At 72.5% G+C, this 93251-nt stretch carries 81 protein-coding genes, 1 tRNA gene and 1 riboswitch (1 of these 83 cut by a window edge); of the genes, 33 read left to right on the forward strand and 49 right to left on the reverse strand.

All coding sequences use genetic code 11. The features are described 5' to 3' along the window. A protein-coding gene (locus tag FHS38_RS27290) for a DMT family transporter (protein ID WP_184737916.1) crosses the window boundary here: on the forward strand, positions 1–456 show its 3' portion. Its footprint begins 432 nt before the window's first position; 456 of the gene's 888 nt are visible here — the last part of the coding sequence; its start codon lies beyond the left edge, outside the window; it ends in the stop codon at positions 454–456. Between the two features lie 34 nt (positions 457–490). After that, positions 491–1030, forward strand: coding sequence for an NUDIX hydrolase (locus FHS38_RS27295; protein ID WP_184737918.1), 540 nt, complete (start codon positions 491–493; stop codon positions 1028–1030). Positions 1031–1312: 282 nt separating this feature from the next. On the opposite strand, the gene FHS38_RS27300 is transcribed toward FHS38_RS27295, so the two are convergent. Continuing rightward, entirely contained in the window at positions 1313–2233 is a 921-nt protein-coding gene (locus FHS38_RS27300; RefSeq protein ID WP_184737920.1) for an NADP-dependent oxidoreductase, read from the reverse strand. Positions 2234–2273: 40 nt separating this feature from the next. Then, the gene (locus FHS38_RS27305; protein ID WP_184737923.1) at positions 2274–3773 is read right to left on the reverse strand and encodes an MFS transporter; all 1500 of its coding nucleotides are present in this window, start codon (positions 3771–3773) and stop codon (positions 2274–2276) included. A gap of 140 nt (positions 3774–3913) precedes the next feature. Here FHS38_RS27305 and FHS38_RS27310 point away from each other — a divergent pair, with 140 nt between their 5' ends. The 4 genes from FHS38_RS27310 (at position 3914) to FHS38_RS27325 (ending at position 7801) form a co-directional block, all read left to right on the forward strand. Beyond that, positions 3914–4354, forward strand: a complete 441-nt coding sequence (locus tag FHS38_RS27310; protein WP_184737925.1) for a MarR family winged helix-turn-helix transcriptional regulator — start codon at positions 3914–3916, stop codon at positions 4352–4354. Positions 4355–4439: 85 nt separating this feature from the next. Next, positions 4440–5381, forward strand: a complete 942-nt coding sequence (locus tag FHS38_RS27315) for an MBL fold metallo-hydrolase (protein ID WP_184737927.1) — start codon at positions 4440–4442, stop codon at positions 5379–5381. Between the two features lie 179 nt (positions 5382–5560). Next, positions 5561–6583 carry a phosphotransferase family protein gene (locus tag FHS38_RS27320; protein WP_184737929.1) on the forward strand — a complete coding sequence of 341 codons (1023 nt, stop codon included), beginning with the start codon at positions 5561–5563 and terminating at the stop codon, positions 6581–6583. Between the two features lie 3 nt (positions 6584–6586). After that, positions 6587–7801: an acyl-CoA dehydrogenase family protein gene (locus FHS38_RS27325; protein ID WP_184737930.1), complete on the forward strand. Its 1215-nt coding sequence runs from the start codon at positions 6587–6589 to the stop codon at positions 7799–7801. Between the two features lie 164 nt (positions 7802–7965). On the opposite strand, the gene FHS38_RS27330 is transcribed toward FHS38_RS27325, so the two are convergent. From FHS38_RS27330 to FHS38_RS27340, 3 genes are all read right to left on the reverse strand, one after another. Continuing rightward, entirely contained in the window at positions 7966–8574 is a 609-nt protein-coding gene (locus tag FHS38_RS27330; protein ID WP_184737932.1) for a TetR/AcrR family transcriptional regulator, read from the reverse strand. A gap of 32 nt (positions 8575–8606) precedes the next feature. Continuing rightward, a complete protein-coding gene (locus FHS38_RS27335) occupies positions 8607–10271 on the reverse strand; it encodes an AMP-binding protein (protein ID WP_184737934.1) in 1665 nt (554 codons plus the stop codon). Between the two features lie 94 nt (positions 10272–10365). Continuing rightward, positions 10366–11142 carry an SDR family oxidoreductase gene (locus tag FHS38_RS27340; RefSeq protein ID WP_184737936.1) on the reverse strand — a complete coding sequence of 259 codons (777 nt, stop codon included), beginning with the start codon at positions 11140–11142 and terminating at the stop codon, positions 10366–10368. A gap of 372 nt (positions 11143–11514) precedes the next feature. Between FHS38_RS27340 and FHS38_RS27345 the strand changes: the two genes are divergently transcribed. Both FHS38_RS27345 and FHS38_RS27350 read left to right on the forward strand, forming a co-directional pair. Further along, entirely contained in the window at positions 11515–12819 is a 1305-nt protein-coding gene (locus FHS38_RS27345; protein WP_229822782.1) for a serine-threonine protein kinase, read from the forward strand. A 180-nt stretch (positions 12820–12999) separates the two neighbouring features. Next, complete coding sequence (locus FHS38_RS27350; RefSeq protein ID WP_184737938.1) at positions 13000–13611, forward strand: hypothetical protein; 612 nt, start codon at positions 13000–13002, stop codon at positions 13609–13611. A gap of 91 nt (positions 13612–13702) precedes the next feature. On the opposite strand, the gene soxR is transcribed toward FHS38_RS27350, so the two are convergent. Further along, entirely contained in the window at positions 13703–14281 is a 579-nt protein-coding gene (soxR, locus tag FHS38_RS27355; protein WP_184737940.1) for a redox-sensitive transcriptional activator SoxR, read from the reverse strand. 96 nt (positions 14282–14377) lie between these two features. On the opposite strand from soxR, the gene FHS38_RS27360 reads away from it, so the two are divergent. Beyond that, entirely contained in the window at positions 14378–14839 is a 462-nt protein-coding gene (locus FHS38_RS27360) for a MaoC family dehydratase (protein WP_184737942.1), read from the forward strand. 49 nt (positions 14840–14888) lie between these two features. On the opposite strand, the gene FHS38_RS27365 is transcribed toward FHS38_RS27360, so the two are convergent. Next, a complete protein-coding gene (locus FHS38_RS27365) occupies positions 14889–15509 on the reverse strand; it encodes a TetR/AcrR family transcriptional regulator (protein WP_184737944.1) in 621 nt (206 codons plus the stop codon). 187 nt (positions 15510–15696) lie between these two features. On the opposite strand from FHS38_RS27365, the gene FHS38_RS27370 reads away from it, so the two are divergent. Then, complete coding sequence (locus tag FHS38_RS27370; protein ID WP_184738084.1) at positions 15697–16248, forward strand: DUF2165 domain-containing protein; 552 nt, start codon at positions 15697–15699, stop codon at positions 16246–16248. Positions 16249–16300: 52 nt separating this feature from the next. On the opposite strand, the gene FHS38_RS27375 is transcribed toward FHS38_RS27370, so the two are convergent. The 4 genes from FHS38_RS27375 to FHS38_RS27390 all read right to left on the reverse strand — a co-directional run bounded on the left by FHS38_RS27375 (position 16301) and on the right by FHS38_RS27390 (position 22924). Continuing rightward, the gene (locus tag FHS38_RS27375; RefSeq protein WP_184737946.1) at positions 16301–17395 is read right to left on the reverse strand and encodes a Zn-dependent alcohol dehydrogenase; all 1095 of its coding nucleotides are present in this window, start codon (positions 17393–17395) and stop codon (positions 16301–16303) included. A gap of 70 nt (positions 17396–17465) precedes the next feature. Continuing rightward, complete coding sequence (locus FHS38_RS27380) at positions 17466–18884, reverse strand: aldehyde dehydrogenase family protein (RefSeq protein WP_184737948.1); 1419 nt, start codon at positions 18882–18884, stop codon at positions 17466–17468. Positions 18885–19057: 173 nt separating this feature from the next. Next, a complete protein-coding gene (locus FHS38_RS27385; RefSeq protein WP_184737950.1) occupies positions 19058–20515 on the reverse strand; it encodes a CitMHS family transporter in 1458 nt (485 codons plus the stop codon). 120 nt (positions 20516–20635) lie between these two features. Further along, complete coding sequence (locus FHS38_RS27390) at positions 20636–22924, reverse strand: molybdopterin oxidoreductase family protein (protein WP_184737952.1); 2289 nt, start codon at positions 22922–22924, stop codon at positions 20636–20638. A 219-nt stretch (positions 22925–23143) separates the two neighbouring features. On the opposite strand from FHS38_RS27390, the gene hmgA reads away from it, so the two are divergent. Then, positions 23144–24484, forward strand: a complete 1341-nt coding sequence (hmgA, locus tag FHS38_RS27395) for a homogentisate 1,2-dioxygenase (protein ID WP_184737954.1) — start codon at positions 23144–23146, stop codon at positions 24482–24484. 48 nt (positions 24485–24532) lie between these two features. Then, positions 24533–25294, forward strand: a complete 762-nt coding sequence (locus FHS38_RS27400) for a GntR family transcriptional regulator (RefSeq protein WP_184737956.1) — start codon at positions 24533–24535, stop codon at positions 25292–25294. 167 nt (positions 25295–25461) lie between these two features. Here the strand turns inward: FHS38_RS27400 and FHS38_RS27405 are convergent, their stop codons facing one another. Together FHS38_RS27405 and FHS38_RS27410 are read right to left on the reverse strand one after the other, a co-directional pair. Then, positions 25462–25725, reverse strand: a complete 264-nt coding sequence (locus FHS38_RS27405; protein WP_184737958.1) for a hypothetical protein — start codon at positions 25723–25725, stop codon at positions 25462–25464. 472 nt (positions 25726–26197) lie between these two features. Further along, on the reverse strand, positions 26198–27004 hold the full coding sequence (locus tag FHS38_RS27410; RefSeq protein ID WP_184737960.1) for an SGNH/GDSL hydrolase family protein: 807 nt from the start codon (positions 27002–27004) through the stop codon (positions 26198–26200). Between the two features lie 426 nt (positions 27005–27430). Between FHS38_RS27410 and FHS38_RS27415 the strand changes: the two genes are divergently transcribed. The 6 genes from FHS38_RS27415 to FHS38_RS27440 all read left to right on the forward strand — a co-directional run bounded on the left by FHS38_RS27415 (position 27431) and on the right by FHS38_RS27440 (position 35944). Continuing rightward, positions 27431–27868, forward strand: a complete 438-nt coding sequence (locus FHS38_RS27415) for a DUF1616 domain-containing protein (RefSeq protein ID WP_229822783.1) — start codon at positions 27431–27433, stop codon at positions 27866–27868. 1 nt (position 27869) lies between these two features. Then, positions 27870–28964: a GNAT family N-acetyltransferase gene (locus FHS38_RS27420; RefSeq protein ID WP_184737962.1), complete on the forward strand. Its 1095-nt coding sequence runs from the start codon at positions 27870–27872 to the stop codon at positions 28962–28964. A 405-nt stretch (positions 28965–29369) separates the two neighbouring features. Further along, on the forward strand, positions 29370–30188 hold the full coding sequence (locus tag FHS38_RS27425) for a glycosyltransferase family 2 protein (protein ID WP_184737964.1): 819 nt from the start codon (positions 29370–29372) through the stop codon (positions 30186–30188). Next, complete coding sequence (locus tag FHS38_RS27430) at positions 30185–31312, forward strand: glycosyltransferase family 2 protein (protein ID WP_184737966.1); 1128 nt, start codon at positions 30185–30187, stop codon at positions 31310–31312. Before FHS38_RS27425 ends, FHS38_RS27430 begins: the two co-directional genes overlap by 4 nt. Beyond that, positions 31309–32109, forward strand: a complete 801-nt coding sequence (locus tag FHS38_RS27435; RefSeq protein ID WP_184737968.1) for a polysaccharide deacetylase family protein — start codon at positions 31309–31311, stop codon at positions 32107–32109. Before FHS38_RS27430 ends, FHS38_RS27435 begins: the two co-directional genes overlap by 4 nt. Beyond that, positions 32102–35944: a lipopolysaccharide biosynthesis protein gene (locus FHS38_RS27440; RefSeq protein ID WP_373301852.1), complete on the forward strand. Its 3843-nt coding sequence runs from the start codon at positions 32102–32104 to the stop codon at positions 35942–35944. The genes FHS38_RS27435 and FHS38_RS27440 overlap by 8 nt, the downstream gene beginning before the upstream one ends. Positions 35945–36020: 76 nt before the next feature. Here FHS38_RS27440 and FHS38_RS27445 read toward each other — a convergent pair whose 3' ends face one another. Then, on the reverse strand, positions 36021–37379 hold the full coding sequence (locus tag FHS38_RS27445; RefSeq protein WP_184737970.1) for a glycoside hydrolase family protein: 1359 nt from the start codon (positions 37377–37379) through the stop codon (positions 36021–36023). A 114-nt stretch (positions 37380–37493) separates the two neighbouring features. Between FHS38_RS27445 and FHS38_RS27450 the strand changes: the two genes are divergently transcribed. Further along, a complete protein-coding gene (locus FHS38_RS27450; RefSeq protein ID WP_184737972.1) occupies positions 37494–38639 on the forward strand; it encodes a DUF5925 domain-containing protein in 1146 nt (381 codons plus the stop codon). A 30-nt stretch (positions 38640–38669) separates the two neighbouring features. On the opposite strand, the gene FHS38_RS27455 is transcribed toward FHS38_RS27450, so the two are convergent. After that, positions 38670–39056, reverse strand: a complete 387-nt coding sequence (locus FHS38_RS27455; RefSeq protein WP_184737973.1) for a GntR family transcriptional regulator — start codon at positions 39054–39056, stop codon at positions 38670–38672. A gap of 89 nt (positions 39057–39145) precedes the next feature. Next, positions 39146–41005, reverse strand: a complete 1860-nt coding sequence (gene asnB / locus FHS38_RS27460) for an asparagine synthase (glutamine-hydrolyzing) (RefSeq protein WP_184737975.1) — start codon at positions 41003–41005, stop codon at positions 39146–39148. A gap of 1070 nt (positions 41006–42075) precedes the next feature. Here asnB and FHS38_RS27465 point away from each other — a divergent pair. Next, positions 42076–43095: an ArsR/SmtB family transcription factor gene (locus tag FHS38_RS27465; protein ID WP_184737977.1), complete on the forward strand. Its 1020-nt coding sequence runs from the start codon at positions 42076–42078 to the stop codon at positions 43093–43095. A gap of 33 nt (positions 43096–43128) precedes the next feature. Here the strand turns inward: FHS38_RS27465 and FHS38_RS35690 are convergent, their stop codons facing one another. From FHS38_RS35690 to FHS38_RS27515, 10 genes are all read right to left on the reverse strand, one after another. Further along, on the reverse strand, positions 43129–44316 hold the full coding sequence (locus FHS38_RS35690; protein WP_184737979.1) for a type III PLP-dependent enzyme: 1188 nt from the start codon (positions 44314–44316) through the stop codon (positions 43129–43131). Beyond that, positions 44313–46097 carry an IucA/IucC family protein gene (locus FHS38_RS35695; protein WP_184737981.1) on the reverse strand — a complete coding sequence of 595 codons (1785 nt, stop codon included), beginning with the start codon at positions 46095–46097 and terminating at the stop codon, positions 44313–44315. The genes FHS38_RS35690 and FHS38_RS35695 overlap by 4 nt, the downstream gene beginning before the upstream one ends. A 155-nt stretch (positions 46098–46252) precedes the next feature. Further along, positions 46253–47989, reverse strand: coding sequence for an IucA/IucC family protein (locus FHS38_RS27480; protein WP_184737983.1), 1737 nt, complete (start codon positions 47987–47989; stop codon positions 46253–46255). After that, positions 47986–49215, reverse strand: coding sequence for an ATP-grasp domain-containing protein (locus FHS38_RS27485; protein ID WP_184737985.1), 1230 nt, complete (start codon positions 49213–49215; stop codon positions 47986–47988). Before FHS38_RS27485 ends, FHS38_RS27480 begins: the two co-directional genes overlap by 4 nt. A 112-nt stretch (positions 49216–49327) precedes the next feature. Continuing rightward, a complete protein-coding gene (locus tag FHS38_RS27490) occupies positions 49328–49633 on the reverse strand; it encodes a hypothetical protein (protein ID WP_184737987.1) in 306 nt (101 codons plus the stop codon). A gap of 87 nt (positions 49634–49720) precedes the next feature. Beyond that, positions 49721–51283: a carboxyl transferase domain-containing protein gene (locus FHS38_RS27495; protein WP_184737989.1), complete on the reverse strand. Its 1563-nt coding sequence runs from the start codon at positions 51281–51283 to the stop codon at positions 49721–49723. 239 nt (positions 51284–51522) lie between these two features. Further along, on the reverse strand, positions 51523–52035 hold the full coding sequence (locus FHS38_RS27500; protein ID WP_184737991.1) for a ribonuclease FAU-1 family protein: 513 nt from the start codon (positions 52033–52035) through the stop codon (positions 51523–51525). 119 nt (positions 52036–52154) lie between these two features. Beyond that, positions 52155–53291: a bifunctional 2-methylcitrate synthase/citrate synthase gene (locus FHS38_RS27505; RefSeq protein ID WP_184737993.1), complete on the reverse strand. Its 1137-nt coding sequence runs from the start codon at positions 53289–53291 to the stop codon at positions 52155–52157. 70 nt (positions 53292–53361) lie between these two features. Then, positions 53362–54267, reverse strand: a complete 906-nt coding sequence (prpB, locus tag FHS38_RS27510) for a methylisocitrate lyase (RefSeq protein WP_184737995.1) — start codon at positions 54265–54267, stop codon at positions 53362–53364. Then, positions 54267–55787: an MmgE/PrpD family protein gene (locus tag FHS38_RS27515; RefSeq protein ID WP_184737997.1), complete on the reverse strand. Its 1521-nt coding sequence runs from the start codon at positions 55785–55787 to the stop codon at positions 54267–54269. The genes prpB and FHS38_RS27515 overlap by 1 nt, the downstream gene beginning before the upstream one ends. 176 nt (positions 55788–55963) lie before the next feature. On the opposite strand from FHS38_RS27515, the gene relB reads away from it, so the two are divergent. Next, complete coding sequence (gene relB, locus FHS38_RS27520; RefSeq protein ID WP_184737999.1) at positions 55964–57391, forward strand: type II toxin-antitoxin system RelB family anti-toxin; 1428 nt, start codon at positions 55964–55966, stop codon at positions 57389–57391. Positions 57392–57468: 77 nt separating this feature from the next. Here relB and FHS38_RS27525 read toward each other — a convergent pair whose 3' ends face one another. The 6 genes from FHS38_RS27525 to FHS38_RS27550 form a co-directional block, all read right to left on the reverse strand. Continuing rightward, positions 57469–58242, reverse strand: coding sequence for an enoyl-CoA hydratase (locus tag FHS38_RS27525; protein WP_184738001.1), 774 nt, complete (start codon positions 58240–58242; stop codon positions 57469–57471). Beyond that, positions 58239–59165, reverse strand: coding sequence for a 3-hydroxyisobutyrate dehydrogenase (mmsB, locus tag FHS38_RS27530; protein ID WP_184738091.1), 927 nt, complete (start codon positions 59163–59165; stop codon positions 58239–58241). Before mmsB ends, FHS38_RS27525 begins: the two co-directional genes overlap by 4 nt. Positions 59166–59170: 5 nt before the next feature. Continuing rightward, on the reverse strand, positions 59171–60250 hold the full coding sequence (locus FHS38_RS27535) for an enoyl-CoA hydratase/isomerase family protein (RefSeq protein ID WP_184738003.1): 1080 nt from the start codon (positions 60248–60250) through the stop codon (positions 59171–59173). Continuing rightward, a complete protein-coding gene (locus FHS38_RS27540; RefSeq protein ID WP_184738005.1) occupies positions 60247–61401 on the reverse strand; it encodes an acyl-CoA dehydrogenase family protein in 1155 nt (384 codons plus the stop codon). Before FHS38_RS27540 ends, FHS38_RS27535 begins: the two co-directional genes overlap by 4 nt. Next, positions 61398–62897 (reverse strand): CoA-acylating methylmalonate-semialdehyde dehydrogenase, encoded by a 1500-nt coding sequence (locus FHS38_RS27545; protein ID WP_184738007.1) that lies wholly within the window; start codon positions 62895–62897, stop codon positions 61398–61400. The genes FHS38_RS27540 and FHS38_RS27545 overlap by 4 nt, the downstream gene beginning before the upstream one ends. Positions 62898–63102: 205 nt before the next feature. Beyond that, positions 63103–63277: riboswitch (cobalamin riboswitch) on the reverse strand. Positions 63278–63340: 63 nt separating this feature from the next. After that, positions 63341–64750, reverse strand: coding sequence for a short-chain fatty acyl-CoA regulator family protein (locus tag FHS38_RS27550; protein WP_184738009.1), 1410 nt, complete (start codon positions 64748–64750; stop codon positions 63341–63343). A gap of 362 nt (positions 64751–65112) precedes the next feature. Between FHS38_RS27550 and aceA the strand changes: the two genes are divergently transcribed. Next, positions 65113–66396 (forward strand): isocitrate lyase, encoded by a 1284-nt coding sequence (aceA, locus tag FHS38_RS27555; RefSeq protein WP_184738012.1) that lies wholly within the window; start codon positions 65113–65115, stop codon positions 66394–66396. A gap of 343 nt (positions 66397–66739) precedes the next feature. Further along, entirely contained in the window at positions 66740–67609 is an 870-nt protein-coding gene (locus FHS38_RS27560) for a 3-hydroxybutyryl-CoA dehydrogenase (protein ID WP_184738014.1), read from the forward strand. Positions 67610–67797: 188 nt separating this feature from the next. Here FHS38_RS27560 and FHS38_RS27565 read toward each other — a convergent pair whose 3' ends face one another. After that, entirely contained in the window at positions 67798–68499 is a 702-nt protein-coding gene (locus FHS38_RS27565) for a transglycosylase SLT domain-containing protein (protein WP_184738016.1), read from the reverse strand. 648 nt (positions 68500–69147) lie between these two features. On the opposite strand from FHS38_RS27565, the gene FHS38_RS27570 reads away from it, so the two are divergent. Then, positions 69148–70071, forward strand: coding sequence for a pyridoxal-phosphate dependent enzyme (locus tag FHS38_RS27570; RefSeq protein ID WP_268246257.1), 924 nt, complete (start codon positions 69148–69150; stop codon positions 70069–70071). Positions 70072–70126: 55 nt separating this feature from the next. Here the strand turns inward: FHS38_RS27570 and FHS38_RS27575 are convergent, their stop codons facing one another. Further along, positions 70127–70705 carry an LURP-one-related family protein gene (locus FHS38_RS27575; protein ID WP_184738017.1) on the reverse strand — a complete coding sequence of 193 codons (579 nt, stop codon included), beginning with the start codon at positions 70703–70705 and terminating at the stop codon, positions 70127–70129. A 44-nt stretch (positions 70706–70749) separates the two neighbouring features. Next, positions 70750–71325, reverse strand: coding sequence for an antibiotic biosynthesis monooxygenase (locus FHS38_RS27580; RefSeq protein WP_184738019.1), 576 nt, complete (start codon positions 71323–71325; stop codon positions 70750–70752). A gap of 163 nt (positions 71326–71488) precedes the next feature. On the opposite strand from FHS38_RS27580, the gene FHS38_RS27585 reads away from it, so the two are divergent. The 4 genes from FHS38_RS27585 to FHS38_RS27600 all read left to right on the forward strand — a co-directional run bounded on the left by FHS38_RS27585 (position 71489) and on the right by FHS38_RS27600 (position 75096). Further along, positions 71489–72478 carry an SdpI family protein gene (locus FHS38_RS27585; protein ID WP_184738021.1) on the forward strand — a complete coding sequence of 330 codons (990 nt, stop codon included), beginning with the start codon at positions 71489–71491 and terminating at the stop codon, positions 72476–72478. Between the two features lie 233 nt (positions 72479–72711). Then, positions 72712–73398: a sporulation delaying protein family toxin gene (locus FHS38_RS27590; protein WP_221495395.1), complete on the forward strand. Its 687-nt coding sequence runs from the start codon at positions 72712–72714 to the stop codon at positions 73396–73398. 142 nt (positions 73399–73540) lie between these two features. Next, positions 73541–74107 (forward strand): SdpA family antimicrobial peptide system protein, encoded by a 567-nt coding sequence (locus FHS38_RS27595; protein WP_184738025.1) that lies wholly within the window; start codon positions 73541–73543, stop codon positions 74105–74107. Next, on the forward strand, positions 74101–75096 hold the full coding sequence (locus tag FHS38_RS27600; RefSeq protein WP_184738027.1) for a sporulation-delaying protein SdpB family protein: 996 nt from the start codon (positions 74101–74103) through the stop codon (positions 75094–75096). Before FHS38_RS27595 ends, FHS38_RS27600 begins: the two co-directional genes overlap by 7 nt. 96 nt (positions 75097–75192) lie before the next feature. Here FHS38_RS27600 and FHS38_RS27605 read toward each other — a convergent pair whose 3' ends face one another. The 3 genes from FHS38_RS27605 to FHS38_RS27615 all read right to left on the reverse strand — a co-directional run bounded on the left by FHS38_RS27605 (position 75193) and on the right by FHS38_RS27615 (position 76311). After that, on the reverse strand, positions 75193–75648 hold the full coding sequence (locus FHS38_RS27605; RefSeq protein ID WP_184738029.1) for a PPOX class F420-dependent oxidoreductase: 456 nt from the start codon (positions 75646–75648) through the stop codon (positions 75193–75195). A 243-nt stretch (positions 75649–75891) separates the two neighbouring features. Beyond that, positions 75892–76068, reverse strand: a complete 177-nt coding sequence (locus tag FHS38_RS27610; RefSeq protein ID WP_229822943.1) for a hypothetical protein — start codon at positions 76066–76068, stop codon at positions 75892–75894. Positions 76069–76234: 166 nt separating this feature from the next. Beyond that, positions 76235–76311, reverse strand: a tRNA-Pro gene (locus FHS38_RS27615). Between the two features lie 235 nt (positions 76312–76546). Between FHS38_RS27615 and FHS38_RS27620 the strand changes: the two genes are divergently transcribed. Beyond that, positions 76547–76840 carry a YiaA/YiaB family inner membrane protein gene (locus FHS38_RS27620; RefSeq protein ID WP_184738031.1) on the forward strand — a complete coding sequence of 98 codons (294 nt, stop codon included), beginning with the start codon at positions 76547–76549 and terminating at the stop codon, positions 76838–76840. 63 nt (positions 76841–76903) lie between these two features. Here the strand turns inward: FHS38_RS27620 and FHS38_RS27625 are convergent, their stop codons facing one another. Next, the gene (locus FHS38_RS27625) at positions 76904–77302 is read right to left on the reverse strand and encodes an MmcQ/YjbR family DNA-binding protein (protein ID WP_184738033.1); all 399 of its coding nucleotides are present in this window, start codon (positions 77300–77302) and stop codon (positions 76904–76906) included. 233 nt (positions 77303–77535) lie between these two features. Between FHS38_RS27625 and FHS38_RS27630 the strand changes: the two genes are divergently transcribed. Beyond that, positions 77536–80784, forward strand: coding sequence for an amidohydrolase family protein (locus FHS38_RS27630; RefSeq protein WP_184738034.1), 3249 nt, complete (start codon positions 77536–77538; stop codon positions 80782–80784). Between the two features lie 48 nt (positions 80785–80832). Here the strand turns inward: FHS38_RS27630 and FHS38_RS27635 are convergent, their stop codons facing one another. The 3 genes from FHS38_RS27635 to FHS38_RS27645 form a co-directional block, all read right to left on the reverse strand. Continuing rightward, entirely contained in the window at positions 80833–81714 is an 882-nt protein-coding gene (locus tag FHS38_RS27635) for a chitosanase (RefSeq protein ID WP_184738036.1), read from the reverse strand. Between the two features lie 143 nt (positions 81715–81857). Then, positions 81858–83045, reverse strand: a complete 1188-nt coding sequence (locus FHS38_RS27640; RefSeq protein WP_184738038.1) for an MBL fold metallo-hydrolase — start codon at positions 83043–83045, stop codon at positions 81858–81860. Between the two features lie 272 nt (positions 83046–83317). Beyond that, entirely contained in the window at positions 83318–83965 is a 648-nt protein-coding gene (locus FHS38_RS27645) for an alpha-ketoglutarate-dependent dioxygenase AlkB family protein (RefSeq protein ID WP_184738040.1), read from the reverse strand. A 165-nt stretch (positions 83966–84130) separates the two neighbouring features. Between FHS38_RS27645 and FHS38_RS27650 the strand changes: the two genes are divergently transcribed. Beyond that, on the forward strand, positions 84131–84691 hold the full coding sequence (locus tag FHS38_RS27650; RefSeq protein WP_184738041.1) for a carboxymuconolactone decarboxylase family protein: 561 nt from the start codon (positions 84131–84133) through the stop codon (positions 84689–84691). Here FHS38_RS27650 and FHS38_RS27655 read toward each other — a convergent pair. Genes FHS38_RS27655 through FHS38_RS27665 form a run of 3 tightly spaced genes read right to left on the reverse strand, consistent with a single transcriptional unit; the run spans position 84688 to position 86730 of the window. Then, positions 84688–85545 (reverse strand): SAM-dependent methyltransferase, encoded by an 858-nt coding sequence (locus FHS38_RS27655; RefSeq protein ID WP_184738043.1) that lies wholly within the window; start codon positions 85543–85545, stop codon positions 84688–84690. The two genes, FHS38_RS27650 and FHS38_RS27655, sit on opposite strands and share 4 nt — an antisense overlap. A gap of 57 nt (positions 85546–85602) precedes the next feature. After that, the gene (locus FHS38_RS27660; protein ID WP_130881367.1) at positions 85603–85860 is read right to left on the reverse strand and encodes a DUF397 domain-containing protein; all 258 of its coding nucleotides are present in this window, start codon (positions 85858–85860) and stop codon (positions 85603–85605) included. Between the two features lie 3 nt (positions 85861–85863). Beyond that, positions 85864–86730 (reverse strand): Sco1979 family transcriptional regulator, encoded by an 867-nt coding sequence (locus FHS38_RS27665; protein WP_184738045.1) that lies wholly within the window; start codon positions 86728–86730, stop codon positions 85864–85866. A gap of 136 nt (positions 86731–86866) precedes the next feature. Between FHS38_RS27665 and FHS38_RS27670 the strand changes: the two genes are divergently transcribed. Next, entirely contained in the window at positions 86867–87325 is a 459-nt protein-coding gene (locus FHS38_RS27670) for an ATP-binding protein (RefSeq protein WP_229822942.1), read from the forward strand. A gap of 62 nt (positions 87326–87387) precedes the next feature. On the opposite strand, the gene FHS38_RS27675 is transcribed toward FHS38_RS27670, so the two are convergent. Beyond that, positions 87388–88179 (reverse strand): SGNH/GDSL hydrolase family protein, encoded by a 792-nt coding sequence (locus FHS38_RS27675; RefSeq protein ID WP_184738047.1) that lies wholly within the window; start codon positions 88177–88179, stop codon positions 87388–87390. A 213-nt stretch (positions 88180–88392) separates the two neighbouring features. Here FHS38_RS27675 and FHS38_RS27680 point away from each other — a divergent pair, with 213 nt between their 5' ends. Then, positions 88393–89199 carry a tyrosine-protein phosphatase gene (locus FHS38_RS27680; RefSeq protein ID WP_184738049.1) on the forward strand — a complete coding sequence of 269 codons (807 nt, stop codon included), beginning with the start codon at positions 88393–88395 and terminating at the stop codon, positions 89197–89199. 37 nt (positions 89200–89236) lie between these two features. Here FHS38_RS27680 and FHS38_RS27685 read toward each other — a convergent pair whose 3' ends face one another. From FHS38_RS27685 to FHS38_RS27695, 3 genes are all read right to left on the reverse strand, one after another. After that, a complete protein-coding gene (locus tag FHS38_RS27685; RefSeq protein ID WP_184738051.1) occupies positions 89237–90631 on the reverse strand; it encodes an aspartate aminotransferase family protein in 1395 nt (464 codons plus the stop codon). Further along, the gene (gene dxs, locus FHS38_RS27690; RefSeq protein ID WP_184738053.1) at positions 90628–92538 is read right to left on the reverse strand and encodes a 1-deoxy-D-xylulose-5-phosphate synthase; all 1911 of its coding nucleotides are present in this window, start codon (positions 92536–92538) and stop codon (positions 90628–90630) included. The genes FHS38_RS27685 and dxs overlap by 4 nt, the downstream gene beginning before the upstream one ends. A 44-nt stretch (positions 92539–92582) precedes the next feature. Beyond that, on the reverse strand, positions 92583–93251 hold a 669-nt coding region (locus tag FHS38_RS27695; RefSeq protein ID WP_184738056.1), incomplete at its 5' end, for a flavodoxin-dependent (E)-4-hydroxy-3-methylbut-2-enyl-diphosphate synthase.

Consider the following 93251-nt stretch of genomic DNA (forward strand, 5'->3'; position numbering starts at 1 on the left):
CTCCTGCTGGCGGCGGTCTCCAGGCGGGTCCGGATGACCGTGGAGGCGGCGCTGCTGGGCGTGGCGGCAGGCCTGCTGTACGGCGTTCAGGATGCCCTGACCCGGCTGAGCGGCCAGCGGCTGCACAGCGGCGGCTGGGCCGCGCTGCTGCTGAGCTGGCAGCCCTACGCGGTGGTGGTCCTCGGCGTCGTGGGGCTGGTGTTCGTGCAGAGCGCCTTCGAGACGGCCCCGCTGCGGCTGTCGCTGCCCGCCCTGACGGCGGCCCAGCCACTGGCGGGCATCGTGTGCGGGGTGGGGTTCCTGGGAGACCAGGTGCGGACCACGACCGCGGCGCTGGCCTGGGAGGCGGCGGGGCTGGCGGCGATCGTGATCGGCATCGTGCTGATCGGCCGCCACCCGGCGATGCCACCGGGGGTGGGCGACGCGGGCCGGGTACGCGATCTCCAGCCGCGCTGAGCCGCGCGCGCCGGCCGGCTGGTTGGATGGCCGCATGACCGATCAGCAAGGGCGGGCGGCCGACGAGCTGCTGGACATCGTCGACGAGCGGGACGAGGTCGTGGGACAGGCGCCCCGCGGCGAGGCCTACGCACGCGGGCTGCGCCACCGCTGCGTCTTCGTCCTGGCCAGGGACGGCGCGGGGCGGATCTTCGTGCACCGCCGCACCGCCACGAAGCTCGTCTTCCCCTCGCGCTACGACATGTTCGTGGGGGGTGTGGTCGGAGCCGGCGAGTCGTACGACACGGCGGCGCTGCGCGAGGCCGAGGAGGAACTGGGCGTCAGCGGCCTGCCGGCCCCCACGCCGCTGTTCCGCTTCCTCTACGGCACTCCGGAACACTCGTGGTGGTCGGCGGTCTACGAGGTGCGGTGCGACCTGCCGGTCGAGCCCCAGGCCGAGGAGGTCGCCTGGCACGCCTTCCTCACCGAGGAGGAGCTGACGGCACGGCTCCCCGAGTGGGACTGGGTCCCGGACGGCCTGGAAGCCTACCGGCGCTTGCTCGGGTCGCGGGATGACACCGGCGGCCGGCAGTAGGTGGCCTGCTACGGCCGGGTCACGGGCACGAGAGCCCGGATGCCCCTCCCCACCAGGGGCGGAGGCGCCGCAGGCCCACGGACCTGAGGGCCCGGGACGCGCAGGTGGGTCGCGGGGCGTAAAGCGAAGCAGCCCCGCAACCCACCGGAGCGGCACGGGCCCGCCCCCGGCCGGGCCCGCACGGGCCGACGGCCCGAACCACACTGCCCGCCGCAGGCGAAGGGGCCGGGCCCGCACAAGGGGCGAAGACCCGAGCCCCCACCAGCCCGCCGCCGGCGACCGTCAGACGGTGACCACGATCTTCCCTCGCGTGTGCCCCTCCGCGCTCAGCCGCTGCGCGTCCGCCGTCTTCTCCAGCGGGAACACCTCCGCGACCTCGACCGTCAGCACACCCTGCTCCGCCAGGTGGCTGAGCGCGGTGAGATCGGCGGTGTCGGGACGCACCCACAGCAGGCGGCCGCCGAGGGCCGCCACGTCCGGGTCCGCGATGGAGATCAGCCGGGCGCCGGGGGCGGTCACCTCGGGCGAGGTGTGGATCGTTCCGCCGCCGACCAGGTCGAGGACCACGTCGACGCCTTCGGGCGCCAGGGCCCGCACCCGCCCGGCCAGGCCGTCCCCGTAGGTGACGGGCTCGGCGCCCAGCGAGCGGAGGTAGTCGTGGTTGCGCTCGCCCGCCGTGCCGATGACGCGGGCGCCGAGGTGCTTGGCGAGCTGTACGGCCATGGTGCCGACCCCGCCGGCGGCGGCGTGGACGAGGACGGTGTCCCCCTCGCCGGTTCCGGCGGCCCGCAGCGCCTGGTAGGCGGTCAGGCCGGCCAGCGGGATGCCCGCGGCTTGCTCGAAGGTGAGGTTGGCCGGCTTGCGCGCGAGGGTGCGCACCGGAGCGGCCACGTACTCGGCGAAGGTGCCCCGGGAGAGGAAGTCCTCACGGACGTAGCCGATGACCTCGTCGCCGATCTCGAACTCGGGGGTGTCCGCGCCCAGGCCGACGACGACGCCGGAGACGTCCCAGCCCGGGACGACCGGGAAGACGGCCTGGAGCATGCCGTCGAGGTAGCCCGCCTGGGCCTTCCAGTCGACGGGGTTGACGGCCGCGGCCCGGACCTTGATCAGGACCGAGTCCGGACCGACCTTGGGCTCGGGGAGCTCGCCGAACTCCAGGACCTCGGGTCCGCCGTAGGCGCGGTAGCTGATGGCCTTCATGGTGGTGCTCCTTACGGGAGGGTTGGCGGGGGCCGGAGGGTCAGGCTTTGGCGGATGCGGTCCCAGCGTCCGCCGGGGCGGCGTGGTCCGCCACTTCGGCGGGGCGCGGGCCGTGGACCTTGCGCAGGCCCAGCCAGGCGACGAACGCGACCAGCAGGAACGCGGTACCCGCGATCACGAAGGTCAGCGAGAACTGGCTCTCGGCGGGCAGCCTCGGTGCGCCCGGCGGCAGGTGCTCGAGGCTCTTGGAGGCGAGCACCGTGGTGATCATCGCGCTGCCGATCGCGCTGCCGGTCGAGCGGGAGATGGAGTTGATGCCGTTGGCGATGCCGGTCTGGTGGGGCGGCACGCTGGCGACGATCACCGCGGGCATGGCGGCGTAGCCGAAGCTGATGGCCGCGCCGACGAACATGCCGGCGGCGATGACGGAGAAGGCGTGCTCGTGGTCGAGGGCGATCCAGACGAAGCCCGCGGTGCCGACGATCGAGGCGAGCAGCAGGACCAGGCGCGGGCCCTTGTGGCGGACGAGCTGGCCGCCGACGGGGGCCGCGAGCAGCGAGACGATCGTGCTGGGCAGCAGGAACTGGACGGAGGCGCGCAGGACGCTGGCGTCGAAGCCGTAACCGGCGATCTTCGAGGGCATCTGCACGAGGTAGGAGACGCCGATGAAGAGCGCGAAGGAGCCGAAGCCGACGAGCAGACCGGCGATGTTCGCGAAGAGCACCGGGCGGTGGGCGAACATCTTCATGTCGACCAGCGGCTCGCGCACCTTGCGCTCGACGATCGTCCAGAGGGCGGCCATCACCACGGCGCCGGCGAAGCAGCCGATCGTCCGGGTGGAGGACCAGCCCCATTCGTGGCCCTGGGTGATGGGCAGCAGGAGCAGCACGAGGGCGGCGGCGAGGCTCAGCGCGCCGAGGACGTCGGTGCGGCCGCCGGTGGTCTGCCGGGTGGCGGGGACGAGGAGGACGACGGCCAGCAGGGCGAGCGCGGCCAGGCCGGTGGCCAGCCAGAACGCACTGCGGTAGTCGGGGTTGTCGCCGGAGGTCAGCAGGCCGGTGGCCACGAGCGCGAGGCCGCTGCCGAACGCGAGCGTGCCGCTGACCATGGCCATCGCGCCGGGGAGCTTGGCGGGGCGGACCTCCTCGCGCAGGACGGACAGCGCGAGCGGGAAGATCGCGGTGGCGGCGCCCTGGAGCACCCGGCCGACGATGAGCCACAGCAGGGAGTGGGTGACGGCCGCGAGGACCGAGCCCGCGACCATGACGATCAGCACGCCGACGAGGGTCTGCTTCTTGCCGTGCTGGTCGCCGAAGCGGCCCAGCAGCGGGGTGAAGACCGCGGCGGAGAGCAGGGTGGCGGTGGTGACCCAGCTGACGTTGGCCGAGGAGGTTTCGAGGTCGTTCTGGATGAGGCCGAGGATCGGCACGACCAGCGTCTGCATCATCGAGACGACCATGGCGGCGAGGCTCAGGGCGAAGACGATGACCGTCTCGTTCCGCTGCCCGCCGCCGGATGCGGTGGTGGCTTGGGTACTCATGAGGGGTGGCGGGTCCTTCGAGTTACTTCACGACATGGATGCTTGAGATCGTCAAGCAACTCGATGCACGGTAGGCTTAAATAGTTCACGTAGTCAAGTTAATGTTTTACGGGCTCAAGCTCCTTGAGTACACTCGAACCATGACCGCGATCACCCCCCAGCCCCCGACCAAGGCCCAGCTCCTGGAGCTGGTGGCGGCGCTCGGCACCGCCCAGTGGCAGGACTTCGCGGCCGCCGCCGCCCGGCACGGGCTCACCTCCGTCCAGGCGAAGCTGCTCGCCCAGCTCAAGGGCCCGGTCCCGATGCGCGGCCTGGCCACCCTGCTGGTCTGTGACGCCTCCAACGTCACCGGCATCGTGGACCGCCTCGAATCGCGCGGCCTGGTCCGCCGCGAGCCCGACCCCCGCGACCGCCGGGTGAAGAACGTGGTCGCCACCGACGAGGGCCTGGAGACCATCCGCCGGGTCCGGGCCGAGATGCAGGCCACGCACAGCGCGCTCGACGCCCTCGACGAGGAGGAGCGCACCGCGCTCTACGGACTGCTGGAGCGGCTGCGCCCGGGCATGGAGCGGCGGGCCTGACCGGCCCTCCCCCGGCCGGCCCCTGACCGTATTCTGACGGTCAGTCCGATCCGCGCGCCCGCGCGGACGCAAGGGGAGGCCAGCGATGTCCAGCTCGACCACCGCCCGAGCCGTCGAACCGGCGGACACGGAGCCGTACACGGTGCCGCTCGCACCAGGGGTGAGCGCGTTCGTCCAGCCCGACGGCGGCTGGTGCCTGAACAACGCCGGGTTCGTGACGGCGGGCGGCCGGACCCTGCTGATCGACACCGCCGCGACCGAGCGGCGGGCGCGCCTGCTGCGCGCCGCCGTCACCGACAGCGGCGCTCCGCTGCCCACCACCGTGGTCAACACCCACCACCACGGCGACCACACCTACGGCAACTGCGTGTTCCCCGAGGCCACCGTCGTCGGGCACACGGCCTGCCGCGAGGAGACCCTCGCCGCGGGACACCAGCTGCACGGCATCTGGCCCGGGGTCGACTACGGCGATGTCGCCATCACCCCCGCCACGCTCACCTACTCCGACTCGCTCGCCGTCCACATCGGCGACATCGAGGTACGCCTGATCCACCCGGGCGTCGCCCACACCGTCGGCGACACCGTCGCCTGGCTGCCGGAGCAGGGCATCGTCTTCACCGGCGACCTGATCTTCAACGGCGGCACCCCCTTCCTCATGATGGGCTCCCTCGCGGGATCGCTGCGCGCGCTGGAGCGGCTGCGCGCGCTCGACGCCCGGATCGTGGTGCCCGGCCACGGCCCCGTCACCGACCCCGGGGTGTACGACGCCACCGAGGCCTATCTCCGGTACGTCGACGAGCTGGCCCGCACCTCCCGCGCGGCGGGGCGCACCCCGCTGGAGGCGGCCCGCGCGGCGGATCTCGGGGAGTTCGCGTCGCTGCGCGAGAGCGAGCGCCTGGTCGCCAATCTGCACCGCGCGTACGCCGAGCTGGAGGGGCTTCCGCTGGGCGCCCCGCTGAACCTGCCGGAAGTACTCGGCGACATGATGACGATGAACGGTGGCAAACCGATGGCCTGCCACGCCTGAGCCCGCGCGAGCCCCCGCGCCGGTCGGCCCGGGGGCGGTCCGCGGCCGGGGAGAGGCCAGGGGGACGCGAAAGCGGATCACTTTCGTCCCCGGTGCCCCCTAGACGGCATACCGACCGGTCGGCATCATGATCGGGGACCGCACGTCCGCATGTTCAACTCCCCGTGGAGGAGCACTCGATGAGCAAGGGCAACCCCCCAGGGCTCGACCTGGAACGGCTGCGCGCGTATCTGGAGCGGGAGCGGCCGGGGCTGGTGCGCGGGCCGCTGGGCGCGGATCTGGTCGAGGGGGGACGTTCCAACCTCACCTACGCCGTCACGGACGGCACCGGCCGCTGGGTGGTGCGCCGCCCGCCGCTCGGGCACGTGCTCGCCACCGCCCACGACATGCGGCGCGAGCACCGGGTGATCAGCGCGCTGCGCGACACCGCCGTGCCGGTGCCCGAGGCGATCGCGCTCTGCGAGGACGAGGACGTCCTCGGATCGCCCTTCTACGTCATGGAGTTCGTGACCGGCACCCCGTACCGCACGGCCGAACAGCTCGGCGCCCTCGGCCCCGCCCGGACCCGCGAGGTCGTCCTCGGCCTCGCCGACACGCTCGTGGACCTGCACGCCGTGGACCCGGAGGAGGTCGGGCTCGGGGACTTCGGGCGGCCGGAGGGGTTCTTGGAGCGGCAGCTGCGGCGCTGGGGCAAGCAGTTGGAGGCCTCCAGGAACCGCGAGCTGGCCGGGATCGACGAGCTGCGCGAAGCGCTGGGCAAGGCGCTCCCGCCCTCCCCCGCGCCCACCGTCGTGCACGGCGACTACCGGCTGGACAACGTCCTGATCGGCGCCGACGACACCGTCGAGGCCGTCCTGGACTGGGAGATGTCCACGCTCGGCGACCCGCTCACCGATCTCGGGCTGCTGATGATGTACAGCGAGCAGCGGCCCGTTCCCGGCTCGCCGATCTCCACCACGCGCGACGCCCCCGGCCACCCCGAACCCGCCGAGATCGTCGAGCGGTACGCCGCGCGCTCGGGCCGCGACGTCTCCGCTCTCCCCTGGTACACCGCCTTCGCCTACTTCAAGCTCGCGGTCATCCTCGAAGGCATTCACTACCGCTACACGCTCGGCCAGACCCTCGGCGCGGGCTTCGACCGCATCGGGCAGCTCGTGCCGCTCTTCGTCGAAGGCGGCCTCACCACCCTGCAGGAGGGCTGAGCCATGGACTTCGCGTTCGACGCGCGCACCGAGGAGCTGCGCGGCAGGCTGCTGGCCTTCATGGACGAGCACGTGTACCCGGCGGAGGCGGTCGCCGAGGAGCAGCGCGCCGCCCTCGCGGACCCGTGGGACACCCCGCCGGTCGTCGAGGAGCTGAAGGCCGAGGCCCGGCGGCGGGGGTTGTGGAACGTGTTCCTACCGGACGCGGAGTACGGCGCCGGGCTGACCAACGTCCAGTACGCGCCGCTCGCCGAGATCACCGGCCGCAGCCCGCAGCTCGCCCCCACCGCCCTCAACTGCGCGGCCCCCGACACGGGGAACATGGAGGTGCTCGCCCAGTTCGGCACCGAGGAGCAGCGCAAGCGCTGGCTCCAGCCGCTGCTCGCCGGCGAGATCCGGTCCGCGTTCGCGATGACCGAGCCGGAGGTCGCCTCCTCCGACGCCACGAACATCGAGACGCGGATCGAGCGGGACGGCGACGACTACGTCGTCACCGGCCGCAAGTGGTACATCTCCGGGGCGATGAACCCCCGTTGCGAGATCTTCATCGTGATGGGCAAGACCGACCCGGAGGGCGCGGACCCACGCCGCCAGCAGTCCATGGTCCTCGTCCCCCGCGAGACCCCCGGCGTCGAGATCAGGCGTGCCATGCGGGTCTACGGCTACGAGGACCACTACCACGGCGGCCACGCCGAGGTGGTCTTCGACGGCGTCCGCGTCCCGGCGGCGAACATCGTCGGTGAGGAGGGCGGCGGGTTCGCCATCGCCCAGGCCCGTCTCGGCCCCGGCCGGATCCACCACTGCATGCGGCTGATCGGCATGGCGGAGCGCGCCATCGAGCTGATGTGCCGGCGCGCGGTGGACCGTGCGGCGTTCGGCAAGCTGCTGGCGGGGCAGGGCGTCGTCCAGGAGTGGATCGCCGACTCCCGGGTCGCGGTCGAGCAGTTGCGGCTGCTGGTGCTGAAGACCGCGTGGCTGATGGACACCGTCGGCAACCGCGGGGCGCACACGGAGATCCAGGCCATCAAGATCGCGACGCCGCGCACGGTCGCCGACATCATCGACAAGGCGGTCCAGCTGCACGGCGCGGGCGGTGTCGGCCAGGACTTCCCGCTCGCCGAGCTGTGGGCCGCGGCGCGGACGCTGCGCCTGGCCGACGGGCCGGACGAGGTGCATCAGCGGTCGCTGGCGCGGCGGGAGTTGAAGCGGTACCGCTAGCCCTGCGGGCGGCTTGCGCCGGCCCACCGGCTTGCGGGTCTTCGGCCGTGGCCGTCTGTGACGCCTGCGGCGGCGAGCGCCCTGCGGGCGCGTCCTCAAGCGCCGGACGGGCTGCTGTGCCGTGTCCGGGAGATTGAGGACCGGGGCCCGGGGCGGAGCGCCGGCTAGGGCCGCAGGGCCCGCATCAGCAGGTCCGCCAAGTGCTCCGCGACCTGCTGGGGGCTCAGCGGACCGTCGGGGCGGTACCAGCTGCCCAGGTGGTGGACCGAGCCGAAGTGGTAGTCCACCACCAGGTCGGCGGGGGTCGCCGCGCTGAACACCCCGGTGCGCTGGCCCTCCTCGACCAGCGCGCGGAATCTCTCGTGGTAGCGGCGGCGTTCGGCGCGCACCTGCTTGTCCTTCTCCGGCGCGAGGTGGTGCATGGACCGGAAGAAGATCTTCGTGTCGTCGAGGTTCTCGATCGTCGTGACCACGACGTCGGCGGCCGCGTCGCGCAGCCGCCGCTCGACGGGGGCTTCCGAGCCCGCCAGCGCGTCCAGCCGCTCCTGCTGGAGGCGCAGGACCCGCGCGTAGACCTCGTGCAGCAGGTCGTCCTTCGACCCGAAGTAGTGATAGAGCGCGCCCTTGGTGACGCCCGCCGCCTCGACGATCTCCTGCACGGACGTCCGGTCGTAGCCCTGGTCCGCGAAGAGGCGGGTGGCGGCGGCCAGCAGCCGCTGCGGCACGGCCCTGCCGCCGCCGTCCGTCGTTCCGGCCGTCGTCGTCCTGGTCATCGCCGCCACCCGCCTGTCGCCGAAGTGCTGTGCTACGCCCGGCCGCGCAGCTCCCGTCTGAGGATCTTGCCACTGCTCGTCTTGGGAAGGTCCGGCAGGATCTCGACCGCGCGCGGGTACTTGTACGCGGCGAGCCGCTCGCGGCAGTAGGCGACGACCGCGGCCGGGTCCGCGGTCGTGCCCGGCCGGAGACTGATCCAGGCCTTGACCGTCTCCCCCCGGTAGGGGTCCGGCACCCCGACGACGGCCGCCTCGCGGACGGCGGGGTGGGTGTAGAGGACGTCCTCGACCTCGCGGGGCCACACCTTGAAGCCCGATGCGTTGATCATGTCCTTCTTGCGGTCGACCACGTAGAGCCAGCCGTCGCGGTCCATGAAACCGATGTCGCCGGTCCGCAGTTCGCCGCCGGGCAGGGCGGCGGCGGTGTCCTCGGGACGCCGCCAGTAACCGGGGATCACCTGCGGACCGCGCACCACGATCTCGCCCTGCTCGCCGAAGGGGACGTCCGCGCCCTGCTCGTCGACGACGCGGACGAGGGTGTCGGCGCCGGGCACCCCGACGGCGAGGGTGCCGGAGACGGGGTCGACCGGGGCCTCGAGGCCGGGCAGGACGGCGGCGCAGGGGGCGGTGCACTCGGTGAGTCCGTAGCCGTTGTGGAGGTACGGGCCGAGGGTGGCGCGGAACTGCTCGACCAGCGCGGGCGGCAGCGGGGCTCCGCCTGAAGAGATCATGCGGAAGGACGCGAAGTGGTCCCGGCCGACTCCCTCCTGGGCCATCAGGGCCATGAACGCGGTGGCCGGGCCCACGGTGTAGGCGGGACGGTGCTCCAGGAACGCGTCGAGGACGACACCGGGTTCGAAGCGGTAGGCGAGCGCGAGCGTCCCCGCCCCGGCGACGCAGGCCGCGAGCTGGGCGACCATGCCGGTGATGTGGAACAGCGGGGCGAGGGCGAAGTAGGTGCAGCCCTCGGGCAGCCCGGATCCGGTGCGCTGCCGCTCGGCGTTGTGGCAGACGTTGCCGTGGGTGTTCATGGCGCCCTTGGGACGGCCGGTGGTGCCCGAGGTGTAGCTGATGAGTGCGACGTCCCCGGGGCCGAGGTCGATGCCCTCGGGCGCCCCGGCGCCGGAGCGGGCCACGGTCAGGAAGTCCTCGGCGTCCTCGGGCACGGGCAGCCGGCCGCCGCGCAGCACCCGGGTGTCGTCGCGGGTCTGGAGGCCGGACTCGCAGGCCGTGAGGACGATCCGGACGGGCGAGGAGTCCGCCGCCTCCCGCAGCCGCTCCGCCCAGGCGCGGTCCGCGCAGATCAGGGCCGTGGCCCCGGCGTCGTGCAGGATGTGGCCGGCCTCGGCCGCCTTGTACATGGGATTCATGGGGACGACGGTGCCGCCCGCCTTCCAGATACCGAGGACGGCGAGGACGAAGTGCGGGGAGTTCTGCAGCACGACCGCCGCCCGGTCGCCGCGCCGGAAGCCACGCCCGGCGAGGTGACCCGCGATCGCGTCGGACATCTCGTCGGCCCGGCGGTAGGTGAGCCGCCCGTCGAAGTAGGCGAGCGCGTGACGGTCGGGAGCGCGCCGCACGGCGTCCCGGAAGGCGTACAGCACGCTCGGCGGCGGATCGACGGGCTTCCGCTGTGCCTCGCTGAGCAGTCCGAGCCAGGGCTTGTCCGCGTAGGAGTTCGGCACCGCCCGTGCCATCGGCGCCCGGGTTAAGTGGGGTTGGGAGGAGGAGGGGTTCGTTGTCATCGTGGGGATGCCGCCCTTTCCGTGGCTTCTCCGGCTGCCACCGCGGCTACGCGCGGTCGGGGTCCGGGGCCTGTTCGAGCTTGCGCTGAAGGTGGTTCATGCCATCGAGCCAGCGGTCGGGGTCGGCGGCCCGCGCGGTGTAGTAGTCCGCGACCTCGGGGTGCGGGAGGATCAGGAAGCGATCGGCGGCCATGCCCTCGAACAGGGCGTCCACGACCCGCTCGGGCTCGATGGCGGTGGGCGTGAGCAGCAGGTCCCCGGCCGCTCCGGTGCCCCGCAGCATGTCCGTCCGGACGCCTTGCGGACAGATCGCGTGGACGGCGATACCGCGGTGCCGGTAGGTGAGGGAGAGCCATTCGGCGAAGGCGTACGCCGCGTGCTTGGAGACGCTGTAGGGGGCCGAGCCGACCATGGTGAGCAGCCCGGCGGCGGAGACGGTGGCGACGAAGCGCCCGCTGCCGCGCTCCAGCCAGGCGGGGAGCAGCTCGCGGCTCGCCCGTACGTGCGCCATGACGTTGACGTCCCAGGAGGCGGCCCACCGGTCCTCGTCCGCCTCCGGGCCGCCGGTGGCGGCGACGCCGGCGTTGGCGCAGTAGACGTCGATCACACCGCCCAGCGCCTCGCGGGCGGCGGGAAGGATCTCCGAGGCGTCACCGGGGACGGCGGTCGCGCCGATCTCCGCGGCGACGGCCGCGGCCTTGGCGGCGTCGAGGTCGTTGACGACGACGCGGGCGCCTTCGGCGGCGAACCGACGGGCGAGGGCGGCGCCTATGCCGCCGCCCGCTCCGGTGACCACAACTCCCGCGTCCCGCACGGTGTTCACGTTCGTGTCTCCCTCGGTCTCGGTACCCGGCCGCCGCCGCGGCCGCGTGCGCAGACTAACCAGTCGGTATGTGGAAGCGGAAGGGCGCGTCGCATCGTGGGGACGCCGTGCCTGTGCCGCCTGCGGCGGCGGGCGCCCTGCGGGCGCGTCCTCAAGCGCCGGACGGGCTGATTGCAGCCCGTCCGGCGCTTGAGGACACAGCGCAGCAGCCCGCTGGGGGCACCTCCCAGCGGTAGCTGGGGGAGCTTGAGGACACCGCCGCGCAGCGGAGGTGCAACCCGGCACGGCCCAGCCGCAGGCGGAAAGGCTGGACAGGCCCTCTTGACGGCGGGACGATGCGCGTCACATCTGACCGGCACAGGGGGACTGGGCATGGCGGGCATGTGTGTGGAGCCTTACTGGGAACTGACCTTCGACGCGGACGGCGACGTCCACACCGGCGAGCGGGACGCCCTGGTGGCAGGCGCCGGGCGGGAGCGGCTCACCGATCTGGTGATCTTCGCGCACGGCTGGAACAACGACCGGTCGCGGGCGACCGGACTCTACCGGCGCTTCTTCGCCCCCTTCCCGGCGCTCGTCGACGGCGCCGTCGGGGCCGACGGGGACGAGGTGCGCGTGGGCTACGGCGGCGTGATCTGGCCGTCGATGCGGTTCACCGACGAGCCCGTCCCCGACTTCCCGGAACGGGCGCTCGCGACCACCGCCACCGGGCCGCCCGTGCTCGACGAGGCCACCCGACAGGCGCTGACCACGGTTTTCCCGGACGGCGAAGAGACGCTGACCCGGCTCGCGGAACTGCTCGAGCACCGGCCGGAGGCCCCGGAGCGGCTGGCGGAGTTCACCGGCCTCGTCCGCGCGCTCGTCACGGCGGATCGAGCGGGCGCGGGATTCGTCCAGGACCTGGAGGGCGAGAGTGAACCCGCCGTGCTCGCCGGGGATCCGGAGGCGGTGTGCGAGGCGTTCGCCGACGCCCTGGCGGGTGGCGAGGCGCCGGAGGAGCTGTTCGGCGGTGGCTGGAAGAAGGTGTGGAAGGGCGCCCACGAGCTGCTGCGCCAGGCCTCGTACTACACGATGAAGCGCCGGGCCGGCACGGTGGGCGAGCGGGGGCTCGGCCCGGCGCTCGGGGTGCTCGCGCGCTCCGCGCCGGACCTGCGGATCCATCTGGTCGGGCACAGTTTCGGCGCCCGGCTGATGGCCTTCGGGCTGCGCGGGCTGCCGGACGAGGCCACGGTCTCCTCCCTGACGCTGCTCCAGGGTGCCTTCTCGCACTACGCGTTCTCCTCCCGGCTGCCCTTCGACACCGGCCGCGGCGGCGCGCTGAAGGGCGCGTACCGCCGGGTGCGGGGGCCGGTGGTGTGTGTCCACTCGCGTCACGACACGGCGCTCGGCGTGATGTATCCCCTCGCGTCCCGGCTGGCCCGGGACGCGGACTCGGTGCTGGGGGTCGACAACACCCGGTGGGGCGCGATGGGCTACGACGGCATCCAGTCCGTGGACGGCTCCGCGCGCCTCTCCCTCGCGCGGGCGCTGGACGGCGGGCTGCCCGCCGAGGGGTGCGCGAGCGTCGACGCGTCGGTGGTCGTCTCCCGCGGCGGGCCGCCGTCGGGAGCGCACGGCGACATCTGTCACGACGAGCTGGCGCGGCTCGTCCTGCTGGCCGGCCGCATCGGCGGCTGAGCACGACCCACGGCCGAACGGAGGGTGAGGATCCGCCACCTTCGTGGATCCTCACATCTGTGCGCGCGATGGGGGTAGCAGAGCGGAGTCGGCCGCGTCGGGCGTCCGATGGATCCGAATGGCGATGAGTTACGTCCCTTCCATGTCGATCCGAGTCCGCGCTGTCGGAGGTGGGATGCAGTGGCAGGTTTCAGAGCACTCGCACGAGAGGTGCGCAATCCACGGAACACGATCGCACTGCGACGGACCTCCTTGCGCAAATGTCTCGAACGTTTCGCCCCGTACGGGCACCGGGCGACCTGGCAACACCTGTGCGCCCGGGCGGGACTGTCCCCCGACGACCGCGCGCCCGACCCGGAGCTGCTGATCTCGGCGCTGGAGGAGCTGGAGGAGGCCCGGGAGGTCTGGCTGGCCTACGAGGTCGAGTTCGCCGGCCGGCGCCGGCGCGAGAAGCACGACGGCATCCGGCAGCCCAGTGCCGTCGACGACTGGCACCGCAACACCTGGGGCGGGTGTGACATCGTGCCGTGCGCGAGCCCCACGCTGTTCCCGAGCGCGCGCCTCGCCGAGGTGCTGCGCCGCATGATCACCGCCATGGAGTCCGGGCCCGGGGACGCCTGCCCGGTCTGCTCGCAGGAGCGGATCGAGTGGCGTACCGACCTGGAGCGTTACCCGCTGGCGGGACCCGTCTGCACGGACTGCGGCATCGTGGTGCCGGTGCCCGTGCTCACCGCGGGCGCGCTGGCCGCGACCAGGAGGTACGCCTACGCGGCCCGGTACGCCGCGGTGTGAGGGCCTGCCCGTCGCGCGTCCGGAAGGCACGGCGCGCCGCCCGAGGCGATCAGCGGCTGATCGCCTCGGGACCGGTGGCGAGGCCCGGACCTCAGGCCCCGGGCTCGGCGCACCGATCGGAGGGGGCGTTCCTCCTCGGCGTCCCGGCCTTCGCGGCCGTCCCGGCCGTCCCGGCCTTCGCGTTCTTCGCCTCGGGGGCCGACCCGCCGGGCTTGTCGGCCACGGCGAGCAGGACCGAGCCGCTGCCGTAACCGCCGAAGCGGTCCTCCGGGTTGGACAGCGCGCACTTGTCGAGCGAGAGGCAGCCGCAGCCGATGCAGTCGGCGAGGCGGTCGCGCAACTGGTTGAGCTGCGCTATCCGCTGGTCCAGCTCCGAGCGCCACCGCTCGGACATCCGGGCCCAGTCCTCGCGGTTGGGGGTGCGCTCGTCGGGCAGTTCGGCGAGCGCCTCACGGATGGTGGCGAGCGGGATGCCGACGCGCTGCGCGGCACGGATGAAGGCGACCCGGCGCAGCGCGTCACGCTCGTAGCGGCGTTGGTTGCCGGAGGTGCGGCGGCTGCTGATCAGGCCTTTGGACTCGTAGAAGTGCAGCGCGGAGACGGCCGCGCCGCTGCGCGCGGACAGCTGGCCGACGGTGAGTTCGTGAACCTTCGTGGAAATCTGCGGCACGGCTCAAGACCTTACGTCAACGCGGGGCGTTGACAGCGGGAGAGCCGCCCCACATGCTGAGCAAGCGCTTGGACACTCTGTGTGGGAGGCACGTGGATGACGGAGCCCCGGATCTTCACCTCGTTGGACGACCTGCGGGCCGCGGTCGGTGTGGAACTCGGCCCGAGCGACTGGCTCGACGTGGACCAGAAACGGATCGACCTCTTCGCCGAGGCGACCGGGGACCACCAGTGGATCCATGTGGACCCGGAGCGGGCGGCGGCCGGACCCTTCGGGGCGACCATCGCGCACGGCTATCTGACGCTCTCGCTGCTGCCGTCCCTCGTGCCGCTGCTGATGCGCGTCGAGAACGTCCGCATGGGCATCAACTACGGCGTGAACAAGGTCCGCTTCCCCTCCCCCGTGCCGGTCGGCTCACGGCTGCGGGCCACGGCGAGGATCGCCGGGGTGTCGGAGGTGGAGGGCGGAGTGCAGTTGGTGACGGCGGTGACGATCGAGCGCGAGGGCGGCGACAAGCCGGTGTGCGTGGCGGAGTCGGTGAGCCGCTTCTACCTCTGAGGTCTGCTCCTGAGGCGGTGCCCCTGGGGCCCGGCGGCTCCGGAACGCCTCACTCCTGGCCCGCGTACCCCACCATGCGCAGGACCAGCCCCGCGTACAACTCGCCCACCTCGCCCGGGGTGCGCTTGCCGTCCGCGCTGAACCAGCGGGCGACGTCGATGCACAGGGACAGCACGGCGAGGGTGGTGCCGCGCACGTCCGGGACGTCGAAGTCGCCCGTCGCGACGCCGTCCTCGATGATGGCGCGGACGGCTGCGTCCGAGTCCCGGCGCAGCCCGACGATCTCGTCGTGGTGCTCCTCGCCGAGCGCCCCCAGTTCGTACTGCACGACGCGGGCGGTGGTGTGGTGCTCCGCGTGCCAGCGGACGAAGGTCCGCACGGCTTCGGCGAGTCGCTCGGCGGGGCTGCCGTCGCCCTCCCGGGCACGGCGGAGGATGTCGAGCGCGAGCCGGTGGCCGACGCCGCTGATCTGGTAGAGCAGCTCTTCCTTGGTCTTGTAGTGGATGTAGAGCGCGGCGGGGCTCATGCCGGCCCGCCCGGCGATGTCGCGGGTGGTGGTGGCGTGGTAGCCGCGCTCGGCGAAGGCCTGGACGGCCGCGGTCACCAACCGCCGGGCGGCATCGGGTGTGACGTCGGCCCACTCCTCGGCCCGCTTCGCCTCCGCGCCCATCGCACGCCCCGCTCTCCCGGCCCGCCACGGGCCTGTTCCGACAGAACGAACACCATACCGCGAAGGTGAGCAAGCGCTTAGGGTGCGGAGGGGCCGTGTCCGGGAATCATGCCTTCAATACACCTGACGGTATCCAGGGGAGGGCCGGATGGACGGCAAACGGAATCGCCGGTGGGCGGGGCGCGCGATGATCGGCGGGCGCGGGGGCCCACCGGCCCTCGGCACCCTGCCCGTGGCGGCGACGGCGCTCACCGCGACCCTGGCGCTGTACATGGCGCTGGTCGTCTTCGGCAACGTCACGGACTTCGGCACCAACCGGGAGTTCGTCCGGCACGTCCTCGCGATGGACACCACCTTCCAGGACGACGACCTGATGTGGCGGGCCGTCACCTCCCGCACGGCCCAGGACCTCGCCTACCTCGCCATCATCGGCTGGGAGGCGCTGACCGCGCTCGCCCTCCTCGCGGGCACGGTGCTGTGGGTGCGGGGGTTGCGGGGGCGCGTCACCCGCCCCCGGGGTTACGACGCGGCCCGCCGGGCGACCACCGTGGGGCTCGTGATGCTCATAGTGCTCTTCGGCATGGGCTTCATCGCCATAGGCGGCGAGTGGTTCGCGATGTGGCAGTCCTCGAAGTGGAACGGTCTCGAAGCCGCCGGACGCAATGTCATGCTGGCCGGATTCGTGCTCGTCACCGTCCATCTCCCGTCACGGCACTGGCCCCGGACGGCCGCGGGCTGAGCCCCCGGCCGGGCGCGGTGACGGGGGCGAGGCGGGATCCGGGAGTCACTCCCTAGCCCGCCTCCGGGAACACCACCAGCGCCCGGCCGCCGCGCCCCGCGAGCATGGCGTCGAAGGCGGCGGGAATGCCGTCGAGCCCGATCCGCTCGGTGACCAGGGCGGAGAGGTCGAGCCGCCCGGCGCGCACGTGTCCTGCGATGACGGGCAGGTCGCGCGCCGGGTCGCTGTTGCCGTAGACACAGCCCGACAGCGTCCGCCCGAAGTGGAAGAGCTCCAGGGCGGAGAAGGTCACCTGCTGGTCCTTGCCGCCGATGCCCACGACGGTGGTGCGCCCGCCCCGGCGCGTGGCGGACCAGGCCGTGCGGATCGTGTCGGCCCGGCCCACGCACTCGATGGCGACGTCCGCGCCGTGACCGCCGGTGAGTTCACGGATCCGCTTGGCCGTCGTGTCGTCCGCGACGAGGAAGTCGGTGGCCCCGGCGGCACGGGCCAGTTCCTCCTTCCGCGGCGACACGTCGACGGCGACGATCGTCCCGGCGCCGGCGAGGCGTGCCGACTGGAGGGTGGCCAGTCCCACGCCACCGGCGCCGAAGACCACGACGGACTCGCCCGCCCGGACCCGGGCGCTGTGGTGCACCGCGCCGTAGCCGGTCAGGACCGCGCACCCCAGCAGCGCCGCTTCCACCAGCGGCACGCCCTCGGGCAGGGGCAGCACGGCGCTCGCCCGGACGACGGTCTCCTCGGCGAAGACCGCGGTACCGAGCCCCGGGTAGAGCGAGGAGCCGTCGGCGGCGAGCGTGGCGTACGGGACGGTGGCGGTGGAACCGGCGTCGGCGCACAGCCAGGGCTCGCCGAGTCCGCAGAGGTGGCAGTCGCCGCAGGACGGCGCCCAGTTGAGGACGACGCGGTCGCCGGGCGCCACATGGGTCACGCCCTCCCCGACCTCGGTCACCGTGCCCGCGCCCTCGTGGCCGAGGACGGCGGGCACGGGCTGGCGCAGCGTCCCGTTGGAGAGGGAGAGGTCGGAGTGGCAGACGCCGGCGGCGGCGAGCTTGACGCGGACCCGGCCGGGGCCGGGTGACGGCAGCTCGATCCCGGTGATCCGGAGCGGGGCACCCACGGCGGACAGTACGGCGGCACGGATCATGACGGGCCTTCCCTTACCTCTACGTCGGCGGACTCAGCCGGGGCCGGGCGCGATGGCGACCGGGCTCCGGTCAGAACTGCAGGGACTTCGTCTGCAGGAACTCCGCCAGGCCGTGCGCGCCCAGTTCACGGCCGATGCCCGACTGCTTGTGGCCTCCGAAGGGCGCGAGCAGATTGAAGCCGCCGCCGTTGATGTCGACCTGTCCGGTGTCCATGCGCCGGGCGAACGCGGCGGCCGTGGCGTCGTCGGCGGCCCAGACGGCCCCGCCCAGCCCGTAGACGGTGCCGTTGGCGATGCGGGCCGCCTCGTCCTCGTCGGTGTACTTGATGAAGGTGAGGACCGGGCCGAAGATCTCCTCCTGGGCGATCGTCATCTCCGGGGTGACGTCGGCGAAGACGGTCGGACGGACGAAGTAGCCCTGGTCGCGGCCCTCCGGGACGTCGGAGCCGCCCGCGGCGAGCCGCGCGCCTTCCGCGACGCCCCGGTCGATGTAACCGCGGACGCGGGCGTGCTGCGCGGCGTTGACGAGCGGGCCGAGGCGGACGTCCGGGTCGGTGGGATCGCCGGGGGTGTACGCGGCGACGGCCGCTACCGCGAGGGCGACCGCCTCCTCGTAGTCGTCGGCGTGGACGAGCGTCCGCGTCCACGCGTTGCAGGACTGGCCGGTGTTGCGGCAGACGTCGGCGACATTGGCGGCGACGGCCTTGGCCAGGTCCGCGCCGGGGAGGATGACGTTCGCGGACTTGCCGCCCAGTTCGAGGGTGACGCGTTTGACGGCCGCGCCGGCGATCGCGCCGATCCGCTTGCCCACCGCCGTCGATCCGGTGAAGGAGACCAGGTCGACGTCGGGGTGCTCGGCGAGCGCCTGGCCGGCGACGGCGCCGAGCCCGGTGACGAGGTTGAAGACACCCGCCGGGATCCCGGCGGCGGCCACGCACTCGGCGAAGAGCCGGGCGGTGAGCGGGGTGTCCTCGGCGGGCTTGAGGACGACCGTGCAGCCCGCGGCGAGGGCGGGTGCGACCTTGACGACGATCTGGTGGAGCGGGTAGTTCCAGGGCGTGATGGCGCCGACGACGCCGACCGGCTCGTGCAGGACGGTCGAGTTGCCGATCTTCTCCTCGAAGGGGTGGGTGGCGGCGAGTTCCGCGCAGGAGCCGGTGACGGCGATCGGCAGGCCGGCGTGGACCCGCTGCGCGAAGCGTGCGGGCGAGCCCAGTTCGGCGACGACGGTGGCGGCGATCTCCTCGCGGCGGGCGTCGAGCGCGTCGCGCAGGGCGGCGAGGTGGCGCCCCCGCTCGGCGGGCGGGGTGGCGGCCCAGCCGGGCAGGGCCGCGCGGGCGGCCCGTACGGCGGCGTCGACGTCCTCGGGCGTTCCGGCCGGGACGGTGCCGATGACCTGCTCGTCGGCGGGGTTGACGACCTCGATCGTGTCGGGTCCGGCTGCGGGCCGCCACTCGCCGTCGATGAACATCCCGTCGTGCGCGATCACAGGCCGTCTCCTCGGTTTCGGGGTAGGGGCAGGCCGCGGGCGCCCACACCTTCGCGCGCCCGTTCGATGCCCGTACGCGCCTCACGCTAACGCCGAACGCATTTGGTGCGCCAGGGGACGTCCGGTGCACTTGATCACGTACGGCGTGACCGTAACGACCGTTCGGTGAATGCCTAGATGATGCCGAAGAGCATCCCCGCGCCGAGGACGACGAGGGAGGTGAGCGCCGCCCATTTGACGGTGAAGCGGGTGTGGTCGCCGAACTCCACCTTCGCCATGCCCACGAGCACGTAGACGGCGGGCACGAGCGGGCTCGACATGTGCAGGGCCTGGCCGACGAGCGAGGCCCGGGCGATCTCCAGCGGGGAGACCCCGTGGGCGGCGCCGGCCTCGGCGAGGATCGGCACGATGCCGAAGTAGAAGCCGTCGTTGGACATGAAGTACGTGAACGGGATCGACAGGACGCCGGTGACCAGGCCCATGTGCGGGCCCATCGCGTCGGGGACGGCGTCGACGACGGTACGGGCCATCTCCTCGACCATGCCGGTGCCGGTCAGCACCCCGGTGAAGACGGCGGCGGCGAAGACCATCCCGGAGACGTTGAGGACGTTCTCGGCGTGGGCCGCGATGCGGGCCTTCTGGTCGGGCATGTGCGGGAAGTTGACGGTCAGGGCGATGGCGGCGCCGAGCAGGAAGAGCACCGGGATGGGCAGCGTCTGGAGGATCAGAAGGGTCAGCAGCGCGACGGTCAGCGCGGCGTTGAACCAGTACAGGCGCGGGCGCAGGGTGGCGCGGCGGGGGTCGAGGATCTCGGAGGAGGCGTCGTCCTCGGTGTCGCCGCCGTCGGCCGGGTGGTCCTCGGCTGCCGAACCGGTCGCCGTGCCGCTCGCCGTGGCCCCGGCGCCGGCCGGAGCCGTCTTGCGAGCGGGGACGTCGCCCGCGCCGGCCGAGCCGATCAGCGCCTGCTCGGGCTCCGGCTCGCCGTCGGGCCGGCCCAGGGCCTGCTCCAGGGTCAGGACGCCGAGCCGCTTGCGCTCACGCAGGCCGAGGACGTACGCGAGGCCGATGACGAAGAGCAGGCCCACGGCCAGCGCCGGGATCATCGGTACGAAGATGTCGCCGGCGTCGAGCTTGAGCGCGGTGGCGGCGCGGGCGGTCGGGCCGCCCCAGGGCAGGGTGTTCATGACGCCGTTGGCCATGGCGGCGACACCGGTCATGATGACCAGGCTCATCTTGAGGCGGCGGTAGAGCGGCACCATGGCCGACACGGTGATCATGAAGGTGGTGGAGCCGTCCCCGTCGAGCGAGACGATCGCGGCGAGCACCGCGGTACCGACGACCACCCGCATCGGGTCGGCCTTGCAGAAGCGCAGGATGCCGCGGACGATCGGATCGAAGAGTCCGACGTCGATCATCACGCCGAAGTAGACGATGGCGAACATCAGCATGGCGGCCGTCGGCGCCAGGGAGCCGATGCCCTTGAGCACGTAGTCGCCGAGGTGGGAGCCCTTGCCCACCAGGACGCAGAACGACGCCGGGACGATCACCAGCGCCGCCATGGGCGACATCTTCTTCAGCATGATCAGCACCAGGAAGGTGGCGATCATGCCGAAGCCCAGGATGGTCAGCATGCGGGTACCTCACGTTCGCCTTTGAACTCCACCGCGGGACGGCGGTCCTGGTGACGCTAAGTGGGCAAACTTTGGGTTCACAAGGCCTTGACACCTGCGCAATACGAGCAGAACCCCAGGTCACGGGGTTGGTGCGAGCGATATGAGGGTGACCGGAGTGACGCGCACCGGGTAGCCGTTGAGCACGGCGGTGCCGGAGAGAGGGTCGAGGCGGGTGCCGTCGGACAGCGCGTTGACGTTGACGCCCGGGGTGGCGGCCGCGACCGACAGCCGGGTGCCCGGCCGGTCGTGCCCCCAGCCGTGCGGCAGGCTGACCACACCCCGTCGCACCGTGTCGGTGACCTCGACCGGCGCCTCCACCGCGCCGCCGTCGCCCGTGACCCGCGCGCCGCCGCCGTCGCACAGCCCCAGCCGTGCGGCGTCCTCGGGGTGGACCTGGAGGGTGCAGCGGTTGCTGCCGCCGGTCAGGGCGGGGACGTTGTGCATCCAGCTGTTGTTGGAGCGCAGATGGCGCCTGCCGACCAGGACGAGGGAGTCCGGCGACGCGGCACCGTCCTCGAGGGAACGCCGCAGCCGGAGCGCCTCGCCGACGATGGGGTCGGGGCAGAGCTCGATCTTCCCGCTGCGGGTCCGCAGCAGCTCGGGCACGCGCGGGGTGAGCGGGCCCAGGTCGATGCCGTGCGGGTGGGCGAGCAGCTTCTCCAGCGTCAGCCCTTCCCGGTCGGCGCCGAATCCCTCGCCGTAGGGGCCCAGGCGCAGCATCAGGTCGAGCCGTCGCTCGGCGCCCGTCCGGCCGGTGAGACGCTCGGCGAGGACGGCGGGGTCGTGCCCGTGCACCGGGGAGAGCGGGTCGGTGACGGCCTTCCCCAGGGTGCGGGCGATGGTGGCGGTGTCGACCGAGCGGTGGTCGGCGTCCGGGCGGCCGCCGGCGCACAGGACGAGCCGGGCGAGGATCTCGGCCTCGTCGGGGCGGTCGTCGCCGAGGGGGATCGGGGGCCGGGTGTAGCGCACCTGGTTGCGGACGGCGAAGGCGTTGAAGGTGAAGTCGAAGTGGGCGCTGCGGCTGGGCGGGGGCGGCGGCAGGACGACGTGCGCGTGGCGGGCGGTCTCGTTGAGATAGGGGTCGACGCTGACCATGAAGTCGAGCCCGGCCAGGGCCCGGTCGAGACGGGCGCCGTTCGGCGCGGAGAGCACCGGGTTGGCGGCGACGGAGACGAGCGCCCGTACCTGCCCCTCCCCCGGTGTGTCGATCTCCTCGGCCAGCGCGGCGACGGGCAGCTCCGACTTCGCCTCGGGGTGCCCGCCGACCCGGCTGTGCCAGCGGCCGAGGGCGAAGCCCCTGCCCGGCCGGGGCGGGCGGGGCGCGGCGGCGGTGGCGGAGAGCGGGAACATCGCGCCGCCCGGCCGGTCGAGGTTGCCGGTGAGGATGTTGAGCACGTCGATCAGCCAGCTGGTGAGCGTGCCGAAGGCGACGGTCGTGCTGCCGATGCGGCCGTAGACGGCGGCGCGGGGGGCCGCGGCCAGTTCGCGGGCGAGGGCGCGGATCTCCTCGGCGGGCACGTCGCACGCCCCGGCCACGGCCTCCGGGGTGAAGTCCTCGGCCAGTCCCCGCACTTCCGCCACGCCCACCAGGTGCTCGTCGAGCGGGCCGGGGCGGACGAGACCTTCCGCGAAGAGCGTGTGGACGACCGCGAAGAGCAGCAGCGCGTCGGCGCCCGGCCGGATCGCCACGTACCGGTCGGCGAGGGCGGCCGTGCGGGTGCGGCGCGGGTCGATCACCACGAGCCGTCCGCCGCGCCGCCGGAGCGCCTTGAGGCGGCCGGGGAAGTCCGGCGCGGTGCACAGGCTGCCGTTGGAGTCGAGCGGGTTGGCGCCGATCATCAGCAGGTGGTCCGTGCGGTCCAGGTCGGGCACGGGCACCGCCATCGCGTCGCCGTAGAGCAGCCCGCTGGAGACGTGCTTGGGCATCTGGTCGAGCGTGCTGGCGGTGAAGACGTTGCGGCTGCCCAACGCCCCGATCAGGAGCGGCGGGTAGAGCGCCCCCGCCATGGTGTGCGCGTTGGGATTGCCGAGGACGGTGGCCACGGCCTGCGGTCCGTGCTCCTCGAGGACCGGGCGCAGTCCGCGCGCGACCGCGGTGAACGCCTCGTCCCAGCTGGTCTCCCGCAGCCGTCCGTCGCGGCGCACGAGGGGGCGGGCGAGCCGGTCCGGGTCACCGTCCAGTTCGCCGAAGGCGGCGCCCTTGGGGCAGACGAAGCCCCGGCTGAAGACGTCGGCGCGGTCGCCGCGGGCGCCGGTCACCCGCCCGTCCTCCAGCGTGAGGATCAGCCCGCAGGTGGCCTCGCACAGCGGGCAGATCCGCGGGGCACTCACGGGGCCGGTCGGGGCGCTGCTGTGGGGTCGGGTCATCGGGTCCCTCCCGGGGACGGCGGCGGTGACGCTCGGTCCGGGCCGACCCTACCCACCGGTACGGACGACCGGCACGCCTCGCCCCCGGCCCCTCGGGCCCCCTCGGCGCGCGCGGGTCCGGCCCCGTCGCTCCCGCGCGTCGGCGAACTGATCCATTGACGCGCCGCGCCGGGAATCCTACGGTCTTCCATAGGAATCCACCGGCAGCGGGAGCACGCGATGAGCGGTACGGACAACGAGCAGGCACGCAAGACGGCCGACGGGCTGGTCCACTCGTCCGGCTTCGGCAACGAACACAGCACCGAAGCCGTCCCCGGAGCCCTGCCGCACGGCCGCAATTCACCGCAGCGGGCACCGCTGGGGCTGTACGCGGAGCAGCTGAGCGGCACCGCGTTCACCGAGCCCCGGCACAGCAACCAGCGCTCGTGGCTCTACCGCATCCGCCCGTCCGCCGCCCACCCGCCGTTCACCCGGATCGACAACGGCGGCCTGCGCAGCGCGCCGTTCACCGAGACCGTCCCGGACCCCAACCGGCTGCGCTGGGATCCGCTGCCCGAGCCCGCCCCGGGCACGGACTTCCTCGCCGGGCTGTGGACCCTCGGCGGCAACGGCGACGTCACCCAGCGCACGGGCATGGCCGTGCACCTCTACGCGGCCAACGCCTCGATGACCGACCGGGTGTTCAGCGACGCCGACGGCGAGCTGCTGATCGTCCCCCAGCGCGGCGGGCTGCTGCTGCGCACCGAGTTCGGCCTGCTGCGCGCCGAGCCCGGGCACGTGGCACTGATCCCGCGCGGGGTGCGCTTCCGGGTGGAGCTGCTGGACCCCGAGGCCCGCGGATACGTCTGCGAGAACTACGGCCGCCCGTTCGTCCTCCCCGACCTCGGCCCGATCGGTGCCAACGGACTGGCCAACGCCCGCGACTTCCTCGCCCCCGTCGCCGCCTTCGAGGACGTCGAGGGCCCCGTCCAGGTGATCAACAAGTTCTGCGGCAACCTCTGGTCGGCGACGTACGGCCACTCGCCGCTGGACGTCGTCGCCTGGCACGGCAACCTCACCCCGTACGTCTACGACCTGCGCCGCTTCAATGTGATCGGCACGATCAGCTACGACCACCCCGACCCGTCGATCTTCACGGTCCTCACCTCGCCGTCCGACACCCCGGGGCTGGCCGGTGTCGACTTCGTGGTCTTCGCGCCGCGCTGGCTGGTCGGCGAGGACACCTTCCGGCCGCCGTACTTCCACCGGAACGTGATGAGCGAGTACATGGGGCTGATCGAGGGCGCGTACGACGCGAAGACCGCCGGCAAGGGGGGATTCGTGCCGGGCGGCGGCTCGCTGCACAACATGATGTCCGCACACGGCCCGGACCGGGACACCTTCGACAAGGCGAGCGCGGCCGAGCTGCGGCCGCAGAAGGTGGACGACGGGCTGGCGTTCATGTTCGAGACGCGCTGGCCGGTGACGGCGACCGAGCAGGCGCGGACCGCGGAACACCTGCAGAAGGGGTACGACGAGGTGTGGCAGGGTCTGGAGCGCCATTGGGGCTCCGGGGCGTGACCCCCGGCAGGACCCAGCCGTCAGTGCCGCAGTAGAGCCGGAGTTCCCGTGACCACCTTCGCCCCCGACTCCCTCGCGCTCAACCGCAAGCTGCCGCTCTGGTATCAGGTGTCGCAGTCCCTGCGCGCCTCGATACTCGGGCGCCGCCCGCACGACCCGCTGCGGCTGCCCACCGAGGACGCCCTCGCCGAGCACTACGGCGTCAGCGTGCTCACCATGCGGCAGGCGCTCAAGGAGCTGGAGGCGGAGGGGCTGATCAGCCGCCACCGCCGGCGCGGCACGTTCATCGAGCCGAGCGCCCGGCGCGGCTCGCCGGTGCGGCTGCTCGGCTCGGTGGACACGATCGTGGCCCAGCAGTCCGGCGAGCGCACGGCCGTGCTCGGCCATGGCCCGGTCCCGGTCCCGGCCGAGCTGACCGAGCACTTCCCGGACATCGACGAGGCGGTGGCCTACCGGCGGCTGCGCTGCGACGAGGAGTCGGGCGAGCCGACGAACTGGGCGGAGAACCTCGTCCGCCCCGAGCTGGCCGAGCGCATCGACCTCGCGGACCTCGCCCGCTGGCCGATGACGAAGGTACTGCGCGACGCGGTCGGGGTGCGCATCAGCCGCATCACGGACACCGTCGAGGCGCGCCTGGCGGACCCGGAGACGGCCCGGCTGCTCCAGGTGCCGCTGCTCAGCCCGATCCTGCACTACACGGGCGTCACCTACGACGAGACCGGCCGCGCCGTCGACGTCGCGCGCATTCGCTACCGCGGCGACCGGTTCTCCTTCACCGTCACGCTCGAAGCGGAAGCGGAGACGGACTGACGGACGGGGGCCGGGCCGGGCCGGGCTGGACCAGCCGCGCTGAACCGGGCTCGCCTGGATACACCGAAGCGCCGACGGTCGCCCCCGGGGAAAGGGGGTGCGACCGTCGGCGCTGTGCCGGGTCGGTGGGGCTGCCGGGCTCCGAGCTTCGGGGGCCGGGCCCCGGGTCAGCTGTGGTTGCCGAACAGCGAACGGCGAAGCCGTCGCAGCGGTGCGAACAGCGAGACCCTGGCGGTCCGGCTCTGCTTGGTACGCGCGCGGTCACGCGCGGTCAGCTCGCGCATCAGCACCGTCGCGCCCTCCACCTCACGCTGCGGCAGGGCGGGTCCGCCCAGCACGGCGAGATGGCGGTCGAGACGCGCGCTGGAAGCGCCGCTTCCGCAGTTGATGGCAGGCACACGTGGCCTGCCGCGCATTGCTATCTGATCCATTTGACTCCCCACCCGTACGAGGCACCCGGCCCAGGCAGAGTAACCCTATCGCCCCATCGCGTCACCCGCGCATCGGGAACCCGGATTCACCACCCCGTCAAGGGCGTTGACGGCCCTGGCGCGAACCTGCCGTCACGGAGGGCGAGTTGACAAGGCGAAAGCAGTGACGAACCGGCGGTAATCACACTCCGTTGTGGTGCATTTACTCCGAATTGCTCCGTTGCGGGAGCGGAGCCGGGGGCGAGGGGAAACAGGCTGGGAAGGGCGGGTCGGGCGGCGCGCCGCCCCCGGGGAGGCCGGGGTGCGGTCGCACGACGTGGTATGAGTCACGGAGGGTGAGGCCCATGGGTAACAAGGGGGGAGCCTTTCCCCTTCTTATGCGCCCCCGGCGCACCTACCTACGCGCCCCCTTTCCCCGGCACCTCCGGCCCCCGGCGGTCCGCCGCCGGGGGCCGCACGTCAAGCTCGCGACTCAGGCCGCCGAGGCGAACACCGGCAGATAGCCGCCGGACTGCCCCGAGGCGGTGGGGTGGTACGACTCGTCGACGGGGAGCGTCACGCTGTGCAGCCACGCGTTGCCGGAGCAGATCTCGTGCCCGGCGAAGGTGGAGTTCACATCACCGAAGGCGAAGCCGTGGTCGGCGGCGCGCTTGGCGAGGACGGTGTTGATGTGGTCGGCCGCGCCGTTGATGGCGATCCGCTTCTTGTCACTCAGGCCGCCGCTACACCCGCCGCCGATCCGATAGAAGCGTGGATAGCCCAGCACGACGACGTGGGCGCCGGGCGCCTTGGCCTTGATCGCGGAGTAGACCGAGTCGAGCTGTCCGGGGAGAGTGCCCTCGATGTACGTACGGGCCTGGGCGACCCGGTTCAGGCAGGTGCTGTCGGAGCCGAAGACGCACGTCGACATGGTGTCGGCGAATCCGGCGTCGTTGCCGCCGACACTGATGCTGACGAGCCCGGTCGAGCTGTTGAGCGGGGCGAGCTGACTGCTGAGAACATCACCCGTTCGAGCACCCGAGCAGGCGGTGAAGGCGAAGCTCGCGGGCGCGTTCGCGGCGGCCCAGAGCGCCGGGTAGGACTTGCTGCTGCGCTTGCAGTCGCCGCTGGAGCCGATGTAGCCGCCGGCCCCCACTCCGGATGAGTAGGAGTCGCCGAGGGCCACATAGGCGGGAGTTGAGGATCTCTCCGTGGAATGTGCGGCTCCGGCCCCGGACAAGGCGAGGACGGCCGCGAGGGCGAACGCGGAAACGGAGCCGGTGAGCGTGGACAGTTTCATGGAACCTCCCATAGCAGGGTTTCGGCCACGTCCGTCGTAGCAGCCACCCCCGCAACAATGGAAGTGTCCATGCCAAAATTGTGGGAACGGTGGTCCTATAAATGACCTTTGCGTGTCAGGTCTATGACATTCCGCTACCGACTGCCCACCGCCGGGAGCCCCGACGGCCGGGTGCGGGAATCCGCGTGCGCGTCCGTATGGGTGTCGGGCGTCGCCCGGCGTCCCTCATTTGCCCCAACGGGCCTTTGAAGATCCTGGGTTGACGGTGCGACACTTTGGTGAAGTGTTCACCTGACGGACAACCTCCGGTTCCGCCGCGGTGCGATATCCGGAGGCCGTTTGCACGGCCTTCACATCTTGACGCGCCTCTGCCGATTGCGCGACATTGAAGCCCGGCATCCGGCGCTTCGGGGGGCAAAGTCGCCAATGCAGAACGTCACTGATCTCACGGATCCCACGGAACTCAACCAAGCCGACGACCCCGTCGGAAGGAGAACTCGGGCGGCCGAGTCCCTTCCCCTGGTCGTCGGCGCCGCCGTCGCCATCGCGGGGGTCGGGGCCGTGCTGGCGCTCGCCGACATCGGCTCGCCACTGCGTGCGCCGCTCACCCTCTTCTTTCTCGTCATGGCACCGGCGGGCGCCGTGGGGGCGGCGCTGCGCGGTATCGATCCGCTCAGCCGCTCGGTCGTCGCGGCGGGCGGGGCGGTCGCCATCGATCTGCTGGTCGCGCAGACCATGCTCGCGCTGCACGCCTGGAGCGTGCGGGGCGGGGTGGCCGCGGTCGCGGTCGTCAGCCTGCTGCTGTTCCTGCTGGCGCATGTGCGCCGGCGCCGGGACGGCGCTCCGCGAAGTCGGGCCGCCTGAGGTGGACATCAGGGTGTACCGACCCGGTGACCTCACGGCGGCGGACCGGGCGGCATGGTCCGCCATGCAGCGGCAAGCCGCCCTCGACGGGTCGCCCCAGCTCGCGAACCCCTTTCTCGCACCGGAGTTCACGCTCGCGGTCGGCAGGTCACGGCACGGCGCGCGGATCGCGGTCGTGCGGGAGGACGGCGAGCCGGTGGCCTTCTTCCCTTACCAGCGCAGCTCGTTGGGGGTGGGCCGGGCGATCGGCCTCGGTGTCTCCGACGCCCAGGGCCTGATCCACCGACCCGGATTCCAGTGGGACGCACGGGATTTGCTGCACGCCTGCGGGCTGTCCGTCTGGGAGTTCGACCACTTGGTGGAGGGGCAGAAGCCGTTCGAGGTGGCGTCCTCCGGGTCGTTCGCCTCGCCCGTCATCGATGTGGACCAGGGCTTCGAGCGGTATCTGACGGCGCTGCGCAAGCAGCGGCCGAAGTTCGTCCGCGCCACCCGCGCCAAGGAGCGCAGGCTCGCCCGGAACGTCGGCGAGGTGCGGTACGTGCACGACGAACGCGATCCGGCCGTCCTGCGGAAGCTGATCGGATGGAAGTCGGCGCAGTATCGAAGAACGGGGCGCAGCGACCGGTTCGCGCGCCCTTGGATCTGCCGGCTGGTCGATCAGCTCTTCCACACCCGCACCGAGTCGTTCGCGGGTCTGCTGTCGGTGCTCTACGCGGGCGGGCGGCCGGTCGCGGCGCACTTCGGGCCGCGCTCGCGGACGGTGCTGTCCTGCTGGTTCCCCGCGTACGACCCGGAGTTCGGGAGGTACTCCCCCGGGCTGCTGCTGCATCTGCGGATGGCGGAAGGGGCCGCCGCGGAGGGCCTGGGCTACGTGGACCTGGGGCGGGGCGAGAAGGAGTACAAGGACTCCCTCAAGACACGTGAACTCATCGTGTGCGAGGGGTGGGTGATGCGCCGTCACCCGGTGGCCTTCGGACACCGCGCACGCCGGGCGCCCATACGGGCGCTCCGCAACACCGTGGTGTCCCGGCCCGGTCTCTTCGAGCCGGCCGACCGGCTTCTCAAACGCATGGGAAGCCTGCGCGAAGGTAGTTGAGGCGCACGAGATTCGAATGCGCCGTCGACACAGATCACCAATACCCGACACCTCGAACCCGGCGGAAAAACACCAAAGGAGGAGTCACCGCGGGAGCTCTTGCCATACAGTCTCAAGCATCAATACCGTCGTACATCCACCCGCAACGGCCCATCATGCAAAGCGGCACTAGGGGAGGGCTCAAGCGTCGCGATGGTGTCCGGAGCGGGGCGCGGTAGGGGGTAGCCGCGCTCGGCCTTCACAGCGTGCCGAGTCGCGTGCCGCGCGGCCAGCAACACTTGCCAACTCACCCTGTCCGTACGGCGATCCATGCCGTTCGGGGCAAGGTGAGTACCCCCTTTTCGACCCGGAAAACCACCGGACCGCTCTGGGCGGGCGGTCCACCGGACGAGAGGGAGACAGTACATGAGTTCTTTTCTGCGCCCGGCGGCCGATCAAGATCCATTGATAAGCGGTCGCTACCGCCCGGTCACCTCACATTTCGCGATCGCACCGCCGGTCAGCGTCGTCATCCCGGCGATGAACGAGGCGGAGAACCTTCCGTACGTGTTCAAGACGCTGCCCGAGTGGATTCACGAAGTGGTCCTCGTCGACGGCAATTCGACCGACGACACCGTGCAGGTCGCCCGCGACCTGTGGCCGGACGTCAAGGTCGTCGAACAGCTCGGCAAGGGCAAGGGGGATGCCCTGATCACGGGCTTCGCGGCCTGCACGGGCGAGATCATCGTCATGGTCGACGCGGACGGCTCCGCGGACGGCAACGAGATCGTCAGCTATGTCTCCGCGCTCGTCGGTGGCGCGGACTTCGCCAAGGGCTCTCGGTTCGCCAACGGGGGCGGCACTGACGACATGACTCCGATCCGGAAGCTCGGCAACCGGGTCCTGACCTCCATCGTCAATCACAAGTTCGGGGCGCGCTACACCGATCTGTGCTACGGCTACAACGCGTTCTGGAAGCGCTGCCTGGACGAACTCGCCCTGGACTGCGCGGGGTTCGAGGTGGAGACGTTGATGAACATCAGAGTGGCCAAAGCGGGGCTGCGGGTACAGGAGATTCCCAGCCATGAGTTCGTCCGCATCCACGGCACCAGCAATCTACGGGCCGTGCGCGACGGACTACGGGTGCTGCATGTGATTCTGCGTGAACACGGTGCAAAGCGACTCCGAAGCCGCCCACCGCGGCTCGCGATCGCGCCGGCCGCGAGCCGGGGGGAGGTGTCTTGAAACCTCCACCGGCCGGGCCGGGTGGGGCGCCTGACGTCTCGGTGGTCATCTGTGTCTACACCGAGGACCGGTGGGACGACATCCTCGCGGCGGTGTCCTCGGTGCGCGATCAGTCACGGCCCGCGCTGGAGACGCTGATCGTCGTGGACCACAATCCCGCCCTCCTGCGGCGGCTCGCCAAGACCTTCGGCGACGACGGCGCCGGGGGCGCGCCGGACCGGGTGCGGGTGCTCGCGAACGCGGGCCCCCGCGGTCTGTCGGCGGGCCGCAACACCGGCATCGCGGCGTCGACGGGCGAGGTGATCGCCTTCCTCGACGACGACGCGGTGGCCGAGCGGGACTGGCTGCGGTATTTCGCCGAGGCCTACGCCGACCCGCGGGTCATGGCGGTGGGCGGCCGCACCCTCCCCGTGTGGGAGTCCCGGCGCAGACCCGTGTGGTTCCCGGCCGAGTTCGACTGGGTCGTGGGCTGTACGTATCTGGGGTTGCCGCCCGGCCGGACCGAGGTCCGCAACGTCCTCGGCGGCAACGCCTCCTTCCGCAGGTCGGCGCTGACCGCCGTGGGCGGCTTCGCCAACGGCATCGGCCGCGACGGCAACCGGCTGCCGCTGGGCTGCGAGGAGACGGAGCTGTGCATCCGGCTGACCCGGGCCGTACCGGACGCGGTGCTGCTGATCGACGACCGCTCGGTGATCCACCACCGGGTGCCCGCCGCGCGTGAACGGTTCGCCTACTTCCGCACCCGCGCGTTCGCAGAGGGCCTGTCCAAGGCGCTCGTGGCGCGGAGCGTGGGCGCCCGGGCGGGGTTGGAGACGGAGCGCCGGTACACCACGCGCGTGCTGCCCGCGGGCATCGCGCGCGGGGTCCGCGACGCGCTGCTCGGCCGGCCCGGGGGCGCGGGTAGGGCGGGGGCGATCGTGGCCGGCGTGGCCGCGGCGGCCGGGGGCTACGCGCTCGGCAGCGTGCGGGCGCGCCGGGGCGGCGAGCGGTTCGCGCCGGCGACCGTACCGGGCGCCGGGGCCCACACCGGGCCGGCGGGCGGTCCGGGGCGGTCCGCCGCCCCGGAGGGACCGGCCGCGGCCGGTCCCGTGACGGAACCGGCCAAGGAGGGGACCGAGGCATGAACGGTGGTCCGGTCCCCATACTGATGTATCACGCGGTGGCGCACACGCCCTCGCGCGCGGCACACGCGCTGTCGGTGTCACCGGCCGCGTTCGGCGAGCAGATGCGGCTGCTCGCCGAGCGGGGTTTCACCCCGCTGACCGCCGACCAGCTGGCAACCGCCTGGCGCGACGGCCTCGCGCTGCCCCCGGATCCGGTCCTGATCACCTTCGACGACGGCTACGAGGGCGTGCACCGCTACGCCCTCCCCGTCCTCGTCGAGCACGGCTTCGCGGCGACGCTGTTCGCCTCCACGGGGTGGGTGCGCGGGGAGCACGAGACCGGTGGGGCGCTGGATCTCATGCTCACCTGGGACCAGGTCCGCGAGCTGGCCGGGGCGGGGCTGGAGATCGGCGGTCACAGTCACACCCACCCACAGCTCGACCAACTCGCCGATGACACGCTGCGGTTCGAGGTGGAACGCTGCCGGGACGTACTGACGCTGGAGCTCGGCCGTCCGCCGGTGTCCTTCGCCTATCCCTACGGCTATTCGAGCCGTCGGGTGCGGAGCGCCGTGCGGACGGCCGGCTTCGGCGTCTCGCTGGCCGTGGGCAACGCCCTGGCCGCGCGGCGGCAGGGGCCGTACGCACTGGAGCGCGTCACCGTGGGCCGCTCGACGACGATCGACGAGTTCGAACAACTCGTCGAAGGCCGGGACATCGGCCGTCACTTCGCCGGGGACCGCGCGTTGACCAAGGGTTACGCCATGGTTCGCAGAACTCGACAGATCATGAGGAAGGTAAGCGAAGTCCGTGTCTGACACGTCCACCCGGGCCGAGGAACGGGAGGCGCAGAGTCCGGTGAGCCGCAGACTGCGGCTCCCGGGGCGCGGCGGCAGCAGTCCACTGTTCCGCAACGCCTTCGCCCTGATGCTCAATACGGGCATCAGTGCCGTCCTCGGCGTGGGCTACTGGCTGATAGCCGCCCGGTACTACACCCCGACCGCGGTCGGCCAGGGGTCCGCGGCCATCGCCGCGATGAAGCTGCTCGCGGGGCTCACCGCGATCACCCTCACCGGGGCGCTGGCCCGCTTCATCCCCGTGGCCGGACGGTCGACGGGCCGGCTCGTCCTGCGTACGTACGCGGGGAGTTCGGCCGTCGTCGCCGTCGCGGCCTGCGTCTTCCTGTCCACACTGGACCTCTGGGGTCCCTCCTACCGCTCGTTGCACGGATTGCTGCCCGGTCTCGGGTTCGTCGTCGCCGTCGTCGCCTGGTCCCTCCTCACCCTCCAGGACGGGGTGCTGACCGGGCTGCGCAGCGCGTTCTGGGTGCCGGTGGGCAATACGGTGTTCTCCGCGGCGAAGCTCGCGCTGCTGGTGGCGCTGGCGGCGGTGCTGCCGGCGTCCGGGGTGTTCACCTCCTGGGTCGTCTCCATCGGTGTGTCGGTGCTGCCGCTGGGCTGGCTGGTCTTCCGCCGGCTGGCGCCGCGGCACGCCCTGGCGACCGCGAAGACGGCCCGGCCCCCCACCTACCGGGAGATGGGCCGCTTCCTGGCCGGGGACTACACCGGGTCGCTGTTCTCACTGGCCGTGGTCTATCTGGTGCCGGTGATCGTCGCCTCGCAGGTCAGCTCCACCAACAACGCGTACTTCTACATCGCCACCACCATCGGTGGCACGGTGAACCTGCTCGCCATCAACATGGGCGCCTCCCTGACCGTCGAGGGCTCGCACGACCCGGCCCGGCTCGCGGAGAACTGCCGGGCGGCGCTGCGCCGGATGGCCAAGATCATGGTCCCGGTCTGTGTGCTGCTCTTCCTCCTCGCGCCCTACGTCCTGCGGGTCTTCGGGCAGGGGTACGCGGACGCGGCCACGCCGCTGCTGCGGTGGTTCGCCGTGGGGGCTGCGCTGCGGGTGGTGATGGAGGTGTACTTCGCGGTGCTGCGGGCCCAGAGCCGGACGGCCGGGCTCGCCTATCTCCAGGGGCTGCTGTGCGTCCTGGTGCTGGGGCTGACACTGCTGCTGCTCCCCCGACTGAGGCTGGCGGGTGCGGGCATCGCGGAGGTCGTCAGCCTCGCGGTGATCGCCTCGATCTCGGCGGTCAGGCTCCGCAGGATCCTCAAGGACGCGTCGGCGGACTCCCCGCCCCGCGCCCCCGGCGCCGCGCCCGACGGCGATCTCGCGGATCTGGCGGTCCACGGCGACCGGCGGGGTTTCCGCCAGGGTTTTAGGCACGGCCGCGGGGCGGCGGCCGGAGCGGAGCGCGACGGCGGCGGTTACGGCACCCGGTGGGCGCTGCGCGCCGCGCTGGACGCGGACACGATGCCGCTGGGCGTGCGGCTGGACTTCGACCACTTGGAGAGGCGCCCCGATCTCCGGCACACCCCCGAGGCGGTACCGATGTCCTCCGCAGTCCCCACCGAGCCGGACGAGCCGCGTACGGCGGCCGCCGCCTCGGCGCCCGCCTCCGTCGCCGCCGCGGCGTCGGGCGGCACGTCCGCGGCGTCCGCGGCGGCCCCTTCGACAGGGCCGACCGGTACCTCCTCGGCCTCGACCGCCGCGTCCGTCTCCGCGGCCTCCGACGTCTCCGCGCTTCCCGAGGGCTCGGGGACGCCGCCCACCGTGGTCGCCCGTACGCTGCCGGGGGCGCGCAGGCCGTGGTGGCGGGGCCCGGAGGCCGGGATCTGGCTGCTGTTCGGCGCCGCCCTGGCGTTGTACTGGGTGCCGCTGCGGTCCCTCGGCGAGTCCGATCTGGACGGCATGGGCGGGCTCGGGCTGGTGTCCGTGCTCCCCGTGGCGACGGTGCTGGGGGCCGCGCTGCTGGTGGTGTCGTTCGCGTCCGCGCTGTGGCTGGACCGGCCGCGCCGCGGGCTGCTGACCGCCGTCCTGCTGCTGACGGTGGTGTCCCTGCACGCCGTGCCCGCGGTGCTGGAGGACCAGCCGCGCTTCGCGACGGCCTGGCAGCACCTCGGCTTCCTGGACTACATCGACCGGTCCGGGACGGCCGCGCCGGACCTCGACGCCCGCTGGAGCTGGCCCGGCTTCTTCGCCCTCGCCGCCCTCGCCGCCCGGGCCTGTGGGCTGAGCGACCTCACGGAGGTGCTCCGCTGGTGGCCGTTGACCGTTCAGCTGCTGTGCCTCGCGCCGCTGGCGCTGCTGCTGAGAGCCGTGCGGGCGAGCTGGCGGGCCAAGTGGACGGCGGTGTGGCTGTTCGCCCTGTGCGGCTGGGTCGGACAGGACTACTTCTCGCCCCAGGCGCTGAACTACTTCATCTATCTGCTCTTCGTGGCCGTGCTGCTGGTGTGGTTCCGCTGGCCCCGGCAGCTGGGCGGCAAGCTGCTGCCGGGCGAGGCCGAGGTCGCACCCGCCGGCCGTCGCCAGCAAGGGGTGCTGCTGGCGCTGCTCATCGCCCTGTTCGCGGCCTCGGTGGCCAGCCATCAGCTGACCCCCTTCGTGATGCTGGGCGTGCTGACCGTTCTGGTGCTCACCCGCCGCTCGACGCTGACCGGACTGCCACTGCTGTGCGGTGTGATGCTGGCGGTGTGGGTGGGGTTCCTGGCGGAGCCGTACTGGTCGGGTCACTTCGACGAGCTGTTCGGCGGCCTGGGCTCGCTGGGCGGCAATGTCTCCTCGTCCGTCTCGGGCCGCATCGAAGGCGGCAGCAGCACCCACAAGCTGGTGCTGTACACCCGGGTCGCGCTCGCGGGCGGTGTGCTGGCCTTCGCCGCGTTCGGCTGGTGGCGCCGCCGGCGGTCCGGTCGCGCCGACACCGCGCTCCTGGTCCTGACCGCCGTCCCCTTCCTCGCCTTCGGCATGCAGTCGTACGGCGGCGAAGTGGCCCTGCGGGTCTTCCTGTTCGCGCTGCCCGGCGCCTGCGTCCTCGCAGCCCTCGCGGTCTTCCCGCGCACGGGCGCGACACGCGGCCGTGCCGCCACGGGGCCGCTCGCCGCACTGCTGGCGGGGCTCGTCCTCATCTTCGGCTTCCTGGTGGCGCGTTGGGGCAACGAGCCCTTCGAGCGGGTACGGCCGGGTGAGGTCGCCGCGATGGAGTACGTGTACGAGCACGACAGGCCGACCGTGCGGCTGCTGTGGATGAGCCAGGACCCCGTCAACAGCGTGACGCCCGCGATGCCGTGGGGCGCCCGTGACATGGAGCGGGTGACGTACGAACCGACGCAGGCGCCGCGCGATCCGGTCCTGGTGGACAGCCTGGTCGACGCGCTGCGGAAGGCCGGGCCCAACTCCTACCTCATGGTCAACCGCGGCCAGTCCGTGACCCTCCAGCTGGACGCGGGCTACGCCGTGAACTGGGAGCCGCGGCTGCTGCGCGCACTCGACCGGCGGCCCGAACTGCGCCGGGTGCTGTCCAACGACGACGCGGTGTTGTACGAACTGTCCCGGCAGTCCCCCGGCGAGGTCCCGGAGCCCCGGCCGGGCCCGGCCGGGCCGCGGGTGACGTGGACACCGATGTCGGTGATCGGCGGGCTGGCGGCACTGGCGCTGATGGTGCTGCTCACGGCGCGGGAGCTGTCGCGGGTAGCGGCCCGGCCGGGCGTGCGGCAACTGCGGTGGCTGCAGGGTTCGTACTGGTTCGCGCTGCCGCTGTTGGTACTGCTGCTGGTGTCGTTGGTCGTACGGCTCACGACGATGTCCTGACGGGCGCCGGGCGCCGGTGAGGTGGGCCGGCGTCCGTCTCACCGGCACCCGGCGGTGCAGCGTCCCCGCGCCCCGGCTACGACTCCCAGCGGACCTCGTACGCCTTCAGGTCGAAGCGGCGGCCGTCCACCCGGGTCGATACGGCCCGGTTCTGGGTGTTGACGACCAGCAGCGTCCTGTCCGTCGCGAGCGCGCGGACGCGTGAGCTGTCGTCGATGTCGACCTCGCGGTAGTCCGCACCGGGCGGGAAGTCCTTGGCGAACCGGGTCAGCAGCTTCATCATCGGCAGCTCCTTCCCCCCGCCGGCCAGTTCGGTGCTGCGCCACAGACAGCCGGGGCAGTCGGCGCTCTTCTCCTGCGGGTTCCAGTAGAAGGCCGCGGAGGCGCCCGAGCCGGCCAGCTGCATCATCGCGGTGGCCTGGACGGCGAGACGGTGCTGTTCGGTCCACCCCCTTCGGTCGTCATTGCCGTCGGCGGGCTCCACGTACCACTCGGCCCACCAGACCGGCAGCCCGGTGGTCTTCCTGAGCCAGGTCGTGACATCGGCGAACTTGGCGGTGGCGCCGAATTCGTCGGGGTGGAACTGATCGCTCTCGCGCGTATAGCTGGAGCCGTCGACCACGACGAAGTCGGCTCCGGCCTTGTGCTTGTTCCAGTACGTGACGGCGTCGACGGACCGCTGGTCGACGACCCCCCAGGGGCCTCTCAGCGACGACGCGTTGGCCTTGGATCCGGGGGCCTCGCTGTCCATGACGACGTACGGGCCGCCGACGAGGTTGTTCTTGTTCTGCTTCTTCAGTTCGGCGTGGACAAGGTTGTACAGCTCCGTATAGCCCTCGTAGTCCCAGCGGTTCTTGGATTCGTCGAAGAAACCCTTGAGTTCGTTCCAGACGATGAAATGACGTACGTCCGGATAGCGCTTGGCCACCACTCCGGCGAGTTTCGCGAAATCTTTGTAATATTTACGGTCGGGCGCCGTCTCCAATGATTTCTGGGACCAGTCGGTCCGCTGCCCGCCGCCCTTCATCCAGTCGGGGGCGCAGCACAGCGTGAGCACCGGCGTCCCGGCCGTTCTTCGCATCAGCGCGACACGCCGGTCCAGGTCGGCGAAGTTGTACGCGCCGGGCTTGGGCTCGGGGTTGTCCACCCCCCAGCCCATGATGTGCTGGTTCTGCGACAGGGGGCCGGCGGCGAGGAGCCGGCCGGCGGCCTTGCGGGCATCGGCGTCGCCGTGGTCGGCGCTGTACTGCGTGTGCGTGAACCCCCAGCCGACGGCCGCGTCCCGGCGGGTGTCCGCGTCACCGCCGCGCGGCTGGAGGACGCCGCCGCACATGGCCACCAGCAGCGCGAGCACGAGCAGGGTGAGACCGAGCAGTGCGGTGAATCCCCACCGACCCGCCCGGGACAACCGCCTGCTCGTCTCATGACGTCCCATCACCGGCCAGAGTATCGGCGCGGGAATCGGTGTGCGGCGATTTACCGGGTAACTACGACGGAACCGGGGAAAACCATGGTGCGCACGGGCGGCCCGTGCCGGATCATGGGCGGCATGTGTGCCGACCGCCCCGCTGCCAGGAGGCAGGCCCTGCCCGCCGAACCGGACACCACCCCGACGGAGAAGTCCCTGCCCATCCGGCTGAACGTGGATGACAGCGACTCACCGTCCGACGTCATCGACGCCCTCTTCCTCGGCCGGTTCGCCACCGGCGAGCAGCCGTACGCGCACAGCCACTCCGTGGACCGCGTCAAGACCGGGGTGACGCTGCTGCCACCGTCCGCCCGCGTGGTGCGCGCCGCGCGGGACGACGACCGCAGCGCGACCCTCGCGGAGGGCGACGGCTGGACGCTGCTGATCTCCCGCTGGAGCCGGGGCGCGGACGTGTCGGTGACGGCGGCCACGGACGAGCTGGCCAAGAAGGTGCTGGACCAGGCGGTCTCGGGCGCGGAGGACGAGCCCGAGCCCCAGCCCGAGCACGTCACCATGGGCTTCTGGTACGTCTCCCCGCGGCGCGGCCCGCACCGCACCACCCGGCAGATCTCCGCCGGTACGTGGGAGGAGGTGCGTCCGAACTACACCGCGCCGGTGGCGGACGCCATGGACCGGCTGATGAAGATCACCCCGGATGACATCGCCGGCCGCCTGCTGCTCCTGCACGGCCCGCCGGGCACGGGCAAGACCTCCGCGCTGCGCACCCTGGCCCGCTCGTGGCGGGACTGGTGCCAGGTGGACTGCGTGCTCGACCCGGAGCGGCTGTTCAACGACGTCGGCTATCTGATGGACATCGCGATCGGTGAGGACGACGGCACGGCGAAGGGCCGTTGGCGGCTGCTGCTCCTGGAGGACTGCGACGAGCTGATCCGGGGCGAGGCCAAACACACCGCCGGGCAGGCGCTGTCGCGGCTGCTGAACCTCACGGACGGTCTGCTCGGCCAGGGCCGCAACGTCCTCGTCGGCGTGACCACCAACGAGGACCTGGAGCGGCTGCACCCCGCCGTCGTACGTCCCGGCCGCTGTCTCGCCCGGATCGAGGTGGGCTCGCTGACCCGCCCGGAGGCGGTCAACTGGCTCGGCAGGGAGGAGGGCGTCGGCCGGGAGGGGGCGACGCTCGCGGAGCTGTTCGCGCTGCGGCGGGGCAGCGGTCCCGCGTCGGTGCCCGCGCAGCACGACGGGGCGGACTCGGGGCTCTATCTGTAGACCGGCCCCGGGGGCAGGGCCGGTCGGGCTCTACCGCTGGTCCCCGCCGTCGTACGCGGCGCGCAGCGCGTCCTCGACGGCGGCGAGCGCGGCCGCCCGGTCCAGACCCAGCCGGTGGGCGCGCTGGGCGAAGGCCTGGGCGGCCGCGGCCGCCTCCCGGTCGGCGGCGTCGCCGGGGGCCGCGATGAAGGTGCCGTTGCGGCCCCGGGTCTCGATCACCCCGTCCGCTTCGAGCGCGCGGTAGGCCTTGGCCACGGTGTTGGCGGCCAGGCCCAGCTCTTCGGCGAAGCCCCGTACGGTCGGGAGTTTGTAGCCCACGGGGAGCGCGCCGGAGCGGGCCCGGTCGGCGATGCGGGCGCGGATCTGCTCGTAGGGCGGTTCGGCCGCGTCCGGGTCGACGGTCAGTTGCAAGGCCACGGTGGGACTCCTGGCTGGGCGAGGTGGTGCCACCCATTGTGCGCCTCGGAGACCCACCGTGCCCGGTCCTCGGGCAATGCCCGGCCCTGCTACACCTCCAGGGTCGTGTCGTGGGTGCGCAGCCAGGAGTCGATGCCGAGGACCAGTTCCGTACCGGTCCGGAAGGACTCGCCCGCGTCGTCGGCGAGCGCCTGCGCGACGGTCCCGGTGTCGAGCAGCGGGCGTACGGGCGCGTCCCGGTCGGCCATGACCCGCTTCAGCTCGGTGCGGAGGGCGGCCGCGTAGCGCGGGTCCTGGGTGCTCGGGTAGGGGCTCTTCACCCGGTCGGCGACGATGTCGGGCAGCGTGTCGCGGGTGGCGGCGCGCAGCAGGGACTTCTCCCGGCCGTCGAAGGTCTTCATCGCCCAGGGGGTGTTGAAGACGTATTCGACCAGGCGGTGGTCGCAGAACGGCACCCGGACCTCGAGGCCGACGGCCATGCTGGCGCGGTCCTTGCGGTCGAGGAGGAGGTTCACGAACCGGGTCAGGTGCAGGTACGAGACCTCGCGCATGCGCCGCTCCCGGCCGCTCTCGCCGGCCAGCCGGGGCACCTCGGCGAGGGCTTCGCGGTAGCGCGCGTCCCGGTAGGCGTCCACGTCGAGCTTGCCGAGGAAGCCCGGGTCGAGGAGGGCGACACGGCCGCCGCTGCGCGGGCCCGAGAAGCGGTCGGCGATGCCGGCCGCGATCCACGGGAAGGTGTCGGCCGCCACGAGCTCGGGGTCGTGGAACCAGTGGTAGCCGCCGAAGAGTTCGTCGGCGGACTCGCCGGAGAGGGCCACGGTGGACTGTTCGCGGATCGCCTTGAACAGCAGGTAGAGCGAGGTGTCGCCGTCGCCGAAGGCCAGCGGCAGATCGCGGGCGGACTGGACCGCCGCGCGATGGGCCGGGTCCATCAGGGCGGCGGTGTCGAGGACGATGTCGGAATGGTCGGAGCCCACGTGCGCCGCGAGGGCGTGCGCGTACGGGCCGTCGGGGGTGGGCCGCATCTGGTCGGGGGTGAAGTTCTCGGTGTGGCCGGCGAAGTCGACGGAGAACGAACGCACCGGGCCGCGGCCCGCGTCGGCCAGGCCCTTCGCCGCGAGCGCGGTGATGGCGGAGGAGTCGAGCCCGCCGGAGAGCAGGGTGCACAGCGGGACGTCGGCGATGAGCTGGCGGGCGACGATGTCGTCGAGCAGCTCGCGTATGTGGCGGACGGTGGCGCCCAGGTCGTCGGTGTGCTCCCGCGCCTCCAGCGCCCAGTAGCGCCGGACGGTGAGGCCGTCGCGGCGGATGCGCGCGAGGTGGCCGGGGCGCAGTTCGTACATGCCCTTGTAGACGGCGTGGCCGGGGGTCTTGGTGTTCGATATCAGCTCGGCGAGGCCCTCGGCGTCCACGGCGGGGCGGACGGCGGGGTGGGCGAGGATGCCCTTGGCCTCCGAGGCGAAGAGCACGCCGTCGGGGGTGGGGTGGTAGTAAAGCGGCTTGACGCCCATGCGGTCGCGGACCAGGAGGAGTTCCTCGGTGCGCGGGTCCCAGATCGCGAAGGCGTACATGCCGTTGAGACGCTCGGCGAACGCGTCGCCCCATTCGAGATAGGCGTGCAGGACGACTTCGGTGTCGCTGGAGGTGCGGAACGCATGGCCCAGGGCCTCGAGTTCGGCCCGCAGCTCACGGTAGTTGTAGACCTCGCCGCTGTAGGTGGTGGCGAGGAGGGTGCGGCCGTCGCGCTCGACGAGCATCGGCTGCTTGCCGCCCTCGATGTCGATGACGGCCAGTCGGCGGTGGCCCAAAGCGGCGTGGGTGTCCAGCCAGACGCCTCCGGCGTCCGGGCCGCGGCACACCATCGTCTCGGTCATCGCATCGAGCGTGCGGCGCGTGGTGGGGGTATTGAGGTCCTGGTCGTAGGAGATCCATCCGGTGATCCCGCACATGGTCGCGGTCTCCTTCTCGGTAGGCCGCCCGGGTGGCCCGGGTTCGGCTGTGCCCTCGTCGATCACGGTCCGCGACGATTCACGAGCGGATCGCGATGATCACCGTACGCCCAATCTAGATGCATGCACCATCTAAGATCGTTTCCAACCCCGGGAAACCGGCCAACGCGTTCACAGGCCGCCGTGAAGTGCGGCCCACCGCCCTTCCGTTGACGACCACCATGCCCTGACCGGTGATCGGTCGAGCGGCCCGCGCGCCCGCGGAGCAGCGGTTCGGGCCGCCGGTCACCGAGCCGGGCGGAGGGAGGTTCGGCACGGCCCGGGCGACGTGCGGACCGCCGGCCGCGGGCGCAACCTGTCCGGATGACGGGGCGGCACGGGGCGTTCCGGGGCCGCGAGCTGGCCGAAACCGTAGGCCCCGACAGCGCCCGTCCGGCCCTGAAAGGGGGCCGTCCGCCCGTCGCACACCAGGCCGGAGTCGGCCGGGGCAGCCGGGACTTGCGGGGCCCCGGGGCTCGAAACCACCCCCGAACCCGCCCGACCTGCGGCTTTAGAGAGGCGTCGAAAAGGTGGCTCTTCCCTGGCACCCCCTGGCACGGTGGGTCTTGCCGCCGGGCCGGGCGGGGGGACCCGGCCCGCGGCACCGGGCCGAGCCGCGGCAAGGAAGCCGTCGTGAACGCAGCCGGACGACCCGATCTCCTTCCGGTCCGGGTGTCGCCGTGACCCCGCCGGGGCGCGACTCGCCCCCGGCGCGCAGGGGACGCCGGGGGCGGCCGAGGGGCAGGCCGGGGCGGCGGCGAGCACACCGTCCGGCTGCCCCTGCGGCACCGGCGGCGGGAGGGCGAGGGCCGGATCGTGGTCACCGGCCCGGTCACGGGGCGTGCCGTGACGGCCGGCTCCCGGACCCCAGCCGTCCGGAAAGTGTACAGAAAGTGACCAAAAGTCAACCCAGAGCAACCCTATGGGTGTGCCGGGCGTCCCATCCAGCAAGGGGGACACACGGACACGCCTGGCAACCGCGGCCACCGCCGTGGGAGCGCGAGGCATCCCGAGCCACGAGGGACGCCGCCATGACGCTGCGCATCCATTTCACCAGCGAGGATCTGACCCGCATCACGATCGCCCAGTACCCGGATCCGCTGTGGGAGGTGCTGCTGAGCCTGCACATGCTGCAGAGCACCGACGCGGCGCCCGTGTTCGCCCGCTGGCGCCGCCAGGTCCGCGCCGATCCGGGCACGGTCGACCGACGGCTGCTGGACCTCGCGCCCCCTGTCGGCTACTCCCCCGACTTCCTCACCCCCGCCGCCGCGGCCGACGGGCTGGAGAACGGCATCGACGCGCTGCGCTCGACCCCCCGCGTCCGGCTGCGCAAGGATCTGACGGAGCTGTCGGCCACCCGGCCGCCGGCCCGCTGGACCCGGCTGCTCGGGGACGGCGACCGGGACACCCTCGACGGTCTGGCGCAGGCGGTGCGCGACTACCACCGGGCGGTGCTGCTGCCGCACTGGGCGCATATCCAGGGCCGGCTGGGCGCCGACCGCTCGGTGCGCACCCGTGCCCTGCTCACCGGCGGCAGCGCGCGACTGCTGCCCACGCTGCACCCCGCGCTGTGCTGGAGCCCGCCGGTGCTGGAGCTGCGCGGACCGCACGTGCGGGGCGACCTCCATCTCGACGGACGCGGCCTGCGGCTCGTCCCCTCGTTCTTCTGCTGGCCCACGCCGACGCTGCTGCGCGACCGGGAGCTCACGCCCGTGCTGGTCTACCCCATCGCCCACGATCTGCGCTGGCTCGGCGAGCGGGAGCCCCGGCCGGCCTCGGGGCGGGCGCTGGCGGCCCTGCTGGGGATGCGCAGGGCCGCGGTCCTGGAGACCGTCGCGGGCGGGGCGGGCTGTACGACCGGCGAGGTGGCCCGCCGGGTGGGCATCTCGCCCGCCACCGTCAGCCATCACACCTCCGTGCTGCGCCAGGCCGGGCTGATCGGCACCCGGCGCGTCGGGGAGACCGTCCTGCACACCGCCACCGGGCTGGGCGTGGACCTCCTCAACGGCGACTCCTGCCTGGCCGTCGGACAGCCCACCGGCCTGGCGTGACCCCCGCCCGGGGGCGGTCGGGCCAAGGCCCCCTCAGTCCAAGAAGTGGAAGGTCGGCGCGGGGTGCATCAGGAAGTCGTGGTGCGAGATGTTCCAGGCGTACGCGCCGGCCATGGAGAACGCCACCCGGTCCCCCACCCGCAGCTCGGCCACCGGGACGCGGCGCGCCAGGGTGTCCTTGGGGGTGCACAGCTGGCCGACGAGCGTCACCGGCTCGTCCAGGGCGGCCGGGCGCGGCCAGGGCCGCTCCCACGCGTCGACGGGCAGCACGGTGAAGGGCTGGTCGTGCTGTTTGGCGGCGGGGGTGCGCAGGTGGTGGGTGCCGCCGCGCAGGATCGCGAAGGCCTCGCCGTGGCTGTGCTTGAGGTCGAGGACCTCGGTGACGTACCAGCCGCAGTACGCGGTGAGCGCCCGGCCGGGTTCGACGCGCAGGGTCAGTCCGGGGTTGCGGACGGCCAGGTCGCGCAGGCCCGCGCCGTAGGAGTTCCAGTCGAAGGGGACGGCCGGGCGGGTGTAGTCGACGGCCATGCCGCCACCGACGTTGATCTCGGTGAGGGTGAGGCCGTGCCGGTCGGCCAGCTCGCGCGCCCAGTCGGCGACCCGGGCCGCGACGACGAGATGGGCGCCCTCGCTCAGTCCGCTGGCCAGATGGGCGTGGATGCCGCGCAGCCGTAGTCTCCTGCCGCGCAGCAGCGGCAGGCACGCCTCGGCGCGGCGGGGGTCGAGGCCGAAGGGGCCGGGTCTGCCGCCCATGGCCAGGGCCGCCCCGTCCAGCTCGTCGTCCCCCGCCGGGAGGTTGACGCGCAGCAGCACGTCCACGGGGGCGTCGCCGGGCTGTTCGTCGGCGAGTTCGGCGAGCAGCCGCAGTTCGCCCTCGCTCTCCACGTGGAATCGCCGGGTGCCCAGGCGGAGGGCGAGCCGCAGTTCGGCCTCGGTCTTGCCGGGGCCGCCGAAGGCGACGGGGAGGGTGGGGACGGCCTTGCGTACGTGGGCCAGTTCACCGCCGGAGGAGACCTCGAACCCGGTGACGTGCGGAGCGAGGGCCTGGAGGATCTCCGGGGCGGGGTTGGCCTTGGCCGCGTAGTACAGCTCGACGCTGCCGGGCAGGGCGGCCCGTATCGCGCGCGCGTGGTCGTCGAGCGCGGCCAGGTCGTAGACGTAGGCGGGCAGTTCGTCGGCGGGCAGGCCGGCGGCGCGGGCGGCGGCGCGGGGGGTGATCACGGTGTGGCACTCCAGGGTTCGGTGCGGGTGGTGCCCGGGAACGCGGACAGCAGGTCGGGCACCAGGGGGGAGGCGATGCGGACGTAGCCGGCGTCCCGGTCGGCCTTGCGTTCCCAGCGGGTCAGCAGGTTGGTCTTGGCGGGCAGCGGCACCCCGGCGACCAGGGCGCGCAGCGGGGGCGGGTCGCCGTGGGCGGTGGCGCGCCGGTCCAGCGTCGCGCGCACGGCGCGCCACAGCTCCGGTTCCAGGTGCGGGTGCCGGTCGGCGAGGGCGGCGAGCATCTCGGCGAGGTGGTTGACGAGCAGGCAGTAGACGACCCGGTCCCAGCCGCGTTCCCGGTCGTACGTCATGGGGCGGGCCACGTCGTCGGCGAGGGTGGCGAGGGCGGTGGCGTGCCGGTCGGGGAGCAGTTTGGTCCCCTCGAGGTCCCGGAAGAGGATCTGCCGGGGGGTGCCGTCGGCGTCGACGCCGAGGACGACGTTCTGCAGGTGCGGTTCGAGGACGACGCCGTGGTCGAAGTAGGCGGCGAGCACGGGCGGGACGAGCAGGCCGAGGTAGGCGTCCCACCAGGCGAGTGCCTCCGCCGGGCCGGCGGTGGCCGGCAGCCGGGCGAGCTGCGCGCCGCCGGTGGGGTATTCGTCGGCGACGGCGGCGGCGAGCAGCCCGGTGACGCCGGGGGCGAGCCGGGCGTCCAGGCCCTCGCGGACGATGACGCCGAAGCCTTCGGCCAGGTCGCGGCTGCCGAGGTCGAGGGTGCGGTAGGCGGGCTCGCGCAGCAGGTCGGTGCCGGGGAAGCGGGCGGCCAGGTCGGCGGCGACGGGCTCCAGCAGCCGGGTCAGGGCGACGGCGCCGGTCAGCTCGTACTCGGCGTTCTTGCGCAGGCAGTTGGTGATGCGGATGTTCAGGCTGAACTTGAGGAAGTCCCGGCCGTCGTAGAGCGTCCGCACCGAGGCGGTCGGCTCGAACTCCGCGCCGCGCGGCCCGAGGTCGAGGACGTCGCGGCGGCCGATGGCGGCGCGCAGCGTCCGGTCGTCGCGGAGCATGGCGTACTGCCAGGGGTGCACGGGCAGCAGTCGGTAGCCGTCGGGGACGGTGCCCTGCCGGTCGAGGGCGGCGAGGGCGCCGGGCGTCGCGGTCTCCTCGCGGACGTGCTCCCGCCGTACGGCCAGGTGGCGGAGCCGGAAGCGGGCGCGGGTCTCGGGGGCGTAGCGGTCCCAGTCCGCCAGGGAGCCGGTGCGGGCCTTGGGGGTGGGGTGGAATCGGTGGCCGAAGAGCAGGGACTGCTCCGAGTCCATGTAGGCGTCCGCGCCTCGCCGGCCCGGGGTCCCGCTCTCCCGGCGGGCCGCGTCGAGGGCGGCGCTCACGCCCGCGTGGCTGGAGGCCACTTGGGCGAGGAATTCGTCGTTGCGGACGCCGGTGCGCAGTTCCAGCTCGCGGTGGATGTGCTCGGCGACGGTCTGCCAGGGCAATTCGGCCCAGCCGTCGGGGCGTTGCGCGCTGACGGGCCCGGTGAAGCGGTGGGCGCCGATCAGGGAGGCGCGGCGCAGGGCGACGCGCAGCAGCGCGCCGCAGCGGGGCAGGCGCAGCAGCAGGTGTCCGTCGCTGACGGCGGTCTGGTGCTCGGGGCCGGACACCTCGCGGAGCAGGCAGTTCAGCAGGGTGTGCGCGACGACGTGGTCGGCGTCCGCCCGGCCCGCGAGGGCGGTGGCCTGCGGGCGGTGCGGCGCCCCTGACGAGCGGGGCGAGCGGGGAGGCGAGGTGGGAAGGGGCGCGGAGGACATTCAGCGACTCCAGCGGGTACGGAGGGCAGTGGGGGTGCCGGCGGGGGCGGTCGGCGGCAGCGGGTACCGGCGGTGCGGTGACGCCCATGGAGTGAGTGTGCCCACCTGGAGGGGTGCGGCCACGAGCACGGGCCGGGCACCGGACCGGGTCGCCATCACGCCTCCCTTCGCAGGTAGTTGGGGCCTTCGACGTAGTACTTGTTGATGTCGGCGGCGCCGGACCGCTCCTTGGTGAGCAGGGTGCCGGCGGTGACCATGGCCTTGACCGGCAGCCGGTCGGCGTCGAGGACCCGGGCGCGCAGCACGGCAGCCGGGCCGGGGGCGAGCCGGTCCACGGCTTCGGCGAGCCGGTGGCGGAGCTGCCCGAGCAGGGTGTCCAGCCGGGCACGGCCGGTGCGGGCCAGCTCGAAGGCGAGGGCGCCCGCGCACAGGTGCACGGTGATCGTCGCGAAGACGTCCGCGACGGGGCCGTCGCCGCCGACGAGGATCCGCCGGTCGTCGAAGCCGAGGAGGTCGGCGGCCTCGCCGCCGAGCCGCCGGGCGAGCCGGACGGAGTGCACGCGCGGCCCGTCGTTGTCCTTGAGCAGCAGGCGCAGCCGGGGGCCCGCGGGGGTCTCGTCGAGGACGACGGAGGTGTTCTGCTGGTGGGATTCCAGGGCGATGCCGTACGCGAACAGGGTGGTGTGCCAGTCGAGGAGCAGCGTCAGATAGGCGTCGAGGAAGGCGGTGAGCGAACCGCCGTAGTAGCGCCCGGCGAGTGCGTCGGCGACGAGCGTGCCGTCGGGGGTGCGGGCGAGCAGCGCGGCGACGGGCACGATGTGCGCGTCGTGGAGACCGGGCGGGTGGCGGCGTACGAGGGCGGCGAGGAGTTCGTGGGCGGCGCCGAGGTGGGTGCGCTCGTCGGCGAGGAGCACGGTGGCGGCGAAGCGCGGCTCCGCGGCGATGACCTCTTCGAGGAGCCGCTGTCCGACCTCGCCGTCGTCGAGGGTGCCGGGTTTGATGGTGCGCCGGTTGCGCAGGCCCAGGGTGGCGGTGGCGAGCGGGAGTTTGAGGTGGACCTCCGGGTCGTCCACGACGGCGAGGGTGCGCATCGACAGGGTCGGCGTCACCGTGAGCCAGGGCCGTTCGGCGAGGTGGGCGGAGCCGTCGAGCCCGGCGGCCTTCAGCGCTTCGGCGAGCGGGTCGCCCACGGTGAGGGGGTGGACGGGCAGGGTGAGGTGGGTGGTGTCGAGGCCGGGCAGGCCGAGGGCGCCGGCCGTGGGCCACCAGTGCGGGAGCTCCGCCCGGCCGCCGCGTACGGCGTCGCGTGGGGCGGCGAGCCAGCGCAGGGCGAAGGTGGGGTGGAACTCGGGCGCGTAGGCGCGGAGTTCCGCCTCGGTGAGTCCGGCGCGGGCCCGGCCGGTGGGGTAGACGGGGTGGTCGCGGAAGGCGGCGAGGGTGTCGTAGGCGAGGGAGCGGCGCGGGCCCGTCCACCGGCCGGTGTTCCGTCCGTAGGCCCCGGCCAGCCGCTCCACGACGTCTTCGCGCACCCGGCCGTGCAGGCGGGCGGCGGCGAGCGCCTCGTCGCACTCGGCGAGGAAGTGGTCGAATCCGGCCCGGTCCCCGGGGGCCACCGCGGCGCGCAGCCGGGTGAGGACGGGGCGCAGCCCGGTGAGGACGCCGTCGGGTGTCTCCAACAACGGCTCACGGGCCCGCACGTCGCACTGGAAGCCCTCGGGTGCGACGGGCAGCGCGCAGCCGTCCCCGCCGACGCGGAGCCGGAGCCAGTCGCCGTCCGGGCGCCGTTCGGTGCGCGCGCGGCTGCGCAGGCCGTAGGTGTCCTCGCGGAGCAGCGTGCTCAGTATCCGCCCGAGGAGTTCGTCCTCCACCGGGTCGGAGCCGTTCGGGGTCATGACACGATCTCCCAGCGCCGGTCGGCCAGGAATTCCTCGACGGCCCGGTCGATCCGGCCCTGGTCGGTGCCGGTCGCCCGCAGTACTCCGAGGTAGTCGCGATTGGTGCGGTGGAGCGGGTGCTCTTCGCCCCTCTCCCGCAGCGGCCGGTAGACCAGCCGTACGCCGTCGCGCTCGGTGTCGCTCGCCTGGGGGGCCGCGACGAGCGTACCGCCGCGGTCCGCGCAGACGTACTCCACGCGGGCCCGGCCGTCGGTGCGTGCCCCGAGGTCGGCGGGCAGCGGCTCGCCGAGGTGGACGCGCAGGATGTGCTCGAAGAGCGGGATGTCCAGCAGGTGGGCGAGGGTGAGGTCGCACTGGTCGCCGATGGCCCGGTAGTTGACCTCGATCAGGCGGGCGCGGTCGCCCTGGATGACGAACTCGGTGTGGCAGGCGCCGAAGCCGACGCCGAGGGCGTGGAGCTGTTCGAGGACCCGGTCGGCGTGCGGTCGCGGTGGGGCGGGCAGCAGGTCGAGCCGCTCCTCGATGAAGTACGGCGGCGGGGACAGCCGGGTGCGGAAGGCGCCGATCGTGTGCAGGGTGCGGCCGTCGCCCAGCGTCTCCAGCGTGTGCAGCGGGCCGTCCAGGTATTCCTCGACGAGGAGCGCCGCGTGGGGCCTGCGTTCGCGGATCTCCCGGCAGCGCGCCACGAGTTCGTCGGCGTCCTCGACGCGTACGACGTCCTCGCTGGCCACGCCTTCGCGTGGTTTGACGACACAGGGGAAGGGCGCCTCGAGGTCCTTCAGGGTGGCCGGGTCCTCGACGGGCCCCAGTTCGGTGGACCAGACGGTGTCGACGCCCGCTTCGGCGAGGCTGCGGCGCAGCTGGGCCTTGTTCTTGGTGCACAGCGCGGCACGCCAGTCCTTGCCGGGCAGGGCGAAGTAGTCGGCGGCGAGGGCGGCCTGCGTCTGGAGGTGGTCGCTGTTGGTGAAGACCGCGTCGGGGCGGCCGAGTGCGGACATCCGCCCGATGACCTCGCGGAATTCGCGTACGTCGCAGTACACGACGGTGAGTTCGGGCCAGGGGCCGTCGTGGGCCGCTCCTTCGGTGAACCGGGCGTAGGCGCGCCGGTGGGCGGCCGGCTGGTCGGTCAGGAGGGTGACGGCGAGACCGAGCCGGGCGGCCGCGGGAAGGAAGCCCTCGGTGACGGAGTCGGTCGGGTTGAGCGCGAGCAGATGAAGCCGCACGGGAGGCGCCTTTCGGGGCGGGTGGCGGGTTTCGGGCAGGTCTCAGCGCCGTGGGGGCGCGCTGAAAGGGGTGTTTCCGCCGGGCCGCACCGCACAGGCCGCCCGGCTGGGGCTACGTTCCGGGGGTCTCGATGCCGGCGGTCCCGGCGCCGACTGCGTGCGCGTATCCGTCCCGCCCCGTCCCGCCGCCGCACGCGGTGGGGGTGGCGGTGCCGGTGGGCAGGGCGCGCGCCCCGATCGGCCTTCGGAGGACGGGCCGACGCCGGCCGGGCGGGCATCGGACGTGACGGAGCGCGGGCCGGGCGTCCGCGACCACGAGCACCGCGCAGCGGGCCGGCTCGGGGGCGACGGCCCGGAGCGCAGCCTTCCGTGGGCGCGCGGCCACGGTCCGGTTCTCCCGGAGATCGATCGCCTTCACACCAGAGACCTTAGGTTAGGCAAACCTAAGGATGCCAATCTCCCTTGGCGGTTTGGAGGCAATGCCCACATTTTTCGGGGCGTGAAGTCACCTGCGCACGCCCAGGTTTCGGTAGCGCGCGCGGCGGGCGGTAAGCCGTTCACCCTGTTCACGCCCCTTGAGGACAGCGAGTTCGGCGCCGAGGATCCGGCCGAGCCGGGGAAGGAAGCCGTCGGGGTCCGCCGTCTCTCCCTCGCCCTCCTCCACGATGCGGTCCACGATGCCGTTCGCCAACAGGTCGGCGGACCGCACCCCCTGACGTTCGGCCACTTCGTACGCCCGGTCCGTCGTGCGGTACAGAATCGCCGACGCGCCCTCCGGCGGCAGGGGCGACAGCCACGCGTGACGGGCCGCCAGCACCCGGTCGGCCGGGAGCAGCGCGAGGGCGGCACCGCCCGCGCCCTGCCCCAACAGCAGGCACAGGGTCGGGGCGGGCAGGGCCATCAGGTCCGCGAGGCACCGGGCGATCTCCCCCGCCAGCCCGCCCTCCTCCGCGTCCCGCGACAGCGCGGCCCCGGCCGTGTCGACGACGGTGAGCAGCGGCAGGTCCAGCTCGGCGGCGACCCGCATCCCCCGCCGCGCGGCGCGCAACCCGGCCGGACCGAGCGCCTGACCGTGCGCGGGAACGCCTGATTCCACGGCGTCCGTGCCCGGTTCCTCCGCGTGGCTGCCGCGGTCGTGACCGAGCACGACGCACGGGGTGCCGCCCACGCGCGCGAGCGCGAGCAGCAGTCCGGGATCCCGCTCCCCCGCACCCGTGCCACTGAGCGGCGTGACGTCGGTGGCCGCGGCCCTCAGCAGCCGCCGCACGCCGGGCCGCTCGGGGCGCCGGGAACGGCGAATCGATTCCGCGGCGGAGGCGGGGACCGGAGCCGGAGCCTGATCGTGCGCACCGGCGGGGTCCTTCGGCGGGGCGTCGACGGCGGCGTCCCCGCACAGCACGGTGAGCGCCCGCGCCACCGTCTCCGGCAGCCGGTCGGCGGGCAGCACGGCGTCCACCAGACCGTGCGCCAGCAGGTTCTCCGCGATCTGGACGCCGGGCGGGAACTCCTCGCCGTAGAGGGCCTCGTGGACGCGCGGCCCGAGGAACCCGATGAGGGCACCCGGTTCGGCGGCGGTGACGTGGCCGAGGGAGCCCCAGGACGCGAGGACTCCGCCCGTCGTGGGATGGCGGAGATACACGAGGTAGGGCAGCCCGGCGGCCTTGTGGTCGGTGATCGCGGCGGTGACCTTCACCATCTGGAGGAAGGCGATCGTGCCCTCCTGCATCCGCGTGCCGCCCGACGCGGGCGCCGCCAGCAGCGGCAGCCCCTCGGCCGTGGCCCGCTCCACGGCGGTGACGAGCCGCTCCCCCGCCGCGACGCCGATCGACCCGGCCAGGAAGCGGAACTCGCAGGCCACGACCGCCACTCGACGCCCGCGCAGCAGACCCTCACCGGTGACGACCGACTCGTCCAGCCCGGTGCGTTCGCGCGCGGCGAGCAGATCGGCCCGGTAGGCGGGGTCGTCGGTCGTCACCTCGACCGGTTCGTCCCACCCGCGCCAGCTACCGGGGTCCACCACCGCTTCGATGAGGTCCAGGGCACTGGTGCGGGGGCTCGTAGCACTCATGGGGCCAGCCTGCCACGAGTTCCCTGCGGACGTGTCTCTGTGGGCCGGGGTGTGCACCCCCGCTGCGCGGCGGTGTCCTCAATCGCCGGACAGGCTGCTGTGCCTTGTCCTCAAACGCCGGACGGGCTGCTGTGCTCTGTCCTCAAACGCCGGACGGGCTGATTCAGCCCGTCCGGCGATTGAGGACGCGCCCGCAGGGCGCCCGCCGCCACAGGCGGCGGGACGAACCACCGGCCAGGCTAACGGCCGAGGAGCCCGGCGAAACCTCCGGAGCGGGCGATCTCCTCGAGGTCGTCCAGCGCCTGTCGGGCGTGCCCGGCGGCGACGGGGTCGCGCTCGGCGATGCCGCTCTCGTCGAACTCGTCCTCGTCCAGGCGCAGTACCGTGGCCCCGTCGGCCGAGAGCCACAGGTCGAGGTCCAGGTCGGTGACGACGAGGCCGTCCGCCTCGACGCGGGCGGGGCGGGTGACGTCGCAGTACCAGCCCTTCACGGCCCCGGCGGCGTCCCGCACCTCCTTGACGGCGTACCAGCGGTCGCGCCAGTAGTGCTCGGTGAACACGTCACCCTTCTCGAACCGCACGAAGCCGAAGTCCCGGGTGTCGGCGCCCGCCCACGGGGCGCGCACCACGACGTGCGTGCCGTCGTCGCGCACGACGGTGGCGGGATACCGCACCTCGGGCCGGGGCTCCTTGACCAGCCTCACCGTCACCGCGTCGCCCGCCGTCAGCGTCCCGCTCATGGTCCCGCTCATGGAATCCGCTCCCCGTTCGTAGATCGTTCGGCGGCAGCTTCCTCCATGGCGGGATCCAGGGCCAATGGTTTTCGGGACCGGTCGACCGGCCGACGGCGCACGGCCCCGGGTTCCCGCGTTCAGACGGCCATCGGGACCGGGCGCTGGTCCGGGCCGTTGTAGGCACCGAGGGGGCGGATCAGGGCGTTGTGGTCGAGTTGCTCGGTGATGTGGGCGGTCCAGCCGGTGACGCGGCTCATGACGAAGATTGGTGTGAAGGCCGGGGTGTCGAAGCCCATCAGGTGGTAGGCGAGGCCCGCGGGGTAGTCGAGGTTGGGGTGGATGCCCTTGCGGTCGAGCACGGCGTGGCGGAGGGCGGTGTGCAACGCGGCCAGGCGGACCGCCTCCGGATCGCCGGTGCGGGCGACGAGCCGGTCGGTGGCCTCCTGCATGAGCGGGACGCGGGAGTCGCCGTGCTTGTAGACGCGATGGCCGAAACCCATGATCTTGCGCCGCGCGGCCAGAGCCCCGTCCAGCCACTCCGCCGCCCGCCCCGGGTCGCCGATCTCCCGCAGCATGTGCATCACCGCTTCGTTGGCACCGCCGTGCAGGGGGCCCTTGAGCGCGCCGATGGCGGCGGTGACGGCGCTGTAGAGGTCGGAGAGGGTGGAGGTGACGACGCGGGCGGTGAAGGTGGAGGCGTTGAAGCTGTGTTCGGCGTAGAGGATGAGCGAGATCTCGAAGCAGCGGACCACCTCGGGCTCCGGGACCGCTCCGAAGCACATGTGGAAGAAGTTCTCGGCGAGCCCGAGTGCGGGGTCGGGGAGGATCGGGTCGAGGCCGCGGCGGCGACGGTGGTCGGCGGCCACCACCACGGGCAGCTTGGCCAGCAGGGTCAGCGACTTGGCGCGGTTCGCGGCGGGGCTGCCGTCGTCCTCGGTCGGGTCCTCGGCGCCGAACAGGCTGACCGCGGTGCGCAGGACGTCCATGGGGTGGCAGGTCGAGGGCAGCCGGGTCAGCAGTTCGGCGGTGGTGCGGCCCAGTGGTCGCAGGGCGCGTTCGCGGGTCTCGAACTCCCGCAGCTGGCCGGCGTCCGGGAGTTCACCGTAACGGAGCAGATAGGCGACCTCCTCGAAGGAACGGTGTGCGGCCAGTTCCTGTACGGGGTAGCCGCGGTAGGTGAGGGAGTTGGTCTCCTGGATCACGGTGGAGACGGCGGTGGTGTCGACGACGACACCGGCCAGTCCACGGTGGACGCCGGGCGGGTTGACGGTCATGGGCATGCCCCTTCTCGGGTGCCGGGCGGGTCTCAGGTGCCGGGCTGGTCTCTCAGGTGCCGGGCGGATCTCAGGTGCCGGGCGAGAGGGTGAAGTCGAAGACGGCCGAGTCGAAGGCCGTGTACTCCTCGTAGCCGAGGAGCTCGTAGAGCCGTGAACGGGTCTGCATACGCGGCAGCAGGGACGCCTGGGTGCCGTCGGCGGCGATCGCGCGCAGGCCGTCCTCGACGGCACCCATCGCGAGCCGCAGCAGGGTGACGGGGTAGAGGGCGATGTTGTAGCCGAGGTTCTCCAGCGTGGTGGCGTCCAGCAGCGGGCCCTTGCCGAACTCGGTCATATTGGCGAGCAGCGGCACGTCCACGGCCTCGCGGAACGCCTCGAACTCGCCCTCGTCGGCGAGCGCCTCCGGGAAGACCGCGTCGGCGCCCGCGTCCACGTACGCCTTGGCCCGGTCGATCGCCGCCGCCAGACCCTCGACCGCGCGGGCGTCGGTGCGGGCCATGAGCAGGAAGTCCGCGTCGCGGCGGGCGCGGGCGGCGGCCTGCAGCCGACGGACCATGTCCGCGCGCGGGACGACCGACTTTCCGTCGAGATGACCGCATCGCTTGGGGTTGACCTGGTCCTCCAGGTGGAGCCCGGCCAGGCCCGCGTCCTCCATCAGCTGCACGGTGCGGGCGGCGTTCATCGGCTCGCCGAAGCCGGTGTCCGCGTCGATCAGGGCGGGCAGATCGGTGACGCGGGTGATCTGCTGCGCGCGGGCGGCGATCTCCGTGGAGGTGGTCAGTCCGATGTCGGGCAGCCCGAGGTCGGCGGCGAGTACGGCTCCGGAGAGGTAGACGGCCTCGAAGCCGGTCTCCTGGACGAGCCGGGCCGACAGCGGGTTGATCGCCCCAGGCATCCGCAGCAGCCGGCCCGAGGCGAGCCGCTCCCGGAAGGCGCGGCGTCGCGATCCGGGGGTGGTGTGGGTGTGCAGCATCAGAACAGGCCTTTCGGGAGCCGGGCGTCGTCCGCGGCGAGGGCGTCGGTGTCGACGGCGGGGAAGAGGGCGTCCAGGCCGGCGGGGTCCAGCTCGGCCAGCCGGCCCGCCGCGTCCAGGAACCGTTCCCGCGCGTCCGCCGCGACCACGCCCTCGGCCAGGGTGTGGAACTTGGCCGTGTACCCGTCGCGGTCGAAGGGCCGGGCCCCGGCGGGGTGGGCGTCGGCGACGGCGAGTTCGTCCTCGATCACCGTGCCGTCGGCCAGGGTGATCACGGCCCGCCCGCCGAAGGCCCGGCGCGCCGGGTCGGGGTCGTGGTAGCGGCGGGTCCACTCCGGGTCCTCGACCGTGGAGATCTTCCGCCACAGCTCGACGGTCCCGGGCCGCCGGGCGCGCTCGGGGGCGTAGGAGCGCTCGTGGTGCCAGCTGCCGTCCTCCAGGGCGACGGCGAAGATGTACGGAACGGAGTGGTCGAGGGTCTCCCGGCCGGCGGCGGGGTCGTACTTCTGCGGGTCGCCGGAGCCGGAGCCGATGACGTGGTGCGTGTGGTGGCTGGTGTGCAGCACGATCTCGCGCACCCGCTCCGGCGGCCCGGTCCGCTCCCGCAGCCGCCGGGCCAGGTCGATGACGGCCTGCGCCTGGTACTCGGCGGAGTGCTCCTTGGTGTATGTGTCGAGGATCCCGCGCCGCGCCTCGCCGGGTTCGGGAAGGGACACGGTGTACGAGGTGGCGGGGCCGCCCAGCATCCAGGCGAGGAAGCCGTCCTCGCCCTCGTACACCGGGGAGGGCGAGGTCTCGCCGCGCATCGCCCGGTCCACGGCCTCGACGGCGGCCTTCCCGGCGAAGGCGGGGGCGTAGGCCTTCCAGCTGGAGATCTCGCCCTTGCGGGACTGCCGGGTGGCGGTGGTGGTGTGCACGGCCTGCTGGACCGCCTGGTGGACGACTGCGACGGGCAGGCGCAGCAGGGCCCCGAGGCCGCAGGCGGTGGCGGCGCTCAGGTGGGCGACGTGGTCGATCCGGTGTTCGTGCAGGCAGATGCCCTTGACCAGCGCGACGTGGATCTCGTACGCGGCGATGATGCCGCGCAGCAGGTCGGCGCCGCGACGGCCGGTGTGCTGGGCGACGGCCAGCAGGGGCGGGATGTTGTCGCCGGGGTGGGAGTAGTCGGCGGCCAGGAAGGTGTCGTGGAAGTCCAGTTCGCGCACGGCCGTACCGTTCGCCCAGGCGGCCCACTCGGGTGACACGCGGAGGCCCGGCGCCGCGCCGAACACCGAGGCCCCGGGCGCGGCGCGGTGGGGCAGTGCCTGGGCGCGGGCGACGGCCACCGGGCGGCGGCGCAGCGAGGCGACGGCGACGGCCGCGTTGTCGACGACGCGGTTGACGGCCATGGCCGCGGACGGGGCGTCGAGGTCCGGGGCGTCCGGGGTTCCGGTGGCGGCGGCGGCCAGTTTCCAGGCGAGCTGTTCCTCGCGCGGCAGCCGGGCGGCGCTGGGGTGGACGCGTACCTGATGGTTGATCACGGGACTCCTCACGGCGTGCGGACGCGGTGTACGTGTCCGAGCCTGCCCGCCCCCGCCCTCGATCCGCGAGGGCTCCACCGTGTGGAATTCCGCCAGCCGTGAGCTGCGAATCTGTGAATTCTGCGAAAGGTGCGGATGCTACTTTCGCACGACGGAACGGGAGAGGGGGCCACGGCATGGCGCGTTCGGCCGGCCGGAAGATCTACGCGCACGCGAAGCTGCGCAGGCTCCGCCGTGAGCAGGGGATGAACCAGGTGGAGCTGGCCCGCGCGCTGGGCATCTCCACCAGCTATCTGAATCAGATCGAGCAGAGCCGGCGGCCGCTGACGGCCGCCGTGCTGCTACGGATCGCCGAGGTGCTGGGCGTCGACGCGGAGTTCTTCTCCGAGGCCGGCGAGGAGCGGCTCGCCACGGATCTGCGGGCCGCTCTCGGTGACGAGGCGTGCGGGGCGCCGCCGCCCGTCGAGGAGATCGCCGAGGTGGCCCGTGACCACCCGGAGGTGGCCCGCGCCCTCGTCTCCCTGCACCGGCGCTACCGGGACGCCGCCGAACGGGTCGCCGCGCTGGCCGCTCCCGGTGACCCGGCGGTCCTCCCGTCGGCCGAACCGCACGACGAGGTGCGGGACTTCTTCTACGACCACCACAACCACTTCGGCTCCCTCGACGTCGCGGCCGAGCGGACCGCCCTGGAGCTGGAGCTGCGGCCGGGCCGGTCGGCGGACACGCTGGCCGCCCGGCTCGCCGCCCGCCACGGGGTCAAGGTCGTCCAGGCCTCCCCGGCCCGGTCGGCCGACGCCCGGCGTTTCGACGCGGAGTCGGGGCTGGTCTTCCTGTCGCCATGGCTCAGCGACGGCCAGCGCGCGTTCCAGCTCGCCACGCAGATCGCCCTGTTGGAGCACGGCCCGCTGCTCGACGCGCTCGCCGGGAGCGCCGGACCGTCCTCTCCGGAGTCCCTGGCGCTCGCCCGGATCGGCCTGGCCGACTACTTCGCGGGCGCGCTGCTCATGCCGTACACGGCCTTCCACACGGCTGCCGAGAAGCTGCGCTACGACGTGGAACTGCTGCAGACCCGCTTCGGTGTCGGTTTCGAGACCGTGTGCCACCGGCTCAGCACCCTCCAGCGGACCGGGCGGCGCGGGGTGCCGTTCTCCTTCCTGCGGGTGGACCGGGCCGGCAACATCTCCAAGCGGCAGTCCGCGACGGACTTCCACTTCTCCCGGCTCGGCGGCACGTGTCCGCTGTGGACGGTGTACGAGGCGTTCTCGGCACCCGGCCGGATCCTCACCCAGGTGGCCGAGATGCCGGACGGCAAGCGGTACTTCTGGATAGCGCGCACGGTGACCCGCGGCGGCCCCGGCCATCACGCGCCGCGGGCGGATTTCGCGGTGGCACTCGGCTGCGAGGTCCGCCATGCGGCGCGTCTGGTCTATGCGGAGGGAATCGCCCTGGACGATCCACGGGCGGCCACGCCGATCGGGTTGGGGTGCCGGATCTGTGAGCGGAGGGACTGCGCGCAGCGGGCCCGGCCGCCGGCGGGCGGAAAACTCGCCATCGACCCGGACCGCCGGACCCGCGTGCCGTATCCGGTGGTGGGCGGTGAGTGAGGCGCCGCGGCACCCGGCCCGCCCGGCGATCGAGGGCGAAGGGGGCCCGGGTGCTTGCACCCGGGCCCCCGGCCCCGCTACCGGTGCGTGAACTCCGGCGGTCGCTTCTCCACGAACGCCGCCATCCCTTCCTTCTGGTCCGCGACGGCGAACACCGCGTGGAAGAGCCTGCGTTCGAACCGCACGCCCTCCGCCAGGGTCGTCTCGAAGGCGCGGTTGACCGCTTCCTTGGCCATCATCGCGACCGGCGCCGACATCCCGGCCACGGTCCCGGCCACCGCGAGTGCCTCGTCGAGGAGGTCGTCCGCCGGCACGATCCGGGAGACCAGCCCGGCCCGTTCGGCCTCCGCCGCGTCCATGGTGCGGCCCGTCAGACACAGCTCCATGGCCTTGGCCTTGCCGACCGCGCGGGTCAGCCGCTGTGAACCGCCGATACCGGGGATCACACCGAGCTTGATCTCCGGCTGGCCGAAGACCGCGGTGTCGGAGGCGAGCAGGATGTCGCAGAGCATGGCGAGCTCGCAGCCGCCGCCGAGGGCGTAGCCGGAGACGGCCGCGACGGTGGGCGTGCGGAGTTCACCGAGCCGGTCCCAGGCGGTGAACCAGTCGCTGAGGTACATGTCCATGTACCCCTGCGGCCGCATCTCCTTGATGTCGGCCCCGGCCGCGAACGCCTTCGGTGAGCCGGTGAGGACGATGCAGCCGATGTCGGGGTCGCGGTCGAGTGCGGCCGTGGCCTCGACGACCTCGTTCATGACCTGGAGGTTGAGGGCGTTGAGGGCCTTCGGCCGGTTGAGTGTGACGAGGGCCGTGCGGCCCTTGCGCTCGACGAGGATGGTCTCGTAGGTCATGCGCTGGTCGTTCCGTTCTCTTCGGTGTCCTGCGTGGACCGGTCCCTGATCGTCCGGATGATCCCGGAGAAGTCCTCCGCGGCCCCCGGTCCCTCGGCGAATTCCGCGTACAGCTCCGCGGCCCGCAGACCGAGTTCGGCGTGCACCCCGCCCGCGCGGAGGGCGTTGGCGGCGAGGCCGAGGTCCTTGGCCATCAGGGGCGCGGCGAAGCCGGGCCGGTAGTCGCGGCCCGCGGGGCTGCCCGGGACGGGGCCGGGGACCGGGCAGTTGACGGTGAGGGCCCAGCACTGGCCGGACGCGGTGGAGGCGACGTCGTAGAGGGCCTGATGGGACAGGCCGAGGCTCTCCCCGAGGACGAACGCCTCACTGACCGCGATCATCGAGATGCCGAGGATCATGTTGTTGCAGATCTTGGCGGCCTGACCCGAGCCTGCCGCTCCGCAGTGGACGGCCTTCTTGCCCATCGCCGACAGCAGCGGCTCGGCCTGCGCGAACTCGGCCTCGCCGCCCCCGGCCATGAAGGTCAAGGTGGCGGCTTCCGCGCCCATCACACCGCCCGAGACGGGTGCGTCCAGGGCGCGGTGACCGGCCCGCGCCGCGGCGTCGTGGGCGGCACGGGCGTCGGCCACGTCGATGGTGGAGCAGTCGACGAAGAGGGTGCCGGGCTTCGCCGCCGCGAGCAGCCCCTCGTCCTGGTAGAGGGCGAGGACATGGCGGCCGGCGGGCAGCATGGTGATCACCACGTCCGCGCCCGCGGCGGCTTCGGCCGCGGAGGCGGCCGGCTCGACGCCGGCGGCCACGGCCGCCGCCAGGGACGCGGCCGACAGGTCGTAGCCGCGCACCCGGTGCCCGGCCTTGACGAGGTTGGCGGCCATCGGGCCACCCATGTGGCCGAGGCCGACGAAGCCGACGACCGTGTTCACGGGGTTCACCAGGGCACCTCCTGCGGGGCGTTGTCGGCGAGGGAGAGTTCCCGGGCGCCGAGCGGTGCGAAGAACCGGGCCACGTCCGCCTCGCCGACCTCCGCGAGGGTCGCCGGGGACCAGCGCGGGGCGCGGTCCTTTTCGATCACCTGGGCGCGGATGCCCTCCACCAGGTCGGGGGCGGACAGGGCCGCGCAGGAGACGCGGTACTCCTGCTCCAGGACCCGCTCCAGCGGTCCGAGGTCCCGGGCGCGGCGCAGCGCGGCGAGGGTGACCTTCAGGGCGGTGGGCGACTTGGCGAGGATCGTCTCGGCGGCTTCCTTGGCGGCCGGGGTGCCCGCGGCGAGCAGCCGGTCGACGATCTCCTCGACGGTGTCGGCCGCGTAGCAGTGGTCGATCCACTCCCGGTCGGCGGCCAGCCGGCCCTCCGGTGCCTCGCGGACGTGGCGGGGCAGGACGTCGGACACGGCTCCGGCGGCGAGGTCCGCGGCGAGGGCGGGCAGTGCGTCCGCCGGTACGAAGTGGTCGGCGAGGCCGCACAGCAGGGCGTCCGCGGCGCCCATGGGTACTCCGGTGAGCCCGAGGTGCGTGCCGAGTTCCCCGGGGGCGAGGGCCAGCAGATAGGTGCCGCCCACGTCGGGCACGAAGCCGATGCCCGTCTCGGGCATCGCGACCTTGGAGCGCTCGGTGACGATCCGCACGCTGCCGTGGGCCGAGATCCCCACTCCCCCGCCCATCACGATGCCGTCCATGAGGGCGACGTACGGCTTGGGGTAGCGGGCGATGCGGGCGTTGAGCCGGTACTCGTCGCGCCAGAAGGCGGCCGAGGCGTCGCCGCCGGAGCGGGCGTCGGCGTGGATGGACCGGATGTCGCCGCCCGCGCACAGCCCGCGCCCGCCCGCGCCGGTGATCACGACGGTCTCGACGGCGGGGTCGTGCTCCCAGGTGGTGAGGGCCTCGTCGACGCGGCGCACCATGGTGTGGCTGAGGGCGTTGAGGGCCTTCGGCCGGTTGAGCGTGAGGTACGCGGCGCGGCCCTCGGTGCGCAGCAGTACGGAGTCGGCCGCCTCGTCCGTCGGGGTCATCGGGCGGCTCCCGTCAGTCCACGGGCCACGATCAGGCGCATGATCTCGTTCGTTCCTTCCAGGATCCGGTGCACGCGAAGGTCTCGGACGATCTTCTCGATGCCGTACTCGGTGAGGTAGCCGTAGCCCCCGTGCAGTTGCAGGGCGCGGTCGGCGACGGAGTAGCCGGTGTCGGTGGCGAAGCGTTTGGCCATGGCGCACAGCTGGGCAGCCTGCGGGTCGCCGCGGTCCAGTGCCTCCGCGGCCTGACGGACCAGGGCGCGGGCGGCGGCGAGTTCGGTCGCCATGTCGGCGAGCTGGAACTGGAGCGCCTGGGCGTCGAGCAGCGGTGCCCCGAAGGCCTCCCGGTCGGCGAGGTATTCCAGGCTGCGGTGCAGGGCGCTCTGCCCGCCGCCGAGGGAGCAGGCGGCGATCCCGAGCCGGCCGCCGTTGAGCCCGTTCATGGCGATGCGGAAGCCGTCGCCCTCGGCGCCGAGCCGGCGGTCGGCCGGGAGGCGGACGCCGTCCAGGACGACCTGGCGGGTGGGCTGGGCGTTCCAGCCCATCTTCTTCTCGTCGGGGCCGAAGGACAGCCCGGCGTCGTCCCGTTCGACGATGAACGCGGAGATGCCGCCCGGCCCCTCCCCGCCCGTGCGCGCCATGACGATGTACACCTCGGCGGCCCCGGCGCCGGAGATGAACTGCTTCACGCCGGTCAGGACGTAGGAGTCCCCGTCGCGTACGGCCCGGGTCCGCAGCGCGGCGGCGTCCGAGCCGGCGCCCGGCTCGGTCAGGCAGTAGCTGCCGAGGGTGTCCATCGAGCACAGCCGGGGCAGTCGGCGGGCGCGCTGGGCCTCGTCGCCGTAGCGGTCGATCATCCAGCCGACCATGTTGTGGATGGAGAGGTAGCCGGCGATGGAGGGGCAGCCGGTGGCCAGTACCTCGAAGATCAGCACGCCGTCCGCGCGGGTGAGGCCGGAGCCGCCGGCGTCCTCGCGTACGTAGACGCCGCCGAGGCCGAGGTCCGCGGCCTTGCGCAGCACGTCGAGGGGGAAGTGTTTGTCCTGGTCCCAGGCGACGGCGTGCGGGGCGAGGTGTTCCTGGGCGAAGTCCAGCGTCGTCTCGGCCATCGCGAGCTGGTCGTCGGTGAGTCCCGTCTTCATGGCGCTCATCCCATCGTGGGGATGGTGAAGCTCGCGCCTTCCTTGACCCCGGAGGGCCAGCGCGAGGTGACGGTCTTGGTGCGGGTGTAGAAGCGGATGGCGTCCGGGCCGTGCTGGTTGAGGTCGCCGAAGCCGGACCGCTTCCAGCCGCCGAAGGTGTGGTACGCGACCGGCACCGGGATCGGCACGTTGACGCCGATCATGCCGGTGTCCACGCGCCGGGTGAAGTCGCGGGCGGTGTCCCCGTCGCGGGTGAAGATCGCGACGCCGTTGCCGAAGGCGTGCTCGGAGGGCAGCCGCAGCGCCTCCTCGTAGTCCGCCGCGCGGACCACCGACAGGACGGGGCCGAAGATCTCCTCCTGGTAGATGCGCATGTCCGGGGTGACCCGGTCGAAGAGGGAGGCTCCGGCGAAGAAGCCGTTCTCGTGCCCGGCGAGGGTGAAGCCGCGTCCGTCCACGACCAGTTCGGCGCCCTCCTCCACGCCGAGGTCGACATAGCCGCGGACCCGGTCGACGGCGTCGCGGCCGACGAGGGGGCCGAAGTCGGCGTCGGGGTCGTCGGACCGGCCGATCCGCAGGGTGCCGATCCGCTCCTTGAGGCGGGCGACCAGCGCGTCGGCGGTGTCCTCGCCGACCGGTACGGCGACGGAGATGGCCATGCAGCGCTCCCCGGCCGAGCCGTAGCCCGCGCCGATCAGGGCGTCGACGGCCTGGTCGAGGTCGGCGTCCGGCATCACGATCATGTGGTTCTTGGCGCCGCCGAAGCACTGGGCCCGTTTGCCGTGGGCGGCGGCGGTGGCGTAGATGTGGGCCGCGATCGGGGTCGAGCCGACGAAGCCGAGCGCCTGCACCCGCGGGTCCTCGAGCAGGGTGTCGACGGTTTCCTTGCCGCCGTTGACGACGTTGAGCACGCCGGGCGGCAGGCCCGCCTCCAGGAACAGCTCGGCGAGCCGCAGCGGGACGGACGGGTCGCGCTCGGAGGGCTTGAGGATGAAGGAGTTGCCGCAGGCGATGGCCGGGGCGGCCTTCCACAGCGGGATCATCGCGGGGAAGTTGAACGGGGTGATCCCTGCGGTCACGCCGATCGGGCGGCGCAGGGAGTGCACGTCGATGCCGGTCCCGGCGTTGTCGGTGAAGTCGCCCTTGAGCAGATGCGGGATGCCGGCGGCGAACTCCACCACCTCCAGACCGCGCTGGATGTCGCCGAGCGCGTCGGGGACGGTCTTGCCGTGCTCGGAGGACAGCAGCCGGGCGAGGGAGTCCTTCTCGCCCTCGACGAGCTGGAGGAAGCGCAGCAGGACGCGGGCCCGGCGCTGCGGGTTCCACTCGCCCCATTCCCGCTGGGCCCCGGCCGCGTCGGCGATGGCCGCCTCGGTCTCGGCCCGGTTCGCCAGGGGCACCCGGGCCTGCACGGCGCCGGTGTTGGGGTCGTACACATCGCCGTAGGCACCCGATGTTCCTGGTGTGTGCGTGCCGCCGATGAAGTGGGTGAGTTCACGGACCATGGGAGAGCCTGCTCTCGTCAGGTGAGATCCGGGGATGGCGCGAAGCGTCCGGCGGAGGGCGCGAGGTGGCGCGCGGCCGCCGACGGGTCGCGGGACGCGAAGGGCATAGAGCCGTCAGGAAGCGGGAGTTGCCGCTCGCTGCGCCGGATCACCAGGGTCGTGGGTACGGACCGGTGCCATGCGTGTCTGCTCCATCCTCGTGGACAACACGGAACGTTCCGCGGCCGGTATCCTGACTCCCGGATCAGCGCGCGTCCTCGTGCCTTCCCGACATCCCGCTCGTCAGTGGCGTGTACCGCGAGGACGAACTCCCCGGTCACAGTGGCGGGACCGTGCCGGTTTCACACCGGCTTCCCTGCACCGCGGACCTTGTCCCCCGAACATATAGTTGGACGTCCTAGTAAGTCCAGGGGCTCCCGGTCCCGAGTGTCGGCCGGCCGATTTCAGCGGGGCCCCGTGTCCAGCACCGGGTACGGCACGAAGGTGCTGCGGTTCTCGTCGACGGCGAGGGGCCGGCCGAGCGGCGGAACGGCCCGCTGCGGGCAGTCCAGGCGCTCGCAGATCCGGCAGCCCATGCCGATCGGGGTGGCGGCCGAGGCGTTGTCCAGGTCGAGCCCGTCGGAGTAGACGAGCCGGGAGGCGTGGCGGATCTCGCAGCCGAGCCCGATGGCGAAGGTCTTGCCGGGCTCGCCCCAGCCGCCCCGGTGCCGGGTGACGGTGCGGGCGGTCCACAGATGACGCTGCCCGTCCGGCATGGCCGCGATCTGCACATGGATGCGGCCGGGAGAGGCGAACGCCTCGTAGACGTTCCACAGCGGGCAGGTGCCGCCGGCGCGGGAGAAGTGGAAGCCGGTGGCCGACTGCCGTTTGGACATGTTGCCCGCGCGGTCGACCCGGACGAACGAGAACGGCACCCCGCGCAGCCGCGGGCGCTGGAGCGTGCTGAGCCGGTGGCAGACGGTCTCGTAGCCGAGCCCGAAGCGGTCGGCGAGCCGCTCGATGTCGTACCGCAGTTCCTCCGCCGCGGCGTGGAACTCGCGGTACGGCAGGATCAGCGCGGCGGCGAAGTAGTTGGCGACGCCGATCCGGGCCAGCGGCCAGATGGCGGAGCCTTCCTCGTAGTCCTCCGAGGCGAGCCGGGTGAGTTCCCCGCCGTACTCCAGCAGGGCGAGCTGGGTCGCCATCCGGAAGGCCTGCTGGCCGGGGCGCAGCCGGTTCGACAGGTGCAGCACCCGCGCGAGGGGGTCGTAGCGGTGGAGCTGGTCGGCGTCGGCGGCGATGCGGACCCCGTGGCGTTCGGCGAGCCGGGTGGCCAGGGCCCGCAGCACCTCGCCGGGGCGGATGCCGATCTGGGCGGCCAGCTCCTCGGCGGCGGTGTCGGCGGTGGGGAGGTAGTTCTGCCGGCGGTAGAAGAACTCGCGGATCTCCTCGTGGGGGGAGCGCGGCATGGCCGGGTCGTCGGTGCCGCGGTGCTCGGCGACCTCGGCGAGCCGCTCGGTCAGGGCCTGGTTGCGCCGCCCCAGGTCGAGCAGCACCGCCGCCACGGCGGGCAGCCGGGAGGCGAGTTCCGACAGGTCGGTGGGTGAGACGCGGGCGGCGGCGACCTCGTCGGCGAGGGCCTCGCGCAGGTCGGCCAGGACACGGCCGGTGTCGCGCTCGGAGAATAAGCCGGGGTCCACGCCGAACGCCTCGGTGAGCCGGAGCAGTACGGGCACGGTCAGCGGGCGGGAGTCGTGCTCCATCTGGTTGAGGTAGCTGGGCGAGATGGCGAGCATCCGGGCCAGTTGGGCCTGGCTGAGCCGCCGCTCCTCGCGCAGCCGCCGCAGTCGTACCCCCGCGTATGTCTTGCTCACCCAGGCCCCCTTCGGCCGCCCCCGGCTCCGTGCGCCCACCCTAGCCGGGCGCAAGCGGAGTCGGATGTTGGCAAGGTTGGCAAACAAGTCCGAGAAGATTCACAGAACTTGGCAACCGGCCATGGTTGATGGCACTGAGTGCCGCTGCCAGAGTCGTAGCACGGCCCGCCGGAGCCCCCGCTTCTCAACATTGCCCGCTCAACGGGGGCACGGCGGGCCGCACTTACCAGGGGAAACGCTTTCCCTTCGCATTCTTGACAGAAGTCCGGGCGGATTCGCTGCGGTCCCCGCAGGGGTCCGGTACGGATCCACCGCGGACTCACCGCGGATCCGACGCGACACGGCGACACTGGGAGACGGTCATGGCGCAGGCAGGGACGACGACGGCCGAGGAGCTGGCACAGCGGTGGGCGACGGACCCGCGCTGGCAGGGCGTGCGGCGCTCGTACGGCGCCGAGGACGTGGTGCGGCTGAGCGGCAGCGTCCGGGAGGAGCACACCCTGGCCCGGCGCGGCGCCGAGCGGCTGTGGCGGCAGCTCCACGAGCGTGACTACATCCACGCGCTCGGCGCGCTGACCGGCGGCCAGGCCGTGCAGATGGTCAAGGCCGGGCTGCAGGCCATCTACCTGTCCGGCTGGCAGGTCGCCGCCGACGCCAACCAGGCCGGGCACACCTACCCCGACCAGAGCCTGTACCCCGTCAACTCCGTGCCGACCGTGGTGCGCCGGATCAACAACGCGCTGCTGCGCGCCGACCAGATCGCCACCGCCGAGGGCGACGGCGCGGGCGTCGACTGGCTGGCCCCGATCGTGGCCGACGCCGAGGCCGGCTTCGGCGGCCCGCTCAACGCCTTCGAGCTGACCAAGGCGATGATCGCGGCGGGCGCGGCCGGCATCCACTACGAGGACCAGCTCGCGTCCGAGAAGAAGTGCGGCCACCTCGGCGGCAAGGTCCTGGTGCCCACCTCCCAGCACATCCGCACCCTCAACGCGGCCCGCCTCGCCGCCGACATCGCCGATGTGCCGACCCTGATCGTGGCCCGTACGGACGCGCTCGCCGCCAACCTCCTGACCACCGACGTCGACGAGCGCGACGCCCGTTTCTGCACCGGCGAGCGCACGGCCGAGGGCTTCTACCGCGTCGAGCCCGGCATGGGTCCCGTGATCTCCCGGGGCCTCGCCTACGCCCCCTACGCGGACCTGCTGTGGGTGGAGACCGGCACCCCCGACCTGGCGCAGGCGCGCGAGTTCGCCGAGGCCGTCCACGCCGAGTACCCCGAGCAGATGCTCGCCTACAACTGCTCGCCTTCCTTCAACTGGCGGGCCGCGCTGGACGACGACCAGATCGCCAAGTTCCAGCGGGAGCTGGGGGCCATGGGCTACCGCTTCCAGTTCATCACCCTGGCCGGCTTCCACTCCCTCAACCACGGCATGTTCGACCTGGCCCGGGGCTACGCGGAGCACGGCATGCCCGCCTATGTCGACCTCCAGGAGCGGGAGTTCGCCGACCAGCAGCACGGCTTCACCGCCGTGAAGCACCAGCGCGAGGTCGGCACCGGCTACTTCGACCAGGTCAGCACGGCGCTCAACCCCGCCGCGGAGACGCTCGCGCTGCGCGGCTCCACGGAGGAGGAGCAGTTCCACTAGGGCCTGGCCGGCGGATCTTCGCGGACCCCCGGCGCCCGGCGCCGGGGACACCTCCCGGCGGTGGCCGGGGGAACCCGCCGCGTCGCCGGCGTCGCCCGGGTGCGCCCGGTACGAGGGCGGCCCCCCACCGTGCGCCCGCACCCACCGGACGCCGCTCGCCGACCCACGAAGATCCACCGGGCAGCCCCCAGGACCCGCGGCCCGCGTGACCCGCAGACCCGGGCAGGCCGGATCACCCCGGCCCGCCCCTCCGGCTCAGGAGCATCCCCATGACTCTCACCTCCAGGCGCGTCCACGCCGAGTCCCCCACCCGCCACCTCGTCCGGCGCCCGGCGGTACGGTCATGAGCGCGCGCATCCGACGGGTCGGAGTGGTCGGCGGCGGCCGGATGGGCGCCGGAATCGCCGAGGTCTGCGCCCGCGCGGGGCTCGACACGGTGGTCTGCGAGACGGACGCCTTCGCGGCCCGGCAGGCCCGGGAGCGGATCGCCCGGTCCCTGGAGCGGGCCGTCGAGCGCGGAAAGACGGACCGCGCGACAGCGGCGGACGCCCTCGCCCGGATCGCCTTCAGCGGCGACCTGGCCGATCTGGCCGACCGGCAGCTCGTCGTCGAAGCCGTCGTGGAGAACGCCGAGGCCAAGACCGAGATCTTCGGCGCCCTCGACAAGATCGTCGAGGATCCACAGGCGATCCTGGCCACCAACACCTCCTCGATCCCCGTGATGCGCCTCGGCATGGCGACCCGCCGCGCCGACCGCGTGCTGGGCCTGCACTTCTTCAACCCGGTGCCGGTGCTGCCGCTGGTGGAGATCGTCATCTCGCTGCACACGAGCGCCGAGGCTGCCGCCGAAGTCGAGGAATTCGCCGTCACGACACTCGGCAAGACCGCGATCCGCTCCCAGGACCGGGCGGGCTTCGTCGTCAACGCCCTGCTGATCCCCTACGTGCTCGCAGCGGTCCGCATGGCGGAGTCCGGCTTCGCGACCGCCACCGACGTCGACGCCGGCATGGAGCTGGGCTGCGCCCACCCGATGGGCCCGCTCAAACTGGCCGACCTGATCGGCCTCGACACGGTCGCCTCCATCGCGGAATCCCTCTACGCCGAGTTCAAGGAGCCCCTCTACGCGCCACCGCCGCTGTTGCTACGGATGGTCGAGGCGGGGCTGCTGGGACGGAAAACGGGCCGGGGGTTCCATATATACGACCGGGGCTGAGGGGCCCGGGTCACGGCCGGGGCTGAGGGGCCCGGGTCACGGCCGGGGCTGAGGGGCCCGGGCCGCTACGGAGCGGCGCGGAGCGACCACGGGGGGGCGCGCCGCGCCCTCCGCACGCTCTGGGATACGCCGAAGGGCGGCAGCACCGGTGTGATGCTGCCGCCCTTCGGCATGCGGGGGTCGACTCCTTAGTACGCGGAGTTGACGTTGTCCATGGAGCCGTACTTGTCGGCGGCGTAGTTGCAGGACGCGGTGATGTTGGCGACGGGGTCGTAGGGGTCCCAGGAGGTGCCCTCGACGTGGTAGGCCTTGAAGGTCGGGTCGATGATCTGCAGCAGGCCCTTGGAGGGGACACCGTTGACGGCGTTGATGTCCCAGTCGTTGATCGCGCGGGGGTTGCCGGTCGACTCACGCATGACGTTGCGCTTGATGCCGTCGTAGGTGGCGGGGATGTTCTTGGACTTCAGGATGTCCAGGGACTCCTTGATCCACCCGTCCAGGTTGTCCGCGTAGGCCTTCTTCACCGGAGCCGCCGGGGCCGCGGGCTTGACGGGGGTGCGGGCCTGGGAGCGGCTGGCGGCCTGCTGATCGGCGCGGGCCTTGTCGCTCTTGGCCTTCGCGGCGGCGTCGGCCTTCTTCTTCGCGGCAGCGGCGTCGACCTTGGCCTTGGCGGCGGCGGTGTCGGACTGCTTGCCGATGTTGTCGTGGGCGCCGAGGTCGGTGGTGGTCCACGCGACGGGCTTCACGGCGATGGAGGGGGTCTCGGCGGCGGCATGGCCGGGGGTGACGGCGAAGGCCAGGGCCGCGGCGCCCGCAGCGGCGGTCAGGCCGGCGGCGGAGAGCTTGTGGGTCTTGGTCAGTCGGGCAGTACCGGTGATGGTGGAGCGCATGCTGGCTGAACCTCTTCCAATCGCGTGAGTCGCACTGGCCGGATCGGCGCGAAAAAAGCGCCGCGTCTCGATCGACGGCGCCATGCGACTCGGCAATTGTTAGCGGCCCGAAAACCCGCTGGCAAAGGTGTGACCTACTACCCCGCCCCCGAACAACACACCCCCGCACACCCCACCCAGCACCCCATTTCACACCCTTATGTCCGAATCGGGATCCCACTATCCGGGTTCGTACGTGATCTGGATCCCATGAGCGGCCTCACACCACACCCCCCACCCCCACACACCACGTGACCGCACAGGCGCATGGCGTGCACACCGGCACCGGCGTCATGGCCGGAGGCTGAGCGCACGGCGTCCCGCGGGCCCCTGAGCGTCCGGCCGGCTTGCCCGGAACGCCGTTCACCCCCCGCACCGCTTGGCTAGGGTGCGGTGACGGATGTCCGCGAGTCCGTGCTCGATCTCGTCGGCGGCACGCCGCTGGTCCGTCTGCGCACGCCGGTGGCGAGCAGTCCGCCGCCGTCTACGCCAAGCTGGAGTACTTGAGCGTCGGTGGCAGCTCCAAGGACCGAATAGGCCTCCGCATGGTCGAGCGGGCCGAGCGGGACGGGCTGCTGCGGCCGGGCGGGACGATCGTCGAGGCCGGAGATCTGGCGGCAGACCCGGGGCCGCGTCACACACCTGGTGTCCTGCGTCGGGACCGGCAGCACGATCAGCGGTGCCGGCCGTTACCTCAAGGAGGTCGGTGGCGGTGCCGTCCAGGTGACCGGCGCCGACCCCACGTCCTCCGTGTACTCCGGCGGCGACGGCCGTCCGTACTTCACCGAAGCCGCCGGGCACTTCCGCCACGCGGAGACGGTCGAGGACCCCTGGCCGCAGTCGTACCACCAGGACGTCGTCGACCGCATCCTGCCCGTCGAGGACCGCGAAGCGATCACGACCATCCGCCGACTCGCGCGCGAACAGGGACTGCTCGTCGGTGGATCCTCCGGCACGGCGCTGTCCGCGGCCCTGCGCGTCGGCGCCGAGGCGGGTCCGGAAGCCGTGGTCGTGGTGGTCCTCCCGGACTCCGGGCGGCAGTACCTCTCGAAGTACTTCGACGACACCTGGCTGCTGCGCCTGGGCTTCCTGGACGGTGACGCCACACACGCCCGGGTCGCGGACGCGGCACCCACGGACGAGCACGCGCCACCGCTGCCGTACCTGCACACGCGGAGCACCGTGGGCGACGCCCTGGCATCCCTGCGGGCAGGGCGCGACGGCGGCGCACCGCCCGTGTTCCCGGCCGGGCCGTGCCCGGTGGGCCCCCGGCGTCGGCCCACCGCGCCCGAGCTGACGGGATCCGTGTCGCTGGAGGAACTCGAAACCGCCGTCCGGGACGGCAAGGCCGCCCCTGCCGACCCGATCGCCGGCCGACTCGGCGCACCGCTCCCCCACTTCGGCTACGGGGAACCGGCAGCGGCGGCGCTCGCCGAGCTGACAGAGCGGGGTCTGGACACAGCCGTGGTCCTCCGCGACGGCTACGCGATGGCCCTGATCGACCGGGCCGCGCTGCGGGCCGTCACGGAGTGAGCACCCCGTGCCGGCGTCCGACGGGGCGGAGGCCAGGAGCCGGCCCGTCGGCGCCTCACCGCGACTGGAGGGCGTCCAGGGCCACGACCATGCTCAGGGCGAGCCGGCGATCGAGGTCCGCGTCCTGGATCCGCACGGCGTAGCGGTCCTTGAACCCCATCTTCCGCTCCACCGACATCACCGGCTGCCCGTCCCGGGCGAAGTCGAAGTGGTACACGAAGGGCACCGGGACCGGTATCGGCAGCACCGCGTCGGCTATCTCCACGGCCCGGCGCGCCAGAGCGATGCCGACACTGCGCTCGGCGCCCTTGACCGACGGCTCCTCACCCTGCGTCAGGTGCCAGGTGGACCGGAGCAGGGAGGCCTTGGCGTCCTTGCGGAAGGTGCCTATGGGCTCGCCTTCCGCCCCGCTCACCTCGTAAGTGGCCCCGAGGTCGATGACTTTCCGGGCCTTGAAACGGCAGAGCACCACAGAGCGGTCCTCGCCCGTCCAGAGCGTGACCTCCTCCTTGAGCGCCACCCTCTTCTGCTCCGCGAACGCGACGACGGCACTGCCGTCGCGGGTGGTGATCACATACCGATTCACCAGTGCGGTGATCTTCTGTGTCATGACGAACTCACTCAATTGCTGCATACGGGGGACAGTAACCTCCCCGCCGGACGGCCCGTGACACGCACTCAGGGGGTGTCGGGATAGAGCCAGCGGCGGAACAGCTCACTGAGGCGGGGCATGACCAGGTAGGTCAACGTCGGGGACAGGACGAGCGGGAGAACGGCGGCGCGCAGGGGAATCGGCCAGGACAGGAGGTTCGGCGCCACCAGCCAGGTGTACGCGAGGACGAAGGGGTACACGGCCAGGAGCGTCGTGCACGCCATCTTCCAACGGGCGGGCGGCCGGGCGACCCCGCCGGGCACGGTGAACCAGGACTCCATCCCGGTGGTCGTGAGGTGGGGGTGCTCCGGACGCGCGATGCCCGTGAGCCGGTCGTGCCACTGTGCGCGCTCGGGGGATTCCATCCACCGTTCCAGGCTCGCGGTGTCCTGGAACCGTACGACCGTGTGGAAGCGGTTGCCGCCGCTCTCCGGGCGCAGCCAGGTGACGCCCAGTTCTCCCGGGAAGGTGCGGGCCACCCGCTGGATGCCGTGCGCCCATTCCTCGAAGTCGCCTTCCCTGCCCGGTTCCACCAGCCAGGTGTAGACGACGTTGACCTGGTCGTCACCACTGCTGTGTGTTCCCCGTGCCGGTTCGGTCATGAGGACACGATAGGTGCCGTTATGTCACATACACCTCTTGTGCACTGACTGCCCCGGCATATTCCCCTGCGCGAGGCACGCGAGACTCCGCACGCGCACGATGCGCCACACCTTCCCCAGTCATAGTTGTTCTATTACTATGCAAACAACTGGAGGTGTTGTCATGCCGCAAACCCGGCACCTGCCCGTCAACGCGCGTCGCGCCCTGGTCGCCGTCGCGCCACCCCTACTGGCCGCCGTCGTCGTCCTCTCCGTCTTCCTCTCCCTGCGCGACCGCTTACCCGGGCGGATGGCCACGCACATAGGCCCCGGCGGGGAGGCCGACGGCTTCTCGGGGCAAGGGGCCTTTCTCGCCGTCGCGCTGGCCGTCCTGCTCGGTGACGCGGTGCTCTTCGGTGGGCTCACCCACTGGATACGCACAACCCCCGGCGTTCAGCGGGTGATCGCCGTCACCGGCGGCGCCGCCGCCGTGCTGACCGGGTGGCTGGTCGTCGCCGTGCTGCTGGCCAACGCCGATGCCGACAACGCCGCGTCCGTCACGCTGCCCGGTCTCCAGGCCGTGCTCGCCTTCGGGGCCGCGGCGGCCTACGCGACGGTGGGGTGGTTCGCCTGCGGGCGGGTCGAGGAGAGCGAAACCGTCGCCGGCCCCTCGGTCGGCACCGCCCTCCTCCCTCTCGGCGATGCCGAGACCGCCTCCTGGTCCCGCGTCACCGGATCCCGCGTCCTTCCCCTCACCGGCATGCTCGTTCTGACCGCCGGCCTCGTCGTCGGGATCACCACCGGGTGGCTGCCCGCCGTGCCCCTGCTGGTCACCGGGGTTCCCCTCGCCCTGCTGACCGGGGCCCGCATCACCGCAGACCGGCGCGGGATCACCGTCACTCCCACGCTCGCCCCCTGGCCTCGCCTCAATGTCCCACTGGAGCGCATCGCCGAAGCGGGCCACCGCCCCGTCAACCCCGTCCGCGATTTCGGCGGGTGGGGCTACCGGGCGCGGCCCGGCGCCAGTGGCATCGTGCTGCGCTCCGGTGACGCCCTCTCCGCTCGGCTGACGACAGGCAGCGAGTTCGTCGTCACCGTCGACGACGCCGCGACCGCCGCGGCGCTGCTCAACGCTCTGGCCGACCGTGAACGCCGCAGTCCCGCCGGGGGGTGACCCTACCCCTTCCGCCTCGATCACTCCCGTGTGGGCACCGAGGCCCGACGGAACCTGAACTTCCGTACATCGACGGGCAATTCCCGGCATCAAGAACACATAAGAAACCCTCGACGACCGGTGACCTTACTTCCGGGTAATGGAAAAGTTCCCCGTCGAAGATCACGTGTCCCGCGGCAGCGACCACTCCACCGCCGCGGGACCGGAACACCCACCATCGAGGGGGAACACTCATGAAGATGAACCGGCGCACCGCCGGGATCGTCGGCGGCCTGACGGCCGCGGCGGTCTGCTTCACCGGCGTCACGGCCGCCGCGTCGCCGAGCGCGGACCACGCGAAGACCGTCAAGTCCGCGCCCGCCAAGCCGGGCCCGAACGCCACCCAGGACGGCAAGGCCGTCTTCAACGGCCTGTTCTTCGGCCAGGGCAAGGTCGGCGCGGAGCTCGCCAAGAGCCCGATGTTCAGCGGGATGCACCAGGAGCTCGCCAAGGCCGACGCCAAGGACTCCGCGCGCGTCGCGCAGGCGGTCAACGAGGCCATCGAGGCCAAGTACCCAGGCTTCTTCGCCGCCTTCGCCAAGAAGGTCCGCAGCGGTGACCCGCGCAAGGTCGAGTCCGCCATCAACGACGCGCAGTCCAAGCTGCTGTCGACAGCCAAGACCACGAACGGCAAGAACTCCGCGCAGCTGGCCCAGAACGGCCAGATGTGCGGCACGCTCGTCGCCGTCGCCGGTGCGGTCGTGCACATCGCCGCGGCCGTGACGGCCGCGGCCGCCGCGGTCACCGTGACCGTCGCGGTCGGCGCCAACTTCGTCAAGGCCAAGAACTGGTTCTGGAGCGCGCCGCCCAAGGGCGACGACACCGCTCTCGGCCACGACGAAGCCGTCGCCAACGTGACGAAGATCCTCAAGACCGCCTGATCCAGGCGCGGTCGCACAGCACCTCCCGTGGGCCGGGCCACGCCGGCGTGGCCCGGCCCACACCCAGACCACCCACGACCGGGATGACGACGTGACACGCCCCCAAGGGACCTCAGGGTTCCGCCACTTCCTCCGCCGAACCATGCAAGGGACCTCGCCGCGCCGCGTCCAGGTATCCGGACGTTCGGTGCTCGCCGTCGTCGCCGTCTGGGGCGTGGCGGTCCTTTACGTGGCTCAGGTCCACGTGCCCAAGAACGTGCTGTCCCTGCCCGGCCAGAAGCAGGCCCGGTCCACCGTCGCCAACGTCGCCCCGCAGGGCTGGGCGTTCTTCACCAAGTCCCCCAGGGACGTGGAGGTCCTGCCCTACGGGCGGACCGCGGACGGCACCTGGACCTCCCTGGCCCTCACCCCGCACTCCAGCCCGCACAACGCCTTCGGCCTCGACCGCGCGTCCCGCTCCCAGGGCATCGAGATCTCCCTCCTGCTCAACCTGGCGGAGAAGAAGGACTGGAAGGAATGCGAGGAGGGGCTCGCCGACTGCCTGGCAGGCGCCCGGGCCGCCCGGAAGGTCGAGAACCCCTCGCCCGAGCCGACGGTCTGCGGCCGCGTCGCGCTCGTCCAGGAGAAGCCCGTCCCCTGGGCCTGGCGCGATCTCGTCGATGAACGCACGACACCCGAGCGCTTCCTCACCCTGGACGTCACATGCTGACCCGCACCCGCAGCATCCCGCTGCCCTGGGGCAACGCCTACGGGCTCGCCCGCACCCTGCTCGCCCTCGGCACGGCCGGCACCCTGGCCTTCAGCAGCACGGCCACCCTCTTCCGCCCCGTGGTGACCATCGGCGAATACCCCTTGTGCCAGGGCATGACGGCAGGCGGCGCCTTCTGCCTCGTACCGCGGGGGCAGTTCGACCTGCTGCGGTGGCTGTCCGTCGCCGTCCTGCTGGTCGTCGCATCCGGCTGGCGGCCACGGATCACCGCGCTGCCGCACGCCTACATCAGCTTCAGTGTCTTCTCCGGCATCGCCATCGGAGACGGCGGCGACCAGATCACCTGGATCCTGTGCCTGCTCCTGGCACTGATCGCACTCGGCGACGGACGCCGCTGGCACTGGCAGACAACCGAAGACTCCACCGCCGGCGAGCCCACGACCCGTGTCACCCGCGGCCGGGCCCTGCTCGGCACCAGCGCATGGACCATCGCCCGCCTCCAGATGGCCTTCCTCTACTTCCAGGCGAGCGTGGCCAAACTCCCGCACACCGAATGGGCCGACGGCAGCGCCATGTACTACTGGGCGAACAACTCCTCGTTCGGCTTCCCCGAGTGGCTGCGCCCCCTGACCGACCCGGTCGTCTACTCCCCCGTCGGCGTCGCCGCCCTGACCTGGCTGCCCGTCGCCCTCGAACTCGCCCTGGCCGCCGCCCTGCTGATGCCGCAGCGCAGGCGATGGGTGCTGCTGCCGCTCGGCATCGCGTTCCACCTGGGCATCGCCGTGTTGATGGGCCTGTGGAGCTTCGCCTTCGCCATGTGGGCGGGACTCTTCCTCCTCCTGACCCCCATCGGGCACAGCTTCCCGCTCCCCACCTCCGTCCGCACGCGAAAGAGGGCGACGGCGAACGCATCCGCACCGACCAAGGACAACGCACCCGCGACCCCGGAACCCGCCGTGCCCGCCTCACCCAGGCCGCTGGTCCCGTAGCCCTCGACCGGCTCCCCGCGCCTCGGGGGCGCGCACGCCCGGGCGCGGGACGCGAGGACACGCCGCGACGCAGGGAACCTCTTGCGAGGGTGCCCGTCAGGGCCGGCCGGAGGGGGCGGTTGCTCCTGGCGCCCCGGGCGGGAGGGGCTCGATGCCGGTCACGTGGCGGATCCGGGACGGCTCGACCAGCACGATGACACGCTGCTCGCCCGGGATCCCCCATTCGAATTGCTCGGTGCCCACGTAGGTGCGGGCCAGCCGGTCCATGTTCCGGTCCGCTTCCGGGCCTTCCACGAAGCGGACGGCGATGCCGCGGATCTGCACGCGGTCGTAGGGATCCGTCGGGTCGGCGTGGGACAGACACACCCGCGGTTCGCGGCGCAGGTTGCGTTCCTTGATCCGGCCGATGGCGGTGTTGAACATCAGCAGGTCTCCGTCGAGCCCCACCCACATGGGGCTGACGTGCGGTGACCCGTCAGGATTGACCGTGGCGACGTACCAGATGTGCGGCGCTTCGATCCTGCTTCGTATGTCGCGCGGTATCGCCATCATGAGGCAGTACTGCCCGGCCCGACGCGAGCGATGCGCGAACGCGCAGTCCATCCTGACGTGCGCACCGACGTCACCACACTGCGTGGCCTTCTGCGACCGGGGGCGAGGGGATGCCGAGCAATTGGCACGGCTGTAGATCAATGCCGTCCTCAATGCCCCGTGCGCCTTTGCCAGGCCGCACCGGCGCCGGCTCCGGGGCGGCCATCCGAGGGGCGGACCATGCGTCCGCGCGTGCGGTGGGGGTCAGCCGACGTTGACGGTGGACTTCTCGATGTGGCCATAGGCGGCCTGGAGGCCGTCCACGCCCAGGTAGTGCATACCGGCGAAGCCGATGGGGGTGTCCGCGAGGACGGGAAGCCAGTTCTTGAGGTCGTCGTTGCTGTAGAGCATCGCGCAGAACTCGCCCTGGTAGAAGAGCATGTGGATGTCGTCGCCGGGCTTGGCGGTGCTGCCGGAACCCGGGCGGCGCCCCCGCCGCCTGCTCCGCCTTTACTGGCGGCGACCACAGCGAGTCCACCCCGCCCCGAAAAACCCGAAAGCCCGCCTCCGCATCTCTGCGAAAACGGGCTCCGACCTGCGAAAACGCTGGTCGGGACGACAGGATTTGAACCTGCGACCCCTTGACCCCCAGTCAAGTGCGCTACCAAGCTGCGCCACGTCCCGATGCTCAACCGGCCCGGGCTTTCGCCCTCGCCGACCGCGCATGAGAACAATACCGCACTTCAGCCGGTGGTCGCGCACGGCTTTCGCGAGCCTCTGACCTCGGATGGAGACGGATCCGGAGATCGATCCGGAGACGGATCCGGGGCCCGGCCGGAGCATGATCGGGACCGGCGGCCCACGGAGATGAGTAGCCGTACTCATGCGCTCGGGGTCAGGGCGCGGACACGCTACGCGCATGAGCACTCCATCGATACAGCGGCCGACGACCACGGCCTTCTTCGTGCAGGCCGCGCTCTCGTTCGGGTTGTCCCTGGTCGCGCTGGCCGTGGGGATCGCGAAGCTGCCCGTGGGGGCGTGGGAGCGGGCGTTCCTGGGGCTGGGGCTGATCTTCGTGGTCTCGTCCGCGTTCACGCTGGCCAAATGCGTGCGGGACCGGCAGGAGGTCGAGGAGGTGACCAACCGCGTGGACAAGGCGCGGATCGACAAGCTGCTCATCGAGCAGGACGTCTTCAAAGCCGGGGGGATCTGAGAAGCCGAGGGCCGACAGGCCGCGCACTCAGCCGGCCCCTCACCCCACCCCACACCCCACCCCTCACCCCTCCCCCTCCGCCACCGCCTCCCCCGCCCCGCCGTGCGCGTCGACGACCGAGCGGGGCGCGGTCCGGCGCCAGGCGTCGAGGAGGATCGCGCGCAGCTCCGTGGTGTCCTCGATCGCGGCGAGGCGCACCCGCAGCCAGTCGTAGTTGTCGTCGTGGCCGGGGCGGACGAAGAACTTCGCCGGCTCCGTCGCGATCAGCTCCGCCCGCTCCTCGCGCGGACACTTCACGCCCAGCGACGCGTCGTCGTCCGCCAGCGCAGCGAAGATCTTTCCGGACTTGCCGCTCTTCCCGGCCGCCCCGCCCACCCGGAACGTGGGCATCCCCCAGGCGAGCTTCTCCGCCGTCTCCGGCAGGGAGAGCGCGATCGTGCGTACGTCCTCGGCAGTGACCATGATCGCCCGTCTCTCTCCGACGGCAGGACCACCGGCGCGGGCCCGACCCCGCCGGCCCGTCCGGTGCGGATACGAACGACCGTAGCCCCCGGCACCGGCACCCGCACCGGCGGCAGCGCCGGAGCGAGCTCGGGGGCCGCGCGGTGTTGACCTTGGACCGGTGTGGCGTGCAAGTATCAAGCCTCTCGTTTTCAGCTCCCGCACCGCGCAACTCCCCCGCACCAGGAGGACAGTTGGACACCACCGGCCCGGCGGACGCTACCCCTTCCGCCCTCTCCCGGCGCAGATTCCTGCAGGCCACCGCTGGCACCGCCGCCGTGGCCGGCGCGGCCGCCGCGCTCCCTGTGGACGCGGTGGCCGCGGTGCCCGGTCTCGCTTCCGGTGAGGCCGCCACGCGCAAGGTCACGTTCTCCTTCACCGCCGCCACGAACGGTTCGGCGTCGCTCTCGCCCGCCGGTGACCGGCTGGTCGCCGAGGTGCAGAACGTCCTGTGGTCCATTCCCCGCGCGGGTGGGGAGGCCGTCGCCATCACCCCGGCCGACCTCGAGCCCACGCGCCCGGTGCACTCCCCGGACGGCAAGCACCTCGCGGTCTGCGCCTACCGGGGCGGCGGCTTCCATCTGTGGACCTGCCGCACCGACGGCTCCGGGCTCCGGCAGCTCACGGACGGGCCCTGGGACGACCGCGGGCCGTCCTGGTCGCCGGACGGCACCCGGATCGCCTTCGCCTCCGAGCGCGACGGGGACCCGGTGGCGGGCAGCCCGTACCGCGTGTGGGTGATCGACGTCCGTACCGGTGCGCTCACCCGGGTCACCGGGCTGCCCGGGCAGGAGGGGCCGGCGCAGGACGGGGCCTGGGAGGACTTCGACCCCGTCTGGTCCCCGGACGGGTCCCGGCTGCTCTTCGTCCGCGCCAAGGTCGCCGGGGCGGCGCTGGAGGCCCGGACGGTCGCCTCCGTGCCGTCGGACGGGCAGGGGCCGGTACGGGTCGAGCACGTCGAGAGCGCCGCGGCGCAGGTGATGACGCCGGCGGTGTCACCGGCCGGGAAGCTGGCCTATCTGCGGACGACGGCCGCGCCCACCGCCTCCTGCGTGCTCGTCGTGGACGGGGCCGTGGTGGCGGTGGACGGGGACGTGGAGCCGGTTCCGCCGCGGTGGGTGTCGCGCGACGAGCTGCTGCTGACGGTGAGCGGTCAGTTCCGGATCGTCCGCCCCGCGCGGCCCGGAGCGAACCGCGAGGCCGACACCGCCGACACCATCGCCTTCACCGCTCCTCTGCCCGTCGACCGCCCCCGCTACCGCGGCAAGCGGTACGACTTCGAGGGCGGCGTCGTGCGCCGGGTGCGGGCGGTGCACCTGCCGGCGCTGTCGCCGGACGCCCGGCAGGTGGTGTTCGCCGCGCTCAACTCGCTCTGGGTGGCCGACGTCTCCGGCGGCCGGGCGCCGCGTCGCGTGGTGCGGACGGACCCCACGCGCTATCTGCTGGCCCCGACCTGGACCCACGACGGGCGGGCGCTGGTCTATACCGACGACCGCGGCGGGCTGCCGGCGGTGCGCCGCCACGACCTCGCCTCCGGCAAGGAGACCGTGCTGGCCGACGGCGGGCGCGCGTATCCGGCGCTCTCGCCGGACGGCAAGCGGCTGGCCTGCCTGGACCTCTCCGGCAACCTCCTCGTGCGGGACCTCGCCGCCGGTACGGAGCGGGTGCTGGCGGCCCCCATGGGCGGCGGCGGGCTGCCCGGGCGGCCCAGCTGGGCGCCCGACGGCCGCCATGTCGCGTTCTGCGACCGCAACCGCCTCAACCAGCGATTCCGTGAGGGCTACAACCTGATCCGGGTCGTCGACACCACCACCGGCGCCGCCCGGCTGCACCCCGTCGCCCCGCACACCTCGATCGCCGACCGCTACGACTCGGGCCCCGTCTGGTCGCCCGACGGCCGCCTGATGGCGGTGATCGTCGAATCCGCGCTGTGGCTGCTGCCCGTACGGCCCGACGGGACCCCCGACGGCGAGGCCCGCCGGATCACCGACGAGGCCGCCGACCACCCCTCGTGGTCCGCGGACTCGCGCAAGCTGCTCTACCTCTCGGCCGGGCGGCTGCGGCTGCTCGACGTCACGGGCGGCAAGGCGAACGGCCCGGCGCGCACCGTTCCCGTCCCGCTCGACTACCGCCGTCTCACGCCCGCCGACACCGTCGTGCGGGCCGGGAAGTTCTGGGACGGCACGGGCAAGGCCGTCCGCGAGGACGTCGACATCGTCGTGCGGGGCGGGCGCATCGCCGCCGTCGAGCCGCACCGGGCGCGGCGGGCGGCGCTGCGGACCGTCGACGCGTCGCGGCGGACCGTGATCCCGGGGCTGTGGGACACCCACACGCACCCCTACCAGAACACCTACGGCGGCCGGCAGACGGCGCTGCAGCTGGCCTACGGGATCACCACCGCGGTCTCCTTCGGCGGCTTCGCCTACGAGCAGGCGCGGATCCGGGAGGCCGTCGCGGCGGGCGAGCTCGCCGGGCCGCGGCTGCTGGCCACCGGTGAGCTGCTGGACGGGGCCCGGGTGGCGTACAGCATGGGGCGCGCGCACCGCACCGAGGAGGGGTTGCGCCGGTCGCTGACCCGTGCCGCCGCCCTGGACTGGGACTTCGTCAAGACGTATGTCAGGGCGCCGGGTTGGGTGATGGAGGAGGCGGCGCGGTTCGCGCACGAGCGGCTCGGCGTCCGGGCCGGCAGCCATCTGTGCTCGCCGGGCGTCCAGCTCGGGCAGGACCTGACGACGCACCTCCAGGCCACGCAGCGGCTGGAGTTCGGGCACGCCACGACCGCGGCCGGGCAGGCCTACCAGGACCTGACGGAGATCTATACCGCCACGGACTTCCACCTGGTCGCCACGATGTTCACGTCCGTTCCCCTGCTGGGCGACGACCCGGACCTGGCGCAGGACCCCCGGGTCACCCGGCTGATGCCGCCGTGGGACCTCGCGGTCGTCCGGCAGACGGCGGCGGCGCGGCCGACCGCCGACCAGCTGGCGACGCTGGAGCGGGAGATCGGGGTCTACCGGCGGGTGCTGGCCGGTGGCGGGATCGTGGCGCTCGGCACGGACGCCCCGCTGGTGCCGGTCGGGCTGTCCCTGCATCTGGGGCTGCGGGCCCTGCACCGCTTCGGGCTGTCGGCGGCCCAGGCGCTGAGCACCGCGACGGTGCTGCCCGCGCGGGCGCTCGGCGCGGAGCGGGATCTGGGCACCCTGGAGGTCGGCAAGTTCGCCGACGCGACGGTGATCGACGGTGATCCGTTCACGGACTTCGACTCGCTCGTCCGCACGGAGTCGGTGCTGCGGGGCGGGGTGCCGTTCGAGCAGGCGCGGCTGGTCGGTGCGTACGAGCCGGCGGGGGTCCCGGCCCCGCGCGCGGGGGTCCGGCAGGAGGACTGGCTCGCGGTGGGGCGGCAGTTGCGCCGCGATTCCTGCTGCGACATGGACACGCTCTGACCGATGGCTGCCCGCGCACCCTCGGCGGAGGGTGCGCGGGTCCGCCGGCTACTCGTTGATCTCGTACGAGTCGCCGTAGACCTTCCACTTCAGCGGCGGCTTGAGGTCGAAGTTGCCGTTGTTGAGGAAGACGCGCTGCGCGGTGTCGACGCGGCTGGTGTCGCTGTGCGCCTCCTCGCTCTGCATGGCCTTCTTGCGGGCGTCGAGGAAGGCGCCCAGGTAGGTCTTCTCGTCGCCGCCCTGCGCCGGGGGCTTGGCCTTGGCCAGTGCGGCCTTGCGGATGCCGCCGAAGCTGTCCTTGCTGCTGCCGGGGCCGTGCATGACGATCGCGTCGTAGTAGGCGAACTGGCCGAGTGCGCGCAGGCCGTCGGCCTTGGCCTGCTTGACCGCGGGGTCGAAGTAGACGCGGTCGCGCTCGGATTCCTGCGCGTCCTGGAAGGCCTTGTGCTGGGCGGCCTTCTTCCAGGCGTCCTCGAAGGGCTTGCCGAGGCCCGCGTGCGAGTCGCTGCCGTTGACCTTGCGCAGCGCGGGGAGGTACTTGGCCAGCGGGTTGTCGGGCTTCTGCTTGGTGTAGCGCTCGACGAGGTCGAGCATGTCGCCGGTGCCGGAACAGAAGCCGATGATGCCGGCGGTGTAGCCGCGGCCGTCGCCTATGTCCTCGATGTAGGTGAACTGGGCGCGCCAGTCGAGCGAGGAGTTCTCCGCGCTCGACACCAGCCGCATGGCGATGTCCTTCTTGTACGGGTCGTTCAGGTCGGTGCCCGCCGCCAGGGTGTGGGAGGTGGCCCGGGGGGCGGGGGCGGTGGAGGTCGCGGTGGCGGACGCCTGGTCCACCCCGGTGAGCATCAGGGCGGTGGGGATCGCGGCGGCCAGACCCACGAGGGCGAGTCGGCCGGACACAGGGATCCTCTTCGAGGTGCGCGCGGGCATGCGGAGCTCCGTTCCCGATCGGCTGTTAGGAAGCTTTCCTAACCATCGGCGCCATTGAAGCGGCCCTTCCGCTCACGCCACAAGAGGCCCGTACGCATCCTGGTGAGAAACCGCCACCTGCCCGGCCGCCGCCAACAGGCTTGCTACGCCTGCAGAATGACCTCGGCGTCGTCCTCGACACCGTTCGCCGCGCCGTCCCCGATGTCGGCCCAGCCGCCGGCCGGCCGTACCGCGACCGTGCGCCACCACGGGTCCACCCGCGGCCCGGCGGCGGGCTCGAACGGCTGCCCGGGACGGGGGGTGGCCACCGTCGCACCGGCACGGTGCGCCGCGGCGAGCGTCCCCTCTGCGGGCTCCTCCCAGGGGTGCGGTGCGAGGTTGAAGGTCCCCCAGTGGATCGGCAGCATGAACCCGTGGGGCACGCCGCCCTGCAGGTCGAGATGGGCGCGCATGCCCTCCTCGGGGGTCATGTGGATGTCCGGCCAGAATTCGCTGTACGCGCCGATCTGCACCATCGTGACGTCGAAGGGCCCGTACTGGGCGCCGATGTCCGCGAAGCCCGGGAAGTAACCGGTGTCACCGCTGTGGAAGATCCGGTGTTCGGGGCCGGTGACCACCCAGGAGGCCCACAGGGTGTGCTGGGTGTTGCGCAGCCCCCGGCCGCAGAAGTGTCGGGCGGGGGTGGCGGTGAGCGTGAGGCCCTCGACGACCTGGGTCGACTCGTGCCAGTCGAGCTCGGTCACCCGGTCGGCGGACACCCCCCAGTGCTCGAGGTGGGCGCCGACTCCGAGCGGCACGACGAAGCGCGTGCCGGCCCGGGCCAGGGCCTTGACCGTCGGCAGGTCCAGGTGATCGTAGTGGTCGTGGGAGATGATCACCGCGTCGACCGGCCCGACCTCGGCCAGCGGCACCGGCACCGGGTGCAGGCGCTTGGGCCCCACGAAGTCGAACGGCGAGCAGCGCTCGCCCCACACCGGGTCGAACAGCAGTCGGCGGCCGTCGATCTCGGCGAGGACGCTGGAGTGGCCCATCCAGGTGATGCGCAGCCCGGAGGCGGCGGGGTCCGCGAGGTCGGCGATGGTCGTGGGGTGCACGGGCACCGGCCCGGCGGGGGCTCTGCGGACGCGCTCGTCCCTGCGGAAGTAGGTGGGCAGGAACTTCAGCATGGAGCCGGACGGGGTCCGGTCGGCCGCCACCGGATTGACGAACCGGCCGTCGGCGAAGTGCGGCGACCGCCGGATGCGCGCCATCCGCTCCCCGGACGGATCCGCCCCGAAGGCGGCCGGGCGCAGAGAGTCGAGCGGTGAGCTGTGCGGTCGGGAGCCGGTCACGGCACCTCCAAGACGATGGGGGCGCCCCCGTGCCGTGCGGGCCACGGGGGAGGGCAGGTCACCCCATTATCTGCCCGAGCGGCCGGAGCACACGGTGATCCATCCCACGCGCCGGGCCGCTGAGCTGCGCGTACACCTGGACGTCACCGCCCGGGCCCACCCCCGTTGACTTATGGGCCCGGACGGCGGCGTCCGTACCGGGAACCCACTGTGCAGGCTCGGCGCCCGGCGCGCACGTCAATTTTCCGGCGCGCGCCCGCTCCGGAGGGCGTTCACAGCCCGCTGACGCGCAGGGTGATGTTGAGCCGGCCGGTCAGGCCCAGGCCGGGCGGCGCGGTGCCCGGCCTGGTGCGGGGGACGCCGTGGTAGGCGAGCCTGGAAGGGCCGCCGAAGACGAAGAGATCACCGCTGCGCAGTTCGACGTCGGTCCAGGGCCGGGTCCGGCCGCCCGGGTGCCCGAACCGGAAGACGCAGGTGTCCCCGAGGCTGAGCGAGACGACCGGCGCGTCGGACTTCTCGTCGGCGTCCCGGTGCAGGCCCATGTGCGAGCCCGCCGCGTAGAAGTTCACGAGCGCGATGTCGTACTCCGGTGCCGCCGCCTGCCGTCCGTAGGCGCGCGCCACCGCCGCCCGGGCCAGCTCGCCGAGCCGGCCCGGGAAGGGTTTGACGGGTGAGCCGTCGCCGTCGACGACGGTGCGGGCGTAGCCGTAGGGGAACCAGTGCCAGCCCAGGCAGAACGACCGCACGGACATCTCACCGCCGCTCGGCATCCGCACGGTCCGCAGGCCCGCCGGGGGCTTCGCCCACTGCCGGCAGTCGGCCAGCAGGCGGCGCTGCGCGGCGTCGTCGAGCCAGCCGGGGATGTGCACGGCGCCCGGGGCGATCTCGGCGGCGGGGCGGGGGAACAGCTCGTCGTGCATGTCCCCCAGCGTAGGCCGGGGTCCGTGGCGGTCCGGGAAAGTCTTTTCCCGTCTTCCCCGCCCGGATGTCACGAACGCGCACGTCCCGTCCGTCGTACGGGCAGAGGCGACCGCGGCAGCGGCCGCCACCGGACGACACCGCAGCGACCACCGGAGGTACCCGCCATGGCCCGCATCCCCCTCGACCCGCCCCGCACCCCGCTGATCCGCGTGCTGGAGTGGTATTCGAAGCGCGCTTACGGGAAGGTCCTCGAACCGCTGATGGCCTACGCCCACCACCGTCGGGTGCTGATCGGCACGTCCCGCTTCGAGCTGTCGGTGGCCCGCTGGAAGAAGCTCGACCCGGGGCTGAAGGCCCTCGCGGTGATGACGTCGGCGTCGGCCATCGGCTGCTCGTGGTGCGTGGACTTCGGCTACTGGGAGAACCGCAGGCACGGAATGCCGCACGAGAAGCTGCACGACGTGCCCAGGTGGCGGGAGAGCGAGGTCTACACCCCGCTGGAGCGGGACGTCATGGAGTACGCCGAGGCGATGACCGCGACCCCGCCGACGGTCGAGGACGACCTGGTCGACCGGCTGCGGCAGCGCCTCGGCGACGAGCGGCTGGTCGAGCTGACCGCGATGGTCGCGGTCGAGAACCTCCGCTCGCGCGTCAACGCGGCCCTCGGGCTGAGCAGCCAGGGCTTCAAGGACAGCTGTGACGTCCCGGCGGGGGCGTCCCGCTAGGCCTTGCGCCCGACTCCCCCGTAGAAGATGGTGTTGCTCAGTTCCTCGGCGCCCGGCACCGGCCCGTCCGGGCGCCACAGCGGTACCCGGACCAGTCCGGGGTCGAGGAGGGTGAACCCGCCGAAGAGCGGTGCGATCTCAGTGCGCCCGCGCAGGTTCAAGGTGGCGGTGGCGTTCTTGTAGACGTCGAGGACGCCGTCCCGGGCCACCTCGTCCGTGCGGCCCGCCTCGTACGCCTCGTAGGGTTCGCCGGTGGCGTGGGAGAGCACGAGGCAGCTGCCGGACGGCAGCGCCTCGGCGAAGGCGGCGACGATGCCCGCCGGGTCCTCCTCGTCCTTGACGAAGTGCAGGACGGCGACGAGCAGCAGGGCCACCGGGCGGTCGAAGTCGATGAGTCCGCGGACCACCGGGTCGGCGAGGATCGCCCCGGGGTCGCGGACGTCGCCGAGGGCGAATCCGGCGCCGCCCGCGTTCGTCAGCTTCGCCCCGGCATGGGTGGCGACGATCGGGTCGTTGTCGACGTAGGCCACCTTGACGTCGGGCGCCACCTCCCGGGCCACCTCGTGGGTGTTGGGCGAGGTGGGTATGCCCGTGCCGACGTCGATGATCTGGCGGATGCCGCCGCCCACCACCTCGCGCACGGCCCGGCGCAGGAAGGCGCGGTTCGCGCGGGCGGAGAGACGGACCTGGGGGTGGGCCTCGATGACGCGCTCGGCGGCCTGCCGGTCGACCTCGTAGTTGTCCCAGCCGTCGAGGTAGTAGTCGTACATCCGGGCCGGGTGCGGCCGGCTGGTGTCGATCTGGTCGGCCGTGAATCCCTGCTCGCTCACGCGGTTGTTCCCTTCGGTACGCATGACCTTCGGTGCCGGTTGTGCCGGTGCCGCCCCGCCGTGTTCGCCGGCGGGGCCGCTTCACTCGCCGCTGACGCTCGGTCCGGCGAGCAGGAAGTCGGCCTCGCCGGCCTTCGCGCCGCGGATGAACGTCTCCATCTCGTGGTGCGTGTAGATCAGAGCGGGGCCCGCCGGGTCGGTGGACTGGCGGACGGCCACCCGGCCGTCACCCAGGCGCATGACCTCGACGCAGCTGCCTCCGTTGCCGCCGCTCCACGGCTTGCTCCAGCCCTCGGTGCCGAGGTCGGTGGCCCGCATGCCGTTGTAGATGCGATCCATGGTTCAGATCTCCTTACGAATGCCACCCAGGAAGGCCTCGGTGGTCTGTGCCGGCGCGGCTTGCGCGCACATCCGGTCCAGCGCCTCCAGGAAGGCCGAGACATCGTCACGCTGGTCGAAGTAGGAGGCCCCGACGAGGTTTTCCGCGTACGCGATGTCCGGTAGCTCGGGGAGCGGGAACCGGAAGATATGGAACGGTCCGTACATCGCCGGGTGCGGTCCGGCGGCGAACGGCATGATCTGCAGTCGTACGTTGGGCAGTGCGGTCGCCTCGACGAGGTGGGCGATCTGCTCGCGCATCACACCGGGCCCGCCGATCGGCCGGCGCAGCACCGTCTCGTCCATCACCACCCACAGCAGCGGCGCCCGGTCCCGGCTGAGCAGGCTCTGGCGCTCGCGGCGGACGGCCACCGCCCGGTCGATGTCGGCGTCGGGCGCGTGGGGCATTCCGGCGCGGAGCACGGCGCGGGCGTACTGTTCCGTCTGCAACAGGCCGGGGACGTAGTGCGGTTCGTAGGCGCGGATGAGGTTGGCCTCTCCCTCCAGAGAGACGAACGCGCTGAACCACTCCGGCAGGACGTCACGGAAGCGGTGCCACCAGCCGGGGCGGTTGGCTTCCCGGGCGAGGGTGAGGAAGCCCTCGACCTCCGCCGGGTCGGTGACGCCGTAGACCCCCAGCAGCTTCTCCACGTACGGAATCTTCAGGCCGACCTCGGCCTTTTCCATTCTCCGGACGGTGGCGTGCGTGACGTCGAGGGCGCGGCCCGCCTCCTCGAAGGAGAGCCCGGCCTTCTCTCTGAGATCCTGCAGCCGCTTGCCGAGCACGACTCGCAGGACAGTCGGGGCGCCTACACCGCGCGCGTCCGCCACTGTCCACCCCCTCCAACTGCTGTCATATGCCAGCAGTGTGCCACGCGACCTGTGGAGCCGACAGACTGTCCTTACGATTCTGCAATTTACAGATTGAACCTTGCCACACCCAACGCGTATCGCACATAGTTGCGGAGTGGTCCCCTCCCATGACGCCCCCCCGTTCGGGCGCTGCGGCAGTTCCATCGCCGAGCGTCTGCAAGACGCCTTTCATTTCCCGGCCCTCAACACCTCGGTGGCGGAGGCGCGAAGACGAGTCCTCGCGCGGCTGCGGGAGTGGGGCATCGACGAAGTGGCGTGCGACGACGCCCAATTGGTGGTGTCGGAGCTCTTCACCAACGCCGTACGGCACACCGACAGCGACAAGGTCAGCTGTCAACTGCGGATCAGCGGCGCACGGCTGCGCATAGAGATCGCCGACCAGGGGCACACCCCCACCGAGCCCCGGGCGCGGTGCAGCGGCGCGGACGAGGAGAGCGGACGCGGTCTGCTGCTGGTCGGCGCGGTGTCCGAGGCCTGGGGGGTGCGGCCCGACGACAGCGGCCGTGGCCGTGTCGTCTGGGCCGACCTGTCGCACCGCCGGATCCTCCACTGAGCCGTACGGACCTGTCTTTCCGTACGAGCCCCTCACCGAGGACCGGGCTGCGGGTGCGGTGGTTACAGCGGCAGCAAGTCCGGCCGCTTGGCCTCCACATGGTCCCCCGAGGACTCCCCGCGCAGCCGTCGGCCGATCCATGGCACGAGGTGCTCGCGCGCCCAGTGGATGTTGTCCCGGCGCACCTCGGCGGGCGAGCGGTGTCCCTCTTCCGGCCAGGCCTGGTCGGGATCGGCCGGCACCTGGAGCCCGAGGACCTGGGCGGCCCGCAGCGCGACGCGCGTGTGCCCGTCCGCCGAGAGGTGCAGCCGGTCGTCGCTCCACGCCCGCCGGTCCTGGACCGAGCGCAGCGACCACAGGTCGAGGACCGGGCAGTCGTGCCGGTCGGCGATGGCCCGCACGTGCGCGGTGTACGTCGCGATCTTGCCCCGCAGATGGCGCAGGACGGGAACGCCGCGGGTGTCGAAGCCGGTGCACAGCAGGACCGTGCCGACGGAACCCGCGAGCTCGACGACGGCCGCCTCGTAGCGCTCGGCCACGTCGTCGGGGTCGCTGCCCGGCCGCAGGATGTCGTTGCCCCCGGCGCAGAAGGTGACGAGGTCCGGCGCCAGCTCCTTCGCCCGGGGGATCTGTTCTTCGACGATCTGGTCGAGAAGTCTGCCGCGGACCGCGAGGTTGGCGTATCTGAAGGAGTGTTCCGCCTGCTGGTCCGAGAGGAGTACGGCCAGTCGGTCGGCCCAGCCGATGAAGGTGTCGTCCGGCCCAGGGTCGCCGACGCCTTCGGTGAAGCTGTCCCCGACGGCTGCGTACGACCCGATCGCGCCCTTGCTGAATGATTCCGAATCGTCTGCCACGTCAGCACATCTTTCACCTCGCTGAGTGACTTACGCCACCGTAACCAAGGGTTGACGTGCCGTGATGTATCCCACCCCGACAAAGTCGGCCAAGGCGGAATACGGCGTCACGGCTCCCGTACGGGCCGATCCCACCGTGAATAGGGTGTCGTAAGGTCGTTGGGCCGCTTCGTCGACGAGCAGCGTCGACAGCCGGACCAGAGGAGAGCGCCCGTGACGCAGACGCCGCAGATCCCGTCGACCGAGCCGGAGCTGGCGGGGGTGCGCAACTTCCGTGATCTCGGCGGTCTGCCGGCCGCCGACGGGCGGCGGGTCCGACCCGGCGTCCTCTTCCGCAGCGGCCACCTCGCCCACGCGACCGAGGACGACGCACGCTTCCTCGACTCGCTGGGGCTGCACACGATCTTCGACTTCCGCAACGCCGCCGACATCGCGCTGGAGGGCGAGGACGTCGCCCTCACCGGGGTGCGGAACGTGAACATCCCGCTGACCGACCCGGCGGACGGCACCGAGTTCTGGCGGATGGTCCGCGACGGCGACCTGGATCTGCTGCGGTCGATCCTGTCCGAGGGCCGGGCCGCCGGCCGGATGTCCGCCACGTACCGCGAGATCATCACCACCCGCACCGAGGACCACAGCCGGGTGGTGCACGCCCTCGCCGAGGACAGCGTCCCCGCGCTCATGCACTGTGCCGCCGGCAAGGACCGGGCGGGGCTGTCCATCGCGGTGACCCTGCTCGCGCTCGGCGCCTCGCGCGAGGCCATCGAGGCGGACTACCTGGAGTCGAACGCGCCGCACCGCCGTTACCGGGTGCGAAGGGGCGAGGGCGCGCCCGGCGGTACGTCCCCCGAGGTCATGGAGCTGCTCTCGCCGCTGTTCGAGGCCCGGGCCGAGTACCTGGCCGCCGCGTTCACGGCCATCGAGGAGACATGGGGGACGACCGAGCGCTATCTCGCCGAGGGCCTCGGGCTCACGGCGGGTACGCGCGAGCGGCTGCGGGAGCGGCTGCTCACCGACTGACCCCGCTCCCGGCTGCGGGGGGGCTCCCCCGCAGCCGTCAGCGGCCCGCGACCGCCTGTTTGACCAGGGTCCGCCCGAACTCCCACATCAGCCCGCCGCCACCGTGGGCGTCGTCCATGACGGCCGTGAAGGCGTCCAGGAACCGGTCCACCTCCCGCTCGCCGATGATCAGCGGCGGGATCAGCTTGATGACCTCCAGGCGGTCACCGGAGACCTGGGTGAGGACGCGGTGCCGCTGGAGCAGCGGCGCCACCACCATCTGCGCGAACAGCCCCTTCCGCGCGGCCTGGAGCATCGTCCAACGGCTCCGCAGTCCGAGCGACTTGGGCCGGCCGAACTCGATGCCGATCATCAGGCCGCGCCCACGCACCTCGTGCAGCAGCTCGTACTTCTCGACGAGCGCCGCCAGCCGGGTCCGTAGCAGGTCACCGGTCTGCCGGGCGTTGGCCACGACCTGTTCGTCCTCCATCACGGCGAGCACCGCGAGCCCGGCCGCCATGGCCTGCGCGTTGGACCCGAAGCTCGCCGAGTGGACCAGCACCCGGTCCATGGAGGAGTAGACCTTCTTGAAGATCCAGTCCTTGCCGAGGGTCGCGCCGACCGGCACATAGCCGCCGGAGAGCGCCTTGGCCACGCACACCAGGTCCGGTTCGAGCCCCGTCTCGTGCTGGTAGGCGAAGAACTCGCCGGTGCGCCCCATGCCGGTCTGCACCTCGTCGGCGATCAGCAGCGCCTTGTGCCGGCGCAGCAGGTCCTGTGCGGTCCGCAGGAATCCGGCCGGCGGTTCGAGGACGCCCTTGCCCTGGATGGGCTCGACCACGAAGCCGGCCACGTCGCCGCGCTCCAGCTCCCGCTCCAGGGCGTCGAGGTCGCCGAGCGGGATCGCCGTGTCCGGCAGCAGGGGGGCGAAGCCGTCGCGGAAGCCGCCCTCGCCGTTGACGGACAGGGAGCCGACGGTCAGCCCGTGGAAGGCGTGCGCGCAGTACAGGATCCTGGGCCTGCCGGTGGCGTAGCGGGCGAACTTCAGGGCCGTCTCGACGGCCTCGGTGCCGCTGTTGCCGAAGAACACCCGGTCCAGGTGCGGTGCGTACGACAGCAGCTTCTCGGCGAGGAGGCCGGGCAGCGGCTGGCAGTCGAAGCGGGTGAGGTCGGCGAGGGAGGCGTCGAGGACGTCGTGCAGCGCCTTGCGTACGACGGGGTGGTGCCGGCCGAGGCCCATCACCCCGAAGCCCGCGAGCATGTCGAGGTAGTCCTGCCCGTCCGCGTCCCAGAAGTACGCGCCCTCGGCCCGTTCGTAGATCTTGTCGAAGCCGATGGTGTGCAGCATGCGCGGGAGCTGGTGGTTGAGGTACCGGGCGTGCAGGTCGTACCGCTCGCCGCCGCGCTCCGCCAGGAGCCGGGCGAGGTCGAAGTCGCGTGTCTCGTCCGTCATGCGTCCTTCTCCTCCGTGACCGGGGCGGCCGCCCGGCGGACCAGCGCGGCGCTGATCCGGCCGGCGATCTCGGCGGGGGTGAGACCCAGGTCCGCCAACACCTCGCCGCGCTTGGCGTGCGGCAGGAACTGCTCGGGGATGCCGAAGGTCCGCACGGGCAGGTCGACGTCGGCGTCGCGCAGCGTCTGCGCGATCGCCGAGCCGACGCCGCCGGTGCGGCTGTTGTCCTCGACGACGGCGACGACACGGTGTCGCGCGGCGAGCGCGGGCAGCGCCGCGTCGACCGGCTTGACCCAGCGGGGGTCGACGACGGTGCAGGCGGTACCGCGCGCGGCGAGCAGATCGGCGGCGTCGAGGGCGACGCGTGCCATGGCGCCGACCGCGACCAGCAGTACATCGGGGTGGGTGGTCTCGGGGGCGCTCAGCACGTCCATGCCACCGACCCGGGCCACGGAGGGGAGGGTGGGACCCACGGTCTCCTTGGGGAACCGCACGACGGTCGGGGCGTCATGGACGTCGACGGCCTCGCGCAGCTGGGCGCGGAGCTGGTCGGCGTCGCGCGGGGCGGCGATCCGCAGCCCGGGGACGACCTGGAGGACCGACATGTCCCACATGCCGTTGTGACTGGGCCCGTCGGTGCCGGTGACCCCGGCCCGGTCCAGCACGAACGTCACCCCGCACTGGTGCAGGGCCACGTCCATGAGCACTTGGTCGAAGGCCCGGTTGAGGAAGGTGGCGTACACCGCGAAGACCGGGTGCAGCCCGCCCGTCGCCAGCCCGGCCGCCGAGGTCGCCGCGTGCTGCTCGGCGATGCCCACGTCCCAGACGCGGTCGGGGTAGGCGGCCGCGAACTTCGTCAGCCCCACGGGGTGCAGCATCGCCGCGGTGATCGCCACCACGTCCGGCCGCTCGGCCCCGATCCGCAGCATCTCGTCGCCGAACACCGAGGTCCAGGACCGGCCGCCGGCCGGCACCAGCGGCTCGCAGGTCAGCGGGTTCATCACGCCGACGGTGTGGAAACGGTCCGCCTCGTCCTCCAGGGCGGGCCGGTAGCCACGCCCCTTCTCGGTGCGGCAGTGCACGAGCACGGGACCGTGGAAGCGCTTCGCCCGGCGCAGCGCCTCCTCGACGGCCCCGATGTCGTGTCCGTCTATCGGGCCGAGGTACTTGAGGCCGAGGTCCTCGAACATGCCCTGTGGCGCGAAGGCGTCCTTGAAGCCCTTCTTCGCACCGTGCAGCGATTCGTAGAGCGGGGTGCCGAGCAGCGGCAGCCGCTGGACGACGTCCTTGCCCCAGGACAGGGCCCGTTCGTAGCCGTCGGTGGTGCGGAGCCCGGCGAGGTGGTGGGCGAGGCCGCCGATGGTCGGCGCGTAGGAGCGCTCGTTGTCGTTGACGACGATGATCAGCGGGCGGTCCTTGGCCGCGGCGATGTTGTTCAGCGCCTCCCAGGCCATGCCGCCGGTCAGCGCGCCGTCACCGATGACGGCGACGACGTGGCGGTTCCAGTGCCCGAGCACCTGGTTGGCCTTGGCGAGCCCGTCGGCCCAGCCGAGCGCGGTGGAGGCGTGGCTGTTCTCGATGACGTCGTGCTCGGACTCCTCACGCGAGGGGTAGCCGGAGAGGCCGCCCTTGCCGCGTAGCTTGGAGAAGTCCTGCCGCCCGGTGAGCAGCTTGTGCACATAGGCCTGGTGCCCGGTGTCCCACAGGATGCGGTCGGCGGGCGAGTCGAAGGCGCGGTGCAGGGCTATGGAGAGCTCCACCACGCCGAGGTTCGGCCCCAGGTGGCCGCCGGTCCTGGCGACCGCGTGGATCAGGAAGTGCCGGATCTCCTCGGCCAGTTCGGTCAGGTCCTCCGCGTCGAGCGCCTTCAGATCGCGCGGACCACGGATGTTCTCCAACAACGACACGCAGGCCCCTCCTCGTCCTTCGCTCTCGTCTTGATGCTCGCCGGTCAGCCGACGGTGACGTCAGGGGTCCCGGAGGCGATGCCGTCCTTCTCCATCTGCTCGGCGAGCTTCAGTGCTTCCTCGATGAGGGTCTCCACGATCTTCGACTCCGGAACGGTCTTGATGACCTCGCCCTTCACGAAGATCTGCCCCTTGCCGTTACCCGACGCCACCCCGAGATCCGCCTCACGCGCCTCACCCGGACCGTTCACCACACAACCCATCACCGCGACCCGCAGCGGCACCTCCATGCCCTCCAGGCCCGCGGTGACCTCCTCCGCCAGCTTGTACACATCCACCTGTGCACGGCCGCAGGACGGACAGGAAACGATCTCCAGCCGCCGCTGACGCAGATTGAGGGACTCCAGGATCTGCATGCCGACCTTGATCTCCTCCGCCGGCGGCGCCGACAGCGAAACCCGGATCGTGTCACCGATCCCCTCCGACAACAGCGCACCGAACGCGACCGCGGACTTGATCGTGCCCTGGAACGCCGGACCCGCCTCCGTCACACCCAGGTGCAACGGGTAGTCGCACTGCGCGGCCAGCTGCCGGTAAGCGTTGACCATCACCACCGGGTCGTTGTGCTTCACCGAGATCTTGATGTCCCGGAAACCGTGCTCCTCGAACAGCGACGCTTCCCAGAGAGCGGACTCGACCAGGGCCTCGGGGGT

It is taken from the genome of Streptomyces netropsis (assembly GCF_014203545.1).
In the GTDB taxonomy this organism is placed as follows: domain Bacteria; phylum Actinomycetota; class Actinomycetes; order Streptomycetales; family Streptomycetaceae; genus Streptomyces; species Streptomyces netropsis.

Coding starts and splice junctions, on each gene's coding strand:
- FHS38_RS27480 (WP_184737983.1), bottom strand. CDS start 47,989: ATGACCCCGAACGGCTCCGACCCGGTGGAGGACGAACTCCTCGGGCGG.
- FHS38_RS27590 (WP_221495395.1), top strand. CDS start 72,712: ATGAAGATGAACCGGCGCACCGCCGGGATCGTCGGCGGCCTGACGGCC.
- FHS38_RS27600 (WP_184738027.1), top strand. CDS start 74,101: ATGCTGACCCGCACCCGCAGCATCCCGCTGCCCTGGGGCAACGCCTAC.
- FHS38_RS27505 (WP_184737993.1), bottom strand. CDS start 53,291: ATGACCGTCAACCCGCCCGGCGTCCACCGTGGACTGGCCGGTGTCGTC.
- FHS38_RS27655 (WP_184738043.1), bottom strand. CDS start 85,545: ATGCGTACCGAAGGGAACAACCGCGTGAGCGAGCAGGGATTCACGGCC.
- FHS38_RS27625 (WP_184738033.1), bottom strand. CDS start 77,302: ATGGTCACTGCCGAGGACGTACGCACGATCGCGCTCTCCCTGCCGGAG.
- FHS38_RS27310 (WP_184737925.1), top strand. CDS start 3,914: ATGACCGCGATCACCCCCCAGCCCCCGACCAAGGCCCAGCTCCTGGAG.
- asnB (WP_184737975.1), bottom strand. CDS start 41,005: ATGTGCGGGATCACCGGATGGATCTCCTACGACCAGGACCTCAATACC.
- FHS38_RS27535 (WP_184738003.1), bottom strand. CDS start 60,250: ATGACCCCGACGGACGAGGCGGCCGACTCCGTACTGCTGCGCACCGAG.
- FHS38_RS27415 (WP_229822783.1), top strand. CDS start 27,431: ATGCAGAACGTCACTGATCTCACGGATCCCACGGAACTCAACCAAGCC.
- FHS38_RS27390 (WP_184737952.1), bottom strand. CDS start 22,924: ATGACCCGACCCCACAGCAGCGCCCCGACCGGCCCCGTGAGTGCCCCG.
- FHS38_RS27425 (WP_184737964.1), top strand. CDS start 29,370: ATGAGTTCTTTTCTGCGCCCGGCGGCCGATCAAGATCCATTGATAAGC.
- FHS38_RS27495 (WP_184737989.1), bottom strand. CDS start 51,283: ATGAGTGCTACGAGCCCCCGCACCAGTGCCCTGGACCTCATCGAAGCG.
- FHS38_RS27295 (WP_184737918.1), top strand. CDS start 491: ATGACCGATCAGCAAGGGCGGGCGGCCGACGAGCTGCTGGACATCGTC.
- FHS38_RS27610 (WP_229822943.1), bottom strand. CDS start 76,068: ATGCTCTTCTACCAGGGCGAGTTCTGCGCGATGCTCTACAGCAACGAC.
- FHS38_RS27525 (WP_184738001.1), bottom strand. CDS start 58,242: ATGACCTACGAGACCATCCTCGTCGAGCGCAAGGGCCGCACGGCCCTC.
- hmgA (WP_184737954.1), top strand. CDS start 23,144: ATGAGCGGTACGGACAACGAGCAGGCACGCAAGACGGCCGACGGGCTG.
- FHS38_RS27500 (WP_184737991.1), bottom strand. CDS start 52,035: ATGAGCGGGACCATGAGCGGGACGCTGACGGCGGGCGACGCGGTGACG.
- FHS38_RS27620 (WP_184738031.1), top strand. CDS start 76,547: ATGAGCACTCCATCGATACAGCGGCCGACGACCACGGCCTTCTTCGTG.
- FHS38_RS27365 (WP_184737944.1), bottom strand. CDS start 15,509: ATGGGCGCGGAGGCGAAGCGGGCCGAGGAGTGGGCCGACGTCACACCC.
- prpB (WP_184737995.1), bottom strand. CDS start 54,267: ATGCTGCACACCCACACCACCCCCGGATCGCGACGCCGCGCCTTCCGG.
- FHS38_RS27375 (WP_184737946.1), bottom strand. CDS start 17,395: ATGATCCGTGCCGCCGTACTGTCCGCCGTGGGTGCCCCGCTCCGGATC.
- relB (WP_184737999.1), top strand. CDS start 55,964: ATGGCGCGTTCGGCCGGCCGGAAGATCTACGCGCACGCGAAGCTGCGC.
- FHS38_RS27650 (WP_184738041.1), top strand. CDS start 84,131: ATGGCCCGCATCCCCCTCGACCCGCCCCGCACCCCGCTGATCCGCGTG.
- FHS38_RS27435 (WP_184737968.1), top strand. CDS start 31,309: ATGAACGGTGGTCCGGTCCCCATACTGATGTATCACGCGGTGGCGCAC.
- FHS38_RS27325 (WP_184737930.1), top strand. CDS start 6,587: ATGGACTTCGCGTTCGACGCGCGCACCGAGGAGCTGCGCGGCAGGCTG.
- FHS38_RS27685 (WP_184738051.1), bottom strand. CDS start 90,631: ATGACGGACGAGACACGCGACTTCGACCTCGCCCGGCTCCTGGCGGAG.
- FHS38_RS27540 (WP_184738005.1), bottom strand. CDS start 61,401: ATGAGCGCCATGAAGACGGGACTCACCGACGACCAGCTCGCGATGGCC.
- FHS38_RS27465 (WP_184737977.1), top strand. CDS start 42,076: ATGACGCTGCGCATCCATTTCACCAGCGAGGATCTGACCCGCATCACG.
- FHS38_RS27595 (WP_184738025.1), top strand. CDS start 73,541: ATGCAAGGGACCTCGCCGCGCCGCGTCCAGGTATCCGGACGTTCGGTG.
- FHS38_RS27565 (WP_184738016.1), bottom strand. CDS start 68,499: ATGCGCTCCACCATCACCGGTACTGCCCGACTGACCAAGACCCACAAG.
- FHS38_RS27405 (WP_184737958.1), bottom strand. CDS start 25,725: ATGGATCAGATAGCAATGCGCGGCAGGCCACGTGTGCCTGCCATCAAC.
- FHS38_RS27445 (WP_184737970.1), bottom strand. CDS start 37,379: ATGGGACGTCATGAGACGAGCAGGCGGTTGTCCCGGGCGGGTCGGTGG.
- FHS38_RS27560 (WP_184738014.1), top strand. CDS start 66,740: ATGAGCGCGCGCATCCGACGGGTCGGAGTGGTCGGCGGCGGCCGGATG.
- FHS38_RS27545 (WP_184738007.1), bottom strand. CDS start 62,897: ATGGTCCGTGAACTCACCCACTTCATCGGCGGCACGCACACACCAGGA.
- FHS38_RS27360 (WP_184737942.1), top strand. CDS start 14,378: ATGACGGAGCCCCGGATCTTCACCTCGTTGGACGACCTGCGGGCCGCG.
- FHS38_RS27645 (WP_184738040.1), bottom strand. CDS start 83,965: ATGCACGACGAGCTGTTCCCCCGCCCCGCCGCCGAGATCGCCCCGGGC.
- FHS38_RS27315 (WP_184737927.1), top strand. CDS start 4,440: ATGTCCAGCTCGACCACCGCCCGAGCCGTCGAACCGGCGGACACGGAG.
- FHS38_RS27370 (WP_184738084.1), top strand. CDS start 15,697: ATGATCGGCGGGCGCGGGGGCCCACCGGCCCTCGGCACCCTGCCCGTG.
- FHS38_RS27300 (WP_184737920.1), bottom strand. CDS start 2,233: ATGAAGGCCATCAGCTACCGCGCCTACGGCGGACCCGAGGTCCTGGAG.
- FHS38_RS27345 (WP_229822782.1), top strand. CDS start 11,515: ATGGCGGGCATGTGTGTGGAGCCTTACTGGGAACTGACCTTCGACGCG.
- FHS38_RS27450 (WP_184737972.1), top strand. CDS start 37,494: ATGTGTGCCGACCGCCCCGCTGCCAGGAGGCAGGCCCTGCCCGCCGAA.
- FHS38_RS27335 (WP_184737934.1), bottom strand. CDS start 10,271: ATGGCACGGGCGGTGCCGAACTCCTACGCGGACAAGCCCTGGCTCGGA.
- FHS38_RS27605 (WP_184738029.1), bottom strand. CDS start 75,648: ATGATGGCGATACCGCGCGACATACGAAGCAGGATCGAAGCGCCGCAC.
- FHS38_RS27575 (WP_184738017.1), bottom strand. CDS start 70,705: ATGCAGCAATTGAGTGAGTTCGTCATGACACAGAAGATCACCGCACTG.
- FHS38_RS27320 (WP_184737929.1), top strand. CDS start 5,561: ATGAGCAAGGGCAACCCCCCAGGGCTCGACCTGGAACGGCTGCGCGCG.
- FHS38_RS27635 (WP_184738036.1), bottom strand. CDS start 81,714: ATGCCCGCGCGCACCTCGAAGAGGATCCCTGTGTCCGGCCGACTCGCC.
- FHS38_RS27410 (WP_184737960.1), bottom strand. CDS start 27,004: ATGAAACTGTCCACGCTCACCGGCTCCGTTTCCGCGTTCGCCCTCGCG.
- FHS38_RS27660 (WP_130881367.1), bottom strand. CDS start 85,860: ATGGATCGCATCTACAACGGCATGCGGGCCACCGACCTCGGCACCGAG.
- FHS38_RS27585 (WP_184738021.1), top strand. CDS start 71,489: ATGCCGCAAACCCGGCACCTGCCCGTCAACGCGCGTCGCGCCCTGGTC.
- FHS38_RS27580 (WP_184738019.1), bottom strand. CDS start 71,325: ATGACCGAACCGGCACGGGGAACACACAGCAGTGGTGACGACCAGGTC.
- FHS38_RS27330 (WP_184737932.1), bottom strand. CDS start 8,574: ATGACCAGGACGACGACGGCCGGAACGACGGACGGCGGCGGCAGGGCC.
- FHS38_RS27385 (WP_184737950.1), bottom strand. CDS start 20,515: ATGCTGACCATCCTGGGCTTCGGCATGATCGCCACCTTCCTGGTGCTG.
- aceA (WP_184738012.1), top strand. CDS start 65,113: ATGGCGCAGGCAGGGACGACGACGGCCGAGGAGCTGGCACAGCGGTGG.
- FHS38_RS27305 (WP_184737923.1), bottom strand. CDS start 3,773: ATGAGTACCCAAGCCACCACCGCATCCGGCGGCGGGCAGCGGAACGAG.
- FHS38_RS35695 (WP_184737981.1), bottom strand. CDS start 46,097: ATGTCCTCCGCGCCCCTTCCCACCTCGCCTCCCCGCTCGCCCCGCTCG.